This is a genomic window from Vibrio sp. Vb0667, from assembly GCF_033391095.1.
The window spans coordinates 1-115343 of record NZ_JAWPOL010000009.1 but is presented as its reverse complement, the minus strand read 5'-3'; the positions used below and the strand labels follow the sequence as shown (position 1 = coordinate 115343).

The 115343-nt window shown below is 43.8% G+C and carries 111 protein-coding genes and 1 pseudogene (1 of these 112 running past the window's edge); 39 read left to right on the top strand and 73 right to left on the bottom strand.

Going from position 1 to position 115343, the window contains the following annotated elements; genetic code table 11:
* Positions 1-864: the 5' portion of a LysR family transcriptional regulator gene (locus R8269_RS11755; protein ID WP_005377321.1), read on the bottom strand. Its footprint begins 60 nt before the window's first position; 864 of the gene's 924 nt are visible here — the first part of the coding sequence; its start codon is at positions 862-864; its stop codon lies off the left edge, out of view.
* Positions 865-1242: 378 nt separating this feature from the next.
* Here R8269_RS11755 and R8269_RS11750 point away from each other — a divergent pair, with 378 nt between their 5' ends.
* From R8269_RS11750 to R8269_RS11740, 3 genes are all read left to right on the top strand, one after another.
* The gene (locus tag R8269_RS11750) at positions 1243-2412 is read left to right on the top strand and encodes an efflux RND transporter periplasmic adaptor subunit (protein ID WP_005377315.1); all 1170 of its coding nucleotides are present in this window, start codon (positions 1243-1245) and stop codon (positions 2410-2412) included.
* 12 nt (positions 2413-2424) lie between these two features.
* Positions 2425-5565 (top strand): efflux RND transporter permease subunit, encoded by a 3141-nt coding sequence (locus tag R8269_RS11745; protein WP_005377311.1) that lies wholly within the window; start codon positions 2425-2427, stop codon positions 5563-5565.
* A gap of 145 nt (positions 5566-5710) precedes the next feature.
* Entirely contained in the window at positions 5711-6640 is a 930-nt protein-coding gene (locus tag R8269_RS11740) for a LysR family transcriptional regulator (RefSeq protein ID WP_005377305.1), read from the top strand.
* Between the two features lie 1227 nt (positions 6641-7867).
* Here the strand turns inward: R8269_RS11740 and R8269_RS11735 are convergent.
* A complete protein-coding gene (locus R8269_RS11735) occupies positions 7868-8767 on the bottom strand; it encodes a LysR family transcriptional regulator (protein WP_005388203.1) in 900 nt (299 codons plus the stop codon).
* A gap of 112 nt (positions 8768-8879) precedes the next feature.
* Between R8269_RS11735 and eamB the strand changes: the two genes are divergently transcribed.
* The 3 genes from eamB (at position 8880) to queC (ending at position 10835) form a co-directional block, all read left to right on the top strand.
* Positions 8880-9464, top strand: a complete 585-nt coding sequence (gene eamB / locus R8269_RS11730) for a cysteine/O-acetylserine transporter (protein WP_047102681.1) — start codon at positions 8880-8882, stop codon at positions 9462-9464.
* Between the two features lie 308 nt (positions 9465-9772).
* Positions 9773-10111, top strand: coding sequence for a helix-turn-helix domain-containing protein (locus R8269_RS11725; RefSeq protein ID WP_005388200.1), 339 nt, complete (start codon positions 9773-9775; stop codon positions 10109-10111).
* 67 nt (positions 10112-10178) lie between these two features.
* Positions 10179-10835, top strand: a complete 657-nt coding sequence (gene queC, locus R8269_RS11720; RefSeq protein WP_005377298.1) for a 7-cyano-7-deazaguanine synthase QueC — start codon at positions 10179-10181, stop codon at positions 10833-10835.
* Between the two features lie 309 nt (positions 10836-11144).
* On the opposite strand, the gene queE is transcribed toward queC, so the two are convergent.
* Complete coding sequence (gene queE / locus R8269_RS11715; protein WP_005377296.1) at positions 11145-11795, bottom strand: 7-carboxy-7-deazaguanine synthase QueE; 651 nt, start codon at positions 11793-11795, stop codon at positions 11145-11147.
* 216 nt (positions 11796-12011) lie between these two features.
* Between queE and R8269_RS11710 the strand changes: the two genes are divergently transcribed.
* Positions 12012-12821 (top strand): Cof-type HAD-IIB family hydrolase, encoded by an 810-nt coding sequence (locus tag R8269_RS11710; protein WP_017821691.1) that lies wholly within the window; start codon positions 12012-12014, stop codon positions 12819-12821.
* Between the two features lie 160 nt (positions 12822-12981).
* Here R8269_RS11710 and R8269_RS11705 read toward each other — a convergent pair whose 3' ends face one another.
* From R8269_RS11705 to R8269_RS11660, 10 genes are all read right to left on the bottom strand, one after another.
* Complete coding sequence (locus tag R8269_RS11705; RefSeq protein ID WP_047102682.1) at positions 12982-14427, bottom strand: bifunctional NUDIX hydrolase/phosphatase PAP2 family protein; 1446 nt, start codon at positions 14425-14427, stop codon at positions 12982-12984.
* 385 nt (positions 14428-14812) lie between these two features.
* Positions 14813-16144 carry a trypsin-like serine protease gene (locus R8269_RS11700; protein WP_047102683.1) on the bottom strand — a complete coding sequence of 444 codons (1332 nt, stop codon included), beginning with the start codon at positions 16142-16144 and terminating at the stop codon, positions 14813-14815.
* Positions 16145-16335: 191 nt separating this feature from the next.
* Entirely contained in the window at positions 16336-16815 is a 480-nt protein-coding gene (locus R8269_RS11695; protein WP_005377290.1) for a GNAT family N-acetyltransferase, read from the bottom strand.
* A 189-nt stretch (positions 16816-17004) separates the two neighbouring features.
* Entirely contained in the window at positions 17005-18882 is a 1878-nt protein-coding gene (locus tag R8269_RS11690; RefSeq protein WP_047102684.1) for a propionyl-CoA synthetase, read from the bottom strand.
* Positions 18883-18959: 77 nt separating this feature from the next.
* Complete coding sequence (prpF, locus tag R8269_RS11685) at positions 18960-20156, bottom strand: 2-methylaconitate cis-trans isomerase PrpF (protein WP_047102685.1); 1197 nt, start codon at positions 20154-20156, stop codon at positions 18960-18962.
* A 9-nt stretch (positions 20157-20165) separates the two neighbouring features.
* Positions 20166-22757 carry a Fe/S-dependent 2-methylisocitrate dehydratase AcnD gene (gene acnD / locus R8269_RS11680; RefSeq protein WP_047102686.1) on the bottom strand — a complete coding sequence of 864 codons (2592 nt, stop codon included), beginning with the start codon at positions 22755-22757 and terminating at the stop codon, positions 20166-20168.
* A gap of 156 nt (positions 22758-22913) precedes the next feature.
* Positions 22914-24056, bottom strand: coding sequence for a 2-methylcitrate synthase (gene prpC / locus R8269_RS11675; RefSeq protein WP_258476768.1), 1143 nt, complete (start codon positions 24054-24056; stop codon positions 22914-22916).
* Positions 24057-24187: 131 nt separating this feature from the next.
* Positions 24188-25084: a methylisocitrate lyase gene (gene prpB, locus R8269_RS11670; protein ID WP_005388185.1), complete on the bottom strand. Its 897-nt coding sequence runs from the start codon at positions 25082-25084 to the stop codon at positions 24188-24190.
* A 12-nt stretch (positions 25085-25096) separates the two neighbouring features.
* A complete protein-coding gene (locus R8269_RS11665; protein ID WP_005377279.1) occupies positions 25097-25810 on the bottom strand; it encodes a GntR family transcriptional regulator in 714 nt (237 codons plus the stop codon).
* 264 nt (positions 25811-26074) lie between these two features.
* Positions 26075-26473 (bottom strand): GFA family protein, encoded by a 399-nt coding sequence (locus tag R8269_RS11660; RefSeq protein ID WP_017633774.1) that lies wholly within the window; start codon positions 26471-26473, stop codon positions 26075-26077.
* Positions 26474-26739: 266 nt separating this feature from the next.
* Here R8269_RS11660 and R8269_RS11655 point away from each other — a divergent pair, with 266 nt between their 5' ends.
* The 5 genes from R8269_RS11655 to R8269_RS11635 all read left to right on the top strand — a co-directional run bounded on the left by R8269_RS11655 (position 26740) and on the right by R8269_RS11635 (position 31637).
* Positions 26740-27711, top strand: a complete 972-nt coding sequence (locus R8269_RS11655; RefSeq protein ID WP_005388181.1) for a tripartite tricarboxylate transporter substrate binding protein — start codon at positions 26740-26742, stop codon at positions 27709-27711.
* Positions 27712-27949: 238 nt separating this feature from the next.
* Positions 27950-28444 (top strand): tripartite tricarboxylate transporter TctB family protein, encoded by a 495-nt coding sequence (locus R8269_RS11650; RefSeq protein WP_005388179.1) that lies wholly within the window; start codon positions 27950-27952, stop codon positions 28442-28444.
* 19 nt (positions 28445-28463) lie between these two features.
* Positions 28464-29990: a tripartite tricarboxylate transporter permease gene (locus tag R8269_RS11645; RefSeq protein WP_005388177.1), complete on the top strand. Its 1527-nt coding sequence runs from the start codon at positions 28464-28466 to the stop codon at positions 29988-29990.
* A 279-nt stretch (positions 29991-30269) separates the two neighbouring features.
* Positions 30270-30785, top strand: a complete 516-nt coding sequence (locus R8269_RS11640; protein ID WP_047102687.1) for an adenylate kinase — start codon at positions 30270-30272, stop codon at positions 30783-30785.
* 81 nt (positions 30786-30866) lie between these two features.
* Entirely contained in the window at positions 30867-31637 is a 771-nt protein-coding gene (locus tag R8269_RS11635; protein WP_047102688.1) for a sulfite exporter TauE/SafE family protein, read from the top strand.
* A 293-nt stretch (positions 31638-31930) separates the two neighbouring features.
* On the opposite strand, the gene R8269_RS11630 is transcribed toward R8269_RS11635, so the two are convergent.
* From R8269_RS11630 to sctW, 13 genes are all read right to left on the bottom strand, one after another.
* On the bottom strand, positions 31931-32902 hold the full coding sequence (locus tag R8269_RS11630) for a TAXI family TRAP transporter solute-binding subunit (RefSeq protein ID WP_005377264.1): 972 nt from the start codon (positions 32900-32902) through the stop codon (positions 31931-31933).
* Positions 32903-33105: 203 nt separating this feature from the next.
* Positions 33106-34110, bottom strand: coding sequence for a type III secretion system translocon subunit VopD (gene vopD / locus R8269_RS11625; protein ID WP_047102689.1), 1005 nt, complete (start codon positions 34108-34110; stop codon positions 33106-33108).
* Positions 34111-34120: 10 nt separating this feature from the next.
* A complete protein-coding gene (gene vopB / locus R8269_RS11620; protein ID WP_005377260.1) occupies positions 34121-35320 on the bottom strand; it encodes a type III secretion system translocon subunit VopB in 1200 nt (399 codons plus the stop codon).
* A gap of 7 nt (positions 35321-35327) precedes the next feature.
* Entirely contained in the window at positions 35328-35813 is a 486-nt protein-coding gene (gene vcrH / locus R8269_RS11615; RefSeq protein ID WP_005377258.1) for a SycD/LcrH family type III secretion system chaperone VcrH, read from the bottom strand.
* A gap of 12 nt (positions 35814-35825) precedes the next feature.
* Positions 35826-37649, bottom strand: a complete 1824-nt coding sequence (locus R8269_RS11610) for a virulence-associated V antigen (protein ID WP_281418509.1) — start codon at positions 37647-37649, stop codon at positions 35826-35828.
* A gap of 10 nt (positions 37650-37659) precedes the next feature.
* On the bottom strand, positions 37660-37944 hold the full coding sequence (locus R8269_RS11605; RefSeq protein ID WP_054867031.1) for an LcrG family type III secretion system chaperone: 285 nt from the start codon (positions 37942-37944) through the stop codon (positions 37660-37662).
* A 60-nt stretch (positions 37945-38004) separates the two neighbouring features.
* A complete protein-coding gene (locus R8269_RS11600; protein ID WP_053304394.1) occupies positions 38005-38418 on the bottom strand; it encodes an LcrR family type III secretion system chaperone in 414 nt (137 codons plus the stop codon).
* Positions 38418-40544, bottom strand: coding sequence for a SctV family type III secretion system export apparatus subunit VcrD (vcrD, locus tag R8269_RS11595; RefSeq protein WP_318222544.1), 2127 nt, complete (start codon positions 40542-40544; stop codon positions 38418-38420). Before vcrD ends, R8269_RS11600 begins: the two co-directional genes overlap by 1 nt.
* Complete coding sequence (gene vscY, locus R8269_RS11590) at positions 40528-40869, bottom strand: type III secretion system chaperone VscY (protein ID WP_158156522.1); 342 nt, start codon at positions 40867-40869, stop codon at positions 40528-40530. The genes vcrD and vscY overlap by 17 nt, the downstream gene beginning before the upstream one ends.
* A 5-nt stretch (positions 40870-40874) precedes the next feature.
* Entirely contained in the window at positions 40875-41252 is a 378-nt protein-coding gene (gene vscX, locus R8269_RS11585; protein WP_064368455.1) for a type III secretion system protein VscX, read from the bottom strand.
* Positions 41249-41623, bottom strand: a complete 375-nt coding sequence (sycN, locus tag R8269_RS11580; RefSeq protein WP_258476770.1) for a type III secretion chaperone SycN — start codon at positions 41621-41623, stop codon at positions 41249-41251. Before sycN ends, vscX begins: the two co-directional genes overlap by 4 nt.
* On the bottom strand, positions 41610-41894 hold the full coding sequence (locus R8269_RS11575; protein WP_005377239.1) for a TyeA family type III secretion system gatekeeper subunit: 285 nt from the start codon (positions 41892-41894) through the stop codon (positions 41610-41612). Before R8269_RS11575 ends, sycN begins: the two co-directional genes overlap by 14 nt.
* Entirely contained in the window at positions 41875-42768 is an 894-nt protein-coding gene (gene sctW, locus R8269_RS11570; protein ID WP_258476771.1) for a type III secretion system gatekeeper subunit SctW, read from the bottom strand. Before sctW ends, R8269_RS11575 begins: the two co-directional genes overlap by 20 nt.
* Before the next feature lie 185 nt (positions 42769-42953).
* Here sctW and vscN point away from each other — a divergent pair, with 185 nt between their 5' ends.
* The 10 genes from vscN to R8269_RS11520 all read left to right on the top strand — a co-directional run bounded on the left by vscN (position 42954) and on the right by R8269_RS11520 (position 51510).
* Positions 42954-44276 carry a SctN family type III secretion system ATPase VscN gene (gene vscN, locus R8269_RS11565; RefSeq protein ID WP_258476772.1) on the top strand — a complete coding sequence of 441 codons (1323 nt, stop codon included), beginning with the start codon at positions 42954-42956 and terminating at the stop codon, positions 44274-44276.
* Complete coding sequence (locus R8269_RS11560; RefSeq protein WP_258476773.1) at positions 44273-44734, top strand: type III secretion protein; 462 nt, start codon at positions 44273-44275, stop codon at positions 44732-44734. Before vscN ends, R8269_RS11560 begins: the two co-directional genes overlap by 4 nt.
* A 9-nt stretch (positions 44735-44743) precedes the next feature.
* Positions 44744-45949: a type III secretion system needle length determinant gene (locus tag R8269_RS11555; protein ID WP_258476774.1), complete on the top strand. Its 1206-nt coding sequence runs from the start codon at positions 44744-44746 to the stop codon at positions 45947-45949.
* A complete protein-coding gene (vscQ, locus tag R8269_RS11550) occupies positions 45946-46914 on the top strand; it encodes a SctQ family type III secretion system cytoplasmic ring protein VscQ (protein WP_115386024.1) in 969 nt (322 codons plus the stop codon). Before R8269_RS11555 ends, vscQ begins: the two co-directional genes overlap by 4 nt.
* A complete protein-coding gene (gene vscR / locus R8269_RS11545) occupies positions 46911-47561 on the top strand; it encodes a SctR family type III secretion system export apparatus subunit VscR (RefSeq protein ID WP_005377232.1) in 651 nt (216 codons plus the stop codon). The genes vscQ and vscR overlap by 4 nt, the downstream gene beginning before the upstream one ends.
* A 13-nt stretch (positions 47562-47574) precedes the next feature.
* A complete protein-coding gene (vscS, locus tag R8269_RS11540; protein ID WP_005377227.1) occupies positions 47575-47841 on the top strand; it encodes a SctS family type III secretion system export apparatus subunit VscS in 267 nt (88 codons plus the stop codon).
* Positions 47838-48623, top strand: a complete 786-nt coding sequence (gene sctT, locus R8269_RS11535; protein ID WP_137282056.1) for a type III secretion system export apparatus subunit SctT — start codon at positions 47838-47840, stop codon at positions 48621-48623. Before vscS ends, sctT begins: the two co-directional genes overlap by 4 nt.
* A 15-nt stretch (positions 48624-48638) precedes the next feature.
* The gene (gene vscU / locus R8269_RS11530; RefSeq protein WP_005387129.1) at positions 48639-49688 is read left to right on the top strand and encodes a SctU family type III secretion system export apparatus subunit VscU; all 1050 of its coding nucleotides are present in this window, start codon (positions 48639-48641) and stop codon (positions 49686-49688) included.
* A 102-nt stretch (positions 49689-49790) separates the two neighbouring features.
* Positions 49791-50501 (top strand): helix-turn-helix domain-containing protein, encoded by a 711-nt coding sequence (locus R8269_RS11525; RefSeq protein WP_021707757.1) that lies wholly within the window; start codon positions 49791-49793, stop codon positions 50499-50501.
* A 106-nt stretch (positions 50502-50607) separates the two neighbouring features.
* Positions 50608-51510 (top strand): DMT family transporter, encoded by a 903-nt coding sequence (locus R8269_RS11520; RefSeq protein ID WP_373417447.1) that lies wholly within the window; start codon positions 50608-50610, stop codon positions 51508-51510.
* Positions 51511-51599: 89 nt separating this feature from the next.
* Here the strand turns inward: R8269_RS11520 and R8269_RS11515 are convergent, their stop codons facing one another.
* The 20 genes from R8269_RS11515 to R8269_RS11420 all read right to left on the bottom strand — a co-directional run bounded on the left by R8269_RS11515 (position 51600) and on the right by R8269_RS11420 (position 67708).
* The gene (locus tag R8269_RS11515; RefSeq protein ID WP_151514830.1) at positions 51600-53078 is read right to left on the bottom strand and encodes a CesT family type III secretion system chaperone; all 1479 of its coding nucleotides are present in this window, start codon (positions 53076-53078) and stop codon (positions 51600-51602) included.
* Positions 53079-53087: 9 nt separating this feature from the next.
* Positions 53088-53546: a CesT family type III secretion system chaperone gene (locus R8269_RS11510; RefSeq protein ID WP_005387141.1), complete on the bottom strand. Its 459-nt coding sequence runs from the start codon at positions 53544-53546 to the stop codon at positions 53088-53090.
* Between the two features lie 230 nt (positions 53547-53776).
* Entirely contained in the window at positions 53777-54754 is a 978-nt protein-coding gene (gene vopR / locus R8269_RS11505; RefSeq protein ID WP_215809996.1) for a type III secretion system effector VopR, read from the bottom strand.
* A 10-nt stretch (positions 54755-54764) separates the two neighbouring features.
* Positions 54765-55211: a type III secretion system chaperone gene (locus R8269_RS11500; protein WP_318222543.1), complete on the bottom strand. Its 447-nt coding sequence runs from the start codon at positions 55209-55211 to the stop codon at positions 54765-54767.
* Between the two features lie 255 nt (positions 55212-55466).
* On the bottom strand, positions 55467-56630 hold the full coding sequence (locus tag R8269_RS11495) for a VopS family T3SS effector adenosine monophosphate-protein transferase (protein WP_149192510.1): 1164 nt from the start codon (positions 56628-56630) through the stop codon (positions 55467-55469).
* 3 nt (positions 56631-56633) lie between these two features.
* Positions 56634-57065: a type III secretion system chaperone gene (locus R8269_RS11490; protein WP_005377206.1), complete on the bottom strand. Its 432-nt coding sequence runs from the start codon at positions 57063-57065 to the stop codon at positions 56634-56636.
* Positions 57066-57250: 185 nt separating this feature from the next.
* On the bottom strand, positions 57251-57889 hold the full coding sequence (locus R8269_RS11485) for an HrpE/YscL family type III secretion apparatus protein (protein ID WP_005387146.1): 639 nt from the start codon (positions 57887-57889) through the stop codon (positions 57251-57253).
* Positions 57868-58533: a SctK family type III secretion system sorting platform protein VscK gene (vscK, locus tag R8269_RS11480; protein ID WP_318222542.1), complete on the bottom strand. Its 666-nt coding sequence runs from the start codon at positions 58531-58533 to the stop codon at positions 57868-57870. Before vscK ends, R8269_RS11485 begins: the two co-directional genes overlap by 22 nt.
* Positions 58526-59272: a type III secretion system inner membrane ring lipoprotein SctJ gene (gene sctJ / locus R8269_RS11475; protein ID WP_086012989.1), complete on the bottom strand. Its 747-nt coding sequence runs from the start codon at positions 59270-59272 to the stop codon at positions 58526-58528. The genes vscK and sctJ overlap by 8 nt, the downstream gene beginning before the upstream one ends.
* Entirely contained in the window at positions 59272-59616 is a 345-nt protein-coding gene (gene sctI, locus R8269_RS11470) for a type III secretion system inner rod subunit SctI (RefSeq protein WP_171346034.1), read from the bottom strand. The genes sctJ and sctI overlap by 1 nt, the downstream gene beginning before the upstream one ends.
* 8 nt (positions 59617-59624) lie before the next feature.
* On the bottom strand, positions 59625-60260 hold the full coding sequence (locus tag R8269_RS11465) for a YopR family T3SS polymerization control protein (protein WP_318222541.1): 636 nt from the start codon (positions 60258-60260) through the stop codon (positions 59625-59627).
* Positions 60257-60616 carry a YscG family type III secretion system chaperone gene (locus R8269_RS11460; protein ID WP_005377200.1) on the bottom strand — a complete coding sequence of 120 codons (360 nt, stop codon included), beginning with the start codon at positions 60614-60616 and terminating at the stop codon, positions 60257-60259. Before R8269_RS11460 ends, R8269_RS11465 begins: the two co-directional genes overlap by 4 nt.
* A gap of 3 nt (positions 60617-60619) precedes the next feature.
* On the bottom strand, positions 60620-60868 hold the full coding sequence (gene sctF / locus R8269_RS11455) for a type III secretion system needle filament subunit SctF (protein ID WP_005377199.1): 249 nt from the start codon (positions 60866-60868) through the stop codon (positions 60620-60622).
* Positions 60869-60886: 18 nt separating this feature from the next.
* Positions 60887-61090 carry an EscE/YscE/SsaE family type III secretion system needle protein co-chaperone gene (locus R8269_RS11450; protein WP_017821343.1) on the bottom strand — a complete coding sequence of 68 codons (204 nt, stop codon included), beginning with the start codon at positions 61088-61090 and terminating at the stop codon, positions 60887-60889.
* Entirely contained in the window at positions 61077-62378 is a 1302-nt protein-coding gene (sctD, locus tag R8269_RS11445; protein WP_318222540.1) for a type III secretion system inner membrane ring subunit SctD, read from the bottom strand. Before sctD ends, R8269_RS11450 begins: the two co-directional genes overlap by 14 nt.
* 5 nt (positions 62379-62383) lie before the next feature.
* Positions 62384-64258: a type III secretion system outer membrane ring subunit SctC gene (gene sctC, locus R8269_RS11440; protein WP_242542084.1), complete on the bottom strand. Its 1875-nt coding sequence runs from the start codon at positions 64256-64258 to the stop codon at positions 62384-62386.
* On the bottom strand, positions 64255-64683 hold the full coding sequence (locus R8269_RS11435; RefSeq protein WP_005377195.1) for a YscB family type III secretion system chaperone: 429 nt from the start codon (positions 64681-64683) through the stop codon (positions 64255-64257). The genes sctC and R8269_RS11435 overlap by 4 nt, the downstream gene beginning before the upstream one ends.
* Before the next feature lie 12 nt (positions 64684-64695).
* Positions 64696-65676, bottom strand: a complete 981-nt coding sequence (locus R8269_RS11430; protein WP_005377193.1) for a T3SS regulon anti-activator ExsD domain-containing protein — start codon at positions 65674-65676, stop codon at positions 64696-64698.
* Between the two features lie 148 nt (positions 65677-65824).
* A complete protein-coding gene (locus R8269_RS11425) occupies positions 65825-66685 on the bottom strand; it encodes an AraC family transcriptional regulator (protein WP_005377191.1) in 861 nt (286 codons plus the stop codon).
* Between the two features lie 609 nt (positions 66686-67294).
* Complete coding sequence (locus R8269_RS11420) at positions 67295-67708, bottom strand: YscW family type III secretion system pilotin (RefSeq protein ID WP_054579559.1); 414 nt, start codon at positions 67706-67708, stop codon at positions 67295-67297.
* A 388-nt stretch (positions 67709-68096) separates the two neighbouring features.
* Between R8269_RS11420 and exsC the strand changes: the two genes are divergently transcribed.
* Positions 68097-68543, top strand: coding sequence for a type III secretion system regulatory chaperone ExsC (gene exsC / locus R8269_RS11415; protein ID WP_005377174.1), 447 nt, complete (start codon positions 68097-68099; stop codon positions 68541-68543).
* An 8-nt stretch (positions 68544-68551) separates the two neighbouring features.
* The gene (gene exsE2, locus R8269_RS11410; RefSeq protein WP_005377171.1) at positions 68552-68857 is read left to right on the top strand and encodes a T3SS regulon translocated regulator ExsE2; all 306 of its coding nucleotides are present in this window, start codon (positions 68552-68554) and stop codon (positions 68855-68857) included.
* A gap of 126 nt (positions 68858-68983) precedes the next feature.
* Here the strand turns inward: exsE2 and R8269_RS11405 are convergent, their stop codons facing one another.
* Positions 68984-70504 (bottom strand): aldehyde dehydrogenase family protein, encoded by a 1521-nt coding sequence (locus R8269_RS11405; RefSeq protein WP_005377169.1) that lies wholly within the window; start codon positions 70502-70504, stop codon positions 68984-68986.
* Between the two features lie 239 nt (positions 70505-70743).
* Here R8269_RS11405 and R8269_RS11400 point away from each other — a divergent pair, with 239 nt between their 5' ends.
* On the top strand, positions 70744-72510 hold the full coding sequence (locus R8269_RS11400; RefSeq protein WP_258476781.1) for a sigma-54-dependent Fis family transcriptional regulator: 1767 nt from the start codon (positions 70744-70746) through the stop codon (positions 72508-72510).
* A gap of 61 nt (positions 72511-72571) precedes the next feature.
* On the opposite strand, the gene R8269_RS11395 is transcribed toward R8269_RS11400, so the two are convergent.
* Positions 72572-72709, bottom strand: coding sequence for a hypothetical protein (locus R8269_RS11395; protein ID WP_005377165.1), 138 nt, complete (start codon positions 72707-72709; stop codon positions 72572-72574).
* Between the two features lie 578 nt (positions 72710-73287).
* Between R8269_RS11395 and R8269_RS11390 the strand changes: the two genes are divergently transcribed.
* Complete coding sequence (locus R8269_RS11390) at positions 73288-73491, top strand: hypothetical protein (protein ID WP_005377162.1); 204 nt, start codon at positions 73288-73290, stop codon at positions 73489-73491.
* 85 nt (positions 73492-73576) lie between these two features.
* Here the strand turns inward: R8269_RS11390 and gnd are convergent, their stop codons facing one another.
* The 3 genes from gnd to zwf are packed head-to-tail and all read right to left on the bottom strand — an operon-like array spanning position 73577 to position 77279.
* Complete coding sequence (gene gnd, locus R8269_RS11385) at positions 73577-75025, bottom strand: decarboxylating NADP(+)-dependent phosphogluconate dehydrogenase (RefSeq protein WP_005377160.1); 1449 nt, start codon at positions 75023-75025, stop codon at positions 73577-73579.
* Positions 75026-75063: 38 nt separating this feature from the next.
* On the bottom strand, positions 75064-75780 hold the full coding sequence (gene pgl, locus R8269_RS11380) for a 6-phosphogluconolactonase (RefSeq protein WP_258476783.1): 717 nt from the start codon (positions 75778-75780) through the stop codon (positions 75064-75066).
* Positions 75777-77279, bottom strand: a complete 1503-nt coding sequence (gene zwf / locus R8269_RS11375) for a glucose-6-phosphate dehydrogenase (protein WP_258476805.1) — start codon at positions 77277-77279, stop codon at positions 75777-75779. Before zwf ends, pgl begins: the two co-directional genes overlap by 4 nt.
* 537 nt (positions 77280-77816) lie before the next feature.
* Here zwf and R8269_RS11370 point away from each other — a divergent pair.
* Both R8269_RS11370 and R8269_RS11365 read left to right on the top strand, forming a co-directional pair.
* Positions 77817-78782 carry a helix-turn-helix domain-containing protein gene (locus R8269_RS11370; RefSeq protein ID WP_238969908.1) on the top strand — a complete coding sequence of 322 codons (966 nt, stop codon included), beginning with the start codon at positions 77817-77819 and terminating at the stop codon, positions 78780-78782.
* A gap of 99 nt (positions 78783-78881) precedes the next feature.
* The gene (locus tag R8269_RS11365) at positions 78882-81017 is read left to right on the top strand and encodes a TonB-dependent siderophore receptor (RefSeq protein WP_104979271.1); all 2136 of its coding nucleotides are present in this window, start codon (positions 78882-78884) and stop codon (positions 81015-81017) included.
* Positions 81018-81108: 91 nt separating this feature from the next.
* On the opposite strand, the gene R8269_RS11360 is transcribed toward R8269_RS11365, so the two are convergent.
* On the bottom strand, positions 81109-81795 hold the full coding sequence (locus tag R8269_RS11360; RefSeq protein ID WP_017634565.1) for a response regulator: 687 nt from the start codon (positions 81793-81795) through the stop codon (positions 81109-81111).
* Positions 81792-83411: a sensor histidine kinase gene (locus R8269_RS11355; protein ID WP_258476788.1), complete on the bottom strand. Its 1620-nt coding sequence runs from the start codon at positions 83409-83411 to the stop codon at positions 81792-81794. The genes R8269_RS11360 and R8269_RS11355 overlap by 4 nt, the downstream gene beginning before the upstream one ends.
* A 476-nt stretch (positions 83412-83887) precedes the next feature.
* Here R8269_RS11355 and R8269_RS11350 point away from each other — a divergent pair, with 476 nt between their 5' ends.
* The 5 genes from R8269_RS11350 (at position 83888) to R8269_RS11330 (ending at position 88982) form a co-directional block, all read left to right on the top strand.
* The gene (locus R8269_RS11350; protein ID WP_005377125.1) at positions 83888-84115 is read left to right on the top strand and encodes a hypothetical protein; all 228 of its coding nucleotides are present in this window, start codon (positions 83888-83890) and stop codon (positions 84113-84115) included.
* Between the two features lie 130 nt (positions 84116-84245).
* Positions 84246-85661, top strand: coding sequence for a TolC family protein (locus R8269_RS11345; protein WP_053306992.1), 1416 nt, complete (start codon positions 84246-84248; stop codon positions 85659-85661).
* A 3-nt stretch (positions 85662-85664) separates the two neighbouring features.
* Complete coding sequence (locus R8269_RS11340; protein ID WP_005377122.1) at positions 85665-86645, top strand: HlyD family secretion protein; 981 nt, start codon at positions 85665-85667, stop codon at positions 86643-86645.
* A gap of 22 nt (positions 86646-86667) precedes the next feature.
* On the top strand, positions 86668-87834 hold the full coding sequence (locus R8269_RS11335) for an ABC transporter permease (RefSeq protein WP_031778953.1): 1167 nt from the start codon (positions 86668-86670) through the stop codon (positions 87832-87834).
* Positions 87831-88982 (top strand): ABC transporter permease, encoded by a 1152-nt coding sequence (locus R8269_RS11330; protein ID WP_005377120.1) that lies wholly within the window; start codon positions 87831-87833, stop codon positions 88980-88982. The genes R8269_RS11335 and R8269_RS11330 overlap by 4 nt, the downstream gene beginning before the upstream one ends.
* 287 nt (positions 88983-89269) lie before the next feature.
* Here the strand turns inward: R8269_RS11330 and R8269_RS11325 are convergent, their stop codons facing one another.
* The 6 genes from R8269_RS11325 to aspT form a co-directional block, all read right to left on the bottom strand.
* Positions 89270-90178 carry a LysR family transcriptional regulator gene (locus R8269_RS11325; protein ID WP_033906183.1) on the bottom strand — a complete coding sequence of 303 codons (909 nt, stop codon included), beginning with the start codon at positions 90176-90178 and terminating at the stop codon, positions 89270-89272.
* A 143-nt stretch (positions 90179-90321) separates the two neighbouring features.
* Entirely contained in the window at positions 90322-90750 is a 429-nt protein-coding gene (locus tag R8269_RS11320) for a hypothetical protein (RefSeq protein WP_047102715.1), read from the bottom strand.
* Between the two features lie 17 nt (positions 90751-90767).
* Entirely contained in the window at positions 90768-91937 is a 1170-nt protein-coding gene (locus R8269_RS11315) for a patatin-like phospholipase family protein (RefSeq protein ID WP_054579567.1), read from the bottom strand.
* Positions 91938-92147: 210 nt separating this feature from the next.
* Positions 92148-93005, bottom strand: a complete 858-nt coding sequence (gene pdxY / locus R8269_RS11310; RefSeq protein WP_054579568.1) for a pyridoxal kinase PdxY — start codon at positions 93003-93005, stop codon at positions 92148-92150.
* A 125-nt stretch (positions 93006-93130) separates the two neighbouring features.
* A complete protein-coding gene (locus R8269_RS11305) occupies positions 93131-94726 on the bottom strand; it encodes a bifunctional aspartate transaminase/aspartate 4-decarboxylase (protein WP_054579569.1) in 1596 nt (531 codons plus the stop codon).
* Positions 94727-94821: 95 nt separating this feature from the next.
* Positions 94822-96537 carry an aspartate-alanine antiporter gene (gene aspT / locus R8269_RS11300; RefSeq protein ID WP_258476791.1) on the bottom strand — a complete coding sequence of 572 codons (1716 nt, stop codon included), beginning with the start codon at positions 96535-96537 and terminating at the stop codon, positions 94822-94824.
* 426 nt (positions 96538-96963) lie between these two features.
* On the opposite strand from aspT, the gene R8269_RS11295 reads away from it, so the two are divergent.
* From R8269_RS11295 to R8269_RS11270, 6 genes are all read left to right on the top strand, one after another.
* Complete coding sequence (locus R8269_RS11295; protein ID WP_005377106.1) at positions 96964-97176, top strand: DUF1656 domain-containing protein; 213 nt, start codon at positions 96964-96966, stop codon at positions 97174-97176.
* Between the two features lie 10 nt (positions 97177-97186).
* Positions 97187-98050 carry an HlyD family secretion protein gene (locus R8269_RS11290; protein ID WP_193837337.1) on the top strand — a complete coding sequence of 288 codons (864 nt, stop codon included), beginning with the start codon at positions 97187-97189 and terminating at the stop codon, positions 98048-98050.
* A 13-nt stretch (positions 98051-98063) separates the two neighbouring features.
* Positions 98064-99419: an FUSC family protein gene (locus tag R8269_RS11285; RefSeq protein WP_318222539.1), complete on the top strand. Its 1356-nt coding sequence runs from the start codon at positions 98064-98066 to the stop codon at positions 99417-99419.
* 302 nt (positions 99420-99721) lie between these two features.
* Positions 99722-101377: a hypothetical protein gene (locus tag R8269_RS11280; RefSeq protein WP_193837336.1), complete on the top strand. Its 1656-nt coding sequence runs from the start codon at positions 99722-99724 to the stop codon at positions 101375-101377.
* Positions 101378-101587: 210 nt separating this feature from the next.
* Positions 101588-103627 (top strand): carboxylesterase family protein, encoded by a 2040-nt coding sequence (locus R8269_RS11275; RefSeq protein ID WP_193837335.1) that lies wholly within the window; start codon positions 101588-101590, stop codon positions 103625-103627.
* A gap of 101 nt (positions 103628-103728) precedes the next feature.
* Complete coding sequence (locus tag R8269_RS11270; RefSeq protein WP_005377101.1) at positions 103729-105180, top strand: phospholipase D family protein; 1452 nt, start codon at positions 103729-103731, stop codon at positions 105178-105180.
* 57 nt (positions 105181-105237) lie between these two features.
* Here the strand turns inward: R8269_RS11270 and R8269_RS11265 are convergent, their stop codons facing one another.
* The 14 genes and pseudogenes from R8269_RS11265 to R8269_RS11200 all read right to left on the bottom strand — a co-directional run.
* Positions 105238-106944: an autotransporter assembly complex protein TamA gene (locus tag R8269_RS11265; protein WP_238972253.1), complete on the bottom strand. Its 1707-nt coding sequence runs from the start codon at positions 106942-106944 to the stop codon at positions 105238-105240.
* A 287-nt stretch (positions 106945-107231) separates the two neighbouring features.
* The gene (locus R8269_RS11260) at positions 107232-107696 is read right to left on the bottom strand and encodes a DUF2846 domain-containing protein (protein WP_258476796.1); all 465 of its coding nucleotides are present in this window, start codon (positions 107694-107696) and stop codon (positions 107232-107234) included.
* Between the two features lie 169 nt (positions 107697-107865).
* The gene (locus R8269_RS11255) at positions 107866-108492 is read right to left on the bottom strand and encodes a LysE family translocator (RefSeq protein WP_005377098.1); all 627 of its coding nucleotides are present in this window, start codon (positions 108490-108492) and stop codon (positions 107866-107868) included.
* 327 nt (positions 108493-108819) lie between these two features.
* Positions 108820-109446 carry a LysE family translocator gene (locus R8269_RS11250; protein WP_005377097.1) on the bottom strand — a complete coding sequence of 209 codons (627 nt, stop codon included), beginning with the start codon at positions 109444-109446 and terminating at the stop codon, positions 108820-108822.
* A 129-nt stretch (positions 109447-109575) separates the two neighbouring features.
* Positions 109576-109929: a DUF1428 domain-containing protein gene (locus R8269_RS11245; RefSeq protein ID WP_005377096.1), complete on the bottom strand. Its 354-nt coding sequence runs from the start codon at positions 109927-109929 to the stop codon at positions 109576-109578.
* 97 nt (positions 109930-110026) lie between these two features.
* On the bottom strand, positions 110027-110632 hold the full coding sequence (locus tag R8269_RS11240; protein WP_005377094.1) for a hypothetical protein: 606 nt from the start codon (positions 110630-110632) through the stop codon (positions 110027-110029).
* Between the two features lie 92 nt (positions 110633-110724).
* Entirely contained in the window at positions 110725-111021 is a 297-nt protein-coding gene (locus tag R8269_RS11235) for an antibiotic biosynthesis monooxygenase family protein (RefSeq protein WP_005377084.1), read from the bottom strand.
* A 143-nt stretch (positions 111022-111164) separates the two neighbouring features.
* Positions 111165-111452, bottom strand: coding sequence for a putative quinol monooxygenase (locus tag R8269_RS11230; RefSeq protein ID WP_258476803.1), 288 nt, complete (start codon positions 111450-111452; stop codon positions 111165-111167).
* A gap of 137 nt (positions 111453-111589) precedes the next feature.
* A complete protein-coding gene (locus tag R8269_RS11225; protein ID WP_005377082.1) occupies positions 111590-112231 on the bottom strand; it encodes an alanine--tRNA ligase-related protein in 642 nt (213 codons plus the stop codon).
* Between the two features lie 153 nt (positions 112232-112384).
* A complete protein-coding gene (locus R8269_RS11220; RefSeq protein ID WP_258476804.1) occupies positions 112385-112918 on the bottom strand; it encodes a GNAT family N-acetyltransferase in 534 nt (177 codons plus the stop codon).
* Positions 112919-113174: 256 nt separating this feature from the next.
* On the bottom strand, positions 113175-113735 hold the full coding sequence (locus R8269_RS11215; RefSeq protein WP_005377080.1) for a sugar O-acetyltransferase: 561 nt from the start codon (positions 113733-113735) through the stop codon (positions 113175-113177).
* Positions 113736-113868: 133 nt separating this feature from the next.
* Positions 113869-114282: an RDD family protein gene (locus R8269_RS11210; protein ID WP_031778951.1), complete on the bottom strand. Its 414-nt coding sequence runs from the start codon at positions 114280-114282 to the stop codon at positions 113869-113871.
* A gap of 141 nt (positions 114283-114423) precedes the next feature.
* Complete coding sequence (locus tag R8269_RS11205) at positions 114424-115032, bottom strand: pyridoxamine 5'-phosphate oxidase family protein (protein ID WP_005377078.1); 609 nt, start codon at positions 115030-115032, stop codon at positions 114424-114426.
* A 143-nt stretch (positions 115033-115175) separates the two neighbouring features.
* Positions 115176-115277, bottom strand: a pseudogene (locus tag R8269_RS11200) (DUF2007 domain-containing protein); the annotation flags it as partial.
* Positions 115278-115343 lie beyond the last annotated feature (66 nt).

The window sequence follows — 115343 nt, the reverse complement described above, 5'->3', positions numbered from 1 at the left end:
GAACAGTTTGGCTAATGGTTGTTGATTTCGGTGAGTATACATTGCATATATTTCCCCTATCGCGGGAAGATTATAATCAGGAAGCAACTGTACAAGATCTTGTTTACTCAAACTCTCCTGAAGAAAGAACTGCCCTATTAAAGCATACCCTAGATCAGATTTTACGGCATCGAGCATTAACTCAGTTTCATTCACGAAGTACTGCCCATTGATATTATACGTTCTAACGTCGCTTGATGACTGGCTTGGCGCTATACGTAGCTTATCTGCCTTAAAGTTAGCATTAGAGTATATTACTGCTGGCATTTTTATAAGCTCTTCTGGAGAGCTCGGGGTTCCATACTTGTCAATAAAACTCTTCGATGCAACCAGTGCCATATTATTGCTTGCCAACTTACGTACTATCATATTGGACTCTCGGATTGGTCCGATACGAAACACAACGTCAAAACCTTCGTGGATAACATCGACTCGATTATCATCGAGCAGCAGCTCTACAGTAATGTTTGGGTACTGTTTTATAAACTCTTTAACTGCCTGATTTAAGTAAGCTCTGCCAAAGAAAGTGGAGCTTGATATTTTCAGGTTACCCTTCGGTTCATCCTGAAATGTAGCAGCAATACTACGAGTTTCAGTTAGAACCTCTCTTACTTTCTTAGCTTGCGCCACCATCTCAACACCAGCATTGGTCAGGGATAGCGAACGCGTGGAACGGTTTAACAGCCGTAAGCCCAATTCATCCTCTAGCTTTTTGATCTGTTTTGACAAAGCTGAACGATCTATATGATTTCTGTCAGCAGCTTTAGCAAAAGTTCCGTATTCAGAGACATCCAGTAGTAATTCAAGTTGGCTTGCGAGATCCACTGCACAATTCCTTATTTAGTTTTTATTCTTTATGTGATGGGAAATGGATTTTACAAAATTAATTTCAATTTTTTATGGTTCAAATTGCATCAGTGAATTGCAAATAATGCACGAATTAAAAACGCTTTAATTTTCGTCGCTATCTTTAGCTTCTGTTTAGTTATTCCCATCTATTATGGCTTATTACATTTAACAATACTCCACGTCTTTAAAACCCTAAACTGACCTTTTTCAAACCAAAATGCGAGCATTTTGACCAATATTTAATCGTGCATTTTTATCACTACTCTATGTTCGCTGAGGGCCTATTTACCCATAGGTACAATGAATACAATGCCGTTCCTTTTAGTATGAACAGAATCATTTAGGGCGCGACAAATGTTAAAGAAAGTTTTCGGCATTGGCCTTTTATCCGTTTTAGCTGCTTGTGCAGACGAAGAGATAACCAAACAACCTAATACTCCCTTACCTACGATAGACGTTTCCAAAGTCATCTATGAGCCGGTTCAATCGTGGTTCACCTTTACAACAAGGCTTCAAGCCCCAGAGAAAGTTTCTTTAATGCCACGCGTTTCCGGAGTTATTGAAACGGTAGAATTCAAAGACGGACAGAGTGTCAACAAAGGTGACTTACTCGTCACTCTTGATGATCGAACCTTCAAAGCTCAGGTCTCACGACTTGAAGCGCAAGTTAAGAGTGCTCGAGCTGCGCTAGAGCAAGCAGCAAACGAACAAAAGAGAGCCGCCCAACTGGTTAAGCGAAAAGCCATCTCAGCGGAACAAGCAGAGGCCCGAGATACCGCAGTAAAACAACGCTCTGCAGAACTAATGGCTTTGCGTGCTCAGTTAGAATCCGCAAAGTTAGATCTTGAGTTTACGAAGATATATGCCCCTATTAGCGGCACTATTTCAAGAGCATTCATTACTAAAGGAAACAATGTAAACGCAAATCAAAGCGTTATATCAAACATTGTCTCTAACGATCAGGTATATGCATACTTTGATGTCGATGAGCGAACTTGGAACCGTTACTTCTCGACAATCAATGCCGACTCTAACTTACCTACTCGTCTTGAACTATCTGGACAAAATGGGCAGGTGTTTTTTGGACGCGTTGACTTTGTCGACAACTCCATCAACGAAAACACCGGTACTTTGCAGGTTCGAGCGGTATTCGATGCAACAAAATCAAACTTAAAAGTGGGATCGTTTGGCCGAGTTCAGATATCAACAACCAAACCAGTTGAACGAGTTCTCGTTCCAGAGCGTTCTATTGGCACAGATCTAGAAAACCGCTTTGTATTAACACTCAATGAAGAGAATACGTTGCAATACAGCATCGTAACCTTAGGCGAACGTTACGGAACATTTCGTGCTATCGAGAATGGCTTGAACGCCGACTCAATTATTGCGGTAAATGGCCCAGCAAAAGTTGGCCCAAATAGCAAAGTCAAACCAAAAAATGTCACGCTAGATATTAGCAATACTTCATTGATTATGGCTTCAAACTCAACATCGTTGCCAAACAAACGTTTAGCTCAAGACTAAGAAGACAACCGAATGAAATTTGCACACTTTTTTATTCAAAGACCCATATTTGCCTCTATGTTATCGCTATTGATATTAATAGTAGGCGCAATTTCACTTTTACAGTTGCCTGTGAGTGAATATCCAGAGGTTGTCCCTCCTACAGTAGTAGTTACAGCAAACTATCCTGGTGCGAACCCAAAAGTAATCGCAGAAACAGTTGCTACGCCTCTGGAGCAAGAAATTAATGGTACAGAAAACATGTTATATATGTTTTCGCAGGCAACCAGTGACGGCAGAATGACATTGACCGTAACCTTTGCTTTGGGTACGGACTTGGACAAAGCTCAGGTTCAAATTCAAAACCGCGTCACTACAGCTTTGCCCCGATTACCAGAAGCCGTCCAACGGTTAGGAGTTGTTGCCGAAAAAGCCTCTCCTGATCTCACCATGGTTGTGCATATATATTCTCCAGATTCTAGCCGTGAAGTCAGTTATTTAGCTAACTACGCTAATTTAAACTTGAAAGATGAGATAGCTCGGCTCGGAGGCGTTGGTGATGTGCGCCTTTTCGGTGGTGACGAGTACTCAATGCGCTTGTGGTTAAATCCAGATGAGCTCGCTTCTAGAAATCTAACCGTAATGGACGTTGTCTCCGCCGTCCGATCTCAAAACCAACAGGTGGCAGCAGGCTCATTAGGTGCGCAACCAGCCGCTAATGAAAACCAATTCCAAGTTTTGTTGAACGTAAAAGGCCGCTTGGAGAATATTGATGAATTCAACGACATTGTAGTAAAAGTTGACGAAACAGGGGCTTTGACACGTCTTAAAGACGTTGCACGCGTAGAGCTAGGTCAAAACTCTTATGCACTGCGCGCCTTGTTAAATGGTAAACCAGCGGTGGCGATGCCCGTATTCCAGCGCCCTGGTGCTAATGCTATTGAGCTATCTAATCAGGTTCGTTCAACCATGGACCGTTTACAAGCAGCCTTTCCAGCTGGAGTTTCATATGAAATAGCCTACGACCCGACCGTCTTTGTTCGTGGATCGATAGACGCGGTGGTTCATACTCTGCTAGAGGCAATTGTACTTGTTGTTGTCGTAGTCATTTTGTTTTTGCAAACATGGCGCGCGTCTATCATCCCTATCATTGCGGTGCCTGTTTCATTAATCGGTACGTTCGCCGTAATGCAAATGCTTGGAGTATCGATTAACACGCTTTCGTTGTTTGGGCTTGTTCTCGCCATAGGCATCGTCGTCGATGACGCCATTGTCGTCGTCGAAAACGTGGAACGGAACATCCATAATGGTCTTGCACCACTAGAAGCAACGAAACAAGCAATGACCGAAGTTACCGGGCCAATTATTGCAATTGCTTTAGTGTTATGTGCGGTGTTCATCCCGACGACCTTTATTACAGGGTTATCCGGTCAGTTTTATAAGCAGTTCGCACTAACAATTACGATCTCGACGATTATTTCAGCAATTAACTCGTTGACGTTATCGCCTGCTTTATCAGCACTGCTATTACAAGATAAGAACGCAAAACCCGATCGGCTAACCAAGCTATTGGATGCGGTTTTTGGTAAGTATGTTTTTGCGCCATTCAATAGAATTTTTGAGTACAGCTCGAACCAATATCAAGCTCTGGTCAAGAAGCTGATTCGCTTTAGCCTTGTTGTTGTGGTGGTATACATTGCGTTACTCGGGGGAACGGTTTCTCTATTCAAAGCGGTTCCTGGAGGATTCATTCCTCAACAAGATAAGCAGTATTTAGTTGCGATCGCCCAACTTCCAGATGCAGCAAGTTTAGATAGAACAGAGTCCGTTATTAAAGAAATGGAAAACCTCGCGCTGGCAACACCTGGCGTAGCACAAACCATTTCTTTCCCAGGCTTATCGGTCAATGGTTTTACTAACAGTCCGAATAGTGGCATCGTTTTTGTTACGCTTGAGGACTTCGATAAACGAAATGATCCAACTCTCGGCGCAAATGCGATTGTTGCATCTTTAAATAAGAGCTTTTCAATTATTGATGAAGCCTTCGTTGCGATTTTTCCACCACCACCAATCCAAGGACTTGGATCTACTGGCGGCTTTAAGCTTCAAATCGAAGACCGTGCGAACAAGGGGTTTGATGAGCTCTTCAAGCAATTGAACTTGGTAATAAGTGAGGCATCAACAAGACCCGAGCTGATGGGATTATATTCTACATTTCGCATACAAGTGCCGCAGATGGACATCCAAATAGATCGTGAACAAGCGATGCTGCAAGGTGTTCCTCTAGAGCAGGTTTTTGATGCGCTTCAAGTTTATTTAGGATCATTATACGTCAATGACTTCAATATGTTTGGTAGAACATACAAAGTGAATGCCCAGGCAGACATGAACTATCGTCTCGAACCTGACCAAATACTTAACTACAAAGTAAGAAATGCTGCCGGACAAATGGTTCCTCTCGGCGCTGTACTGGAGATCATACCCACGATTGGGCCTGACCGCGTGATGCACTATAACGGCTACCCTAGTGCAGAACTAAACGGCAGTCCTGCTTTTGGTTACAGCTCTGACCAAGCCCAAACGGCTATTGAGGAAGTACTGGATCAAAACCTAGCAGAGGGAATGGTTTATGAATGGACTGATGTAACCTACCAGCAGATTTTGGCTGGTAACACGATGGTGTATATATTCCCACTTGTTGTTTTGTTAGTTTTCATGGTGCTAGCTTCGCAGTACGAGAGTTTAAAACTGCCATTCGCTATCATTTTGATCGTTCCTATGACCATTTTTTCTGCACTAGCAGGTGTTTGGTTCATTGGTGGTGACAACAATATATTCACACAAATTGCTTTGATTGTCCTTGTGGCTCTAGCGTGTAAAAATGCCATCTTGATGGTGGAGTTCGCTAAAGAACTTAAAGACAATGGCCAAGATACCTTATCAGCGATTTTGGAAGCATGTCGTTTACGTCTTCGACCGATTCTAATGACATCAATTGCATTTACCGCTGGTGTTATTCCATTAATGATTGGTACAGGGGCCGGAGCGGAAATGCGACAAGCAATGGGTATTGCCGTATTCTCGGGTATGGTAGGCGTAACGGTATTTGGATTACTACTCACACCTGTTTTTTACATGTTAGTGAGTCGAAACAAAAAACGTCAAACACTATAACCATAATATAAATACTCATTTAAATTCATACTAAAGGGAGCTATTGCTCCCTTTTCTTTTGGTTATTAAGTATATTAATAATTTCTAGACAGAGCAGCAGTTATACATGAAACTAATACGCTAATATCTAACTTGGATAAACATTGTGGATTTAGCAAATAAACTACACCTGCTTTTAGAAGTCTCTAAAGCTGGATCTTTTGCAAAAGCAGCAGATGGGATGAATATCGACCGCTCTGTTTTATCTAAACACATCAAGCAGTTAGAAGAGCACTTAGGCGTTAGGCTATTAAACAGAACAACTCGCTCTCTTTCATTAACACAAGTCGGCAAGCAAATAGTTGAAAAAGCAGACCAAATATCTCAACTCCTTGATGATACTCAACAAATAGCGGAGAACTTTCAGACTGAGCCTTCAGGGAAAGTACGAATTTCAAGCTCAACATTATTTGGAAAACTCTATCTACAACCTTCGATAGAGAAGTTTTTACATAAGTACCCAAAAGCAAGTGTTGAACTAATGCTAGATGATCTTCATGTAGACGTGATTAGAAGTAATTTTGATATTGCTTTTCGAATCGGACCTATGAGGGATTCATCAATGGTAGCAAGAAAATTAGCAAAAAATACGACTGCAATCATTGCTTCTCGAAATTTAATTGAAAAACATGGTAACCCAGAAACGCCTGATGAGTTAGTTAAGCTACCTTTTATTATTTATTCAAATGGTAATTTTATTGTCGATAAACTTAAATTCTACGACAAAGCAAAATCAGATGGTTTAGATACATACCCAATATCAGGGTCATACATGGTAAATGAAGCTGAGCTAATAATTGAAAGCGTAAAGTCAGGTCTGGGCGCTGCACTTATAGGTCAATTTATGCTTCCTAACAACCTAGAGTCTTCTAATTTAGTTCAACTTTTACCAGAATATGAAACTCAAGATTTTGGTGATATTTATGCCATGTACTCACACCGTCAGCAATCACCATTGGTTAGGGCATTCATTGATATCGTTCAAGAAGAAGTTGGCATACCACCAATATGGGAAAAGCATTTCAATAAAAGCTAGTTGATTCTATTTAATCAAAATTAACAGAAAATCAAATAAAATCAATAATTTAAAACAGAAATGTTTAAGATCCATCGAAGTTTAATGTTAGGTGAATTAAGTTCCATTCTAAATGGCGCTTAATTCACTAAATATAAAAAATTCTTGATTTATAATACTAACAAATCCATCACCTATACAAGTTACGATGTATATTAAAGAAAAACACACCTCGGTCACTAGTTTGTTAGTATATAAAATATCTTATCTTATTTTTTTGGTTATTTATACGTTAGCAACGATTTATTTTAGCGTAAAAATGGACAAAAGCACATCGGAGAACTCTCTTATAGAAATGACTCAAATAGCATTTGTGCTTTTTTCATCGTTAATGTGTTTGTATAAATCTAAGGAATATCTTGAACTCAAACACATATTAGTAATAATGTCTTCATTTTTTATGGTTATATTCGTTAGAGAAATGGACTACCACATAGAGCAGTATTTCCCTCACGGTTCATGGAAGTACCCTGCTTGGATTATAATAGTCTCGGTCTGTTATTTTTGTTTTAATAACATAGTTAACATAAAAAATGAGGTCAAACTTTTCATTTCTCATTCTAGCTTCACGACATTAACGATTGGCTTTTTTATTGTTTTCTTATTCTCACGATTTGCAGGGTATGGTGATTTTTGGGTCGAGTTCATGGGGAACTCATACAATAGAGACGTGAAAAACTTGGTCGAAGAAAGCTTAGAGTTACTAGGTTACGCGATACTTTTAAACGGTGTTTTACTTATTAAAGTAGAAAACCACTAAGTATAAACAAAAGTTCAGAGCTTGTAGTTCAAGCTTTGAACTTTTTTGGGTTAAAAAAAAGCAGCAAATATAATTTTCTGCAAATGATGAAAAAAACAATATGCGTAAGTTAACTTCCTAGCAATGGATGCGTTAACGAGTTAATAATAACGAACCGTAACAATTAAGTCTCGTTGAAAATAATCCATAAAGAATGGCATTTATTACACTGTTAATTATGTAACCTTATCTAATCTAGTTATCACACGCCGTCGTTTTGATATCTTATCTCTTTCCGTCAATAAATAGCTCTTCACATCAGATCCCATTTATCATCCCACAACAGTCGGATTCACAAAAAAGCAAAAAAAATCAATAAATTAGAAGTGGTCACTTAAAAAATAAAAAGGAGTAAAAACGAAACTATGTCAGATAGAACATATTAAAGATCACCGACTCTGAGTAGAAAACCGTTCATACTCGTTACGCATACAATCAATAAAGACTTCCATCGCCGGCGTCACACACTTCCCAGCATGATAAGCGCAGAGTGGCTTGATCATCTGTGAAAATTCGGTGAACTCAAGCTCTTGTAAACTGCCCTCTTGCAACTCTTTTTCAACCGTAAAACGAGGTAAGTAAGAGATACCAATATTACTCTCAACGCAATTTTTGATCGTATTAATACTGCTAAGTTCGATCATGTTGTCGATGCTAATATCACGCTCTTGAATAATGCTCTCAAACATCTGTCGAAAAAGGCACTTAGGGCCATTGCTTATAAACCCTAAATCAATATGTTGCTCTCTCTTCTTTAAATCTAGCCCTTTTAAAAGCGGTGAAGCAACCAATACCAGTGGCTCCTGCTCAAACTCGTGGACCTTGAGCGTATCGTCATTACCTACTCGATAAAACACACCTAAATCAGCTTTATCCGCTATCAACTCATCTCGAATCTGATAGCAATTTTGTGATTGCAGAGAGAGTCGGACATTGGGCGCTCTGATCCTGAACTCTTTTAAAACATTAGCCATCTTATAAGCAAGTTGAGTCTCAGCAATCAGCACTTTCAATTCACCGGTCGGCTCCGAGTTTTCTTGCTGTGCTGTTCCCTCAATATTTTCCATCACTCGCGCCAGTTCATAGACGTAAGGCAGTATCTTTTCTCCTGCTTGAGTCAAAACCATCTTACGCCCTATTTTTTCGAACAGCTGCAAAGACAGATCTTGTTCCAACTGCTTGATTTGAAAGGTGACGGTTGATTGCGTGCAATAAAGCTTCTGTGACGCTTTTAGAAACGATCCTTCTTCAACAATAGCTTTAAAAGTAAGAAAGCGTTTTAGATTCATGACTAGACTCCACAACCAACAGTTCAATAAATTAAAAGTCTAAGTTTTAATTTATTCAATTTTTTAATCAATTGTAGCGAAGTATAGTGCAGTAAAAACAGGAGAGATAGAGATGACCGCCATCTACACCGCATTTTTTACTTACGTAATCATTACTTCAATTACACCAGGGCCAAACAACATTTTATCGCTCAGCATCGCGACGCAATATGGACTAAAACGCTCAACAAAAGTGATTTCGGGGATGTTTTGTGGCTATGTTGTTTTGATGCTACTTTGTGGCGCTTTCACGTATAACATGATCAGCCTCTTGCCCGTGATTACACCTTGGCTAACATGGATTGGAGCAGCTTATATTGTTTGGTTGGCTTGGGGGCTTGCTACGAGTGAGATCAAAACTTCACCGGATAATTCTAAAGGTATCAGTTTCTTAACAGGTTTCGGTTTGCAGTTCGTTAATGTGAAAATCATTCTTTATGGAATTACCTCTATTTCTACGTTCGTACTGCCCCACACTCAGAATATCTACTGGATCTTAGCGACTAGCCTCATTCTTGCTTTGATCGCACTTCTTAGCAACGTAGTTTGGGCCGTTGCAGGAAAGCTACTTCAATCGCAATTCCAGAGATATGGTAAAGTCATCAATATGAGCTTAGCAGCAGCTCTGATCTATTGTGCGACACAGTTATTTACTTAAGTATATAGTTGATCATCAAGAACAATATTGCTCTTCAACTTAGACGACTACGTTTATGTGAAGAGCAAATTCTGCTCCACAAATCGCTGCGGTTTCTCGTGCCCTTACTCGCTCCTCCCACTCCTTCATACGGCAGTTTTTGAAGAAGTAGATTCAACGTCACTTAATCAACCTAAAGATACGAAATCTTGTTTAGTTATACAGACACGGCCTTGGCGACCTCGGCAATAACTAAGCATTACTTAGTATACACAAATCAGAAAAACTAAGATAATCTTAGTCATCCTAGTCCTTCGTATGAACTTTAAGTGTTGTTTAATAACCCACTCCCAGCCCGCCTTAAGCATGCGCGTAAACAAGCGAATCTGTCCCAAAAAGCACTGGGCATCCGTATCGGCATGGATGATAGTTCTGCAAGTGCAAGGATGAATCAATACGAAAGGGAGCGCCATACTCCCGACGTAAAAACGCTCAAACTTATCGCAGATGAGCTAAACGTGCCTCTAAACTATTTTTTTTGTGAAGATGAAATCACCGCTGAACTTGCTGTGAATCTCCACAAGCTGTCAAATGATGACAAGCAAAGAGTGCTTGAGAGCACAGCCCAGCTGATTGCAGACGCAATCGCCACGAAGTCGAGTACGTAATTGGGATTAAACGCCTAAGAATACGTATCAATACCAAAGAATCAAAGAGCATAACTAAGGGTTCAACATGGCTACAACAAAAGCACTTGTGGTTTTTTCCGGTGGGCAGGACTCTACGACCTGCTTAATCGATGCATTAAATACATATGATGAAGTTCATGCTATAACGTTTGATTATGGCCAGCGTCATTCAGATGAAATAGATATCGCTATCGAATTAGGTAAGCAACTTAACATCAAAAGCCACAAAGTCCTGGATGTAAAATCAATTAATGAGTTAGCGATAAGCTCGCTGACAAGAGACAACATTCCGGTATCTAATGACTTAAGCGACGCTAACGTACCCAATACATTCGTTCCAGGGAGAAACATTCTCTTTCTTACTTACGCATGTATCCATGCTTACCAGCTTGGCATTCAAGACATCATTACGGGAGTTTGCGAAACAGACTTTAGTGGTTACCCTGACTGCCGAGACAACTTTATTCGCTCTCTAAATCTCTCTTGCAATTTAGGTATGGATAAAGCCTTCAATATTAAGACTCCTTTAATGTGGCTTACTAAAGCCGAGACCTGGGCTCTAGCTGATAAGCATAATATGTTGGAGTTTGTCCAAAACAATACTTTAACATGTTACAACGGAATCGTTGGTAAAGGCTGTGGTGAATGCCCAGCGTGCCTACTGCGACAAAGCGGCTTAGAAGAATACTTAGCGAGCAAATAGTCTTTGTTAGCGGTAATAGCGGTGGATAAAACCTTTTGCGTTAGCTTCTAAACGTTTTATCTCAGCGTGAAACTCCAGCCAACAGAGCTTCATTTTGATGCCGCCAGATTGGTGGCATCAATTAAATGCGAAACGATTGTCGAACCAAAGATAGCACCACACCACAACAGCCAACACTGCTTGGCTTTTACAACGCTATAAATTGTTTAGATATATCGACAATGTTTCGATAGCAAAGCTACCAACGGCATTACTCGCGAAACCGGAATTAGATAGCAAAGCTACCTCGAATGATGACGAGTCTCTCGTCTAAGCAATACTCAAATATTTATGAGTTTGAACAGACAAACGCCAATTGCGGGCAATGCACGTATCAATACACAATTGCGTAGCACGAGGCTTCTGGCTAATTGGTTGTAGTGCAATGATAGTCTCAGCCGCTACGTTCGCATTTGCTAAAAGGTCATCAAGGTGGTCGATGTCTTTCTGGGTGCCGACTGGATGCTTAATCTCATTTGCCCGCTCTAACGCACTATTAAGCACTGGCAGTTTACCTTTCATTGCTACTTTTGGTGACACTGTCACCCACGTATTTTCTGAAGTAATCACTTCTGATGTGCCACTGGTTTCAATTTGGCATTGGCACCCCATATCTTCAAACGCCTTTGTTAAAGGGCGCAGATCATAAATACAAGGCTCTCCACCAGTAATCACGATATGCTTAGCATTAAAGCCTTGCTGTTGATATTGCTCTACGATGTTCTCGGCAGATGCAACACACCACGTCGGAGAATCTTCCGTTTTCACCAGAATATCGCCTATTTGACGTTGATCATTCTCATCTGCATACCACGTTTGTTTGGTATCGCACCATGAGCAACCAACCGGACACTCTTGAAGCCGAACAAAAACAGCAGGGACTCCAGTAAAAACCCCTTCCCCTTGGATGGTTTCAAACATCTCATTTAGCTTATACAACGCAGAACTCACTCAACTCATAACATTTCGAGGCGAAGACCATAATGGACACGCGTGTCTAGGTCAATTTAAACCAAAAATTAATTGTTAAAATAGACCATTTTGTAGTTTCATAGCGTAATGAATATAGGTTTCTGGTTAACGTTAAACCAAGCCTTATTCACTGACAGCTCCCAAAAAACTTTAAGGTAAGAAATGATGTATAAACTGATCGCACTAGATATGGATGGCACGCTACTCAATAGTGATAAAGCCATTTCTGAAGAAAACAAACAAGCGATCGCAAAAGCTCGAGAAGCAGGCGTTACTGTCGTTCTCGCTTCTGGTCGCCCATTAGAAGGAATGCAAGACAAGCTCGACGAACTGAATATCCATTCCGATCGAGATTTTGTTCTTTACTACAACGGTTCGATGGTCAAGAACGTAGGCACAAACGACATCATCCACCAGCAAATCATAGATGGTAAAGCTGCAAAATTGGTGGCGCGAAAAGCCGAAGAGCTAGGTGCGTACGTCCATGCTTTTAGTCAAGTTCATGGTTTAATCACCAACGAACACAACCCTTACACCGATATTGAAGCAAAGATAAATGGCTTAAATGTCACCGAGATGAACTTCGAATCACTAGAAGACGATCATCCAATCATCAAAGCTATGATGGTTGCAGAGCCAAGCAAACTAACAGAAGTTATAGCAGCACTGCCAGCTGAAATGCGCGAAGCGTTTACGGTTGTTCAAAGCGCTCCGTTTTTCCTTGAGTTTCTTAACCCTGCGAGCAACAAAGGTATTGGTGTTGCCGCAATTGCCGAGTATCTGGGAATTAAACCGGAAGAAGTTATCTGTATGGGTGACGCAGAAAATGACCACCACATGCTGAAATACGCTGGCCTTGGTATCGCGATGGCAAATGCAATGGAAGAAACCAAGCAAATCGCTGACTACATTACGGCAAGTAATGATGAGCACGGTGTCGCTAAAGCTATAGAAAAGTTCGTGCTCAATGCATAGCCCTTTCCGCCATGTCTGTTGCGTTAAGCTTCTTACGTTTAACACCCCTAGCCGTCCAAGATAGGCAAGCGGCGTTGTTCGTGGACTAAACGTGTAAAAGCCTTGCTGTAATGCAAGGCTTTGTTTTTACTCAAATACTAATAGATAACAAATACAGCCATCAATCTAGCAACGTTTTGCTCGGTTGGTTTTCACAAGTCAGCTTCCTTGCAAGCAGCATAAATAACAACATTAATAATGGATAATGTAACGTCGACAAGACTAATGACCACAAACCGCTAAACGATACGATATTAGCCGAGTACAAATAGAGTTGATCAACAAGCAACAATGCCAGCGTCACAAAGATCATCTGCCGAGTATCTAAATGTGCTTTCGACTCTTTAAATGTCATGACCAACGCTGATGCAGTGATTAAAATTGCTAGCCAGCGACCAAACACAGGTAATGGCCAGATGACGGAGATGACCGCTGTTGCCGCAGTCATAATTAACCAGACGCCTTTTGAGCTTAGAACTTGATCAACGTTCACATCTTGATTTGTTTCCAGTCGAAGAACATGCCAAGCCACCAAGCTGCCTAACAGCGCGCCAAATAACATATCTAAAATAAAGGCACTGCCGAGGAAAAACTTACCTAACACCACAGTAAGAGTGATGAACACGAAGACTGCCGTTGTTCCATTCAAACCAAAATACTGGGTTCTATGAAACAAGAACGTCAGCACACAAAACCACACAGCGATAGGCAAGCTAGGAAAACTAAAGCCAAAGCTGTGCGTTAACTCCATCATTGGTATATAGACATGTGGGCGCGGTAGCGAAAAGCCTTGTTGAGCGACAAGCACCATAAGCGACGTTGTACTAATTGCGAAAAAGAGTCGGTACACAAACCGGCTACCAAAGCGCATCATGGCAAAAGGAAATAGAAAGAGTAGTACCGTCGGTTCTATCAGATCTATAACGAGTTTCGAGATCTGGCTAGCTACCTCGTAACTCGTTTCTGACAACGCCCCTACCCAACTCTGTAAATCTATCAGCCACGCCAATTCAACCTGACGAAATGAAGGCGCGGATTCGATCAGCTGAGTAACATAAGATACTGATTGCTTGGTAGCTTGATCAAAAAACTGAGTGACTTGTGGCCATTGCTCAGGATAACGATACAAAGATGATGGTAATTCAGATGGGCTAAGCAGCATCGCTGACGCAACTTCTACTCCATAATGAGGGGCAAACCAAATAGGCAGTTCATTTCCACCTAAAGAATTATTCATAGAAAAAGCGATAATGTCAGAGTCTGATATACAGTCGTAAAAAACTGCAGTGTCCGTTCTGCCAAGCTCCTCTCCAACCGTAACCACTATACCGGTTTCTTCCCACGTTTCTCGTTGAGCAGCAACTTGTGGAGACTCACCATCAATGATGGTTCCGCCAGGTAGAGAAATCTTATCCGTTAATACTTCATGAACTAGCACTAACTTGTCATCAGCGCGAACAATACAGAGCGCTCCTTTAACTTCGCTCGCAGTGGCTTTAGCCGTAGAGATCGGTGAAACAGGTAACAAAATAAAACAAAGGATGAGTAATAACAGCTGTCTCAACACAAAATATGACCTTAAATAAACATAATGATAACCAATGAATCATGGCAGTTAATCTTATCTTTTTCGACAAAAATTAAGTAACGAGTTATGCCAAACTGAGTTGATCGCGTAAAACACGATCTCAACGCTCACTGGAGAATAATTTAATGCAAACCTGACAAAGATCAGACAAAACATAAAATGTTGATCGCAATTCTGCCAGTTATATAAAGATAACGTCAGGACAAAGTCATACACATTTTGTGGGTTCTCATAGTTGACACAATAAAAAAGGGCTTATTATTCGCAAACAATAAACCCCAGTTATAATAACTATGTACTGATCGTTGAAACCAAGAATGAATCTTATCTCATGGTCAACGAATCAAATTCACTGGCCCGATAGTTAGTTAGACTTGCAATTCGCATCGCCTACTTTTTGCCAAACACCCCAAGGCCCTGAGTCTGCTGGATTATCACCTTGAGTCCACCACTGCGCTTGCCAAACTTTACCATTCCAAGTGACCGTATCTCCTTTGAGATACACTAAGCTGGCTTGCCATACAGTTGTACAGCTATCTGTGGGAGGCGTTGTCACCGTTTTCGCTTGAGCAGATACTAACGCTTGGTATTGTGTGCTGGTCTTATCAACGTTGAAGTTCAAAGCCACTCTTGCTTCTCCGCTCTGAGTAGCACCAAATTCAACATCAACACGACAACTTGCATTCATTGCTAACGTCGCCTGAGAGCACTGATCATTGGCAATAACAGCTGCATCAGTAACACCCGAAGCAAACGCGCGAACATTTTCCACAGTGAACGTGGTGTTCCCTGAATTCTGGATAACAAAGCTATGTTGCTGTAACTCCCCAACATTAAATGATGCCAGTGTCTGTTCGGTGGTGTATCCAACAGAAACATTTTCTTTTGGTGGTGTTGCTGTTCCGATAACACCATCGACAAAATTGCGCATAGCAGCGATATCGCTATAAACCCCATACATACCAGGACGAGCACAACCTATTCCCCAACTGACCACACCAAGTTGAGTAATTACACCACTGCGATTAATGACGATTGGACCACCACTATCTCCCTGACAAGAATCTATCCCACCTTGAGGAATACCCGCACAGAATGACACTTCTCCAACCGTTGTGTAGTTGCCACCGGCTTGACGGCAAGTCATATCCGACACAAGTGGGACGTCAACCTCTTGCAATCGAGACGGAGAGCTTCCTCCTTCAGAAGTTCGCCCTAAGCCAGCAACACTAAGCCAATCTCCGATGCTCGCGTATTGCGTTAGACTGCCATTCGCAATCTCAACTGAAGAAACACCTTGAGGCACAGAGTCGAGCTTCAATACCGCGAGGTCATGAGAAAGCGTCGTGCGGCGATATGCCGGGTGCATATGGATCTCACTGACGTTTGCACGAACACCGTCACTACCGTTATAAACAACGCCACCGATTTTAACCGCTATCTGATTCGGAGAATCACCCTCAACACAATGCGCAGCAGTCAGGACGTAACCATTCCCGATATAACTGGCCCCACAATATGATCGGTTACCATAACGACTAACAATTTGGGTGTAGAATTTCCAGTCACGTGGGTCGGCAGTTACTCCGCCTACGATCTGGGGTTGGATAGTATGATTTTGCGTCTGTGACAAATCATCAGCACTTGCGAACATTGGCAAAACGGCTAAAGCAAGTAACGATTTTGTTAGTTTCAAAATATTGTCCTCTTGTTTTTGTAAGCACGATCCTCGTGCTACTAATAAACAAGCAGACAAAAACGCCGATACCAATGTGGGTGCATATCAATTTGTTAACATTGCGAGCAACTTATAGAGAAAAGTCTATTGACGAACTGAATGATTTCAATTCGATAGAACCTAAATCACAATATTAAAGTTAAATACGATTATTCGTTCAGCGGTTTTCTTAAATAGTGGATATGATGTGCAAATCCTTGTTTTTCATACAAAGATATTGCGCCCTGGTTAAAATGCCATACTTCAACAAACATCTGTTTTGCACCGTAATCAGAGAACGTTGACTCAATTTTATTAATCAATGCCTGCGCCGTACCTTGTTTTCGATATTCAGGCAGCACATAGAGCTCATCCACACTTCCCATCATAACTGGCTGGCTGACGGTAGAAATAAGTTCACAGAAGTGACCAGAGATAAAGCCAATAATTTCATCTCCTTGTTTTGCTACGTAAACAAGGCACTCAGGGTCATCAATATATCGAGCAATGCTTTTTTCTTGTTCTATCTCCTCTGCCGTTTTGAAAAGCTCAGGAGATTGAAGATGATGCTCATCATGAAGCTCGAACATAAGATCGTTGAGCAACTCTAGGTCGCTAAAACACGCAGGTTTAATCGCAAACGTGGTCATACAAAGGGTCACTAAAAATTGAATGGCTGTAGTTTGTGAGGAAAACGTCGTATTGGCAAGTCACAAATGCTTTCACGATACGTTTGTACTGTTTGAACAACAAAAAGGCCCCTGCACTTAATAAACGTACAGAGGCAGAACCAACCAACAGAGTTCGAGGATCAGGGGTTAGTTAGAATTGAGTTTTTCTCAGCGTCGTAGCACTCGCTCAATTTCGTTCAAGCTACTTGGGTCATCAATCGTTGACGGAACGGTGTATTTTTCACCATCAGCTATTTGACGTATAGTTCGACGCAAAATTTTACCTGAACGTGTTTTCGGTAAACGGTCTACAACCAACGCATGCTTGAAGCAAGCAACTGCACCTATCTCACTACGCACTTTGCCAACAAGCTCACCTTCAAGGTCTAGCTCATCCACTTTGACGCCGTCTTTCAGTACAACAAAACCAAGTGGAAGCTGACCTTTTAGATCATCGTGGATACCAACCACCGCACATTCTGCAATCGCTGGGTGGCCTCCTACTATTTCTTCCATTTCACCTGTCGACAATCGATGTCCCGCGACATTAATCACGTCATCAATACGTCCCATAATAAACAGGTAACCGTCTTCATCCAGATAGCCACCATCACCTGACACGTAGTAGCCTGGGAATTGGCTAAGATAACCAGTTTCAAAACGGTCATGATTACGCCAAACCGTTGGCAGACAGCTTGGTGGTAGCGGACGTTTTAATGCGACAAAGCCTTGTAGGTTAGGCCCGACAGCCTCTCCAAGTTCATTCAGAATCTCGACCTGATAACCCGGAATGGGCTTCGTCGAAGAACCAGCTTTAACTGGCATCATTTCGACACCTGTCGGGTTGCCCGCGATGGCCCAGCCCGTCTCGGTTTGCCACCAGTGGTCAATAACGGGCTTGTCCGCTTTGCTCTGAACCCACTCCAGTGTCGGAGGGTCAAGGCGTTCTCCCGCCATAAAGATGGTTTTCAGATTCGACAAGTCGTACCGTTTTAAGTGCTCGCCTTCCGGGTCCTCTTTCTTAATCGCACGAAACGCCGTTGGTGCAGAGAACAACGCATCTACTTTATATTCATCACACACTCGCCAAAATGCGCCAGGATCCGGTGTTCGAACAGGCTTGCCTTCGAATAGGATAGTAGTGCAACCGTGAATCAGTGGAGCGTAAACAATGTAAGAGTGCCCTACTACCCAGCCCACATCAGATGCCGCCCAAAAGACGCCATCTTGAGGAATGTTATAGATTGCGCTCATGGAGTACTTCATCGCGACAGCATGGCCACCGTTATCACGCACAACGCCTTTCGGCTTACCTGTCGTACCCGATGTATAAAGTATGTAGAGCGGATCGGTTGCTAACACCGGAACACAACCATGTGGCAGCGCTTGTTTGTACTCTCGCTGCCAATCTAAGTCTCTTTCTTGGTTTAGCTCAGCGTCGCACTCTGGACGTTGGAAAACAAACACTTTCTCAGGCTTCCAACGGCTGTCCATAATGGCTTTGTCTACCATTGGTTTGTATGGAATGACTTTGTTGATCTCAATCCCGCACGACGCCGTCATGATCACTTTCGGCTCTGCATCTTCAATTCGTACAGCAAGCTCATTAGGTGCAAAACCACCGAATACTACGGAATGAATCGCCCCCAAACGCGCGCAGGCAAGCATCGCCATTGCGGCTTCTGGGATCATCGGCATATAAATAACGACTCGGTCGCCTTTTTCAACACCTTGAGCAGACAGCATGCCAGCAATTTTTGCTACTTGGTCACGTAGGTCGCTATAGGTGTACGTGGCTTTACGACCTGTCACTGGCGAGTCATAAATGAGTGCAGTATTATCACCGCGTCCTTGCTCGCAATGGTAATCTAATGCTAACCAGCACGTATTCATTACACCATCTGGAAACCAACGTTCTATGCCGTTTTCATCAGATTTCAAGATAGTTTTAGGAGATTCAAACCAATCGAGATTCTCCGCTTGAGCGCGCCAAAAACTCTCCGGTTCATTCTTCGCCCATAAGTATTCTTTTTCGTATGAAGACATATTGCTTCCTCCAGTATGTCCTGACATTGCTCTCGTTCTACTCAAAGATCGCTCTTTTAATCCAAAGATCGTCTCTTTTAATCGAAGACATAGAAGGGTACACGCACAAATCCCTCCATCAGTATTCTCGCACTTCGGCTCATAATGGCTTTTTGCACCACCCAGCCCTGCTCAGTTTGCTTCGCTTGTGCCCCAACTTTTAACGTTCCTGACGGGTGACCAAAAGTCACGGACTCTTTTTCACCGCCACCAGCGGCTAAATTCACTAACGTTCCGGGCACACACGCAGCAGAAGCAATAGCAACGGCTGCTGTTCCCATCATTGCATGATGTAGCTTGCCCATCGACAGCGCGCGAACGAGCACATCAATATCCGACTCATTAACGGCTTTACCACTTGAAGACAGGTAACTTTTCGGTTTAGAAACAAACGCTATTTTCGGCGTATGTTGGCGTGTTTGAGCTTCTTCTAAATCAGAAATCAGGCCCATTTTTAACGCGCCATATGCACGGATGGATTCGAACATCGCTAATGCTGTGTCATCGTTGTTGATATCGTCTTGCAGCTCGGTGCCCTGATATCCTATCGATTCAGCATCAATAAAAATGGTTGGTATGCCCGCGTTAATAAAGGTCGCGTTAAACGTACCTACGTCCGGTACCACTAAATCATCGACTAAGTTGCCTGTTGGGAACATGCTGCCTTCGCCATCAGAAGGGTCAACGAAATCGACTTGAATCTCAGCGGCTGGAAACGTCACGCCATCAAGCTCAAACTCGCCGGTTTCCTGGACAAAACCATTAACAATTGGAACGTGAATCAAGATGGTTTTGCTGATGTTCACCTGCCAAACACGCACCGTCACAATGCCATTTTCTGGAATGCGATCTTGTGGAATCAGCCCAGCATGAATGGCGAAGGGACCAACTGCCGCAGACAAGTTGCCGCAGTTACCACTCCAATCGACGAATGGTTTGTCGATCGACACTTGACCAAATAAGTAGTCAACATCGTGATCGGCTCTGCTGCTGCGCGAAACAATCACTGTTTTACTGGTGCTTGACGTCGCGCCCCCCATGCCATCAATTTGCTTCGAGTAAGGATCCGGGCTGCCGATAACTCGCAACAACAGTTTGTCACGCGCTGCACCTGCGACTTGTGCCTCTGGTGGCAAATCTTCAAGGCTGAAAAAAACACCTTTACTTGTGCCGCCACGCATGTACGTCGCAGGCACTTTGATTTGGCTCATTTTGCTAGGAGTACTGTTTTCCATAATTACTCCCTATTGCGCCAGGAAATCTTGAGCAAAGCGTTGTAAAACACCACCTGCGTTATACACATGCACTTCGTCAGCGGTATCTAAGCGACAGGTGACCGGAACATCGACTTTCTCACCGTTGCTACGTGTAATAACCAAGGCTAAATCTGCACCCGGCTTGATTTCACCAACCACGTCATACAGTTCAGTACCATCCAGTTCTAATGTATTGCGATTAACACCCGGCTTAAATTGCAGTGGTAACACGCCCATGCCAACCAAGTTAGTTCGGTGAATACGCTCAAAGCCTTCTGCAACGATTGCTTCTACACCAGCCAATCGAACGCCTTTTGCTGCCCAGTCACGAGATGAACCCTGACCGTAATCCGCGCCAGCCACCACGATCAGTGGCTGTTTACGATTCATGTAGGTTTCAATCGCTTCCCACATGCGTACAACCTGCCCTTCTGGCTCTACACGCGCCAGAGATCCCTGCACGACTTCGCCGTTTTCCTTCACCATTTCATTGAACAACTTTGGATTAGCGAAGGTCGCGCGTTGCGCCGTTAAGTGGTCACCACGGTGAGTCGCGTAAGAGTTGAAATCTTCTTCTGGCACACCCATTTTCGCTAAGTATTCACCTGCTGCGCTGCTTCCAAGAATCGCGTTGGATGGTGATAAGTGATCAGTGGTGATGTTGTCGCCCAGAATCGCCAATGGACGCATACCAGACAATGTTCTTTCTCCCGCTAGCGCACCTTCCCAGTACGGTGGTCGGCGGATATAGGTACTCATCGGACGCCAGTCGTACAGCGGGTTGGGATTTTGCTCTTGATCATTCAGCTTAAACATCTGAATGTAAACTTGCTTAAACTGCTCAGGTTTAACATGAGTACCGACAACTGCATCGATCTCTTCATCGCTTGGCCACAAATCATTTAAGTAAATTGGTTTGCCGTTTTGGTCCGTGCCAAGCGCATCGCGCTCGATATCAAAACGAATGGTACCGGCTAGCGCATAAGCGACAACCAATGGTGGTGAAGCCAAGAAAGCTTGTTTGGCGTACGGATGGATTCGACCATCAAAGTTACGGTTACCAGAAAGCACCGCTGTCGCATATAAATCACGGTCCATGATCTCTTGTTGGATTTTTGGATCCAGCGCACCACTCATACCGTTACAAGTTGTACATGCGTAACCAACAATGCCAAAGCCAAGCTTCTCTAGCTCTGGTAACAAGCCCGCTTCTTCCAGATACAAGCGTGCAACTTTAGAACCCGGAGCAAAAGACGATTTCACCCAAGGTTTACGTACAAGACCAAGTTCGTTGGCTTTCTTCGCGACAAGGCCAGCAGCAACCACGTTTCTTGGGTTACTGGTATTCGTACATGAGGTAATAGCAGCGATGATCACTGCACCATCTGGCAACTCGCCTTCTTTCTCTTCCCACGCTCCAGAAATGCCGCGCTGTGCCAACTCAGAAGTTGGTAAACGACGATGAGGGTTTGACGGACCAGCCAAGTTACGGCTAACTGATGATAAATCGAACTCAAGTACGCGCTCGTAAACTGCGCTATCAAGATCGTCTGCCCAAAGACCGGTTTGTTTTGCGTAATTTTCTACTAAAGCAACTTGTTCTTCATCTCGACCAGTTAGTTTCAAGTAATTGATGGTCTGCTCATCAATATAAAACATGCCAGCTGTTGCGCCGTATTCTGGTGTCATGTTTGAAATCGTTGCGCGGTCTCCGATCGTTAGATCACGTGCGCCTTCTCCGAAGAATTCAAGATATGAAGATACCACACGCTCATTACGCAGAAACTCAGTAATCGCGAGGACAATATCCGTTGCGGTAATGCCCGGTTGACGTTTACCCGTCAGTTTGACACCGACAATATCTGGTAGACGCATCATTGATGGTCGGCCAAGCATGACGGTTTCTGCTTCCAGACCACCGACACCTATCGCAATAACACCAAGAGCGTCTACGTGAGGCGTGTGACTGTCCGTACCCACACAGGTGTCTGGGTAGGCAATGCCCTGCTTTGCTTGTACCACAGGAGACATTTTTTCCAAGTTGATTTGGTGCATGATGCCATTCCCAGCTGGAATCACGCTGACGTTTTCAAACGCTGTTTTACACCACTCAATAAAGTGGAATCGGTCTTCATTACGGCGCTCTTCAATCGCGCGGTTTTTGTCGAAGGCATCAGGGTCAAAGCCCGCATGTTCAACCGCTAAAGAGTGGTCAACGATCAATTGTGTCTCAACCACTGGGTTCACTTTTGCAGGATCACCGCCCTGATCTGAAATGGCATCGCGCAGACCCGCTAAATCGACTAGAGCGGTCTGACCAAGAATGTCATGACAAACAACGCGTGCTGGATACCAAGGAAAATCAAGATCGCGTTTGCGTTCAATTAACTGTTTCAGGCTATCTGTCAATGTGTTCGGGTCACAGCGGCGGACCAGTTGCTCAGCTAGCACGCGAGAGGTATAAGGGAGTGTTTCATAGGCTCCAGGAGAAATGGCATTGACGGCTTCGCGTGCATCAAAATAATCCAGTTGAGTTCCCGGAAGCGGCTTACGATATTGAGTATTAATATTTGTGTTCATGGTTTGCTTCCATTCAGTCTTTACATCTTGCCTTCATCAAGGTTTTCCATTGCTCCAGAAACACAGTGATGAGAGGATCTCCTTCCTCTGTTAGAGAGAATGACAAAGGAAGGAGGTGGTCAACCAAAGCATATAATGCCCTCGTTGACCTTCGCGCTAGCGATTCTCGATAGGCACCCATTCTTGATGATCTGGGCCCGTATAATCGGCACTTGGGCGAATAATACGGTTATTGGCACGCTGTTCATAAACGTGTGCAGCCCAGCCCGTTAAACGACTCATCACAAAGATTGGGGTAAATAGTTTGGTTGGAATGTCCATGAAGTGGTAAGCCGATGCATGGAAGAAGTCCGCATTACAGAACAGACCTTTCTCTCGCTTCATCACTGATTCAACACGCTCAGAAACCGCATATAGATGAGTATCACCAACTTGTTTCGATAGCTCTTTGGACCATCGTTTTATTAAGGCGTTGCGAGGGTCACTTTCACGATAAATCGCATGACCGAAGCCCATGATCTTGTCTTTATTGGCTAGCATTTTCATGATGTTCGCTTCCGCCTCGTCGGGCGTTTGCCAATCTTCAATCATTTCCATCGCCGCTTCGTTCGCACCGCCGTGAAGTGGTCCACGAAGCGTACCGATTGCTGACGTGATACAAGAATGGATGTCTGACAACGTTGATGCACAAACGCGTGCTGCGAATGTAGAAGCATTAAACTCATGTTCAGCATAAAGAATGAGCGAGCAATGCATCACTTGTTTGTGCAGCGCAGATGGCGCTTTGTCTGTAAGTAATCGCAAAAAGTAACCACCGATGCAATCTTCAGTCTGATCCTCGGTGTTGATACGCACGCCATCATGACTAAAGCGGTACCAGTAACAGATGATGGCAGGGAACAAGGCGAGCATACGTTCGGTTGCTTTCAGTTGCTCCTCGAAGCTCATTTCCTGCTCTAGGTTACCCAATACAGAACAACCCGTGCGCATTACGTCCATTGGGTGTGCGCTTGCAGGAATTAACTCTAAAGCTTGTTTTAGCTCGGCTGGCAAACCTCTAAGGCTGAGTAGGTGTGTCTTGTATGCATCGAGTTCTTGTTGATTCGGCAAGTGACCGCGTAACAGAAGGTGAGCCACTTCTTCAAACTGTGCGTTGTTCGCAAGATCAGTAATATCGTATCCACGATAAGTTAGACCAGTTCCCGTTTTTCCGACAGTACATAAAGCTGTGCTTCCTGCGCTTTGACCACGAAGGCCTGCGCCACCTAATTCTGCTTTCTTTTCTGCAGTTTGAGACATTGTTTGAACTCCTTTTCTGTCTGACTTTTCCCTCTCTGGGGTGTTTTTAGCCAAACGAATTTCACGTTATTAGATGAGATAAATTCCGATTATCTTTTTCTTGGGCTTCCGTTTATTTTTGCTTTTCCCCGCTATTTCCCTTCAGAGAATAACTGGTCAAGTTTGTCTTCGTAGTCGTGGTAATTCAGGTGCTGATACAACTCTTTACGTGTTTGCATCGAATCAACCAGTGCTTCCTGATTACCCACTTCTAGCAAATGTTTGTAGACCGTTTCAGCAGCTTTGTTCATAGCACGGAACGCACTTAATGGATAAAGCACCATGTCCACTTTTGCTTTCGCTAGCTCATCGCAGCCATACAGCGGTGTCGCGCCAAATTCTGTAATATTCGCCAGAATAGGAACGTGCTTTCCGGTCGCTTGCTCAAGCGCATTTGAAAACTGAAGGTACTGGTCCAGCTTGTTCATCGCTTCGGGGAAGATCATGTCTGCGCCAGCTTCCACACACGCAATCGCACGCTCAATTGCGCTGTCCATGCCTTCAACAGCTAACGCGTCAGTACGAGCCATAATCACGAAACTTTCATCATTGCGTGCATCAACCGCGGCTTTTACACGATCAACCATCTCTTGCTGGCTGACTATTGCTTTGTTCGGACGATGACCACAACGTTTCTGTGCGACTTGGTCTTCCATGTGCACCGCTGCCGCGCCCGCTTTTTCCATCGCTTTGATCGTGCGAGCAATGTTAAATGCACCGCCAAAGCCCGTGTCGATATCAACCAAAAGAGGCAAATCACATGCGTTAGTAATACGGTCAACATCAACCAAAACGTCATTTAATGTTGTGATACCGAGATCCGGCAATCCGTATGACGCATTTGCGATACCGCCACCAGACAAGTAAATCGCTTGGTGACCCAAGTTTTTTGCCATCATGGCGCAATACGGGTTTATAGTGCCGACAATTTGTAGTGGATTATTTTGTTCAATGGCGAGTCTGAATTTCGCTCCCGGTGTTAAGCTCATGACGAATTCCTTCTAGTCTTTGTCTAAACTTTCTGTATGTATAATTTGAGATTGGATGAGCTTTCGACTTCCTGATATGTGTCTTCTCATCAACATTTCTGCAAGCTCTTCATCGCGATTGCGAATGGCTTCCAAAATGAATTTGTGTTCGGTGAGCGCCTCATTCGGGCGAGATTGTGCACGTGGCGACTGGTAACGATACATCCGTAATAAGTGATAGAGTTCATCACACAGCAGAGATATTAACTTACTGTTTCTGCTCGCTTGGATGATGCGATAGTGAAAATCAAAGTCACCATGTTGATGGAAGTAAGACGCGCCTTCCATTTGGTCTATATGCTTGGAGTGTGTCGACAATAGCATTTCCAAGCTTAAGAGCTCTTCTTGCGTAATGTGTCGCGCAGCTAACCTTGCCGCCATGCCTTCCAATGCTTCTCGAACGGCATAAAGTTCTATCAGCTTTTCCGGAGAAAAAGTGGTCACTCTAGCCCCAACATGAGGAATTCGCTCGATGAGCCCTAGCCCCTCTAAGCGCATCAATGCTTCACGCAAAGGCCCACGACTGACCTGATATTTCTTTGCTAGCTCAGGCTCTGATATCTTATGGCCAGGCTTCACATCGCCATTAACAATGACTTCAATCAGTGTTTCGGTCAGCGTTTCGGATTTGGTGTGTTCTTTCTCAGAACCCAGCACTTTATAACGAGCTTTCAACTCAGAGTTCATATTCAGATACTCTTGTTACCGACATCGAAATGTCTACAATTTCTTAACCTGAATATAAAGTAGTCGATCAAAGTGTCGACAATCAAGTAAATTGTCGACAATTTAGACTAAGGTCGTAATTTAAATGGGCCTAAAATGCCTATTAAGTGCCGTTTTTAGCAGGAATAAAGAATGGGGAACTCATATTGTCGACAACTTATAAACTTTTAAGCTTATGATCTAAAAACTAAAAGCTCAGCTGTCGAACAATAATCGGATAAAAAACTATTCTTTAGGTACAAATTGATCAAAGACTTGTTGCGAAGTCATCTTTTGTGAAGCGGAATTGAGGTCATAATAAGCTGGCTTTTCATCGGTAAAAATCTCTAAAGTGAGTTTGAAATCTGGGTTATCGAACAAACCAGCGGAAAGAATGTACTCACCTGTCGGCAACAAATGGTAGAAAAGGTTTGTCCCACACTCACCGCAAAACCCCCTCACACCCCAGTCTGACGACTGATAACGTTTAGGTTCGCCACCTTTAAACGTCACGTTAGGCCCACAATGCACCGCATGAAGTGCGCCACTCGACCATTTTCGACACATAGAGCAATGGCACAGGCTAACCTCATTTTTAACCTCAGCGATGACTTCAATTGCGCCGCACAAACACGTCCCTTTCATTCTCTTTTCCTCGTTCATTTTCCGTCATTTTATTATGGCCTACCAAAGCGTAAAGCCGCGTGACCTAACACCAACTTCTCGCCGTGAACTTTATGAACAAAATAACCGAAATGCTCAATATTCTCTTTATATCTCTTTTACAGACAGATATTTAACACTTAATTAACCTTTACACCAAGTTCAGCTTTAACGCTTACAAGGCATGACAACTGAGCAAAAACAATAAGGCTCAACTAAATAGAGTCGCTAACATAAGGAACGTGAACATGTTAAAGGTACTCAAACCAACGCTCGCAGCTTCAATCATCGCAGCTTCATTTTCATTCAACGCTCTTGCTGCAGATATTGAAAAAATGCACTTTCTTATCCCTGGAGGTGCCGGTGGCGGTTGGGACATGACCGCCCGAGGTACTGGTGATGTATTAATAAAATCAGACATCGTCGAAACCGTATCATTTCAAAACCTATCTGGTGGTGGCGGTGGCAAAGCAATCGCACATTTGATTGAAACGGCTGATCGTCAAGAAGATACACTCATGGTGAACTCAACACCGATCGTCGTTCGCTCGCTCAGTGGGATCTTCCCACAATCTTTCCGCGACTTGACTCCTGTTGCCGCAACGGTTGCCGATTATGGCGCCATTGTTACATCAGCCGATTCTCCTTATAGCTCTTGGGAAGATGTCGTTAAAGCTTTTAAAGAAAACCCACGTAAGGTGAAGGTTGCTGGTGGCTCTGCTCGTGGTTCTATGGATCATTTGGTTATAGCAGCAGCTTTCAAAGGTGAAGGTTTTGATGCGCGTAAAGTTCGTTACATTGCCTATGATGCAGGTGGAAAAGCCATGGCAGCCCTACTTTCAGGCGAAACACAACTGCTCTCTACAGGGCTAGGTGAAGTACTCGAAATGTCTAAGTCTGGGCAAGTGAAAGTGTTAGCGATTACAGCACCAAAACGTTTAGAAGCTGCGCCTAACATTCCAACTCTCACCGAATATGGTAATGAAACTGTCTTTGCTAACTGGCGTGGATTCTTTGCAGCACCAGGCACAAGCCAAGAAAAGCTAGATGAATGGAATGCCGCATTTACTAAAATGTATAACACCGACGAATGGCAAGTCGTTCGAGACCGCAATGGTTGGATCGACAACTATAAAGCGGATAAAGCATTCTTCGCGTTTCTTGAAGATCAAGAGCAACAGATGGGTGACTTAATGCGCGAGTTAGGCTTCCTGAAGTAACAATCGAATTGGGGTCCCTCAGATACCAACCTCAATGAATAACGTAGGTTGGTATTTCCCCATTGTATTTGCACTCTAAGTTTCACCGCATATGGACATTGTCGACAATCGACATGCACACTCCTTTGTTTATATACCCAAAGCGGCTCGACTAGCAGCGAAATGCTTAATTGTTAATGGTTTAGTTTATTCATTGACGTCCATATGCGGTCTTTTTTACTTTTGTTAGGAGTTGAATATGCCTCGTTCAACCAACTTTTTCACCAAAGAGTATTTGCTCTGTCGTGACCGCGTCGGCGCAATGATCTTTCTACTTTTCTGTCTTTGCTACGGTTATCAAACCTCACAAATTCCATTGTTTCCAGGTGATGAGTATGAACCATTCACCGCACGTACTCTGCCAACCATCCTGACTTACGTTGGTGTCGGCCTTTCTTTGCTATTGCTGGTGACAGGACAACCAGATAAACAAAGTGGCGCAGTGCTGACCTTCAATTGGAAGTTACTGATTGCCTTTTTAATTTTAATGGCACTCTACGGCGTGGGCCTGACTTATCTAGGTTTTGTGATAGCTACTGGCTTCTTTTTATTGGCTGGCTTTTATCTGCTCGGGGAAAGACGTAAACCCGTTCTGTTTGGCGCGTCGTTTCCATTCGTGATCGCGTTCTACTTATTACTCACTCAAGGTTTGGACATCTATCTCGAACCGGGTTTGATTTTCACCATCTGGTAGTCAAAGAAAGGACTGAAATATGTTAGATGGAATTCTACAAGGTTTATCCACCGCAGTAATGCCAATGAACATTATGATGGTGATCGTGGGCTGCTTCGTCGGTACATTTATCGGCATGTTACCTGGACTTGGGCCGATCTCAGCCATTGCTTTGATGATCCCAATTACTTATGGCCTAGAGCCCTCCTCTGGCCTTATTTTAATGGCGGGTGTTTATTACGGTGCGGTATTTGGTGGTTCTACATCGTCGATTTTGATCAACGCGCCGGGTTGTTCTTCAACCGTGGTGACAGCATTCGACGGCTACCCAATGGCCCAAAAAGGCCAAGCAGGTAAAGCATTAGCTTTGGCAGCTTATTCATCTTTCACTGGCGGAACGTTATCTGCCATTATGTTGCTTGTTGCCGCACCAGCATTGGCTAGCGTCTCCCTTAGCTTCCAATCGTCGGACTATTTTGCGTTGATGCTACTTGGGTTATCAGCAGTCGCGGCTTTTGCGGGGAAAGGTCAGGTAATCAAAGCGTGGATGATGACCATTCTTGGTTTGATGCTATCTACAGTTGGAATCGATAAAGGCGTAGGCGTTGAACGCTTTACCTTCGGTTTAACGGATTTAATGGATGGCTTTAGCTTCTTGTTGCTTGCAATGGCGACATTCGCACTGGGTGAAACATTGATGGGCATTCTTAAACCATCAAAAGACACCAGCGATGAAGAACAAGAAAAGCTGAGCAACATTGGCTCAATGAAAGTGACCAAGGAAGAAATCAAAGATGTTGCGCCTGTTTCAATTCGCTCTTCAATATTAGGTTTCTTCACTGGCGTTCTTCCTGGCGCAGGGGCAACTATTGCTGCTTTTTTAAGCTATGGTATGGAGCGCAACCTCGCACCTAAAGAGAAAAAGGATGAGTTCGGTAAAGGCAGTATCCGTGGCTTGGTTGCGCCAGAGTCAGCAAACAACGCAGCGTCTAGTGGTTCATTTGTTCCACTGCTAACGCTTGGTATTCCGGGTTCTGGTACAACAGCAATAATGCTCGGCGCTCTGATCGCTTATGGTATTCAACCTGGCCCTCGCCTGTTTGTTGAACACCCAGATGTGTTCTGGTCAGTGATCATTTCCATGTACTTCGGCAACATCGTACTTGTGATCCTGAACTTACCGTTGATTCCGTATATTTCAAAGCTTTTGGCGGTTCCAAGAACGGTGCTTCTACCGATGATTTTATTCTTCTCAATCACCGGGGTTTATTTGGTCTCCTTTAACACTATGGATGTGTTCGTGATGCTGATTGTTGCTATGGCTGCCATTGCACTTCGGCTCGCTAACTTCCCGCTCGCACCTTTATTGCTGGGCTTCATCCTTGGAGGATTAATGGAAGAGAACTTACGCCGCGCATTAATGATTTCAGATGGAGAACTGAGTTTCCTATGGGAGCGTCCTATTACCCTTACCTTTACTGTTTTAGCTGTATTGGTATTGGCAAGTCCACTAATCGTAAAGCTGATTCAAAAGTTTAAAGCACAGCCAGTCAGCGTTGAGCAGTAATCGCTGTCTCTTTCAACCTAGATAAAGCCATCCATCGTGATGGCTTTATCTTCCGCCCTCCAAATCGTTCGCTTATTGTGCAGATGGTATTGACAAATCACTGTCGTTATATGAAGGTGATTGTATGAACACACACTTAGCGCAACTTAACCAACGAATTATCATCATTCCATAGGAATGGTGGGATTTTTTGATGCGCTCAGTATTTATCGAACCCACCCATAGCGGTGGGTTTTCTGTCTCTACCGTATGGGAAAAGCTCTCTTGGAGGCGGTCACTATGCAAAAAATAGCAGTTTTTGGTAAACCCGGTAGTGGAAAATCGACGGTAAGTAAAGTAATCTCGTCGGCTACCGGTCTTCCTCTTCATCAATTAGATTCAATAGTATATAAACCAAACGGTGATCCCGTTGAGCGTAGCGTTTTTGATGAAGCCCATAGCAATATACTAAGCTCAGATCGTTGGATTATAGATGGCCTTGGACCGATCAGCTCTTTCAACGCTCGTTTAGATGCAGCCGATACTCTCATTTATATTGATCTACCATACTCAGTAAGCTATTGGTTTGTGACGAAACGTCTCCTTAAAGGACTATTCATTAAACCTGAAGGTTGGCCTGATGGTAGTTCGGTACTGAAAGGAACGTTACAAAGCTACAAAGTTCTTCAGCAATGCCCCGCATTCTGGAATGATGACTTTATGTCTCGCCTCGAAGGGTACTCTCAAAGTAAAGCCGTTCATGTCATCAAAAACGTTACAGAACTGAACAATTTTGTTTTAGAGCGGGTAAAGTAAACCTCATATCAGAACATTAGAGCATGTAGGTTAGATCATCTGAAGCTCTAACAATAAAAAAGAACATAACATGGATTGTTTATGCTTTTAGAACTCTCACTTTTATTCATTGCTGGCGTAATTGGTGGGATCATTAACTCCATAGCGGGAGGCGGAAGCTTTATTACTTTTCCGGCTCTATTGGCAGTTGGTGTTCCTCCTATTATGGCTAACGCAACAAACACATATGCTTCATGTGCGGGTTACATTAGTGGAGCCGTCGGGTTCAGAGAAGAGATCATGAAGAACAAGCATGAACTGCTGTTCACAGTCTCATTCAGTTTAGTCGGCGGCGCTGTCGGAGCATATCTGTTGCTCAACACGCCAGAATCGCTATTTATGGAAGCCATCCCTTGGTTACTCTTATTTGCCACCGTGCTTTTTCTCACCGGTTCTCGTTTAACAATGCTAATCAAAACTGTCGCGAAAGAGCACAAACATGCTGGCATACTCGGAGCAATCGCGTTGGGTTTACTACTTGTTGGTGTCTCTGCTTACGGTGGTTTTTTCAACGCAGGTTTAGGGGTTATTGTTCTGAGCTATCTGGTAGTAGCTGGCCACCAAGACATTAATTTAATGAACGGTTTGAAATTGCTCGTATCTACGTGTGTTTCACTCATTGCTATCGTGATTTTTGTTGCCAATGGCTCCATTGACTGGCACACAGGTAGTGTTGTTTTGGTCGGTACGTTGGTAGGTGGGTATCTTGCAGCTCGTGTATCTCGTCAACTGAATCCCAATCATGTTAAAGGGTTTGTTGCTCTTTCTTCTATTCTCATCACTATCTACTTTTTCATTGATGTTTATGTTTAAGCAAAACTTGTACAAGTGGATAACACTCCTACAAAAACACCAGCGCGAAAGATTAATGCAGATAGCTTAACGATTTTTTGTGTCACTCCAGCGAGGTTAGGAATCTAATAGCACTACACTGAGCGGCTAATGAAACCATTTTGATCACAAAGTGCTCGGATGGAAGATCCTGTATCACGCTCCTTCGTCGCTGTACAGGATGACGAGAGATAGAAATATGCCACTCGCAGTTAAACGAGTGGCATTGATCGAGAAAGATGGCGTTTTACATCAATAATAAGAGAGGGTAACGCTTACTTAATCAGCCCTACTTCTTTGTAGTATTTGAGCGCACCTGGGTGAAGAGGCGCAGATAAACCGTCTTTTACCATTTCCTCTTTCTTCAAGTTTGCAAACGCTGGGTGGAGACGGCGGAAATCATCGAAGTTTTCAAATACCGCTTTAACCACGTTATAAACCACATCTTCTGGTACCGCAGTAGAAGAAACAAACGTCGCGCCCACACCAAAGGTTTGAACATCACTATCTGTGCCACGATACATACCACCTGGGACATTTGCGACACGATAGAAGCTGTTGTCTGCAACCAGTTTTTCTACATTAGGTCCAGCTACCGTTACGATATTACTATCACACGACGTAGTGGCTTCTTTAATCGCTCCACTTGGGTGACCAACGGTATAAATCATCGCATCAATTTTGTTATCACAAAGTGCTTTTGATTGCTCTGCTGCTTTTAACTCAGAGACAAGCTTAAAGTCGTCGTTACTCCAACCATACTGGTTCATTAGCACTTCCATAGTACCTCGCTGACCAGAACCAGGATTACCAATGTTAACGCGCTTACCTTTCAAATCATCAAAAGTTTTGATGTTCGCGTCTTTACGTGCAACGACAGTAAACGGTTCTGGATGAACGGAGAAGACGGCGCGTAGCTCTTTAAAAGGCCCGCTTTCTTCAAACTTACTGGTTCCTTTGTAAGCATGATACTGCCAGTCTGATTGCGCGATACCGAGGTCCAATTCACCAGCACGAATAGTGTTGATGTTATAAATCGATCCCCCAGTACTTTCTACCGAACAACGGATACCGTGCTCTTCTCGCGATTTGTTAACCAAGCGACAAATAGCGCCACCAGTCGGATAATAAACCCCTGTTACGCCACCGGTACCAATCGTGACAAACGTTTCCTCCGCAGACGCAGAAAAGCCTGTTGTGAGTGCAGCCAAAGAAGCCGCAAGTGCGATTTGCTTAAACTTAAACATTGAACATCCCTTTTACTTGTGTTGATGACCGTTTAAGTATAGCAATCGTTAACAATTTGATAACGTTTAAGTTCTCATCCTTGGAGGTTGATTTATAGATATACTTTTTTATCAACTTAACCTACTGATAAATAGCATTTAGACTTGAATCCCATAAAAAAAGCGTTGTATAAACAACGCTTTGTAGTTAGTGAAACGGATGGTTACACCGTTGGGACTGATGCTCGCCACGCTTGGTTCTGGCTATCTGAGATAGATCGGAACAAGTCACGTAGCTCTTTCAATAAGCCTTCTTGGAAACCAATGTTTTCATCGGCTTTCTGTTTGGCTGCTTGTGCGCGAGTCGCTTGTACTTCATCATCTTTGCTGCGCGCTTGCGCTTTGGTTTGCTCTACATTCGATGCTGAGTTTGCCATCTGGCCCAAAGCTTGAAGAATAGCGTTCTTCGCTTGGTTTGAGCTCATCAACTTATCGAACTTACGGCCACCACTTGTCAGCTGCGCTGTCGTGTCTGCGATATTGTCTTTCGCTAGTGAGTGCGCACGCTTAACCTGATCTTGCTGCGTTTTAGACAAGCTATTGTTATTTAATAACTCTTCTGCTTGATCGAAGCCAGCTTTTTGCGTTTTCAGTACATTATTGCTCGCCATTTCATTCTTGATTTCTTTCCCTGCTTTGAAAGAACCAAGGGCACCAATAATTGCGGTAGCACCCGCTAATACACCCGAAACGACTGCCATCGCGATCATTGCGCTTGCCGAGTTGTTGAGTTCTGCCGCTTGGCTTTCTAAACTCGCGACGTTTGCTTCAACAGCAATTTCACGTTGTAGCACTTGCTGCTCACGGCTCAGCTTTGATACTTGATACAACAATGTTAATAGCGTCAACGATTGTGATACCGCATCTGATGGTGACTTGATCACCTCCTCACCGTTAAGCGCTTTCATCGTTGTGCTCATTAATGAGCTCACCGTCGGTGCAAGAGCGCTCATTAGGTTTGCAACAACTTGAGCTTGGTTACTCACTGTAGGAGCTTTAGGTGTCTCTAACTGGTAGCGTGCTGCACCAGAAACACCTGACTCACTTTGGCTTTTAACGGCGCCCGCTTCAAGCTTTGTTTCCGGCGCTTTTTCTGCTTTGTTGGTTTTTATGGTATCGCCTAAACCGTATAGTTCACCACGACCCATTCCGCCTACTTTATCTAGCATAATAAACTCCTTATACCGTTGCAGGACGGCTTAACACCGTTTGCATAGTTTCACTTTTCGCTTGAATCATTTGCATGATGAGGCTCATCAACTCTTGGAAGTCTTCCATCAACTTACCAATCTCTTCTTTGAGCTTATCAATGACAGCCTGGCTTAACGTCATTTTGGCTCGAAGGTCTGTGATATCAGCCTGAATCTCTGTCACGTGAGCATTGTTAGCAGCATGGACACTGTCCGTTGCGCCTTTACCCACGTTGACGGCGAGATCAACGGTTTCTGCGCCATAACGAATCGCTTTCGCTGTTGTTGTCGCAGCTTTTGTGCCCATATCCGCCACTTTCGCCATGTTTGCAGCGGCTTTCGTAGCGATTTCCGTGACCTTTTGAGCTACCTTACCAGCACCTTTCGCTGCAAGTTTCGCGATACCGCCAGCTGCTGCACCACCAAACGTCACAACAGCTCCGATAACCGCGACGGCGATTTCTAATGCCATTACGACTTTGTTTAACACATCGACATTTACGCCCGCTTCTTTTAGCGCATCTTGAACGGCTGGCTCTTGCAACGCCATGCTCACTGCTCCCATGACGCCACCAGCGATCATAAGTGCACCGGCTGCTGCACCGACACCCGTTGCCACCATTACGGCACCAACAACAATAGAAACCACCGCACTGATCCAACCAAAGATCTTCGCTGCTAAGCCTGATTTTTGGGCTTCTTTTGCAGCGGCTTCCGATTCTTTGATTTTGTCTTGGTTTTCCACCATCTCTTTTTCGTGCTTAGCTTTTGCGACCTTCACTTCCTGAATTTTCAGCTCGTTTTGAGCACTTTTCAGTTTATCCGTGATAGCAGCAAGCTCTACTTCAAAATCATCAGCAGATCCTGCGATGATTTTGACGGCAATCGAACCTGTTTGGTCTGCAACTGCATGGAGAGATTTTGCAATGGTATCGACGATCTTTTGCAGCTGTGCCATGGCTTTTAGCGTCAAATCATTCACTTTGTCACTAACAGCTGCGTTAGGTGCATCTAACTGAACTTTTACTTTTCCGGTGTTCAGTACATCTGCATCTTTACTCTTCACGTTTTCTACCGTCACAGAAGGCGTCGCTGTAGACGCCGTTTTCTGCACGTTATCTAACGTGGCTTGGCCAGATTCAGGGCTATAAACCTGTGTCTGGATGCGGTCAAGTGCAATAGAACTCATAGTCTAATTACTCCTTTTTATTTCTCACCGCTTCTAACATGATGCCTGCACGCTCATGCAAATCTGCATATTGTGATTTTCCGGCAGACATCTCCTTCGCGCTGTAAAACCCACTCTCTGCTTCTGTCAGTTGTTCCAGTTTAAGGTGACATTCAGCAGAGTGAAAAGGTGGGCGTGGATCATTTACGTCCACTAGCGCTGCGTAGCTGTAGGCGTCTATTGCCTGCAGATACTCACCCAACTCCTGACGAGCCGCGCCAAGGCCAATGAAAAATCGCGCCTGATAATGATCAAGCATGCTGAGTAATTGAAATACTTTCGCTGCTTGCTCAATCTTTCCCGATTGGAAAAAGTTGTAACCTACGGCATAAATATGTTCGATGGTGTCCTGAGACACATCGTGCAACATTTTTAGCGTGCCTCCCTCTTCCAGAAAAGACAGCAGCTCTTCTGCTTGCATTTGGGATGGATCGGTCGCGTTTGTTTTAGTCATGGTTGGTTATCCTTAAATGGCTCGTAGGATTTCTTGTAAAATACTGTGGTACTTCTGAACAAACTTGTTCATCGCTTCAACGGTCGAGTTGTATTGAGAACTGGTGTCGTTCAGCTCAGTGGTTTTGATTTGCACTTCATCGTTAAGCAACTTGGATTTAGCACTGACAGAACTAGAAAAATTAGACAGTTTTTTCGACTTCTCTTCGTCTTGGTACGACGCACCATCACCGATAGTAATACCTTGTGTTTGAAGGAAGTCTCGATGGTTTGTTATCTTATTATCCGTCAAATACTTGTACTCAGGTGAAGCTTCAAAATCCGTTTGATTGCTGTAGTTAAAGTCACTCGCTTTGAAGTTACTTTCTGGATATCCCGGTTTATAAACCCCATCAACACTTTGCGTAGAGTGAATTTTTGATTGCACAACACCAAAAACTTTAAGCTGTATTGTGAGATCCTCTAATGCCTCTTTCTGGTCATTACGTTTCTCTAAACGGTTAACACGACGCTCATTTAGTGCAAGCAGCACTTGCTCATCAAAACGGTCTCCAATGCTGGACTCAACAACGGCCAACAAATCACGAGCCGTTAGAGAGTGCTCTGCTCTCACCTCGCGATCCGCTTTCTCTTTATCGGTGATATTGAGTAGACGCTCTTTCAATGCCCCTAAGTTCTTGCGCAATGCCTCGTATCGCTCAGTAAATGAAGCCCCGGTAGATTCACCTTTTACTATTTTTTCAAACTGTAATCGGATATCTCGTTCGGTGTTTTCTTTGATCAAATTAACTTGAGCTGCCGTTATTTGTGTCTTTTGGACATCGGCTATCGCGCTGTCCTGGTAAAAGTCGTCGATTTCTATATTTGTTAAACTCACCGCGAAGTTGGCGAACAGACTAGAAAGGGTCAAAGGCTCAGTTCCACCAATGACAGTATTAAGTGCTGCTTTTAGATTGTTCGTTCCACTCGCCTCGCCATAAGCTGCGCTATATTGGCCTTTCACTTGAGCGGCCATTTCATCTAACGCTTCTTTAAGCTGCTGTTTAGAAATACCAGGAGTCCAGGTAATTCTGCTAGCTAGCGAACTTGCGTCATCGGTGCTTAAAGTAATACCGATGCCTTGAAAACTACTTTTTAATTGAGCTGAGACTTGAAGAGCGAAACTCTCTTTAGTCAACAGAAAATCCGAGCTCTTCAGCTGCGCGAGATTAACGGAACCTAGGCTACTAAAGGCATTGCGAAGAAAAGAAATAGAAGCATCTCTCACTTCACGGGAGCCCATTTGATTAGCAAGCACTGCAACAAAAAGAGAAATTTCTTTGGTGGCGTTAGCCAGACCTGTCTCGGAGAGGTTGGCGATCTGCTCCGCTTGGTTACCCTGAGTGCCCAGATTAAATTGACTAACAAACTCAGTAGATAACGAGCTATCTACGTTTTCCGTCAGTAACTTACTAAACCAAGCCTGAAACTGATTTGATAGCGTTTGGTTTGTTTGAGCATTAAACTCGGCTGCGGTTAATTCGCCATCTGAGTTAGCACTTTGTAGCGACTTTATCCAAACAGATGCGGTGTCGGTCAATGATATATCAGCAAACGCGTTATTTTTCGCTTTTAGGTTTTCAAGTGTATCAACATAAAGCGCGATGCTTTGTGATTCCGTTTGTCCCGAGATAGTTGGCAATGAAGAGATTAGAGAGGCAAGTTGCTGAGTCTCTGCTTCACCCAGTACAGGGGTAAATGCCTCTATCAAGTTTTGTTGGAAAGTGGGTAATGGTGCACTACTCGCAGCTGTGTCTGTTGCTCCTGTCGTAGAGCCAGTCGTTTTCATATTCTTCATTTCCAAACCTCTAAATCATCATGCCGCGCATCACTGTGGGACGCTTTCTGCGTTTACCTGACGTACCTTGTAGCTGATTTTGTTGTTGCCGGCGGCGCTGGACTTCGTCTATTAGCTCTTGCTCTGCACGTTTCATGGTATTTACTGGCGCTTTTATGCCGCCAAGTAAAACATCACCCGCAACAGGACCAACACCTAAGCCTTCCAATAGCTCGTTAAAAATATCGGTTCTGTCTTCAGCTTTTCTAATGGCAAGCTCAGCGTTCTCAATCGCATCGGTAAACGGTTGCTTCATCTTGATTCCTATCTTAAAGCGGGTCATCTCATCGGTGCTGTCAGTAACAGTCGTGAGTTTTTACTTTTTCAACTTTTTCAAAGGTCTATAATCTGCTAGGCGTAAACAGTACCAGTCGTCTAGCTCATCATGGCTTGCACCGCATGCTTTTAGATAGAACTGTGCCAATCGCTGGCTGCTCATGTTGCTACCACGTAACACATCGACGTTGCCGCGAATGACCCAATCGGAGGGATAAAGTTGAATGGCATGTTCAGCCAAGAGAAATAAGCCGGCAAAGGGGTTACTCAACCCCAATTTTGGACGAACGCGTTTCAGAAGAACGATGATGATTTCACCGTCCTCCACCCGAAAAACGAGCTCTAAGCCTTCAACTTCAATTCGATAACCAAGTTGAATTTCACTTTGTTGCCAAAAGTATGGCGTCACTTCGATCCCCGCTTGCGCCAGCGAGAGTATTAGTTTTGTTTTCATTACATCCCCACCCTTCCAAGTGGCTGAATATTGATTTGCTGGGTTAGTTCTTGAAATGACAAAACGGGCAGATCGTAGTATTCCGATTCAATAAGCTTTCGCACATATCGGCGTACATCCATAGACACAACTAGCACAGGTTTATTCGGCATGCGGCTTAAGTCACCAATGGTCTGTTTCACATCACTGACAAATTGTTGCGTTACTGACGGGTCTAACGCCAAGTAACTCCCTGCTGAGGTTTGACGAATACCGCTGCGTATTGTGTCTTCGAGATTTTGATCCAATAAGTAAGCGGGCAACATGTTTTGTCCGCTTGCGTATTTGTAGCAAATGTAACGTTTTAAGCTGGAACGAATGTACTCCGTCAGCTGTACAACATCTTTCTCTTTTTGGCCCCACTCAACCATCGCTTCCAAGATCACGCGAAGGTTTCGGATAGAAATGTCTTCAGAAACCAAGCGTTGCAAGATTTCCGTCATTTTTTGCAACGGAACAATACGCTGGGCCTCTTTGACTAGCTCCGAATAACTGCCTTCCATCTGCTCCAACAGATAACGCGTCTCCTGAATACCAATAAAGTCTTGTGCGTACTCCTTGAGAACATGAGACAAGTGGTACGTTAAAATCCTGTCGGGTGTGAGAAAACCGACATGACTGGCTACGAGTTTTTGCTCATAACTCTGTGCCACCCAAATGCTAGAAATACCAGGTAGAAAATCTTCATCTTGCTCATAAGGCACGCCTAATAAGTCGATCTGCTCATTCCCTTCTGTCACCAAGAGTTGGTCTTTTACAATTCGTCCTCGTGCAACCGGAACTTCTTGTAACTGAATTAAATATTCGCCATTTTGCATCCCCTCGTTAAAACACAGGTGGATACCCGGGAAAGGCACGCCGAGGTCGAGATATAGTGCGCGCCTCACCCTTGCTAGCTCTTCATTTAATGCGACCGCTTCCAAGCTTTCCTGAAGGCTCGCGTCAAGATCAATCAACAGCGGGACCGTCATGGCGAACTCTTCTTGCTCACCTAACTTACCTTTACTGTTTCTAGAAGGCGTAGGTTTGCTTGGCTTCGCTGCTGGCGAACCGGCCCCTTGCGAAACAAAGCTTGATAAGTCGGTGCTATCTGATTCCGCTTGTTTTTTCTGTTGATAGAAAAGGAAGAAACCACCACCACCAACCACGGCGGCCAAGACCAGAAAAGTGATTTTTGGAAACCCAGGGATGAGTGCGAACAGCACCAAAAGCACACCACCAATAAGAAGTGCTCGTGGCTGAGCAATCACCTGCCCACCAATATCCGATCCAAGATCAGAAGAGTCTTCATGAGAAACACGCGTCACGATAATACCGGCGGTAATCGCGATAAAGAGTGCCGGGATCTGCGACACCAAACCATCACCAACGGTCAAAATCGCAAATAACTCAAGTGCTTCAGAAGCACTCATGCCTTTTTGCGTTACCCCGATCGTGACGCCACCTAAGATGTTGACCACAATGATGACCAGACCAGCAATGGAGTCGCCTTTAACGAACTTCATCGCGCCATCCATCGAGCCATACATTTGGCTTTCTTTTTCAATCAGTGATCGTCGGTGCCTAGCTTCGTGTACGTCAATTACTCCAGCACGCATGTCACCGTCAATACTCATCTGCTTACCAGGCATCGCATCGAGTGAGAAGCGCGCACTAACTTCTGCTACCCTCTCTGAGCCTTTGGTGATCACCATAAACTGAACAATGGTAATGATCAGGAACACAACGATACCGACCACTAAGTTACCGCCCACAACGAAGTTACCGAATGTATAAACGATTTGACCAGCATCGCCTTGTAGCAAGATCAAGCGGGTTGTCGTGATAGATAAAGACAGACGAAACAATGTCGTGATCAATAGCACCGCAGGAAATGCAGAGAACTCAAGTGGCGTGGTGATGTAAATCGCTAACATAAGCAGCACCACCGCAATGCTCATGTTGGTGCCAATCAGCACATCCACCAGTGTGGTAGGAAGTGGCAATATCATCATAAAGACGATCGCGAGTAACATCACCGCAAGCATGATGTCTTTGCGTTGCCCTACTTTGTTTAGAATATCGATCAACTTATTCATGTGATTCACTATTTAAAGATTGCAGATAGCGTCGGTGCGCTTGGCGTGCCCCATCGACGTCATTTTGTTTCCAACGCGCTTGGCTTAAACAAAACCAGAGTCCTGCCGAGTCAGGATGAAGGTCGGATTTTAATAAGTGCTCACACACCTCAATCGTCCGGGTATATCGACCACTTTGTAAACACGCCACAGCAAGTGTTTGCATCGCCTCTTTGTGATGCGGTTCTATTTCTAGAACCGCATCGAGAATAGAAATGGCATGCTCTGGCTTTTGGTATTGAACTTGTAGCGCAGCGTGAACAAGTAAGAGTTCAATGTCTTTGGATCTCAACATGTTGGTTAGACCTGAATAAGGAGATTGAGCGCCATAGTGAGGTAACGCTGATCAAGTTGTGTACTTTGTAGCGTTTCGGATGCTTTGATAAAAGAAACGGAGCCTGAGTCCTGTGCAAGAACTTGCAGCTGAGCCAACGTTTCATCGAACTGTTGGCGGTACTTTTCTGGACGCAACAACTCTGAGTGCAGCAGCTTGGGCTTAGTTAACGCGATGAGATATTGGTCTGAAGGCCGGAGGTCATAGAGCTTCTCTAAATGTGTAGCGACCGCCTGCCCATCAGGAAGCAATTGAAATCGTTCTGGGAAATCGGCCTTAACTTCACTATGAGTAACATGCGTAAAGGCTTCGATGCCTACGTTTAAAGTGCTGACTCGAGTCATGAGCCTGCCACATCGTTATGCAGACGAGCCAAAAGCGTAAACGCTTGCTCTAAGGTCGGAAGTGTTACTTCTTCTCCTTTTAGCCTTGCTGAAAAAACCAGAGTTTGTTCATCTAACAAGCCGGTTTTAATTTCGAAAGGCCAGCCTTGATCGGCATGACACAAACACAGTGCACTTTGAATCATGTCACTAGTTTGATGCCAAGATAACGCTCGAGACAACATCAAGAATAACTGCTCACCCTGTCGCTCAATATACAGCGTACCACTTTGCTCAAAATCCAGCTGCACCCGTCCAGCTGATGAGAAATCGACGGCATCGAGCCCCATTCCTCGGCAAAATTCATCGACGGATGCATCAATCCAACTCATCTTCCCACGCTTCCTCTTCTTCTATATCAATGGCTTCGTCTAGCGCCTTTTGTACCGCTTGGATTAAATTCTGTCGTTGTTCTTCATCGGCGAATACGTCAATTGGGATTGCGCGAACTAACTTATGGAACTCTCGAAAAAAATCGATTTTTTGTTCTACCGCCGTCAATTCCATTGCGTTGGCCACTTTCCATATCTCATCACTGCTTACCCATCGCTGCTCTACCAACGCAATCACATCAGCCATCAAATTAGAAACTTGATAAGCCATAATTCGTCCTTTCCGGTTTAAACATTTGGAACAGTTGACTCACACGATCTTGCAACGTATTTAGAGTTTTGAGTTTTTGCATATCGGACATCAACCACTGCAACTTAACCGAATCGATACTGCTACCTTGAACACTAAGATCTGCACTCATGCCTTGCAGCATAAAGTCAACAGCGGTCGATACCTCCTGCTCACCAAAGCGCGCCACCACATCTTGATAAGCAGCGCCGAGCCCTTGATAACTATGAACGGTATCGCGGTAGAAGCCGCGCAGCTGATGCAAAGAGCTAAACTCTTGCTCTTGGCTGTATTCATCAGCAAAATTTGAGACACGGATTTCCGTATCAATTTGAGACCATGTATCTGGGTTTTGCTCGATTCTTAGAAGTGCTTGGTCAATCAGCGCTAGTAGGTGTTTACTTTCTGGACTCGCACTCAAAAACTTTTTCACGGCTTTTAACGCAAGGTATTGATGGCTTTTCTCCTCGGAAAACCCATTCAAGTAGACTTGCAATTGAGCGATGGTCGAGATATTCCCTCCCGCCATTTTTGTAGCCAAATCTTTGATCTTTTGGTTCTTTTCAAGATCAGGGACTTTTCGCAGATAGTCAGAAACGAGTTCGTGCGCTTCATTAACTCGAAGACCACTGTCTTTCACTTTGCGCTTGGTCAGATCTTTCTCTGCTTTTTCGGAACCGAGTGAAGTGAGTTCTTCCATCGCATCAAAAAGTGATTGTGTGGCATTGTGAACACGGACGGTTTCACCGCGATAATTGCCTTTTTGTGAAACGTCGGGACGAGACGATTCCAACCCGTTTTGGATAGACGCATCAAACTTTGGATTTGTTGCGATATGATTGTTGATAATACTCATTCACTTGCACTCCTTCCGCACAATACAGGCGAATTATAGGAAGTGCGCTTTGTTGAAGCTGTCAAAATCAGACGTGTTTTTTTAGTGCGCTTTCAGTTTTCTAAAAACTCCCGACTGATATTCACTATAAATTGATTCTTATACTTTCTATCCTCTCAGCATCAATCATTGCGCATATTTTTACCTTGAACGATTTCTCATACATCACTGATATCCAACAATCTGCGATTAAACAAACGCGTTTGATCCAAATTCGCGGGCGCGTGACACAAGTCACCGGCACCATTATCAAAGCTGTCGTCCCTGGCGTTCGTGTAGGTGAACTGTGTGAGTTGCGTAATCCCGATCAAACTCTGTCTTTGTTAGCGGAAGTGGTTGGCTTCCAGCAGCATCACGCTTTGCTCACTCCGTTAGGAAATATGTTTGGGATTTCCTCAAATACAGAAGTAAGCCCAATGGGTAAAATGCACGAAGTGGGTGTTGGCGACCACCTGTTAGGTACAACGCTTGACGGGCTTGGACGTCCTTTCGATGGTACGCAAAGTCAAGAACCAAGCGCTTGGTATCCTGTTTATCGCGATGCACCACCACCAATGCAACGTAAACTGATTGAAAAGCCAATCTCTCTTGGCGTTCGATCCATTGATGGGCTACTGACCTGTGGTGAAGGTCAGCGCATGGGTATTTTTGCAGCGGCTGGCGGGGGTAAAAGTACCCTACTGGCAAAACTGATTCGCTCCGCAGAAGTTGACGTGACCGTTCTCGCTTTGATTGGTGAACGTGGACGCGAAGTGCGCGAGTTTATTGAGCATGACCTAGGCGAAGAAGGAATGGCCAAATCGGTTTTAGTGGTCGCTACCTCTGATCGCCCAGCAATGGAGCGCGCCAAAGCCGCCTTTGTTGCCACTTCTATCGCAGAATATTTTCGTGACCAAGGTAAACGCGTGCTACTGCTGATGGATTCTGTAACGCGTTTCGCCCGCGCACAGAGGGAGATTGGACTAGCCGCAGGCGAGCCACCAACACGACGTGGCTATCCGCCTTCTGTTTTTGCCGCTTTGCCAAAGCTGATGGAACGAGCTGGACAATCAGACAAAGGATCAATTACAGCACTGTACACCGTGTTGGTGGAAGGTGACGACATGACGGAGCCTGTCGCGGATGAAACTCGCTCAATTTTAGACGGGCACATCATTCTCTCGCGCAAACTTGCGGCAATGAACCATTATCCCGCCATTGATGTACTTCGCTCAGCAAGCCGAGTGATGAATCAAATCGTTGAGTCCGATCATCAGGCGTCTGCTGCTCATATTCGCGAAATGTTAGCTAAGTATGAAGAAGTTGAACTGCTAATCAAAATTGGCGAATACCAACATGGCGCAGATAGCCGAGCGGATATGGCCATTGCACAAAGTGATGATATACGCGCCTTTTTACGCCAAGGCACTCATGAACCAAGCGATCTTGATGGCGCTATCGCTCAACTTAAAGGGATGGCGAAACAATGATAGAACGCTTATTAGAAATCAAAAAAATTCGCGCTGACCGTGCGGATAAAGCCGTCAAGCGTCAAGAATACCGAGTGTCAAACGCCGCAGCACAGGTTCAAAAGGCCGAACGTTCTGTCGCGGACTATCACGTTTGGCGCCAGGAAGAAGAAGAGCGACGTTTTGCTAAAGCAAAACAACAAACGCTCGTTCTCAAAGAGCTAGAAACATTAAGACAAGAAGTCGCGTTGTTAAGAGAGAGAGAAGCCGAACTTAAACAACGTGTGGCCGAGTCAAAACAAGCGCTTGAAATCGAACGCTCGGCACTTAAAGAAAAGCAAAAAGAGGCGCGACAAGCCCATAAAACCAAAGAAAAATTCGTTCAGTTGCAGCAACAAGAAGTCGCGGAAAAATCGCGAGAAAGGCAATACCAAGAAGAACTCGAACAGGAAGAGTTTCGCACTGTCGACATTATCTAAAGGTTCACTATGCGCATTACCCCAACAACTGAAACATCGAATACGCTGCACAAATCAACGCCGGAACAAGCGCCTCTCGAGAAGGAGGCCGAGCTTCAATCACAATTCGAGCATGCAATGACGAAGAAGCCTAGCAAGGGAAAGGAGTCTATCGTTGGGAATCCCCAAAAAAATCATACTGGCGAAGAAGACATACCGCTAAGGCATAAGACATCTCAAGGTCTAGATAAGAAACTTAACCTATCGAACCAAGAAGCCAACGCTGACAAAAACATCTCCACTTTAAAAGGTCAAAGTGACGTCGTCAGTAAGAGAGATATAGAGAAATCGCAAGACGACGCAGCAAATAGCGAAGAAATAATTAGCAAAAACAATAAATTGCTTAAACATGATGGAAAAAGCGATGGCGACACAGTTCTAAGCTCCCCTTCTACCGAGCGTGTTGATCCTCACTTTCAAGCTCATTTGAAAGATGATAAACCGACGCCGATGGATAAACATACCTCGCCGGAGTATCTCTCTACGCTTGAATCTGGCTTGCTCCCCCAAAATGCGACAGCGACAGAGCTCGCTCAAGATGGGATTAACATTGTTGGCTTAACGAAAAAGCAAACTGAAACAGCGCACAATAAGCGTGCAACTCCGCCGCTACAGAATACAGGCAAACGATCAGACCAAACTGATGGCCTGCCTGAAACCAAGCCCCTTGAAAAAATCGAGACGAAAAGCGCACTAGTCGCCGTGAAAACGGATGAAGAAAAAGTACCTTCTCAACCCTTTGCAAGTGCGGTAACACAAGGCGATGTCATCCTAAAAAGTGTTGCTTCGCAGGCTCAACCAAGCCCAACGCGAGACGTAAACCAATTACTCCAGCAATTGGTGGACAAAATCTATGTTGCTCTGCCAACCGCATCGGACAACAAAGAGGTTCGGCTGTTTCTAAGTGAAGGACAATTAAAAGGTGGCGAAATCCACATCAAGTTGGACGCTCAAGGGTATAGCGTGACGATTCGACAAGAGCATGCCCTTTCCATTATTAGCCAGCAAGCTAGACAAGATCTTGCTGAACGGCTAAACCGATTCTGCGGTGAGCAGCCACTTCGCTTAGCGATCAGCGAACAAACTCAACAGCTCGATCAACAACAACATGAACAACAACACTCACGCCAACAACGCAGCGTGTATGAAGAATGGCAAGCGGAGAATGACCTATGACGCCGTTAATAATACCCAAAGTGGATGCAGAAAGTATCGCGCTCAGCAATCAACTTTGTGCAAAACAGTGCCACTTCCAAGGGACTGATGGTCAGAGCGTATCGATTACTGTTGCTCAAATCCCTTCATTTGAAGGGTTCCGTTTAACCACGTTGATCGGAGGGCAAACCCTACAAGTAGACTTTTCTCGCGCGCAGCTCCAACATTGGCTGAAATCGACCTTAAATGCTACTGCGTTTGAGTCCCTACCTAACTCCCTCCAGTTAGCACTTTTGAGCTCACAGATAGAACCGCATAGTGAGGCAATCAAAGCGCTATTTGGTCAGTTACCCATTCTTAGTCAACTACAGCCGTTAGAGGCGAGCCTGGCCCAAGAGCATACTTTAATGTTAACCCTCAATAAGCCTAACGGCTCTCTTTGTTTGTGGGTTAGCGAAGGATCAGACGTGTTGTTGGATGCGCTACCAAACAGCGCTGCTCTACAAGCTCGACACCTCGCTTTACCTGTGTGGTTAAGTCTTGGAAGGACCCATTTAACGTTAAGCGAATTTAATTCGCTCGAGCTGGGAGATGTCATCTTTTTTGACGATGGTTACATCGCCAAGCAACAAGCCATTTTTCAAGTATCTAACCAGAATCTCTGGCGCTGCCAGCTAGATGACCAAACTCTTCACATTATTGAAAAAGAAACCAATATGAATGACGTAAACACTTCAGAAATGTTAACCGACCACCAGCAACTGCCTGTGGAACTCACGTTTGATATCGGCCATCAAACCATCACGCTAGAGCAGCTTAACCAGCTTCAGCCAGGGTACGTATTCGAGCTAAACCAGCCTGTATCTAAGCCGGTAACATTGCGTGCCAACGGCAAAATCATTGGTGAGTGTGAACTGGTTAATGTTAACGAACATTTAGGTGTGCGCGTAGTGGAGCTGTTCGGTGGCACGCAGGAGCCAGCATGATCCAATTACCCGACGAGCTCAATCTCATTGTCAGCTTAGCACTGCTGGCACTGATCCCATTTATCGCCATGATGGCGACGTCGTTTGTGAAACTCGCCGTTGTATTCTCACTGTTGCGTAACGCTCTCGGTGTACAGCAAATTCCGCCGAATATGGCGCTTTACGGATTGGCTATTATTTTGTCAATTTTCATCATGGCTCCCGTCGGGTTTGAAACCTACGACTACGTAAAGCAGCATGATATCTCCCTTGAAGATTCTGCAAGTGTAGAAGGCCTCATTGAAAGCGGTTTACAGCCTTATCGAGAATTTTTGAAAAAGCATATTCGGGAAACCGAAGCCATATTCTTCACTGATGCTGCACGCACATTGTGGCCACAGAAGTACGTAGACCGTTTAGAGTCGGACAGCTTATTGCTCTTACTGCCCGCATTTACCGTCAGCGAGCTTACTCGCGCTTTTGAAATTGGCTTTCTGTTGTACTTACCGTTCATCGCTATTGACCTAATTGTGTCGAATATCCTACTCGCGATGGGGATGATGATGGTATCGCCAATGACGATTTCCCTCCCCTTCAAATTGTTGCTTTTTGTCTTGCTTGATGGCTGGACAAAGCTCACCCACGGCTTAGTGTTGAGTTACGGTTAATCACGGAGAAAGTATGCATTCTGCTGAAATCATTCATTTCACGACTCAAGCATTAACCCTAGTGTTGTACTTGTCATTACCGCCGATTTTAGTCGCAGCATTGGTTGGTACATTGGTGTCGCTTATTCAGGCGTTAACTCAGGTCCAAGAACAAACGTTAGGCTTTGTGGTCAAGCTTATCGCGGTCATTATTACGCTGTTCGTCACAACGCAATGGCTAGGGGCAGAGCTCCACGCCTTCGCCTCGCTTGCCATGGATAAAATTCCTCAAATACGATGAGTTATCACGACTTACACCAGGCTTTATTTTTGTACAGCCTGACGTTACCTCGGTTAATGGCATGCTTCATCTTTTTGCCTATTTTGAGCAAGCAAATGCTAGGCGGCACCATGGTGAGAAATGGTGTGCTTTGCTCACTCGCGCTGTTTATATTTCCGATGATTAATCAGCAAAGCTTGCCCGCAGAAACCGACGGCATTTGGCTGATAGTGATTTTGGGTAAGGAGGTATTAATTGGGCTATTGATCGGGTTTGTTGCTGCTATCCCCTTTTGGGCGATAGAAGCGGCCGGTTTTCTGGTCGACAACCAACGTGGTGCTGCCATGGCAAGTATGTTTAATCCAACGCTAGGCTCACAATCCACACCAACAGCGGTATTGCTGACCCAAACGTTGATTACCCTGTTCTTCTCTGGCGGGGGCTTTGTCACTTTTATCTATGCGTTATTCAAAAGCTATACATCTTGGCCGATCGTGGACTTTTTCCCAACCGTTAGCGACGCATGGGTGAGCTTCTTCTACGCGCAATTTGAACAGCTTATGTGGCTTGGTGTGTTGATGTCCGCTCCACTAGTGTTGGCAATGTTTCTTGCTGAGTTTGGTCTGGCGCTTATCAGTCGTTTTGCACCGCAATTGAATGTTTTTTTCCTTGCCATGCCAATAAAAAGTGCCATCGCGAGTGTTTTACTGATCGTGTATCTCGGAATAATGATGGATCACTTTGAAGTACAGTTTTACGGCATTACCCGATTCGCAGAACAACTCAATACCATTTGGCAATAACGCTTAGGATTCTTTATGAGTGCAGAAAAAACAGAGCAACCCACCGCAAAAAAGTTACGCGATGCTCGGCAGAAAGGTCAGGTTGCCAAAAGCCAAGAAATCGTATCGTCTGCATTAATTTTGGCGCTCATAATTGTACTGTTTGCGTTCGCCGATTATTACATGTCGCACATCTCAGCGCTTATTCTCCTACCAAGTAAGCTTGCTTATCAGGGTTTCCAAGATGCGCTAGTCGATGTCGCTATCGCCATCGCAAAAGAAATTGCCTATCTACTCGCTCCGATTATTCTGGTTGCTGCACTCGTCGCCATCTTTTCCAATATGGGGCAGTTCGGGTTCCTATTTAGTGGTGAATCCGTTAAACCCGACATCAAAAAGATCAATCCCGTCGAAGGGGCCAAACGCATTTTTTCTCTTAAGAGTGTGATTGAGTTTATCAAGTCGATCCTTAAAGTCTCTCTTCTTTCCTGCATTATCTGGGTGACATTACGCGGTAACATCAACGCTTTAATGCAAATTCCAACTTGTGGGCTAGAATGTGTCCCGACCATTACTGGCGTCATGATTAAACAATTAATGATTATCTCTTCGGTAGGCTTCATCGTCATCGCTGCCGCAGATTTTGCGTACCAGAAATTTGATCACACGAAAAAGCTCAAAATGAGCAAGGACGAAGTGAAGCGCGAATACAAAGAGATGGAAGGCAGTCCAGAAATAAAAAGCAAACGTCGTCAGTTGCACCAAGAGCTACAAGCCTCCAATCAGCGCGAAAACGTTAAACGTTCTAATGTATTAGTTACAAACCCAACACATATCGCGGTTGGCCTTTATTACAAGAAAGGCGAAACGCCCCTGCCCGTCATCACTTTGATGGAAACCGATGCGGTAGCCAAACGTATGGTCGCAATCGCTAAAGAAGAAGGCGTTCCTGTGATGCAAAAAGTCCCTCTTGCTCGTGCACTATACGCCGACGGCAACGTCGACCAGTACATCCCAAGCGATCTTATTGAAGCAACTGCGGAAGTGCTTCGTTGGTTGGCCTCGTTAGAGTCCGAGGCGGACTGACAAACCACATCCCATTCAAGATCTGGGCTTACAACTGCCCAGCTTTCAACCTCGATACTTTCAACGCTATAATGCGGTATCCTTTAACTGTATGTTGTTTTTATGAAATCTAGCTTAAGCATTCGCTCCTACACGAAACGTATGAGCCGACATACTCATAGTGATTATCATCAACTGGTGCTTCCTCTCCAGGGCAACATACATATTGATATGGATAGCTATGTCGGAAAGGTGGCGGTTGGCGACTGCATAGTCATCCCCAAAAGTTGTGCTCACGGGTTTAATGCCGAAGAGTCATCACGCTTTATTGTTGCGGATATGACCACTTTGCCCACTCATTTGATGGATAATAGTGTGGCTGTGTTTTCGATTAGCCCGCCTCTACTGAGCTTTATCCAGTTTGTCGAAAAGCAACTTGAGTATCAGGTTAATGATGAAATTGAAAACTCAATGGTTGCAACCTTCTATCTGTTGCTGGAGCAGCAAAAGCGGTCTCGCTCCGTGGATTTGCGTATTCGAGATGTACAGGTTGTGATCGCGGAGCAGCTTGATCAGCCACTCACCATTGCCTCATTAGCGAATGCCGCTTGCTTGAGTCCGACGCAGTTTAAAAAGCTTTTTAAAGAGCAGCTAAAAGTGAGCGTCCATAAGTACATTACACTACAACGTATGGAAAAAGCCAAAGCACTACTGACTCATACAGACCTTCCAGTTCAGTTGATAGCTGAACGAGTTGGTTATAGTGACCTTTCCGCGTTTAGTCGACGGTTTTCAATGCATTTTGGTATGTCTCCTAGAGAGTTTTCCCGATAGTCACTAAAATAGTCTTCTGGAACAAGTATTCCGTCTTTTCAGCACAAAAATCTCTATCGCTTTCTTTTATTCTTTCTACCCTAAAACAGCCATTCACTAGGTAGAAATTACAGTGTTAAAAAAACATTTCACCGACTATCAATTAGGAACTTTATCCATACTTTTTGCTTCAACCCTGTGGGGAACGACGGGCACCGCTGCCAGCTTGGCACCGGATGTCAGTGCTCTCGCCATTGGCGCATTTTCTATGGGTATTGGTGGGTTTATGCAAGCATGTCTATCTGCGAAGTCACTGAAGAGAGATTTTCGAAAAGTCGTACATAAGAAGAAAACGTTACTGATTAGTATTATCGCCTTAGCCACCTACCCACTGGCTTTTTATTCATCAATGCGATTCGCTGGTGTGGCTATTGGTACGGTTATTTCTATCTCCACTGCTCCTTTCTTTTCTGCTTTGTTAGAGTGTCTCTTTAGCCGAAATCAGACCATAACCAAGCGCTGGATGATGAGTTTCGCAATCGGGGTCATTGGCATTACCTTGTTGCTGGCTTCTGAGTCATCCGCAAATAGCTTATTTGATCAGGATATGAAGCATTGGGGTGTATTACTTGGCCTATTGGCAGGTTTGACGTACGCCATTTACTCATGGGGAGTAAAGGCTATGATTGACCACGGCATTGAATCGCAAACGGCCATGGGAAGTGTTTTTGGTATTGGTGGAGTTTTGCTTCTACCAACACTTTTCATCACGGGTGATAATCTATTTGCATCGTCAACTAATACGGCGGTCATGCTCTACATGGCCTTGATTCCAATGGGGTTAGGTTACGTCGCTTTTGGGTTTGGGCTACGGTTTGTTACAGCCAGTGGAGCTAGCATACTCACGCTATTTGAACCTGTTATCGCAGCAGCACTAGCAGTTGCGATTGTTGGGGAAGAAATTTCTTTCATTGGTTGGGTTGGTATAACGTTGACACTTGTGTGTTTGTTTCTTCAGTCGAAAAGTTAAATTAAACCGATATTAGCCAGCCCCAAAAAGGAACGCTGACGGTAGATAAAGTAAGGAGCAGCACCTACTCCCTACTTTACCATTTGAAATTACACCCAGCCTTCTGCCAAGTACATCAATCGCAATTGACTTGGTGAGCCTAGTTTTTCTAGCGCATCTAATTGGACGTCACTCAGGTTTGGGCATTTATCAAGATAAACTCGTCCGTTTGCTGCATCTAGGGGGAGCTTGTAGGTTAGCTTTTCGTTTATTTTACTTGCTTCCCCTTTATCAATCGCTCGAACAGCTGGCATGAGCCAATCCCAATCTTCTCCTAACAGTTTTTTAAACGCCCCGTTAGCAATAGACTCGGTTTTACTTGGTGCATCCTCTGGGCTTAGCTTCAAGATAGAATCTACGTCAGGAACCAAGTGCTCACTTGGCTCTGAACCCAACATCTTTTTCAGTGTTAATCGAGCGGCTTCCATCTCTTGTGCCTCTTTAGGCGCTTGAGGAGAAGTCATTGCAGTATCCTCCTTAGGGCCAAGGTACGCCATTAATGCGCGGACAGAAGCCGGATCTTGCATACTGAAGGTAAAGTCTCCTTTTGCATTGGAAACTTCAAGTCTAGGTAAAACACCAGACATTTCGCCTTGCATAAGTTGCTCTTTTACTTCCGTATTTAACCCGTATGCCCCAGCTTGGTTCGCCACAAAGCCACCGCCGCTCATGATAGCAGTCGTTGCCGCAGAACCGATTGCCTCTTTTGCTATCGGTGTGACGCCCACCGTTGCTACAGAGCTAACACCGAACGTGCCCAGGCTCCCCGTCGCCATACCTAACGTAGCTCCAATGCCACCTTCAGCCGACAGTATCGCATGACCTTGAGCCAAGGTTTGCTGCATCGGCATAGAAAGACGTTGATCTCGCCCTGGCAGCTGTGAAATTTGTTCTAACTGATGATGGTAAGCCTCAGCATCACCATTTACGGCCGCTTTGTGCAGCTCTCGACCTGTAGAAATCAATAAGCCAACACCAGGTAATGCCAAGTTAATAACGGCGTTCACACCAGAACCTTTTAGCTTTTCTTTGCCCATCTGTAACAGTTCAGCAGCGAAGCCATCCATTTTTCCTGGATACTGGGCTTCTAAACTCACCTGCATACGCGGATCTTTGCTGATCGCATCAAACGTATTTTTAAGCTGCTGGTACGCATCGCTGCTCACTTTTATTTCATCCAATAGGCTGACAACTTCTAAGATTTTACGCTCAGTAAGTGGCTCACCGCGATAGCCTGAAGGACTCACTAGGGAGTATGCCAACAGCGCAACCTCAGGTTTTTCTTGCTTAAGTAGCGCCTGCTTTAAATCAAGGTGAGTTTTGATGTTTTCTTGGAAAAACTTAGTGTATTTGCTTCTCAATACGCCTTCGTGAATAGAAGCAAACTTATGACCTTTGTGGAATGTGGAAGGTTCTTTTACTTCACCTCTTTTACTGATCACTCGGTCATCTTTTTGTGCAGCAACTGCACGAAACTGTTCTAGATCAGGTACTGGGCTTTGGCTGATTTTTTGTGTTGTATTAACCATTTTTCTCTCCTACACACGAAGTGATTGAACATGAGCTTGTTCATGATTAGAGGTGGTTGGAATCGCTTGATCCAACATTGCGAAACGCGCTTGCCACAGCTCGGCCTGTTCAATAACTTCGTGAAACCAAGCGGTAAGGTTCGTCGTATTTAGATGCTCAACGGGTTTACGTCCTGCTAAGACAAGCTGTCGACCGTTTGGAGCCAAAGCAAGTGCGAGGCTGCCACTACCTATTCCTTGATAGTTAGCATGAGCAAGAAGCTCTAAACCTTTTAGTCGTTGTTCACCGGATTTTTCTAACCCTCCGAACGTTACAGACAACATCAAATCATCCGTATCTGTCGCGATGAAATACAACATGTAGCGATCATCGACCAGTAGCTGACAACGTTCATTTTCTTCAAAATTCAGTTCGGGCAACTCATTGAGTTGGCAAAACTCCAAGAGCAGTTGTTGAATCGTGTTCATAACTTTTTCCTTTTGTTTCAATAACTCTATTGAACAACGATTGCAGATTGAACGATGTCGGTAATGGCTTTATTTTTGTCACTTTTTCGCCTTCATTGTGAGGTTTTCCGCAGAAACCTCGCTCTAAAATCGAGTTGCCAGAGTAATAAAAAAGAGCAGCTCAGAGCTGCTCTTTCAATAAAGGTTAGATGCTTAGCATGATGTATTTGCTCACTTCTTTTGCAGAGTGACTAACCCAGTTTATGGCTATCAAAAATGACTTCTGTTGGCGGGAACATATTCGAAACAGGTGGTCGTTGTGCATCTCCAAACATTGGTGCACCGAATGCAGATGTCGCCCACGGGTCAACAATTTTCACATCCTTACTCCACGTTGATGGATCTTTTATGTCGCTCTCCTCTTGTCGACCAACCAGTACATAAAGGTGTGTACCTGAATGACCCTTTTTAAACGCAACCACTTCTACTTTGGGTTCACTTTCAGGTGTTCCTGACATGCCTTGAATCATCTCAGCGGCGGCAGCAAAGGCAAATGTAGTACAGCAGCCGGCTTTCGCGGTTTGTACTGCCTTAGCAATGTTCTGTAGAGTGCTTAATTGCGGTGCGGTTCCTCTTTGTGCTGCAGCTTGAACTCCGTTTGCGGACATCGTCGCTCTGTGATCTTGCATGATTCGCGCTTGATCCGCGTGAAGCTCTTTTAGTCGTGGCTTTCCTTTTGTTTCATAAAACTGTGACCCCTTAACACCGAACGTATTTAAGTCCGTACAGGCAAAATCACCAAGCTTTTGAAGGTTGGCTTTATGTTCGTTGATAAGCGCGGCACTCGATGAAGCTTTATTGGTTTTGGAAGATGAGGCTGCCGTTTGTGCAGTGGGCCAATTTGAGCTAGAACCAGACGACAATCTCTCAAGATTTTTCAGGCTCCCAAGCGTTAACTTGTTTTCACCGTTCAACACATTTTTCAGCATGAGCTTCGCAACATCTTTAGGAATACCCTGCTTAGTAAGCAGGTTCACTACAATATCTTTCGCTTTATTCTGGTGGCTAATACGCGCGCTGATACTTTTATTTTTTGGTGCGCCCTCTTTAACAAAAATATCTTTACCGTTGTGTGCTCGAACCTCTTTGTCGTCAGCTTGATTTTGTGTCGCCAAATGTGACGTTAACTGACTCAACGAGTGCATGTGCGATGTATTAATATTGACCATGTGTGATGCCTTAAACTTGAATAAATGCGTGTACGTCTGTTTGGCTAAAATCTACAACCGTGTTGTTTTGAAATAACTGTACCCAAGTATCAACTAATTCATTCAACTGAATGATTAAGTTAGCAATGTTGGTGAGTTCACTTCCAGCCGCGATAGCAACTTGAAGAACAACGTCTTTGCGTGTTGGATTCACACAAAACTGCACACCACCTGTTTCTCGATACAAGAAGTTGTATTCAAGTAAAACTTGAAGTTTATCTAGCGCAATATCATCTTGTTCTATAAGCAGTTTTTTGGAAATCAATAACTCGCCTTTTTCCTCTACGAGCAGAACATCGACACTGTTGTTTTCAGCAAAATGCAGTGACCACATTTGATCGTCATACGCTGTCACGCGCTCAAGGTTCAGCACTTCTCCTAGCTCAGAGAGAAGCATATTAATCTTTCCTGTATCCATGTTGTGTCCTGTCTAATTTATTATAACTAAGTGACATCGATATATTTATTGCAGCGAAGCCACTTGGGTATAACGGCTCATTTAAATAAGCGAATAAGGATAAAAGAGATTTTATGGCGAGATAGAAACCGACACTTTATTTCAACGTCTCATTTTTATTGCTATTAGCCGTTTTATTGAGAAGAAAAATTAAGGTTAAGCTGGAAAATAAAAGAGCGGCAATCGCCGCTCCGAAAATTAAATAGAAGTAGAAAATCACTTAATACCGTGAAGGCTATTTTCTGCATCCATAGCTAAAGGATTGAACGAGTCGTTACGAAGTTCTGCTATCGCGTATAGCATGCGACCCATGCGACCATTTCCATCGGTAAAGCCATGGTACCCGATAACTCCGGCGAACAAATGTTTACCTAAGTCTTTATCTTCTACAGGGTTCTCTTTCAAAAAGCCTTCAATGTGCTGCTTTAACATGCCCTCACCGCCAATACTTGAAGGCAAAGTGCCACCCGAAATATTTGGCCCTCGGTAATCACGCTCAACATTAGGCACCAATCGAGTGTGCAGCTCTTTTAAGTTTTCCATATTCAATAAATCTTTACCATTAGACGCGTATTCTTTCAGTAAAGACGTAATATTTTCGGCATCGTTTCCTTTAGAGTTAGAAGCATTAATGATCCACGCCGTAGCTCTTTCAACATTATTGGTTACGCCACTTTTGTTAAACGCGTCCTCTGCCAGTCCTTCAGCGTATACACCTTGGCTTAGATCGGTGCTTGCTAGACCTTCGATATGACGTTGCGCCGATTTAAGATGCATCACCTCCATATCAAACACCGCTTGCATTTGATTAATGCTACCTGCCGGGTTTTTCTGCGCTGCAGATACACCACCGCCGTAGTCTTTTACTACACGTCCAGCAAGCGACTTCGCTGCACTTTCGCCAATCAGTGATGTGAGGTTTTTACCAGAATCGGTTTCTAACATTGCCTCTGTCATCGCTCGCTCTGCTAACTGGTTTAGCTCAGCAGAGTTCGACTGAACTGATTTACTGTCTAACTTCGCAAAGGCATTTAAGACATCTGATGCGGTTTTTATGCTTCCATCTTTGAAGAACATTTGTCCATGCTCAACAGAAGAAGCAGCTTGTAAACGCTGAGCTTGTCCTTGCTCATTATCAAATACGGCTTTTGTAAGGGCTTTCGCTACCGATTGTGGGCTACCTTCGCGAAACAGTTTTCCTGTCGCTTCAAAAAATCGCGCTACTGCACCATTCGTAGGATTGGCGCGAGTAAATTCTTGGGTCGCTGCGTTAATTTGGTATTCTTTGCCACCAATACTCAGCTTACCTTCGTTAAGTATCTCGTTACGAGCTTGCGGCATGGCAGCCTGCAACGCGCTAACACTTCCAAAACTGATCATGTTTTAAACCCTTAATGTGGAAAAATGAGTGGTATTCGTTTCCGGTACTTCGGTTGTTTTATTGGTTACTTCTTGTGTATTCGCACTTTTTAACCACTCGATGAAATTCGCAAATGACTCATCGAAAAAAGATGCAGTTAGCAGTTGCTGAGGCAGGTGTATGAAACCGATATATCCGGTCTCTTCCTCCCAGCATACCGCTGGAGAGCCTTGCGTTAAGGCATCTTTCATATGTTGATGCAAAATATCAGCACTCGGTTTATTACCTGAAATCAGCCCGATAAGCGTCACACGATCTTCTTGTGCACGAATTGTGATTGCTGTGTTTTGCTCAACGAGTAGATGGCAACAATCATCCTCATCAAAAACCAACGGCTCCAATTGGCAGCGGCTGGCAAAATCTGTCAGTAAAGAAGTTATAAATCCATTAGCCATTCGACTAAATAATCCTATTTTTGTTGTTTTAGAGGCGCTGCTTGGTTGCAACACTTATCAACTAAGCAGCTTTCTTAGATGTATTCTTAAGGATTTATGGCAGTGAATATTTTAGAAATGGTCGGATTTTTTTTGTTTAAAGGCATTAAAATGAAAAAACTCAGCAAGTGCTGAGTTTTTGAGGTTTATTCATGAATCGTAATTTTACGCTCGCTGAGCTGCTTCACCATGGCTTGCTTTAATGCATGCAGCTGTCCATCAATACTGGCGTCGATGATCCCAACTTCTGTTTCCAAAATGCAGCCTCCATTTTTCAAGCGCGCATCTGCTACCACGTCAACGTAACCGACTTCAGGGAAATCACTTAATACACCAGCCACCTTTTCCCTCACCTCAACAACCTGCTCTGGGTGGACATGTAAAATGACCTGCTTTTGGTTGCTCACCAGTTGCAACGCTTCTCGAACTACACTCACCGTGGTATCGACATCATCGAAGGTATCGATGATCTTACGTACTGCTTCTAACACCACACCTGTCATTTTTTCTTCGACTTGCTGATAGTAGTCATTACAACGTGCTAAGGTTTCAACCATCGTTTGCGCATTTTCAATCTTGGCTTGTGCAAGGCCATCTTGATAACCACGTTGTTTTTCGGTTTCGTAGGCTTGTTGGGCATTAGCAATGATGCTTTCAGCTTTGGAGTTCGCGGCTTCAACTAAGTGTTGCGAATCCAGATAACTGGCATAATCTTTCGCTTTCAGCACCTTTAAGCCAGGTGCCAGCTGCAAATTGTCTGTTTTTATTTCAACAAATGAAACCATTGAGGAATAACCTGTTTTGCGATTTTTTTTGTGAGTCGATACGCCAGATCTCGTTGATCCGCTTCCAACCAGTTAGCTGTTTCCGCGTTTTCGCTAAGTTGCTTTTCCAATTTGAATTGCCAACGAAGAACAACATCTTCCGGTGAGTTAATCAAAATAAACCTCATCCAAAAATATCCCAGCGCCCTCATGCTTGCTTCAACAGACCTTTCATCCAGTAGTTCTGGTAACGAACGCTGCCAGCCTTGCGGCCAGCTGGATAACAGCATCGGCCCGTTTTGAATTAAGAACCGAGCGCCTTCCAAACCAAATACGTTGTTCAGAACCTGTTTAGGATGTTTTAAAACAACGCATCGCATCGCAACGCAATGCAAAGCTCCACCCACCATCAATACGAGTTGATTCAACGCGTCTGTCGGGAGCAATGCCAAACTATGACAAGGTCTGTTAAAAGCCGTCTCAGGAACGGGAGATAACGCCCACTCATTGATACACCATTGGTTGAACATGGGGTTATCTCTCCAGCCTTCGATATTTAGTAACCAAGGCTGCTTTTGCTCTATCCAACTTCTATGGATGTACTGGCAAGGCGCATAGTTAAACTGGTGTTGTACCTGCGCGAGTGGTGTTTCTGGTTTAACCACGCTTCGTGTTCCTACGACACCATGTAAAAGTAGCGATATTCGAGCCGATGAGTGCCGCTACCAAGAACACCAAAATGGCGATAAGATTATTCGCCGTCTCTTTGGTGACCTGAACCGACAAAATGCTTTTAAATTGATTGTTTTGAGTAGCAACTCGAACCTCTGATGAGGGTACCATCACTACGCTGATTCGATCGTAGTTCAGCCCCTCAATGCTATTGTTCACTAATAATTTGATCTGCGGAACATATGAATCAAGCGCAATATCTGCCGCGTGTTTAATAAATACGGAGGCAGAAGCTGGAGTTGGACGCTCTCCTGGACGCAGATCTTGATCTTCCAAAACAACATGAACACGTGCCACCAGCACACCATCAATCTGAGATAAGGTTGAGGAGAGCTCTTGAGACTTCGCGTATACCAAACGTGCTCGTTCTGCTAATGGTGACGAGATCAAATCGTCTTTAGGAAACACCTCTTTCAGTGTAGAAAACTGCTCTCTTGGATAGCCTTTTCGCTTTAGCGCGTCTACCGCGAAGGCGATTTGAGAACTGTCTACCATTAACTTGACGGTGTTGTCTTTGTCAGGTTCTTTTGTTGCAACGACACCTTCGGATAGTAAGATCGACAACATCTCATTACCCTCTTTCTGAGTAACGTTGGTGTATAACTCGGTCTGACAACCTACCAGAAACAACGTGAGCATGATGAAAACTGCTCTCATTTTATTCATCATCACTATTGTGCCTTCAATAAGGTTTCTACGTTTTGTGTGGTTTTACCCACGGTTTTCGCGATCAGCTCTTCTTGAAAAGTAATGCGTGTCAGCGCCCACTGCATTTGCAGTAATTGCGCCGGATCATCACCCACCATCTTCATGTTGTCTTGCAGGTTACTTTTCGCGTTATCGATAGTGTTTTTCAACTCGCTGATGTTTTCTAGCAAACCTCCCTCCAGGCCATTACTTGCCTCGGGAACCGACATGGCTTGCTCAAAACGTTCGCTTAAACCGTCTTCGACTTGCGCATCCTGCAACTTATCAATGTTGGTTTGCATCACCTCGCTGTACTGCGTGTTTATCATATGTACTCCTAAGATAAATCTAACTTGTGACTGTGAGTCATGATGTTTTTCACCATCGCATTTTTTTGGATCATGAAGCTAAGTTCATCACGAACCATGTCCAGTGTTGATGTCATATCAGGTAACGACTTCAACTCTGCCCAGCAATGCCATAAGGCTTGTTCTTTCTGGGCACCCAGTGGAAAATGCTGCGCTAGCATTGCTTTTAGTGCTGTTTTATCAGCAGGTGGTTCGGCAATAAGCTGTCCCGAAAAATTCCCTAGTAACTCCTGCTTCAACACCTTTAACAAATCAGATTGTGGCTGCTCGTTGCCTTTTGCACTCTTCGCCTCATGAAAGGCGTACCACATTGCCTCTCGTTTAACTTGAGGGTCGGAAAACGCTTCATTTAACGATGATAAGACACTTTGTTTACTGACAACCTCTGCGTCTTTTAATGATTCGTACCACGCTTTAATCTCCGCCAGTTTGGCTTCTGTTTTCTCTAGCGTCTCTTTTGGAGAAACATGTGAAACTTGCTCTTGCTTGTCACTTCGCTCCATGAGTGCTTTAATCTTGTCTTCATCGCTCCGCTCATAATGGCGCGACTCCGACTGACGCAAAGATTGGTGTTGAAGACTTAGGTTGCTTGAATCAATGATCATCCAAGATTCCTAATGTCCTGAGAAAAGCTCGCAGCAAATGCTTGGCTTTCTTCGCTTCCTTGTGACGCAAGTTCTACCCAGCTTTCCGCTTTGCTCAGTAAACCGGCTTTGGCAGAAGCAAGAGCCGCTAAGCTGATCAGATCTGGATAGGCGTTACAAAGTGGTTCGAGTAATTGATGAGCCTCTTCATACAAGCCTTTATTCATGAGGCTCATTGCACGAATCATCGCAACGGTCTCTTCAGAACCTGAGCTTGCTTCAAGGCCATCTGCAATCGTGTTGGCTTCTTGATGACGATGCATACCTGTTGCCATCAGCGCGATTTCAGCCAGCAGTTGGCGCGTTTCTCGTTCCATGCTTTACACCTTCTGGAGAATCGACTGCATCACATCTTTAATCGCACGAGTCGTGGTCGCATTGATATTGTAAACAACAGACCATTTGTTGATCGCGTGCTGAAGCTCGGCAAGCTTTGATGGATCATCGGCATTGGTTTCTAGGTTCTTGATGGCTGCCGTCACTTCTGTGTTAGCATCTTTCGCTTGTTGTTCTAACTTAGCTTTAACATCATCAAGGTTTACACTGTTACTAGCATCGTAAAATGACATAAGACTTCCTCGTATTTTTTAGTTAGCTTCGTATGATTCAACGACCGCATAGGCGGCTGTGTAAGCTTCATACTGTTTGAGTAGCAATTGGTACTGCTGTGGTGAGCACCCTAAATCCAACTGACGTTTCACCACCGCTTGTGCTTCTAAGAGCTTGCTCTTAATCTTGTGCACTTCCGCACCGTTTGTGTCGTTATTTAAAATTTGTTCAAGATTTGTCATTGTTCGTCTCGCCTTCATATCCGAGTTCTATTGTTATCACCCGCCCGCCTTTAACCAACTCAATACCAGCAGGTGTAACACTGGATATTCGGTAGCCCTGAGGCGTTCTTGCACCGACCATATAGCGAACGTTATCGGTCAGAATCACATATGGAACCTGGCCAAAGTTAACGCTACGAAACGGGAAATCGATGTTGGTGCCTTTACTCACCTTAGGTATGGATTTCAAAACTAAGTACGGTTTCTCACCATATTGTTCCCGGAAGTCTCGGGTCACACCGTAAAATCGAGTCGTTTCGATATCATCAAGCTCACCACGAACTTCGATGCGATCACCGCTGGTGACCAACTGGACTTTCTTCAGTAACTCCGCATCCGTCAATAACGCTTTTAGCGTATCCATGTAGGCACCCGCTCGCTGCAGTTCAACCTTCCACGCAATAAGACCCGGCACGTCTCGCTCCAGGATTTGTTCAACTTGGTTCCAGCGGCTTGCATCATCGATATAGCCCGTCAGCAGCAGTGTGCCGGTCTCATCGCCATTTTCGACTTTCACTTGGTGATAGCCGAGGTTGCGCAAAATAAATCGAACCCCGCGACGGATTTCTTCCATCGTTCTTAAGTCACTTTTGTAATTGATGCCCAATACATCAATTCGACCAAGCAGATCGAGTTTCTGTGTTCGGTCTTCAACATAGCCCTCTAAGACTGCTTGGCGTGCGGCGGCATTCCATTCCACACGAACGTCGCTAAGTTTGAGCTCGCCTAAGATGTTACGTACCAAAACAATGGGTTCTGCTTCTGTAACAATTTCATTGTTGCTTCCGTTAGCTTGGCTGTACCACATACCAGCAAAAATGACACTCGGGACAAAACTACAAAGCAAAGCGATGAGCGTTGTTTTTTTCCAGCTAGAGCGTTGCACAGCAACCACAGGTGTATTCTGTTGGCTAGATTCGTCGCTGACGTTACTCACAATTAACGCATCTTCCGCGTATCCCAGAGCGAACTTCACAACGCCGACCGAGACAACAGCATGGCGTGACAACTCGATACCATCACCTGCAACAGCGATGTCTTCACTGTTAATATTTGCCTCTTCGCAGCCTCGTAAAATGACCGAGTCTTGCCGGCAAACGAGGGTGAAATGGTTCGCTTCGACCCCAGCATCAGACAGTACAAGATCAGCAATAAAGTCGTCACTGCCAAGCACGAGAGCACCTTCAGGTAAGGTGACTTCTACTCCGGTATGCACGCCTGATAAAATACGAATTTTCCATTGCTGCATCGCGGTTAAGACTCCTCTGAAGGGCGCACACACTCACTTTGTGAGTCATCACATTCCAATACTTTCACCCGCCAACCCTTTTGCCCTGTTGGTAATTGGCACTGCGTTAATTGAGACGACTTTTTCTGTGACAATAAGTCTTGTTGATAGCGCTCGGCCTGAACCCTCGATGTGCAGCTATATACTTCCACTACCGATTTAAATTCAGCGCTATTGTTGGAGATGTTGTTAAGCCTGCCTATACTTGGTCGCAAGTCATATTCGTTGCCAATCAACACACTATCGCCAATACCATCCACAACAATTCGAGGTTCTAAAATAAACATTCGTACTGTGCGGCGCTTAGTATTGGTATTACTTCTAAACAGCGCGCCTAAATATGGGATGTCTCCTAGCAATGGCACTTTACGTAACTGATGGCTCACTTCATCTCGGTACACACCACCGATAAGTAAGCTTTGCCCTTGTTTAACCGTCGCTAAGGTGCTGATTTCAGTTTTACGAACGGAAGGAAGATCATCGACACCACCATCAGCGATCTTTGCACCGTCTTCGAGATGAAGGCTCAGGTTAATTTCAGGTCGTGCAGCAAATCTATCACCAACGATACGTGGGACAATTCTCAGTAACGTGCCATACGTGACCTCTTCCAGCGCTGCGGTTTCTTTACCAACCAACTTGACGTAAAACGTGCTGCTGTTGTTCAGTACCGCTTCGACATTTTCCTGAGTTAACAATGTTGGTCTTGAAACCACTTGAGCACTGCCTTTGGATTCCAATAAACGAATTTGAGCCAGCAAGTAATTTAGGTTGGTTGAATCAAGCAAGGACTTAAAGTTCTGTCCACTGCCGAGCGTCACATCCCCCGAATTCACATCACCTGTTGTTTTGATATCGACAATGCGGTTGTTTCCGACAGACACTCCCGCTCGCCAATCCACGCCTAACTGACTTAAATCGTTGGCACTGATATCGACAATCGATAGCGCGACTTCAATTCTTGATTGCGGCTGGTCTAATTGCGCGACCAGTTTACGATAGAGCGGTAATCGTGCTTGAGTATCACGAACGATAATCGCATTAAGACCCGGCTCTGCTTCAACTGTTGCGCCACCATGAACTGAGGCGGTTTTATTACTTTTTACAGGCTTATCTGAACTGGTAACTTCTTTGCTAGACGCACTCGTCACTTGAGTTTGAACACCAGACACGACCCGTTTTAACACCGATGCGATGCCAGGGACCGTAATTGTCTGATCGCGATATGCAATTTCTCTATCCGTTGCAGAAGCGTACTTCAAAGGAATTATCTCAACGAATAATTCGTCGGTTGAATTCGATTTCTGCAGCAAGCGCGTTTCCAATGCCTCCGCCGTTTGTACCACTAAGTCGACATAACGTGGAGGACCCGCAAGATAGACTAACCCTTTGCTCTCAGCAGCTCTCCAACCATAACGAGAATCCCAAACGCCGGTGGAAATTAACGTACTGCGTAGCTCTCTAGCCGTAAGTAATTCCAATTGAAGTAAACGTGAGCGAGTTTCTGTCGCCTTATAGACATGTAAGACGGCTCCATCGAAATACCACATCAAGTTGTACACTTGCGATAAGTAATCGAGGAATTCCGCCGGATCTTCAGGGGTAAAACGCCCATTCACTCGATCGTTGACTTTGTCACTAACAGAAACCGAGACACGATAATTTGCACCGAAGTTATTCAACAACTCTTTTAATGAGTCATTATCTGCATAGTAGCGGAACGGTTGTTCGGGCCAGTGTAAGTCTGTTGCTTGCGCGTATCCCAAAGGAACAACACTCACTGCGCATAACAATGCCTTTGTTGCAGCACGCCTAATGTTGGGAAAGATTTTTAGCATCATGGTAACCACACTGTATGGTTGATTGTGTGGTTCACGCGTTCTTGTTCCAATAATGCAATGTAACGCTCACATAGATTGACGTGCTTAGAAAGCAAAGCAGAGAACCGTTCCACCGAACAGTCCTCAACCCTTACTTTACTTTGCAAAATCAATTGCTGATCATCATTGGTTGTCAGTACGCCGCCATCCTCACGAATGGTTTTTAATGAGAGCTGCATGCAACGTTGTAACGCTTGTTCTTGTTGATAATCTAGATGCTCTTTAAACTGGAAGGGTAACGTCGCTTCCCATAAAATCCATGACGCATGTTGCTTGATGGTCAGTGATAACTGGTCAACCTCGATGTTGTAAGAACCATTTTCTGAGGCAATAAAATCCCCTACCTTTAGCGCTTCCGCTAAAGATTTCATCATCTTATCTAACATTTAACGCCCTATTTAGATCTGGCTGAGGTGATTGCAAGCCTGGCCGCACTGACCACTTTGAGTATCAAAATAGTAGTGATCGATATCACCAACAGTTTGCATGTTCTTGAACCATTGCCATACTTTCGCAACCGCATTTTGGTCGTTGTAAACCACATCGCATGCATCCCAAACTTCGTTCAGCTCGGGGGCTTCAAGTCGCACTTCCGAACACCAATTTTTCCACTCAGAAATAAATTGTTCGGTTGTAGAGGTGTACTCCGCGAACCCTTTCAGCTCGTCTAAAGACGGTTGCCACTTCTCAATTAACAAACGATGACATTCAATCACTTGCAACTGTTGTTCGCTTAACGTCCCAAGTTGCTTTTTAAGTTGATGCTGCTGGCTCTTAATAAGATCGAGTTGCTGTTGAACAAAGACGGCACTGGTGTCTTCCCCTGATAGCTTCGACCAATATTCCTTCTGAATATCGAGTTGATTGATAAGTTGTTCAACTTTAATCGAAGCATGAAGAGCACTTTGATCGACTTGTCGGTTAATCCACTCGTTGAGTGATAAATGGAAACAAAGCATCAACGTTTTTGGGACAGCCAAATTAAAGCGAAAGCCCAGACGAGAGTTGATGTAGTCCAGCCTTTGTTCGAACGTTGTGATTGTGCTGCTATCACTGAGCTGCGATCCAATCTCCAAAAATAAACGCATGGCAAACCGGTCTATCGAAGCACCAAGTTTTTGATACGTTTTAACTAACTGGCTAGCGCATAGGCTATCGACGACATTTCTATCCAACAAGCGTTGAAGTAAAGATAACTGCTCATAATTTATGACGCCTTCACTCAACAATTGTCGGTGATTGACGTGCACAACATTGAGATCCTGCGTAGGTTTCGAGGCGCTTTCATAACGAGCTCCTCTTTGTAAAACAGTCACTTTCCGCTGTGTCACTATGCTGTCTGGAAAAAGCGAACGGCGTCGCCAATGCTGCTTTTTCATTTATGTTCGTCTCCGCACCCCTTTCGAACAATCCAGAAAGAAAGAGATGTAATAATTTTTAATCGTTCGTTGTTACACGATACATAATAGAATTTACACTGGTGAGTGACTTTCAAAATTAGTCAGAAAATTTTAGTCCCAAGTCATTTCATTTCGCGATAGCCACTTGATCGTCTCCCGAACGTACGCGGCTTGGGGTCGTTCCAAAACGACGACGGTAACTCTGCGTAAAGTAAGACTGACTGGAAAACCCTGCCTCCATCGCCACATCTACGATGCTCATCTTGCTCGTCAACAGCAGTTTATGAGCATGCAGTAGTCGACGCTCACTGATCCAAGCTCTTGGAGAAATGCCATAGTGCTCATTAAAAAGCTCTTTAAAAGTGGTTAAGCTGGCACCAAACTCCTGCGCGTAGTCTGTCAACTTCCATTCTTTTAAGTAATGCTGTTCCATAAATCGACGTAACCGTTCCGACGTACGGTTTGTTTGTTGTGACAGCAACGCATACAGTGATTCTCCTCCTTTGCTGTGTAGCAAGAGAATGAGTAGTTCTTCGTATTTTAGGCACATAATGGCATCAGGGTACGCTTGTTGCTCAAGCGTCTGCATGCTAGAAAGCACTTGTTCAACGAGTATGTTCAAACCAAAAGTAAACAAACCAGAACAAACTTTGTCTACCTTAGGCAGCATCATCAAGAGATCACTGTGTTTTTGCAGCAACTGACTAACGAGTTCATTGTCGTAAGCAATAATCGACGCTTTGTATGCCCCATCTAGCGGAGAGTACTCTAACAAGTAATCCCCTTGAGATAGAAATACCCCATTTTCTGCAGCAACATCGATTGTGCAATCACCTGTTTGAACTCGAAGCTGACCATTGTGAACGACAACAATGTGAGACTGGTCTGAGTGAAATACTTCGTCAGATTTTTCATAGCAGGAAAAACTACGAATTTTTCGTGAACTCGAGTCGACCCTTTCTGAGTTTAGTTGGCCTGACACATCCATTTTCTACCCTTCATTATTTTGAGTTTCTCAGTGCAAATGTTGAGAAACTTTCAAAGCACTACTTTGATCGTTGTTATTTCTAAGTACTGCTGTATGAATTAAAGAAGCAAAGAAAAGAGCATAGAAGTTCTATCACTTACCATACCCCCCGAATAATTAGCAAATAACCCAAGCATTACCTTTACCTGAAGGTAAAGGTTTGACTTAGTAAATTTCTGCTGTCCGTCTTTATTATTTTTATCAGATAGCGTTTATCATTAGCCAAAACTTAAATATCATTTCGTTATTTAAGTTTGGTTGTTTTGTTATACATTAGAATACAATTAAATAGATTTCGGCACCGTTTCGAGAACAAAATTAAATTTCCAAAATCATAAAAATGTATATTTTATAGCCTAAAACGCCAAGCCAACGTGTTCAAGGAGCGAGATATAATCATAAAAAATACTGTTTTTGCAACAAGTATGAGTCTAAAAAACAACTGACCCGATGACTTCAAAGTCATGTAATTAATGTTTATAAAAGACAACAAATCTTTCACAACAGGAAAGATATAGTCTTTATTTTTATAAATTAGAAAATTCTAATAAAAATGTAGTGCTTAAAATTTTATCTGTTTATTTTTGGAACAAGAATCAAGTTTTCTTGTTTATTTCCCTCTAAAAATAAATAGTTCTTTTCTTTTTCAGCAACGAGTTCACCGTTTGAATAAAGCTTTCCAATAATCTTCATTTTTCCTTCACCAGCTTGAATTGGTGCAATTAAAAACGAATACTGCACAGGCAACTGAACGCCTTGGTAGCTCTGAGATGCCGATTTAAGACATTGATTATCAATAACTTTACATATTTCCACTTCAAGAGAAGTAATCGAAGGTGGAAAGTAGCCGTCGACAGAAACCCAACCATAGACTGATGCCTGACTCTGTGTATCAAAGCCATCCACCCCATTGACGGACACAGTCTGACTGCACCCACTCAGTATGAATAACCCAATAAAACCAGCCCATATAGAATTGTTCATTATGACCCCATAAACGTATTTTATATAATCTAGCTCATTTGAAATTCACACAATTCTTTATGTAAAAATATAAAAGATCAACTTATATTTATACTACAAGCGGACAATAAATCGCATTTTTCAACAACACGTAGTTAACATGGACTGTAATTTCAAAAACAGTTTCTGCTCTCTTTCATTCCTTCCTTAATTGAAGTTCATTAGAGAAAAGTGATATTCATATATATCATTGCCATCGAGATATGCATCTGAACACTCTTACTTTTATCTTTCTATTTCTCTCAACACATTTAAAAGCCAAAATATAATAACAACCGACTAATATTGATAAACATGAAGAGATACATCTAATATTTTCCTTGATAAAATTTCAAAAGGGACTATTCCTATGTCAGCACGCCAAACTATCGATGAGATTTTGCTAAAGTTTGCTCATCAAATAGGCTTGCCTGCACTGCATCTAACGGAAAATGAAGTAAGCTTAGCCTTTGATGATAATCTAAGGGTGCATATCATCTTTCATCCTGAATCGACAACTCTGCAGCTCGAAGCTGAGATTGTTGGCCTTCAAATTGTAAATTCCGATCTCTATCGCTCTTTCTTGGCTTTTAATTATCACTGGCCTGAGCACCAGTTATTTTTTAGTTTAGATAACCACCGACATGTCCTATGTTTAAACCGACTCATTAACATTAGGCGACTGGATTACGAATATTTTGAAACAGCTTTAGCAGAATTGCTGACGCACAGCGAGTCGTGGGAAGCGTTATTGTCTTCGCATGTAACCATTGATGAGGCACCACCGATGCCACAAACTTTAGACTTGAGAGTTTAGGTGTCTTTATGTCCAATGACATCCAATCCACATACACCAATTCATCGGTTCATGACGTTCAACAAGCGCAGCAAAGTGATGCAGTGCCGCAAGGAACGTTTCATGGCCGTAAAGTCACCCTACTCTCCTCATCAGAAAGCAGTATGACGCGAACAAGCTCTAAAAGAGAGCTTGGTGAATGTTTAAATCAATTTGCCAGTCTCGAATCTTGCAATCGCGTTTTGGACTTTGATCCGCAACTCAATATTGACAAGCAAAACGCCGCCGTAGAAAAGCTTATGGAGCGAAAAGTGGCGATAATTCAACGTTCCTGATATCACAATATAAGCAGGTTAAACATCTAAGTTAACCTTCAGCCGACAAGCTCACGCTAATAAAAAACCCCGAAGATTCGGGGTTTTGATTCATACTGCTTTTTCTTTATTAATTACTTAGTTTCACTAGAAGAAGCCTAACGGGTCGATGCTGTAGCTAATCAGCAAGTTCTTAGTATTCTGGTAGTGGTCCAGCATCATCTTGTGCGTTTCACGCCCGATACCCGATTTTTTGTAACCACCGAACGCTGCGTGTGCAGGGTAAGCGTGGTAACAGTTAATCCAGATTCGACCAGCTTCAATATTACGGCCCATACGATATGCGACGTTCGCATCACGTGTCCAAACACCTGCGCCTAAGCCATATTCGGTGTCGTTTGCGATTTCCAACGCTTCTGCCTCATCTTTGAATTTGGTGATAGCGATCACTGGGCCAAAGATTTCTTCTTGGAAGATTCGCATCTTGTTGTGGCCTTCCAACATGGTTGGCTGAATGTAGTACCCCTGGTTGATAGACTCTGGCTGTTCTGACACTCCACCACCAAAGACCACTTTTGCGCCTTCTTCACGGCCGATTTCCAGGTAACTTAAAATCTTATCAAACTGTTCTTGAGAAGCCTGAGCACCAACTTGAGTATCGGTATCGAGCGGATTACCTTGTTTAATCAGCTGTGCACGTTCCGTCAGTTTCTCTACAAACTTGTCATAAATCGCTTCATGAACCAGTACGCGAGATGGACAAGTACAAACTTCACCTTGGTTGAAGAAACCAAGTAACGTACCTTCGATACACTTATCAAGATACTCATCTTCGTAATCGAAGATATCTGAGAAGTAGATGTTTGGAGATTTACCACCTAACTCAACTGTCGATGGGATCAAGTTGTCTGCTGCACATTTCAGAATGTGGTTGCCAACTTGCGTAGACCCGGTAAACGCGAGTTTCGCAATGCGGTTGCTGGTTGCTAATGCTTGACCCGCTTCAGAACCATATCCGTTTACAACGTTGATGACACCAGGAGGAAGAAGGTCACCGATTTTTTCCATCAGAACCAGAATGGATGTTGGGGTTTGCTCTGCTGGCTTCAATACCACACAGCAACCCGCCGCTAGTGCCGGTGCTAGTTTCCAAGCCGCCATCAACATTGGGAAGTTCCACGGAATAATTTGACCAACCACACCAATCGGTTCTGGGAAGTGGTAGCTTGCGGTGTGCTCATCCAGTTCTGCCGCACTGCCTTCTTGTGCGCGAATACAGCCAGCGAAGTAACGGAAGTGATCCACTACTAAAGGTAAATCTGCCGCCAAGGTTTCGCGAACTGGTTTGCCGTTTTCCCAAGTTTCTGCAACTGCAAGCTCTTCTAGATGCTGCTCAATACGGTCAGCAATTTTCAGCAAGATGTTCGAACGTTCTGTCACGCTGGTTTTGGCCCATTTTGCTCTGATGTTGTGCGCGGCATCCAGTGCTAAATTAATATCTTCCTCGCCAGAACGAGCAACTTTACAATACGCTTGTCCGTTGATTGGTGAGATATTGTCAAAGTACTCACCACCCGTTGGTTTTACCCATTCCCCACCGATAAAGTTATCGTAATGCGATTTAAAGTTAACAATGGCATTTTCACTACCTGGCTGTGCATAGATCATAACTCTTCCTTTTGTTTCTCGTTCAATGTGTTATTGCAGTGTCGTATCGCACTGTTCACAAAGAGCATTACGCAAGTCACACGCCAACTACGCCACACTTGTTGTTAATTAAATGTAAAACTATGATTACCAAGCGATAACAAACCAAGTGAGCGATGTTTGAGCGGATGTATGGTGTGAACACCAATGTTCAAGTGTTCCAAAATGGCACACCCTCACTGTGACAAAATGGTACAGTCATGGAACTTCAACATATTAGCGATAACAATTGGCTTTCAACTTCATGGGTCAGAAGTGAACAAGCGGGTTTAAAACAGCGTCGACGCCCTGAAGATATTCGAGTAACGCCAGCGACGCTCCAAGATAGGCGTCACCAACTCAATTTTTTGCTAGAGACAGTCACTCAATTTGCGCTCCCTTTGTTTAATCAGCTATTTGCTCATAGCGACAGTCGCTTAATTTTGACGGATTCAGATGGTGTCATCATCGGCAGTTGGGGACAGCCTAGATTTCGTGAAAAGTTAACGGAAATCTCGCTAAGCTCTGGTGCATGCTGGCAAGAAAAGGTCAAAGGCACCAACGCGATTGGTACAGCCTTGGTTGAAGCAAAGCCCGTTTCTGTTATTGGTGATCAGCACTTTATCCAACACCATCGTTTTATTAGCTGTTCGGCTAATCCTATTTTCGATCATCTTGGTAACCTCATTGGCGTATTAGATATTACGAGCGAGCAAAAGAGACATGACTTCTCAACGCAAGTACTAGTACAAAACATGGTCCAGCAAGTGGAGAATCAACTACTTAACTTGATTCCACAAGGGCATATTCGTGTGGATTTAGCGTGCGAAAAAGGTTTACTGAATAGTGGTTGGCAAGGAATTATCATTGCAAATGAAGACGGACAAGTTTTGGCTCACAATCAAGTAGCCTTTCAACTTTTTGCGCAAAAAAGTATCATTGGGCAATCCTTAGACGACATTCTATCCACTCGGGGAAATGAGCACCCTTTCGTTTTCAAAACAAAACCGCTTACCGATAAAGATAGCAAGGTCAAGTCTCGTGCTGTAGCGGCGTCCAATGATCTTCATTATGGCGACTCCGCTGTTGAGCACTGTTGGCAGCAAGCTAATCGCGTCATCGATAAAGACATCAGTTTGTTGATTCTCGGAGAGACTGGTGTTGGCAAAAACGAGTTTGTGAAAGCGCTTCATAAAAACAGCCAGAGAAAAACGGGACCGTTGGTTTCCGTTAACTGCGGAGCGCTACCAAAAGATCTGGTTGAATCTGAATTGTTTGGCTACGTAGCCGGTGCCTTTACTGGCGCAAACAGCAAAGGCTATCAGGGAAAAATTCGCCAAGCACACAAAGGGATTTTGTTTCTGGATGAAATCGCAGATTTACCCTTGGAAGCTCAAAGCCGCTTGCTCCATGTATTGCAAGATAAAACCGTGCTTCCCGTGGGTTCAAACCAAAGTATTCAAGTCGATACGCAAATCATTGCAGCCACGCATAAAGATCTGGAACATTTGGTCAGCGAAGGATTGTTCCGCCTAGATTTGTATTATCGCCTTAATGGCTTGATCATTGAGCTACCTCGCTTTGAGGAACGTGATGACAAACGACAACTGATTGAGAACATTCATCGGCGTCACGCCGAATCTGAACAACAGCTTTGCCCTCACCTACTTTCTCTGATGCTGTCTTACTCATGGCCAGGAAATTTGCGTGAACTCGATAGTTTAATCAAAGTATCCGCCTTAATGGCGCAAGGTGAAGAAATATTGGAACTCACACACGTCCCAGCCCACCTAAGTAAGAAACTCAGCCAAGCTCAAGAAGGAGCAGCATCCGCTGAACCAACTTCAGAACTGCGTGCAACCGTCGAAGATAAGTTGCTCAAAACATATCAAGCCAATCAGGGGAACATTAGCAAAACGTCTCGTATGCTTGGTGTGAGCCGAAATACCATTTACAGAAAGTTGAAAAGCCTTGGCATATTAAGTTAATTCTACGACCTCAGATACAAAAAGAGCACCGTTGCGGTGCTCTTTCTCTTTGAAACCTAGCTTACAGGCCGCCTTGTTGTTGTGCCTGTTTTACTAATGCCTGACGTTGAGTTTCCTTCTCAGAGATCACTTGATTGTCCTTGTGCATTTCCTGTTCCAATTCTGCTGGAATGAAAACAAAGTACTTGTTAAGAGTCATCTTAGAACCTCAATTTGCTGTGTTAATTACCTTCTTGGTCGACGTAAACAAAACCAGAAAAACATGTTTTACTGGATCCTTGTTGCTAGTTTCAAAAAATAAAGGATGTTCATATAATAAACATCCTCCATGTGGGCGCTAATTATAGGCGTAGTTTAGAGGCTTACCTAGCACTCTTTTTCACCTTTTGTGCAATCTGAGTTTCGATCGAAAAACAGATTTAATTGCCCGTAGTTACTAAGGTATTGTTAAACAGAGAAAAAAGCTTTTACTGTAACTGACGACAGGGATGAGCTTACGAGTGTAGGTTCACTTGCAATTGTGTATCGTAGAGTTCGAATACGATAATAATAGCGCTACATGCCCTTAATCTGCGTAGTTAAAAACTTTGAAGTGATAGACAACCGAAGTCATATCTGTGCAACTCAGTTTAACGATTTGTCTACCAGTTCAATATTTCACCTTTTTTGAGAAATCTTTAGCCACTTTTTTGTGTGAAACGTCCCAAAAGAGCAGACAATTAAAAGTGTGGCATATGACCACAATTGTCTATTCCCACTTAGCATCGGGAGGCGTTTATGAAAAGTAACAAACTTGGCCATGTGATGTCTTTCAGCAGGATGTTTTCCTTCATCGCATTCTTGACGGCCACATTCGCATGGATTCTCAGCATGTACGCCCTATTTACTGTTTCTTTAGTGGCTCTTGTGGTCAGTGCAATTCTCTACCTAAAAGACAGGTTTTATCAAAACAAGAAAACGACCACTGAAAAGAGCGCCTAGGCGCTCTTGAAGTTCCGTAAAAGCAAACACAAAAAAGGATGCCACTTGGGCACCCTTTTGCTTTGATCAGCTTACTGACCGCGAATTAAACGTCGTAAGTTGTAGACGCTGTGTCGCCGCCTGTACCAGTCCAGTTAGTGTGGAAGAATTCACCACGTGGACGGTCAATACGCTCATAAGTGTGAGCACCGAAGTAGTCACGTTGAGCTTGAAGCAGGTTCGCTGGTAGACGAGCAGTTGTGTAACCGTCTAGGAAAGATAGCGCAGAAATCGTACATGGCATTGGGATACCAGACTCTAGAGATTTCGCTGCTACTTTACGCCATGCTGCTAGGCTGCCTTGTAGGATGTTTTTGAAGTACTCATCAGAACCAAGGAATGCGATGTCTGGGTTCGCTTCGTACGCATCACGGATGTTGCCTAGGAACGCAGAGCGGATGATACAACCACCACGCCACATTAGTGCTACGTTACCGTAGTTTAGGTCCCAACCGTTTTCGTTCGATGCTTCGCGCATTAGCATGAAGCCTTGAGCGTAAGAGATGATCTTAGAAGCTAGTAGCGCTTGACGTAGTGCATCAACCCACTCTTGCTTGTCGCCTTCAACTGGAGTGATTGTCTTACCGAATAGAGATTCAGCTTCAACACGTTGGTCTTTCAGTGCAGATAGACAACGAGAGAATACAGACTCAGAGATAAGCGTTAGTGGAATACCTAGGTCTAGTGCGTTGATACCAGTCCATTTACCAGTACCTTTTTGGCCTGCTGTGTCTAGGATCTTTTCAACGAGAGGCTCACCGTCTTCATCTTTGTAGCCAAGAATGTCAGCCGTGATTTCAACAAGGTAGCTGTCTAGTTCAGTCTTGTTCCAATCAGCGAATACTGCTTGCATCTCGTCTGCAGACATACCAAGACCGTCTTTCATGAACTGGTAAGCTTCTGTGATAAGCTGCATGTCACCGTATTCGATACCGTTGTGTACCATCTTAACGAAGTGACCTGCACCGTCGTTACCAACCCAGTCACAACATGGTTCACCAGCGTCAGTTTTCGCAGCGATACCTTGGAAGATAGGCTTAACCGCTTCCCATGCTTCAGCAGCACCGCCAGGCATGATAGATGGACCGAAGCGCGCACCTTCTTCACCACCAGATACACCAGTACCGATGAAGTGGATACCTTTTTCACGTAGTGCAGCAACACGACGGTTTGTATCTGGGTAGTTAGTGTTACCACCGTCAATAATGATGTCGCCTTTGTCTAGCAGAGGTACTAGCGCTTCGATGAACTTGTCTACAACGTCACCAGCGCGAACCATCAACATTACTTTACGCGGCGTTTCTAGCTTCTCTACTAGTTCTTCTAGAGAGTATGCACCGATGATGTTCGTGCCTTTTGCTGGACCTTCCAGGAACTCGTCTACTTTAGCAGCAGTACGGTTGTGAGCAACCACTTTAAAGCCGTGATCGTTCATGTTTAGGATAAGGTTTTGACCCATTACTGCTAGGCCAATTACACCGATATCACCTTTCATTGTTTCTCTCCAATTTTATTTCATCGACGAGCAGCGTCTTAAGCAATTTTTGCTGCCGCGTCTAAATCTAAATACCATTCCGTTAGGCCCGATTTCGCTTGAATCTTAGCCGCTGGGTATGGCAGTGCGTGTGCTGGTGAACTGTTAATTTCTTCAACAATGTCCGCTTTTCCTGCACCAAGCACTAAGTAACTAATGCGTTTCGCTGCTTCTAATACGCGTGCGGTTTTCGACACACGAAGTTGGCCCGATTCAGGATGCGACGCCACAAGAGATAGGTTCGCATCATCATAATTCGTTTGGTCAGGGAACAGAGAAGCTGTATGACCATCTGCACCAACGCCTAATAAGATCCAGTCAAACACAGGTGTGCCGTTTTCATTCGGGATTACCTCTGCCATCTCTTTTGCAAAGCGCTCGGCTTCTGCTTTAGGCTCCTCTTCGCCACGGATGCGGTGAATGTTTTCTGCAGGAATATTTACTTGGCTAAACAACAACGTGTTCGCTTCACCGTAGTTGCTTTCTGCATCGTCAGGGGCAACACAACGTTCGTCACCCCACCAAAAGTGGAGGTTTTCCCATTGAATGGAGGTTGCGTAAGCCTCTGAAGCCAGTAGTTTAAACAGCATTTTAGGAGTGCTGCCGCCAGAAAGAGAGATGTGAACAGGTCTGCCCATTTCGCTAAACGCTTTCATATCGTTAGCTAGGCTTTCAACTACCTGTTCTGCTGTTTGGTAGATCTTATGGTTGATCATAGTTCACAGTAATCCGTATCTGTTAAGTTTTTACATGGGAAACGCCAAGCGCGGCCATCACGCTGTAACAAGTCATCTGACTCTTTAGGTCCCCAAGTGCCGCATGCGTACCCGAAGAGGGATTGTGGATCTTGCTTAAAATCTAAGATTGGCTGTACGTATTGCCAGCACGCTTCCACCGCATCACTACGTGCAAATAGCGTAGCATCACCATTCAAAGCATCAAGTAGAAGGCGCTCGTATGCCGTTAGCATTTGCGTTTCTTGCAAGTCAGCGTAATGGAAGTTCATTTTCACTTCCTTCGCTTCAAAGCCTGCGCCTGGCTCTTTCAAGCCAAAGCTCATTTGAATGCCTTCGTCTGGTTGAATACGAATGATCAGCTTGTTTTCTGGTGCGTTTTGACCAAACACAGGATGCGGTGTTTGTTTAAAGTGGATAACCACCTCAGTAACGCGTGTTGGAAGACGCTTACCAGTACGCACGTAAAATGGCACGCCATTCCAACGCCAGTTGTTGATGTACGCTTTCAAACCGATGTAAGTCTCTGTACGAGAATCGTCTGCAACTCCCGGCTCTTCACGGTAGCCGCGTAGGCTTTGCCCACGAACTTCAGACGCCGTGTATTGGCCTAACACTAGGTCGTTGCGCAGAGCGTTTTCGTCTAATGGCTTTAAGCATTGAAGCACTTTTACCACTTCATCACGCATCGAGTCTGCATTGATTTGCGCTGGTGGTTCCATACCTACCATTGCTAATACTTGTAGCAAGTGGTTTTGGAACATGTCGCGCACAGCGCCAGAGTTGTCGTAGTAACCACCACGCTCCTCTACGCCAAGGAATTCTGCGCCTGTGATTTCAACGTAATCAATGAAGTTACGGTTCCAAAGCGGCTCAAACATCGCATTAGAGAAACGAAGCACAAGTAGGTTTTGTACCGTTTCTTTACCTAAGTAATGGTCAATTCGGTAGATTTGATGCTCTTGGAAGTGCTCGTGAATTTCTTTGTCCAGAATACGCGCCGATTCAAGATCATAGCCGAATGGTTTCTCAATGATCAGGCGTTTCCAGCCATCCTCTTCAGTGTTAAGACCATGTGCTGCAAGACTTGCAGGGATCACACTGTATAAACTTGGTGGGGTTGCTAAGTAAAAAAGCGTATTGCGTTGCTCGAATTGATATTCGTCCGCAAGTTGGTCTAAGCGAGAAGATAGCTTACCGTAATCTTGTGTGTCAGAAGTATTAATTGCTTGGTAGTGCAGATGGTTAATAAATGCATCAAGCGTTTCTGGCTCAGTATTTTCCATTTCCTGAAGCGATTTTTTCAGCTTCGCGCGGTAAGACTCATCACTGTATTCAGTGCGACTTACACCCAGAATGGCAAAATTCTCTGGAAGCTGCTTGTTCGCGTAGAGGTGGTATAAAGCAGGAATGAGCTTACGGTACGTAAGGTCACCTGAAGCACCAAAAATAACGATGCTGCTGTTTTCTGGTATTACCATCATCTTTCCCTTAAAAACGAGGTACTTATTGTGTGCCCGGATACGGCTAGAGAATGAGCCAACCCTATCAATGGCACCTCAAAATAGAAAATTGGTCTTACCTATTACGTTGATAGGTAAAGTCTATGGGCCCAAAGAACCTTAAGAAGTTGCATTTCCGATTCTTGGAAACACGACGTATTGAGGTCATTTAAGTCACTTATGTCTCAAAAGTACACACTGTACTCGCTGGAGGAGAGTCCGACACGGGGCGATATTGTCTACGACTATTTGATTTACATCAACACTTGCCAGTGCAAACGTTTAAATAAGTTGCACAAAACGTCATAAGCGATTGTATTTTATTGATAAAAAAAGTTTCATCTGAACGCTCCAAAATTTAAGCAAAAACTCTAATATGGGTAAAAATTACTCATACTTGCAATCCATTACAGTTTTATCGTGATCTGTGTTACTTACTTTTTATTTCATCATCCTATTGATAATGATACTCAATTAAAGATAATGAAATCACTATTAATGTGAAAGTAGAACGCCATGAAATCAAGCGCCATTAACCCACATCCCATTAACCGAATACAATCGGTGCTTGACTACATTCACACCAACTTAGACAGCACTCTGAGCGTAGATGAAATATCAAAAGCAAGTTGTTGGTCGCGCTGGCAACTGCAACGCGTATTTCAACAACACACTGGCGTATCCGTCGCTCACTATATCAGAGAGCTTAAACTTAGCCTTGCGGCTGAGCGCTTAATCCATACTTCTGACCGCTCGTTAGATATAGCGATAGAAATGGGATTTACATCTGAACACGCATTTAGCCGAGCGTTCAGGAATATGTTTTCAAAAAGCCCCCGTGAATATCGAAAAACGCAACAACTCTCCGGGTTGAGACAACCTTTGACGCTGCGTAAGACACCAAAAGAAGAGAAAAAACATCAGCGCTTTATTGAAGTTCGAATAGAAACAAAACCGGCTTTTGAACTTGCTGGTTATCATGAACCTATTCACGGATTGTTTTCTGCTACGCCCGATTTCCAATCCAAAGTACCGTCACTTTGGTCACGTCTTTATTCATCTGAAAACCTTAATAATTCGGAAAGTACTTACTTTGGCGTGATTGATGTGACGCAAGCGTATTCAAACAACCAACAACTTGAGTACTGGGCAGGTTATGAGTGTAGTCCAACAGTAAACGCATCAAGATCAACGAACTCTTCCAACTCGGGGTTAGACCTCTTGGCTGTTCCTGAGCAAACCTACGCCGTCATTACACACATAGGCAAAGCATCAGAGCTCGCCTCAACGCTGGAATGGTTTATTTTACATTGGCTACCCTACTCTAATTATCATGCTATCGATGGTTATGAGTTAGAGCTTTATCCAGAAGGTTATGATGTTGATAGCGAACAAGCACAAATGCAGTATTGGATTCCTGTCGAGCCAAACGACGCGCTATCTTTAAAACCTAAGAACAGAAGAATACGTTCCAAAGATTAGTGTTTTGCACCAAATTGTTAACTTTTCCTATTTCTTTGAATATAGAATACAAATAACAATCATTATCAATAAATAGAAAAAGTAGTGGAATTTATAAATATGGAAAGTCCGATTCGATTTCATCGTTCAGCGGTTGCTATCGTCGTATCCGCATTGCTCGCTGGCCACGCCAATGCGACTGAGAGCGTATTCCAACACGAAACGATTACGGTGCTAGGAGAAACATACCGAAACACCGCAACTAAAACCGTTTTAGAACCGGAGGAAACACCGCAAGCGATCACGGTAATCACTAAAGATGACATGGACCTACGCGGCGTAAACTCGGTGAGCGAAGCATTGCGTTATGCGCCTGGCGTAAATACAGAATTGCGTGGTGGTGCCGTTTCCCGACTTGACCTATTCAATATTCGTGGTTTTATTAACTACACCAACTTTTATGATGGTCTTCCTTTGCTGTACAACGGTTGGAACCTTCAACCGCAGGTCGATTCCGTTGCTCTTGAGCAAATCGAGGTTTTTAAAGGGCCAACGTCTGTTCTTTACGGCAATATTCCACCAGGAGGTATGGTCAACATTATCGCCAAAGCGCCTCAGTCAACACCCTCGCACTCTGTCTCGATTAGTACAGGGACTAACAGCCTAAAAGAACTGACGTTCGACACCACAGGACAAATTGGTGATTCTAATGTGGATTACCGTATCGTCGGCCTGGCAAAACAGCGAGATGGTCAAGCCGATACGTCTGAAGATGAACGTTATGTACTCGCCCCATCTTTCAATTGGCAAGCGACAGAAAGCACATTAGTGAACGTGAATGTTTACTATCAAAATGATCCATCAGCAGGTATCTACACGACTGTGCCTGCGTCTGGCTCAGTGATTAAAAACCCACTTGGCTCGATGTCACCAAGCACTTATTTGGGGGATGAGGACTGGAACACTTACGAACGCGAAGTTCTGATGATGGGTTACAAAGTCCAACACGACTTTAACAACAATTGGCAATTTCTACAGAATGCCCGCTACATGACCGCCGATGCCTATCAGGAAAACACATATAACGGTGCACTTGAAGCGGATAACCGTACCGTTGGTCGAAATGCCTATTTAACCGATGAAAAGTCCAAATCCTTTGTGATTGACAACCAACTATCTGGCTACGTTAAAACAGGAAATTTTGAACATAACTTATTGTTCGGGCTTGATTATCAGTATCTAGATTCAGATGTAAAATACAAAGACACGCTTGGGTATTCGCTAACTCAGGACATTTTTAATCCTGACCACAACAGCATTGATCGTAATGCACTGAATTTCCAATACAAACAAAACTTAGATATCAAAACGAAGCAGATTGGCGTTTATTTCCAAGATCAAGTTCGTTACGACCAACTTGTAATGATTGCAGGTCTTCGTTGGGATAAATACGATTCAAATACAGACGCCGTTAGCGATTATCTAGGAGCAGTATCCAACAGCAAGGAAGAGTTAGACGATACCAACGTATCTTTCCGAGTCGGTGGTTTGTATGAGCTAGACTTTGGTCTCTCGCCATATCTTACTTACTCGGAAAGTTTTGAGCCAATTGCGGGTGCCGACTCTTCTGGTAAAGCATTTGAGCCATCAACCGGTCATCAATGGGAGTTAGGCTTTAAATACGCCCCATTATCTGGTGATATCTCAGGTAACTTAGCACTCTTCCATATTACGAAGAAAAACGCGATCTTGACCGATCCGAATAATCCATATGCACCAAACTATCAAGCGGGCGAAGTGGTATCACAAGGTATTGAACTTGAGGCAAAATGGCAAGCCACAGCACAAGCTGATTTCACTCTAGGCTATACATATACCGATATGGAGATTACCGAGGACAGTTATTACAACCAAGAAGGTAAAACGCCGGTTTGGGTACCTGAGCAAACGGCCTCTCTATGGGCCAATTACTTCTTTGAAGGAAATCTTTCAGGCCTTCGTACCAGTGCTGGCGTTCGCTATGTCGGGGAAGCACAAATTGATGCACAGAATAGTCAAAAAGTACCGGACTACACCTTGTTTGATTTAGCAGCAAGTTACGATTTCTCAACGGTATCTGAATCAATGAAAGGGGCTAGCGTCACGCTTTCTGCAAGCAATCTATTCGATAAAGAATACTATTCTTGTTACGACAAAAATAACTGTTGGTTTGGCGCTGAGCGCTCTATCGAAGCGAAGTTAGAATACAACTTCTAACCTCTTAGAACGGAACAGCAGTAATTTGTAAAGCGATGGTTTCTACAACAAGCCATCGCTTTTTATTTTGCATAGAGCATCAATATAAACGCTACCGTGTCACTTTTTTATAGCACCTTTCTGGCCTACCAACAGAGCCATAGTTTAAATCAGCCTCTAGTTCACCAGTGCTGATAAGATACTCCAAATAGCGCCTCGCCGTTGTTCGGCTCGCGCCGATCTTTTCGCCTGCCTCATCAGCGGTCAGCACACTGCCATTTGGGAACAACTCTCTGATCTTGTCTAGGGTTACACCATCAATCCCTTTTGGTAATCGGTTCGGCAAGTTGTCTTGATTGGCGTGAGACTGCAGCATTTTATCAACGAGGTTCTGATCCAAACTCTCTACGATGTCTAGTTGTTGGCGTTGGGACACATACTTTTTCAGTGCGGCATCTAAGCGTGGAAACATCACTGGTTTTAACAGGTAATCGACAACGCCACCCCTCATCGCCTGTTGTAATGTATCGACATCCCTTGCGGCTGTAATCAAAATGACATCACACGTTTGGTTACTTGCACGCAGTGTATTTAGTATCTCAAGCCCTGTGCCATCGGGAAGATAGACATCCATCAATAGTAAATCTGGCTTAAGAATGTCGAGTTGCATTTCTGCTTCCATTCTCGTGGTCGCAATTCCAACCACTTCCAAACCTGTCAGTTGGCTTAAGTATTTGTGGTGCAGCTCAGCAATAGCCAGATCATCTTCAATGATCATTACGCGAGTCGCCATACTCATAATTGTTCTTCCTTGGGTAAGTACACCGTTATTCTTGTCCCATAATTTGTATTGGGTATCATCTCAACATGGCCGTGATATCGAGTAGCAAGCTGATTGACAAGGTGTAACCCAACACCTCGATTTTGACGAGATTTCGTCGAAACGCCTTTTGTAAATAATGTTTGTGGATCCATTGTTTTTGGGAGGCCACAGCCATGATCTATCACCTCAAGTATCACTTCATTTCCGTAATCGCTAACGGACACATCAATGTTTCTGCGTTCTGACGCAACATTTGATTCATCGCGAATTGAAGTTAACGTGGCATCGAAAGCGTTATCAATCAAATTACCCAAAATTGTGACTAGTTCTTCCGAATTTAGCCACTCAGGCAGGGGCTCCAGACGACTGCCTTCCTCAACCACCAGTTGTAAGCCTAACTCGCGAGCACGTTCAGTTTTTCCAAGCAACATACCTGCAATTAGCGGGTCCTTAACGGTATCTCTTAAAAACTCAATCATTGCTTGATAGTGTGCTGTTTCTTGTCCAATTAACTTTTGCACCGCATCAAGTTCACCCATTTGTACTAGCCCACTAATGGTGTTGAGCTTATTGCGATGCTCATGGGTCTGCGAACGTAACAAATCTGCATATTCCTTGGTTTGTGATAGCTGCTCGGTTAGATCATTGATTTCATCCCTTAAACGGAAACTCGATACCGCCCCCACGATTTTTCCATCAACATAAATTGGAGAGCGATTTGCAATCAGGCGCTTATGATTAAGGAATATTTCAATATCATGATCTTCCTGCCCGCTTTCTAACACTGTATATAGATCGCTATCACGCAGCGTATCAGTCAAAGGTTTATTGAGCGCTGATTCTCTATCAATACCGAGAATCTGGCAGGCACTACGATTTATCGAGCGAAGTATCCCTTGGGCATCAATGCTTAACACGCCCTCTTTGATGGTGCTCATCGTCACTTCTAATTCGCCGTACAACCGCCCTATTTCTTCAGGCTCAAAGCCTAAAATGGCGCGCTGAAACTTTCTCGACGCATAATTGGATACAATGGCATTAGCGACGACAACTACGATGACCATTAAAATCAAAAAGGCCAAAAATGGTTCGATGCGGTCTTGCAGTCGGTCGAGCAAATAGCCAACCGAAACCACACCAATGATGTTCCCTTGCTCGTCAAAAATCGCAGCTTTACCACGAACTGAATAACCTAACGAGCCCTGTGCCGTCGAAACATAAGACAACCCCTGTTCTAGCGCTCGACGATTGTCGCCACCTCTCATTGGCTTGCCCAACCGCTCATCAACAGGGTGGATTAAGCGTACTCCCTTATGGTCGCCAATAACGATGAATGCAGCACCTATGGCTTCGGTTAATTCTCTAAAGCGAAGTTGGTATGGCTGGGGGTTTTGGGTTTCGATCATTTCACGAACAACCGCTGAGTCCGCTAAAAAACGGGCAACACCCAGTGCTTTTTCTCCCATTTCTTGCTCTTGATTGATTTTGAGATAAGTGAACCCCGCGGCGACAAGCAATAACAGCTCTATCAACCCCGATAGCGTCATGATAATGAGCATCCGCTTACGAAAGCTGATGGTTTTCCAACTCATTGATACATCCTTGTGATTCACTCTTGAGCGTAACGTTAACACTCAGTTAACAGCATGACGTTGTCGTGGTGATAAATCTGTGAGGAAGGCAAACAAACCGCAGAGTTTACGGTTAATTAATCGACGAGCTGAAACATAAAATTACAACCATTCACCAAATTTAGCATTCCTCTCTGATACTCAATTCCATACATAAATTGCCCTTAAAATCATGATCGCGATCACATCGATTTTAGCGGTTTTTGAGGCGTTTTTAGACTTTACAACGTATAATTTTTAATCAACGAAACCAATGAGAGTTTCGGTTTGAAAGCAGTGAAGCTGGAAGTCTATTAAAAGCTCAACATTGATGTCAGTGGTTTGGACAAAAATAAAACAAAACACAAATACTGACTACATGACAAACACTTAGACACCATCTGAAAACTGGAAAACTATAAACAGAGGTGCATTTATAGTTAGAAGGAACACCAAACATGGAACGCGATACCTTTGGAATATGCCTGAATAAGGCGATGCTGTCAGAGAATATGTATTCAACATTTACACACGTCAGGGCTTATGAAAAAAACGGAGGCGGTACTTCTGATCTCAAAGTCCTGTTATCGTTCCCTCAAATGAGTGGAAAAGATCTATTGAATACGATGCGAGGTTCTCGTCAGCTCGAGTGGAGAGCGGAGTTTCACTGTCCATATACGAAATAAATTTGTAACATCTCCCGCGCCCAGCACAAATATAACTGGGCGCATACTACTGCCCAATTTTCCCTCCTACTTAACACGCAGTTACGAATCCTTTATATTAGAGCTAATACTCTACGACAAAGCAGCCATTATGAAAAAAACAGGAAAGTTTTGGATACTGGGCTTACTTAGCAGCTCGATTTCCCTTGCCTGTCATGCGGCACCGATCACTTTTGATACCGCATGGCAGCTATTGCTAGAAAACAACTATTCTCTTAAAGCTCAACGCTCAAACGTCGAGAACTACCAATACCAAGAGAGTGCCACCAGCAATCTCAACTTACCTCAAGTTACCATTGGCGCGAATTACACGCGTTTAGATACCGATATCACGCTTTCGGGAAAACAGATTCTAGACAGCACAGGAGCACACATTAACGTACCTCCTGCTTTTCAGCCTATTTTTGGTGCCTTAGCTAATACCACTTCGACCATAACCGAGCGCGATATTTTCTCTTCGTCTATTCGTGCCATTTGGCCAATTTTTACTGGTGGTAGAATTTCTGCGGCTCAATCAGCAGCAGAAGGCAAAACGGATGAGGCGAAAAGTCAGCTTTTAATGGAACAACAAGCGCGTTTTGAAGATTTATCGAAGTACTACTTTTCTGTCGTACTGGCAAAGGAAGTACTCGCAACGCGGCAAGCGGTTGAAGCTGGGCTAAAAAAGCATCGAGATTTTGCCATTAAGCTTGAAGAGCAAGGACAAATCGCGCACGTTGAGCGCCTGCAAGCCGAGGCTTCTTTAGATAAAGCATCTGTAGAAACACGTAAAGCAGCCAGCGATTTGAGTATCGCTCAGGCTGCATTAGGTAAATTACTCGCGCAAGATGATGCCGTAGAGCCCGCTGAATCTTTGTTTATCAACGACAGTCTTCCCCCTCTTAGCGCTTTTGTCGATCAAACGCTGCTTACCTATCCGGGGTTAGAACTTCTGAGCGCTAAACACAAACAAGCCTCTAGCTTAATCAAAGCAGAAAAAGGGAAATACTACCCTGAAGTTTATCTTTACGGCGACTACAGCTTGTATGAAGACGATTCTCTCGCAAGCCAAATGAAGCCTGACTGGTTAGTTGGTGTTGGTGTCAGCATTCCACTGATTGAATCATCAGGGCGAAGCGAAAAAGTCAAAGCCGCTCAAAGCGTCGTCTCGCAGGTCGACTCATTAAAGTCCCAAGCCAAACAAGACTTATCGCTGTTAGTCCAAAAGACATACTTGGAGGCTCAGCAAGCCATTGATGAAGTACAAGGGCTCGCATCTAGCATTGAACTCGCTAACGAAAACCTGCGCTTGCGTGAAAAAGCATTTACTCAGGGTCTGTCGTCTTCTCTGGATGTTGTGGATGCACAACTTTATGTCGCGAGTATAGAAACACAACGTTCAGCGGCGCGTTTCCGCTATTTAATATCTTTAACCAAGCTACTCGCATTGAGCAGTGAAATGAACAGCTTCGAACAATATCAAAATACCGCTTATATCCCTGCTTCAACATCCAAAGAGGTGAAATAAATCATGGCAGCTAAATCACTAAAACCCGTTTTACTCTCACTTTGTGCTTTGGGTGTTGCCTCTTGGGTTGGGTATCAATTTTACCAAGCCTATCAACCGGAACCGATCCGCTTACAGGGATTAATTGAAGCCCAGCAATACAGCATTTCCTCAAAAGTCCCAGGGCGTATTGATGAGGTCATGGTACGTAAAGGCGACGATGTAGAGAAAGGTCAGCTTATTTTTACCCTTCATAGTCCTGAAATTGAAGCGAAGTTAGAACAAGCAAAAGCAGGTGAAAAAGCGGCGGACGCCTTAGCTCAAGAAGCTGAGAAAGGCGCACGTGAGCAACAAATCCAAGCAGCAAAAGATCAGTGGATGAAAGCCAAAGCCGCTGCGAATTTAATGGAAAAAACCTACAATCGTGTGAATAACCTTTATAACGATGGCGTGGTTGCAGAACAAAAACGCGATGAAGCTTTAACTCAGTGGCAAGCAGCGAAATACACAGAAAGTGCCGCGTTTCAAATGTACGAAATGGCAAAAGAAGGCGCTAGAAGTGAAACCAAAGTGGCTGCGGCGGAAAAAGCGCGCATGGCATCAGGTGCCGTAGCCGAAGTAGAAGCGTACGCGAAAGATACTCAGATCTACAGCTGGTTTGACGGCGAAGTCTCTCAAGTTCTACTTCAAAGTGGTGAATTAGCACCTCAGGGCTTCCCGGTTGTTACTGTGATAGATACAGAAGATGCCTGGGCGACACTTAATGTGCGTGAAGATTACCTTCAACACTTTAAAAAAGGAGCAACCTTTGATGCCTATTTGCCTGCCTTAAACAAAAATGTTGAGTTCAAAGTAACGCATGTTGCCGTTATGGGTGACTTTGCAACGTGGAGAGCAACCGATGCTTCTCAAGGTTTTGATCTTCGTACCTTTGAAGTAGAAGCTCGTCCAGCTCAACCCGAACCTGAACTGCGTATGGGAATGAGTGTTGTCGTTGAACTTTAATCACAACCACTAGGTTAATGCTATGACGATTAAGATTTCACAGCGGCATATCTTACGACGAGACAAGTGGTTGCTTTCGTGCCTTACTTGGATACCGATTTTGCTCGCGCTGATGATTTGGGGAGTGTTCTCTGCGGGCATTGCCCGGGATCTGCCAATCGGTGTGGTTGATCTACAACATTCCCAACTTTCTCGAAAGCTCATTCAATCTTTGGATGCGTCGTCGAGTCTGGCTGTTAACTATCATTACGCCAGTGCAAGCGAAGCAAAAAATGCGATGATTGAAGGCGATATCTACGCTTACGCGGTCATCCCATCTAAGTTCGACCAAGATATTCTCCAGCACCGCCAACCTCAACTTTCTGTCTTTTACAACAGTCAGTACATTTTGGTAGCGAAACTGATCAACTCTGCCGTTGCGCAAGCACAAGGCTATTTCGACGCTCAGGTTGAAGTAATGGGCAACTTGGCTAAGGGTAACACCACAACGTTAGCAGCGGCTGGACAGGCTGTACCCGTGTCGACACAAATAACCGCATTATTTAACCGTAACAATAACTACGCACAATTTTTGGTAACGGCTATCGTGCCAGCCATTTGGCAAATATGTATTGTAGTAAGCACTATTTTGATTCTTGCCGCGCACTTTCGCATTTATGGTGGAAAGAATAGCTTTGCATTTTTGGGCGAAAAGCCATACGCCAGGCTCACTACCCTATTAAGTCAGTACATTCCGGTCTTTATGGCGCAAGGTGCGTTGTTCTTGTACTGGTTTTATTCCGTGCTTGATTGGCCAATGGAAGGCAGTTTTGTGGTTATGCTATTAGCACAATTGGCGACGGTTATCGCCTGTATCATTATGGGAGCGTTGTTCTTCTTCTTGTCGATGGATCCTGCACGTGCGATGAGTTTTGCTGGCGCATTTACGGCTCCAAGCTTCGCGTTCATGGGAATTACATTCCCAGTTTCTGACATGAACACGCTCGCTTATGCATGGCGTTCATTATTGCCGATTACCCATTACATTGAAGTACAAGTGAGTCAAGCAAGCTATGGAGCATCGGCCGCACAATCTTTAAGCTCGCTATGGCCTATGATTGGTTACGTTGTGCCCCTGCTCATTACCGCAGCCTTGATGGGTAAACATCGAACAGCTTCATCAACACGCCAAGCGAAGGAGGCGGTATGACATTGTGGCAACTGATTAAAGCGGAACTTAAGGCCGTTCTAACCAATCCAGTCGTTACGTTGACCGTGTTTGGTGGTGTCGTATTTTACTCGTTTTTATACCCTTTGCCTTATGCACAACAAACGCCTCGTGAACAACCAATCGCGATTGTTAATCTAGATGGTAGTCAGACGAGTTTAAAGCTAGAACGTATGGTTGATGCCACTCCGCAAGTCAACGTAGTCACTCGACTTCATACGATTGCCGATGCAAAGCAAGCATTTTTACAACGAGAGATCACCGGTTTTTTAGTCATACCAGAACACTTTTACAAAGACCTAATGCTAGGTAAAAGCCCGACTCTGGTCTACGCTGCGGACGCCTCGTATTTTCTCGTGTACGGAACCGTGGTAGAAGGATTGGCCCAAGCTGGAGGCACATTAGGGGCCCAAGTGAAAGTCAGTAAAATGGTGATAGATGGTGTGCCCATGAGTATGGCTAGCCATAATTACTCTGCTATTAAGCTTAATATGAAACCAACGTTCAACCCAACCATGGGTTACATCGAATACGTAGTGCCGGCAGTATTTGTTCTGATTTTACAACAAACGTTGATCATGGCGGTTGGATTACAAACGGGAACACAGCGTCATGGTCGTGGCTATTGGTCACAAGTATCAACGGGATCGCTGCTGCTTGTGAGAACGTTAGTATTTGTGGCAATTTATTATTTACTCGGCGCCTATTATTTTGGTTTTAGCTTCGAACGTTTAAACGTAAACCATATCGCCAATGCGGGCGAATTGCTGGCTATGTTGTTCCCGTTCTTTTTAGGTTGTTGCGGACTAGGCTTCTGGCTAGGTTACTTATTACCTCGGCGTGAACTTGTCACCTTAGTCGTCTTAGTGAGCTCTATGCCGCTCATTTTCTTGGCTGGTTTTATTTGGCCGATTGAAGCCATACCTACTCCCTTACTATGGATTGCTGATTTAAGCCCAAGCACTTGGGCGATCAAAGCTTTCTTAGCGCTAAACCAAATGGGGGCAACCTGGCAACAAGTCGCTCCACATTGGACAGCACTTTGGGCACTCACCGTGCTTTGGGGTAGCGTTGCGTACTGGATTGCTAAGCGAAGTAACAAGCCAGTTGTAACAGAGAGCTTGGGGTGATAGCTGGCATTTTTATTACTATAAAAAAAGCCGGGTAACTAAACCCGGCTGAAAATCTGCGTCCTTGCAGCGGACATATGGTAAAAACACTTTTTGCTCTGGGCTTACCCATTGAGCGAGGTTAGATTAAGCCAAAAAGTATGGACTCCATACTCTCATATAGAGGGTTATATCCTTCCAATAGACATTAGCTCTTCGCTAGAACGATAACGTTTTTCAGACACAAAAAAAACAAGACTCACATTGAGTCTTGTTGTTGAGAGGGATGAGCAGGATACATGTCGCCGCTAAGTCATATCACGGATTATTTTCTCTCGGTATTCTGTAACGACCTTCATGATTGAATTTTTTACATCACCGACTTGCTTAGATGGTTGGCACCATAGGCCAAAACCAAACTTAAAACCTTCCAATAATTCAGAAGCTTCCACTGGCTCTATATGATTATTAGAAAACTCCGAATGGGCAAACGTTCTGGGGAGAATCGCCCATCCTAAACCTGCTTCAACCATTTTCACTACAAGGGCCAATTGGTCGACCTCTTCATGGTTCGAACTTACGATGACTTTTTCGCCCATTCCCTCTTCAATAAGAGACCGCAATACAAATTGTTTACTATTCCTCAAGGCTGTCAATACTCGATCTGGTGCAACAGAAGCGAGTTCACCACCTTTCTGGACGAAAGGAACAAATTCAAAATGACCTAAAAACGTCGCATCCAGACTATGTATTGCTCGACTATCATGCACATTGACAATACCGAATTGATACTCACCATTCTGTAAACCCTCTTTAATTTCGTTGCGATTACGAACAAGAAAGTTAACTCGCATCATCGGAAAATCTGCCGCTAATTGAATACGAAGCAATACAAGAAAACGGTGTGGTATAGCGCTTGAATAGGCGATACTAACATTCTCTAATCCACCGTAAGAAAGACTCAGTGCGACTTTATCGAAAGTACGAGCCTGTTCGATGGTTTGCTTAGCATAGTGGTACAGATGGTGGCCATCTTCTGTCGGTTCTACCGAGCGCCCCACTCGCTCAAACAGGTTGACCGCCAGTTGGTCTTCAAGATTGGTAATCACCTGCCCTATTGTGGTTCGGTGCTTATTGAGTTTGACCGCCGCCTTACTAAACGAAAGCTGTTCATAAACGGTTACGAACGCGAGAAGTTGTTCAAAACTAAAATTCATAGGTTGTGCTTACTTTTTAGAGTTATCTAATTAAATTACCACAAGATCGTAGAATTGCTACTTGGTAACGGTAACAATCTGCGTTTGAATTCCTTCTCGACGACACAAAAAAAACCTACTAGCGTCAGTAGGTTTTCTCTCACTTAGTTGTACTCAACGACACGAGCTAAATAGTTGAATTCTCCTGAGTCACCATGGTAATCACGGTAGACATCGACACTGAAATATTTAGGTTGATCAGCGTAAATGTGGTCAACGACTTTTTGCTCAAGTGACTCCAACGTTTCACCGACCTGAGAGTACACGAACTGCTTGTTCACTTTTTCCAATTTACGTTGTTTCGCTTCTTTGTGTGACACATAGTTGTTGATCTCTTCCCACTTTCCCACGAACTCGACCGCCACGTAACTCGAGTTCTCGTCAATCATAATAAAGGCTGCACCTTCTTCTTTGATTGCAGACAGTTGCTGCATATCACTATCCACTTTTTGCTGGTCAAGATGGGCTCCACTTTGGGCGAATGCAGTCGCGGAAGCGGTAAGCATCATGAGTGTAAGAACGGCTTTTTTCATTGTATCGTTTTCCTGTATTAAGGGAGTTCAGTTACCCAAAGTTGCCCTTGGGTGGCTTTTTTGAATCCATATTCGTAAATCGTCAGCAAGTAGCGGTGATCGAACATATCTTTCGTTACTTTGGCGTATCTGAAATCTTGATCAATGTAGGTAAACTGCATCTCGATATCGTTGATTTCACTGATGTATTTCATTCGATAGAGATCACCACGAGTTTGCGCTAGCGTAAGGCTTGAGACACTTTTCGATACCAAGTCCAAACCTTTGTCTTTTAGTGGACGATACGGCGCTTTTAACGCACCATTGCGAATCACATCCAACTGAGGCGCTTTTTCTAACCCCAAAGCATCTGAGATTTGTTGATAGTTGAAGTTAGACGGATTAAAGAACACCTGCGCTGCGAGACCACCATCTACGTGTAACTCCTCAAGAGTTTCTCCATCATGTTCAACATCGATAAATTGTGGAGGGAAAACACCAGGGATCGATGCGCTCGCAGCAAGCACCTTGTAAATCAGTTCAGATTTGTCCGCTAAATCACTGTTCGCAATCGCACCAATATTCCAAATCACCAGTTCGCCTGAATCAAAATGGGTACTGCCAATAAAGAGGCGTTTACCATTGCGGTGTTGCTGCGCCATCGCCTCGATCATGGGCTCAGGGTAAGCGTCTGCGATGAAATCATAGAGGTTCTCACCATCGGTAAACGCGTCCTTAAACAGGGTATTTAAGAAGTTCTTCTTACCCAAAATATTCTTATCATTGATGTTGAGCATGACTTCTTTCATCTTTGGCATCGCATCACCGCCAATGAAAACAAAAGGAGCGATTAGGGCACCAGCACTGACTCCAGTAATGATGGCATAATCTTTTAGCTCCCCCTTTTCCTGTAGCCCCATCAAAACGCCGGCCCCGTATGCGCCGTTTACGCCACCACCCGATAAGGCCAAAATATTGAGCTGTTCACCCTCTACTTTGATCGGTGTGGTTTGATTGTGCGCTGAGTAGAGAAAATCCGGCGCTTCATTGGCCCACATTCGAAGTGGCTCATTTGGTGTTGAGCTCGCGATCTCGACATCTTTATAGTTGCTTTGAGAAACACGAACATCCAGCGTATGGGGTGAACTACAAGCTACTATCAGCAGCGAAAGTACAACCGTCACACCAGAGGAAATTAAACGATTCATAATCAGTCTCATTTAATGTTCTCTGGCGTATGACCAGAGACTCAGTTTGAAGTTAATTGGGTCAAAATGAAGTCCGTTTCGTTGTGTGGAGTTACTATAGCTAGGCACGGTTAAACCCCATAATCGCGATTGTAGGATGCTATCCATCAAAGCAATTATGCCAAGTTTCTATATGCTAACTTTACGCTTCTCCGTTAATTAGGTACTGCGCTAAGCAATTTTCACGACGTTGAACTCATGCGTCGGTTCGACAAATTCGTATTGGGCATTGATCGTCTGTAGCTCCCATGTGCCATAGCCTTTGGTGATCTCCAATACACCGTAAACGGCGTTATGTGTATGACGAAAGGCTGCGACAGGAGACATCTTCTTCACCAAACAAGAAGTAAAAATCGCAGAAATCAAATCACCGACACCGACGGGTTGCTGGTCAAAATCAATACTTGGACGCTGAGCTAAATAACACGCTTTCGGTGTCGCTAAGATCATACTGAAGGCGTCATCTGTTAGTGCATGCAGGTGTTTCACCAATACCATTTTCGGTCCCAGCTCTAGGGTTTTTTTACATGCAGTGACCGCATCATAAAGAGAGTTAATTTTCACACCTGTTAACTCGCTCAGTTCAAACTGGTTAGGAACAATCACATCAGCGATTGGCAACAAGCTATGGCTTATCGCTTCTTTGACACCGTCTGCCACAATGCAACCTTTGTCTGGATCACCCATAACTGGGTCACACACATAAAGTGCACTATGGTTACGCGATTTGACTAAACTTACCGCTTCGGCCACCGCTCGACATTGCTCTGCGCTTCCTTGATAACCGGACAGTATCGCGCCACATTCGCCTAACTTCTCAATGTTATCTAAGCCTCTCATTAGAGAATGAATTTCATCTGCCCCAAACTTCTGTCCAGTCCAACCTTGCTGGTACTGAGTGTGATTTGAAAACTGAACCGTGTGAATTGGCCAGACTTCGAGGCCCATTCTCTGCATCGGGAAGACGGCAGAACTGTTTCCTGCGTGGCCATAAACCACATGAGATTGAATAGAAATAATGCTTTTCATAAGTCACTCTTAATTGAGAAGTTTGTTAGCTTGGCGACTAAATAAACACAATGCCGCGCACTGTGCTTATTTGGTCGGAATAGCCTCGACAACGCCGAGGCTTATTCTTAATCAGGCTGGATTCATTAGCCTTTGAATTCAGCAAAGTACTCATCCAACACTTTGCGTGTTGCACGACCGATAAGCTCGTATTCGTGGTGAGTAAGGTTTGCTAGCGAAACTCGAACTGATGCATGCACTACATCGAAGCCTTGGCCTGGAAGTAGGATAACGCCGGTTTCATGTGCAAGGCGGAACAGGAAGTCTTTGCCCTTCTCGCTCGCTTTGAACCATTCAACGAATGCTGGTCCGTACAATTTGCCGCCCAGAGTGTCGAGCTCAAGCAGTGTGTAGTAGTCCACACGATCTTTGTTTTCTTCAATTTCTACACCCATGTTTTTGTACAGAGTTTTGTAACGCTCGCGAATGATGCGTTTACATGCTTCTTTGTAGTTTTTCTCTGAGTCCATCAGACAATTCAATGAGAACAGCGCCATTTGAACTTGTTGAGGAAGCGACAAACCTGCTGTGTGGTTAAGCGCTACGCTACGGCTGTCGGCAACGATACGGTCAATAAACTTGATCTCACGAGGTTCCGGAGTCAGCGTTTTGTAACGATCGTCCAACTCAAGTTGACGCACTTCAGGAAGGCTACGCATTGCATCGTCAAACACGTTGTTGTGTTGAATCGCAATCGAGCCTAAACGCCAGCCTGTTGCACCGAAGTACTTAGAGAACGAATACACACAAAGCGTGTTGTATGGCAGTTTTGCAAACAGTGAGACAAAGTCGTCCGCAAATGTGCCGTATACATCGTCAGTCACAATGAACAGGTCGCTACGTTCGTTGTTCACAAAATTTGATAGGTTATCCAGAGTCTCATCCGAGAACTTCACAGACGCTGGGTTTGCCGGGTTAACAACACAAAGCAGTTTGATGCCTGTATCTGCAAGCTTTTCGATTTCAGACATCGGCAGTTGCCATGTTGTCTCATCCAGACGTAGTTCAACGATTTCCAGTTCGTATTCACTCAGTTCTGGAATCTCTAGGTAAGGCGTAAAGATTGGAGTGATTAGCGCAACCTTGTCACCTTTCTTCAATAGACCGTTGTTGAACATAGTTTGGAAGGTGTACGTCATAGACGCCGTACCGCCTTCCGTTGCAAACAGATCGAAGTCTGTTGTCATTGGCATTGGGCCGTACATCTCTTCTGCAATGTATTGCTTCACAACGGTTTCGATGTTCGTCAACATACGTGGTGGCACTGGGTAGTTACATGCAAGGTATGCGTTAACCAGTTCATTCAAGAATGCTTGTTTCTCTAGACCCAAACGGTCTTTTACGTAGCTCAGCGACTTTTCCAAGAACTGTACGCCTTGGTCTTGTTTATTCTTGCTTGCAAACGTATCGAAGCGTTCAACAATGCCCACACCATCTGGAATGCCACCGAAACCACCATCTAGGTATGAATAAGTGCGCTCGGCTTCCAATATTGCGAACTCACCCAAACGAATGAACGCTTTACGTGGTAGTGTCGCAAGAAAATTAGGATTACCACGACCTGCATCTAATAACGCGCGGTCAGGAACAGTTTGTGCCACTTCAATTAGTTTATCTTTTAATTCAAATGGGCTTAAATCTGCAAATTTTGAAAAATCAATTGTTGTGTTTTGCGTAGTCATAATATTTACCTGAATCTATTATTTAGTAAAATTTGGATAATACTTCCCCTACCGCCTATTTAATTAGGCGATAAGCGTGTTCGAATTTATTTAAATTACATGCCTGCGTTTAAAGTAATAATGCCGACAATAATTGGACCCCATAGGGTAAGCAGGACATTGGCGACTGCATAAGTCACAGTGAATGAGAATACTGGCGTTGCGTTACCTGTTTTTTCCATTAAAGCCGCGAATGCTGGGTTCGCACTTCGTCCACCTGTCACACAGCCAAGTGCTTCAACCGGGTTCTTAATCTTCAATACAAAATATGAGAAGAAGAACGAAATAATCTGAGGGATAATCGTTACACCCATGCCAAGGAACAACAGAGACATACCGTGTTCTTTGATGGTGTCGACCGCTTGAGGCCCAGCCTCAAGGCCAACAATGCCTACAAATGCTGCCAAACCGAAATCTCGAATAAAGTTCGCGGCACCCACAGGAAACTGAGCAACATGCGGATTGCGGCTACGCAACCAACCGACGATCAAACCTGAGATCAAACAACCTGCACCAGAACCGATAGTGACGGGAATACCAGCAATCTTAAAACTGATTAGACCAATTAATAGGCCCACCACCATGCCCATACCAAGCACGATTAAGTCAGTCACGTTTGCTGAGCCCATTCGCTGACCAATGTTTTTCTCAACGCGATTGATATCTTTTGCGGTACCTGTAAGCTGGATGACGTCGTTTTTCTTCACCACAAGATCCGGCGTCATTTCAATTGAGTTGCCTTCACGAATATAGTCTGTCACATAAATACCGCGCATAGAGCCTTGGTTCGAAGCCTCTTTAATCTCTTGCAGCGACTTACCAATCAGTTTGCGGTTGTCTGCGATCAGTTGACGGTTTTCTTCAGTAACTTCATAGCCTTCTGGAAGTGCAATCTCGTTGTCAGCCAAACCATCTTGCAGCTTATGTACCGCATTACGACGACCAGTTACAACAATGACATCCCCTTCTTTCAGTGCTGTGAATTTGTCCACTTCTAGCACTTTGCCATCACGTTGAATCAATTCAATACAAGCAGCTAGAGCGTGTTGGTTTAACTGAGCTAAGGTTTTGCCTGCTAGCCCACCATCTTTGCTCACTTTAAATGCTCGTGTAACCAGCGCTGTGATAGCGTTGAACTCACCCGGCGCTAAATCACGCTTACCATTTGAATTTTTCTCTTCTAGCGCAATCGCTTCTGCTCGGATATCCCACTTCATCAGTGTTGGGAATACCCATGTCACCATCAGAATTGGACCAAGCGAACCAAAGATGTACGTAACCGCGTAGCCTACTGCGACGTTGGTCTGCATTAGGTGCTTCGCTTCTTCTGTCACACCACCAAGACGTGCGATCGCATCACCCGCTGTACCGATGATTGCCGATTGAGTCAAACCACCAGCTGCAAGGCCTGCTGCCGTACCTCTGTCTAGATCAAACATCCAAGCTGCTGCTAGTACACAAAGCAGGCCAGAAACCGTCATCACTACAGCAGAAAGTAGAATGTTGATGGTTCTAAAGTTCAATGCTTTAAAGAACTGCGCACCACCTTGATACCCTACTGCGTAAATAAAGAGCGCAAAGAAAATGCTTTTTACGCCGGGATCAATATGAACACCAAATTGCCCAATAATTACACCCATTAATAATGTTCCCGCAACACCGCCAAGAACAAATCGACCAATGGTAATTTTACCTACCATATAACCGAGAGAGAGCGTAATAAAGAGAGCAACAAATGGTGCCATGTCAAAAAGGTTAGAAATAATTTCCATGACAATTTTACTCTTACTAATAAATATAAACCTCAAATAATCTAACGAATAATCTGTCACTCATATTTGTTGGATTATTTAATTTAAAAAGCATCTCGTTTGCTTCGAAGCGAATATTAGAAACAAAACCTCACAACTCGTAATCCCATTTGAAGGATGAAACCATCACTTCGCATATTCAAACGCAAACATTGAACAATAATTGTCGAAAATTTAATAACTTAGTGGTCTGAAATGAACATCAAATAAATTGGAAAATAAATTTATTTTTATTTTCACTGTCCAAAAAGCTACTTTGTTGCGCTATTCCCTCTATATAGCGCATAACACCTTTCTCTTGATGGATTAGATCCTACAAAAGCGATTATCACTGATGCCATCACTTGCCTTATCTTTACATTCATCAAGTTAATAGAGAAAAACACCATGAACTCAATGCCACATGAACTTGTGTGGGGCGAAGTTTACTTCCCTCCCTTGTTGCTGGTTATTGCATTGGCTTACATGCTCACCATTTTGGTTGGAACCGTTGCAACAAAACTGGGACTCCACAAATACGTTGCATTTCCTGCGCTCGCTGAGCTAAGCCTAATTGTGATTTTTACTGGCGTTATTGGTCGATTCATTACCATATTTTGAGGCAAATTCCGTGATAAAACGTTATCTCATCACACTGCTATTACTGTGTTCCGCTGGCACCGTGATTTTCAGCTACTACCAATCATACTCTGACAACCCTTGGACTAGAGATGGCCAAGTTAGCGCGCACATCGTTTCTATAACCCCCCGCGTAACAGGACAAATCATCCAAGTCTACGTCGAAGACAATTCGCAAGTGAAACAAGGCGATTTGCTGTTTGAGATTGACCCAAGCATCTATAAAGCGGCATACCACAAAGCATTGGCGACTCAAAAACAAGCGGTCGCTCTGTTAGCAAAAGCAAAAAACGAAGAGCAGCGAGCACTTAAGTTAGAAAAGCGCACACCTGGCGCTGTACCTGTACTGACATTGAATAACCTAGACAATGCGGTGGAGACAGCCGTTGCCAACGTAGAACTCGCGAAAGCCAATGTTGAAGAAGCCAAGCTAAACCTTGATTACACAAAAGTTTATGCGCCAACGAATGGTTATATCACTAATTTGAACTTACGTGTCGGCTCTCAAGTCGTCGCTAACTCCCCAGTCGTGGCTTTGATTGATGAAGACAGCTTTTGGATCGAAGGATATTTCAAAGAAACGGATTTAGTTGGCGTTGATCCACAAGATAAAGCCTACGTGACCTTAATGATGCACAATGAAGCTGTGTTGGAAGGAAAAATCAAAAGCATCGGCTACGGCATTGCGAAGCAAGATGGTAGTACTGGTAACGATCTTTTGCCCAATGTGAACCCTAACTTTCAGTGGATACGCTTAGCTCAACGCATTCCAATTAAAGTGAAATTAGATCACTTACCGAAAGATTTTCAACTACGTGTTGGTATGACGGCCTCTATCAAAATCATCAAACAATAATGCGGTGGAATGTATGTTTAATGCCTCAACCAAAGAAGCAATCAAAGCTGCGCTGTCTATCGTTATCGCGATCTGCCTTGCCTTATGGTTTCAATGGGAGAAACCGTATTGGGCAGCGATCGCAGTCGCGGTAATGGCATTAAATGAAAGCTTCGCTTACTCGATAAACAAAGGTCATAATCGCTTATTAGGAACCCTCCTTGGCATCGGTTATGCCTTTTTCCTCATCACGACGTTTTCTCAAGATCGCTTTTTGTTTCTCACCTTCTTCACCTTGTTTTTAGGTGCGTGCATTTTTATGTCGAGCGACGAAAAGTATGGTTATGTGTTCTCTATCGGTTTTGCTGTGTGCTCCATCATCGCATGTATGGGAGGATTTGATAGTCAAGCAACGTTCCACTTCGCTGTTCTTCGCATGCAAGAGACTATTCTTGGTGTGATCACGTTTTCTGTTGTGTACCGATTAGTCTGGCCAGTCAGTACAGAACAAAACTTCATTCAACGTTTTGAGACCAGCAGAGAGGCGATGCTTAACGCTATGAAATCGCCCAATGATATAGATACTGAAGCTCTTGAGACCAACAGCGCCAACATAGAAAAGTTGTTCCAACTGGTCGGTTTACCACTTACTGGCAGCTACCACTTGAAAGAACATCGTCAGCTATGGCGTGCGCGTTTAAATGAGATGGCACAAATCCAAGACCGATTGCTAGAACAAGCAGATAAATCGCAAAGTCGTGAGATCGATTGGCCAACGCTAACGCAGCAACTTCAAAGCTTTGATATTAAAAATCCAAGTACGTCGCTCATTGGTCACGTTGCTTATGTCATGCAAAGAGAGAAAAACACGGTTTGGCATCACGAGCATCGAACGTTTATCCAGCATTTGAATGAAGACGGCAGAAAGGTATTGCAAGGTGTATCCATGTTCGTCACTTCTTTGTTGATCTGGATTTATCTGCCCGTACCCGGAGGTTTCATTTTTCCGATGCTAGCAGGCGTGTTCTCTTCAATCGTTCCTACTATGCCACCAAGCATTATTAAAGATGCATTTTTTGGTGTGATAGGCACTGGCACGGTGATTCTATTGCAATACATTTTCATAATGCCAATGATGACCGAGCTTTGGCAGCTTGGGCTATTCTACTTCATCAACATCATCGTAATTTGGAAGGTGTTTTCCACACCAAAACTGATGGTACACAGAATTCTAGGTATTAACTTATTGGTTGTCTTGACATCAGGAGCGCTCAATTTAACCCCAGCGTATCGAATTGAAACGCCCTTGCTGATGCTGGTAAACATTATGATCATTTTGATGATTGCCAAGTTGTTTACTGATCTGTTTCGTGTTCGCGTTACGGTCTAAGCGTCACCTCCGTTCTTGAAACTAAAGCCCTGCATTGCTTCTGCTATGCGGGGCTGTTTGTTTGTGAGCTAGCCATTATTCCTCCGTAACCCATAAAGCGAGGATAGTATCCATCAAAAGCGATTAACGGTATTTCTCTTCACCTCATAAAATCCTCTCATTGATTCACGAAATGCAATCGAAAACTCTGCATTCACAACGTCAATCACAGCAAACACATCTATCTAACTGAACAAGAAGTTCAGTGACACATTAACTGTCTGAGTCTCGAAGGTTTGAGACTATTCAGAGTGGAAACTGTCATGAGTTTTTTTGAATTACGCGCCGGCAAGATGTCTTCTCTTACTGTGCTCGCGAGCGCACTAATGCTTACTACCCCCACTTTTGGCTTCGCCGCTGAAGAGACGACGACCTACAACGAAGTAATCGAGCAAGGCCGAGCGCTGTTCGACAAATACGGTATCAGTCATGATTTACCAAAACTGGCCATCAGCTCTCTAGTTCAAGGCGAGCATTTGGTCGAGCATGCCCACCGAAGTGTTAAAATCGGTGATAGCGTTCGCGATTCGTCCGTCTACTTGGTCAAGAACACCGATAACAAAGGCAACATTGATCTGCGTATCAAGTACAACCCTGAACAACTCGATGAAAATGAAAAAGTACTTGATGAGATCGAAGCTTTCACACGAACAGAATACCGCCTTCGAAACTACGCGGAGAGTTTTGATCCGTCATCAGTAAGAGCCAAAGAGGATCAGAATGGTAATGTGATCATCAGTTTTAATTACTCAAAATACGGTCTTCCTCAAGATATCGCCTACTTTCGCTTTTTAAGCGTTGATATTGAGTTGGTTAATGGTGAACCGAAACGTATGGTCATTACCAACGATAAACCGTTCACACATCACAACTACCAAGTGGATTCTTACGATCAAGAGATCCTCTTCCAGAAGTTAACATCAGGCAAAATTGCGATTGCCAGTAAAAACACCAAGATAGTTGGTTCAAAGAAAAATAAACCCCTCGAAATGATGAGCAGCGTAAAACCGGTAGCGATTTATGAAGATAAGCTTGGCGTGCAAGTACTAGACGAAAAACGCTTGAATGAGGTCTCTGATCCACGCATGCAAGAAGCCAGTGTTAAGCTAGACCGAGTTTTTCCTTTAATGGGTGATATGGTTCGTCGTCAAGGTATCGATTTGCCTCTGCCGTTTGGTGTGTCGCTAGCGTATCGAAATCAAGATATGAATATTCCATTTAATGATTTCACGATTGAAGGCATCGGCCTTAATGAACTGTTTGATCCAGAAGACAGTGTGGGCATCGTGAGTGCTGAGAGCATGACGCTTCGTGGCGATGTAAACATCCTGCCATTTTGGAATGTATTTGGTTACATCGGAAAAGTTAATGTCGATGCCAATGTTGATGCCGCCTACACGGGTGAAGGTGGCCAGTACATAAAAGATAAGCTGAACGATAAACTGCCAGGATTAGGTGATAAGTTTTGCGATGGTTTATCTGCACTTTGTAGTCGCGGACGCTTAGACGTGCCGCTGCATTTGGAATATGACCTTCGTGGTATAGGTACAACCCTTTCGGTTGGCTATAAAGAGTTCTTTGCTTCTGTCACTGGTACCTATTCGCAAACTCGCTTAAAGGGCTTAGATGATTGGGGCGATGGTATTGTTACTGTACAGCCGATGTTGGGTTATCAACTTGTCGATTATCGCACGCAGTTCTTTGTCGGAGCAGAATATCAAGGACTGGACGCTCGAATGGACGGGCATGTAAAAAGTGGTGATATCGAATTCGATTACGACATTGGTGTAGATCTTAATCAATGGGCGTTTTTGACTGGTTTCAATAAGCAAATCGGCAAAAACTACAACCTGACCTTTCTCTATAACAAAGGGGAAACTCGAGAGTCAGTAACCTTAAATCTTGGTTACCGTTTCTAGCTCTCATAAAGAGCCCGCCCCTAGACGATGGTAGGACTGCATCCTACAAAGGCGATTATTGAAACTGTCACTGATGCCCTACCATTTGAGCCATCAATACAACAAGCCATCCAACCATTCACGGATTAATACCAAAGCGTCAGGACGTCGCTTGTTAGATGCCGTTTAACATTTTCGGTGCACGCACCAAATGACTTTTTGGACATAACAATGACTTTACTCAATCGCTCAACTTTAGCCATTACCATCACTCTTGCCTTAGCAGCTTGCAGTGATGACTCAAGTAAACCTAGCGTTCCTAACGGCCCGAAGCCACTACAACCCTTACCACCAGAGCAAATCGCTTTGGAAATTGGCGATGCAACCATTCAAGCGACCAAAGAGTCCCTCGTCATCACGCCTCTTGATGCGGATGAAAAACTGGCAGCGGTAGAGGCGTTCAAAGGTATCCAGTTTGCGCAAGCAGACCGCTTTCAGCACAGCATTGTGGCCCCACTTGAAGGCGATATTGATGCGACTCAGTTCGGTGATGCGTGTCCGCAGTTAAAAACCACCACACAAACGCAGTCAGAAAATTGTTTGAACCTAAACATTTGGCGACCTGCCGGGACAGAAGCGTACGCAGATTTGCCAGTTTATGTCTTTATTCACGGTGGAGACTTTGAATACGGCGCAGGCTCAGAACCGCTGATTCATGGTGATATGGTGGTTGCGCAAGGTGCTGACGATGGTAACCCGTTTATTGCTGTTACTTTTAACTATCGTTTGGGCTTGCTGGGCAGTGTTTGGGTCGATGGTTTGGACAACTCAGAGGGTGGTAACTTTGGCCTAGGCGATCAAAAACACGCGCTTGAATGGGTTCAACAAAACATAGAGGCATTCGGCGGCAATCCGCAAAACGTGACACTCATGGGGCAAGGTGCGGGTGCCATGTCGGTGGGAATTTTACAGCAATCAAAAGGCGATGCTGCAATCGCAGGTGAGCACTTTCAGCGTGCCATCATGCAAAGCAACGCGTACGGCTTTGAATATAAAAGTTACGATGTTGCCAAGAGCCAAAGGCCAGAGCAAAGTGTTGAAGATCTAACGCTACTACCACTTGAAGAGGTCATGAAGGTACAGAGCGAGATGCTTGATCCTATTCAACGTCTTAAGAACTGGGTACTGACCGCTGCGAATATTCCGGTTATAAGTCCAACACGAGACAACAGCCCATTAGCTACGTTGATGCCATTTGCGCCTTACATCGAGCATCGCCCACCAGCGTTTCTAGTGAAAGAAGTACCAGGCTATCACTTTACTGAACAAGCGATTGAGAGTGAATGGATCGTACCGACGGTAATTGGCTCAAACAGTGCAGAAAGCAATACTCTAGGCATGCTGCCGAGCCTGACATTTTTGATCCCAACTATTATTGAAATCTTGAGCCAAGAAGCGCCAGAAATCATTGAAAGTGGTGACGAAAACTTAATCGTCGAATACATGGTGGAGTGGCTAGAATCGGAAACGAACTTAAACCGTTTACGCACCGAATATCGTTCATTACTCAACGATTCAGCTTCGATTGAACTCGATCTTTCTGACTTATTGGAACTGCTGCCTAGCACCGCTTATGAGGCGATGACTAAGTTGTTCTTCGGTTTGGGGAACTCCGATTCAACAACGGAGTTACTTGCTCTGGCTGACTTCTTCCCCAACGATGAAAGCGAACTAAATGGTGCGACCAAAAACATGCAGCAATTCAAAACCACGTTGCATGATTTGCTCTTCACGGGTCCAAACCGTCATAAAGTTTCAACTGAAGAAGCAACAGGGGCAACGCCAAGCTTCTACTACTTTGACTACAAACCTGGATTCAACGTATGGACTTACAATACCAAAGGTGAAAATGGCGATCTCGACGTTGGCGATTTACTCAAAAGCATCAGTTGTATTGTCGGCGCTTGCAATGCATCGGAATTACCATTTGTGTTTAATAAAGCATTAAAGCTTGATGGTTCAAGTGTTCGTCCAGGTAGCAAAGACAAAGCAATGATGAACGAGCTCTCTCGTATGTGGTTTAGCGAACGTTTATTTGAGGACTTCCAATACAACAGCGCGACTGACCGAGTATTGCTGATCGATAACGATGGCGGTATTCAATCCACGCAAGACTGGGACAATGCTCATCACTCAGGCATCGATCCAAAACTGCGCCAAGGTCGCCTCAATGGTCTCGAGGAACTTGGGCTGATTCTGAGTCACATGTAACGTTATCTTCAGTCACTAAAAACTCGTTACCGAATACCTAAAAGCCAGTTCGCTGGCTTTTTTCATCCTTATTCCTTGAACATAATTAGGAAGGTTTACTCATGTTTCCTAACGCCATTCGTGCTCTGCTACTCTTTATCTTCGGCGCGCTGTTGGTTGGCTGTGCCCAGCCCTACCCTCAAGTTGAACCGGATTTTGAAGCCAATTGGCAAACTACTCAGCATCAAGCCGAAGTTTACTTAATTCCTACCGCTCCAGAAGCCTTTGCTCGTCGTGTTGAACTGGTAAGAAACGCTCAGCAAAGCATCGATATGACTTACTTTTCTTGGGAGAGTGACACGCTTGGTTTGATGCTACTCAATGAACTCAAACAAGCAGCAGATCGAGGCGTGCAAGTTCGACTCACTCTCGATGATTTATTGATTTTTAACGAGAAATGGCTTGCTGATCTCAGCGCTCACGACAACATTCAAATTCGTTTATTCAATCCGTTTGATTCACGTAAGTCAGGTTGGATTGGTCGCGTCGTCAACTTCTCTACTCACCAACAACGTTTGGACAATCGTCTGCACGAGAAGTACTTCAACGTCGACCATCAATGGATGATTCTAGGTGGACGTAACATTGGCGACGACTATTTTGGTTACAGCCGCAAAGCCAACTTCTTTGATATGGATGTCTTGTTCAAAGGCAGCATTATTCGAGCGTTCGCCCAGAACTACCAACAACTTTGGGACAGCGAGCATGTCACGCCAATAGAAAACATCGTTAACGTTACCCCAAACTATTCCGCGTTTACTAAAGCGCTTAATAAAGGTGAGAAAGACAAAAGCATCATTCTGGCTGAAGTTGAAAAACAGGTTAAAAAACTGACCAGTCCCGACTTCATTGCTGCGCAAGTCACCCCCGTTTTCGACTCATTAGACAAGTTAGAAAACAACAAACCCTACTTTAGAAAACGGGCAGAACACCAAGTTTGGCAACAAACAACCACTGCATCCAAAGCAGTGATATCAACGCCTTACGTGGTACCGAGTGATGGTGAATTTGCCTTTATTGATACCTTGGTGGAGCAAAAAGCGGACATCACGTTAATGACGAACTCGTCTGCTTCTAATGATTCTGGCTTTATTCCGGCTTATTACGAGAAACATCGCCAAACCCTGTTGGATAAGGGCGTTCATATACTTGAGTACAAAAACCAAGCGAAAAATGATGACCATTACTTCCATGCGGATACTTATTATCACAACAAGACGGTGATACTCGATGATCGGCTAACTTATATCGGCTCATCAAACTTCGACCCAAGATCGGATTTCCTCAATGTGGAATTTGGTGTGTTGGTCCAAAGCGAAGCCTTTGCAGAACATGTCATGCACTACTTAACCCGACAAAAAGATGAACTGTTTTGGCGAGTATCTCGAGATGGACAAGGCCAAACTCAGTGGCAATCAATGAATGAAACCCATACTAAGAATCCAAACTATGGTGTATGGCATAAGGCGCCTAACTGGATATTCAAGAAACTGAATGGTGAGTTCGAACTCTAAACAATCAAGACTTAAAAGGCTCTCTATCTGCAAGGATGAGAGCCTTTTTAATGTCCGCTAAAACTGCGTGCCTAGCGAAAAGTGAACACGGAATTGGTCTCCTTGCGGAGCATCTAAACCGTAAGCAAAATCCACTTTGACGGGCACGTATTTTGAATTCCATATCAAACTCAGCCCTGTACCGCTTTTCCAATCCACCCTATCGTTGAAGGCATCACCAACATCATAGAATGCCCCAAGCCACAGTTGGCTGTAGACCTGATATTGATATTCCAACCCAGCAGTAAACATGTAACGAGCACCCGTTAAATCGCCATTTTCGTCTCTCGGAGAGATGGATTCATAACCATAACCACGAAGATTGCCATCACCTCCCGCAAAGAAACGTAATGATGATGGAATATCGCTCAAAGTGTCAGCGACATTAATACCGACATTGGAACGAAAGTGAAACTTGTGTTTTTCACTAATATCCCAAGACAGCACACTGTTGCCTTCAATACGCAGCAAACGAGAATCGGAGAAAAAATTAGGGTCTGAGTATTCCAATGAGTAAACGTGACGGTGCTTTACTTCTAATTGATCGTTCTTGCGATCAAGTAGTGAAAATGTCACCCCCGGAAATAACAACTGTGATTCGTTATTCTCCGACGCTTGTCGATAACTTTCTTGCAAATAACGAACGTGCATGGTGCTTTGCCAATCACTGTCTAACTGCCAGTGTTTTTCAAACGATAAACCATTGGAAAAACTCGATGTGTCTCGATAGTCGACATGCTTAGATTCAAACTGAATCCCGTAGTAATCCGTCAGGACATTTTGGGTGGGAATTTTGTAGCCAAGTAATAGCGATTGTTCCGGTTTGGAAGCGTACGCTTGTGCCTCAAAACTGTGTCCACGTGCGTTATACCAAGGCTTGGTCCAGTTTAGCGAAGCGCGTAATCCCAAGTCTGTCGAATACCCACCACCGACTTGCACAATATTGCGTGAACTCGGCTCTGCGAGCACTTCTATCGGCACCTTATGACCATCGGATATCGCCTCGAAATCCGCTTTCACAATCACACTGCGAAACCAATCAGTACTGGAGAGATCGGCCTGATATTGACTCAATTTCAAAGTATCAAAATCGTCGCCCCCCTCAAACGTTCTCATCGCTTCTATTCGTGCCGTTTCGATACCCGACGTAAGGACAGAGAGCTCTCCAAATTGGTAACGAGAACCACTAGAGAAATGCAGATTCACATGGGCTTGATTCAAGCTTGGAATGACTTCCAAAGACGATTCGATAAAACGCCCATCTAAGTAACCTTTTTGCTGAGCCAATGAAATCAAGTTTCGTTTTAGTGTGTCGTACTCAGAATGAAGCAACGGCTGCCCTTGTTTAAGTTGAGCTTGATTGATTAGTTCGATGAAATCCTGATCGTTACAGGCCTCCCCCGACACGGCAAGGTTAGATTTTGCCACCAACATCACCTCCCCAGCGTCGACCTCAAGCGTGATGAGATCATTCTCGGATCTCTGAACTCTGAGCTCGGAATGATAGTAGCCATAAGGGTTTAATGCGTTATTAACCACCTGCGTTAGTCGATTTGAGGTAATGTTTGAAACAGAGAGTTTCGTTAGTGGTGTAAGGTGATTTTCAAGATTTTTCTCTAATCTTGGCGTTAGTCCTTTGATTTTAAATTGCGCTCCGAGTACATGATGTAAAGGGATAGAAGCTAAAACTGATATACCTATTATTTGTTTAATGAGAGGAGACACACCGCTACCTAGTTTAGCAATACACTCGACAAGGTTAATGATGGAATGACATATCAGTTAATCGCGTATGTAGGATTGCTCCCTACGAAATCCTCTCGAGAATTAACGTTTCACAAGTAGATTCTTTGAACAATAAGTGGGCTCAAGCTAGGAGGTGGCAAATCATGCGGTCTGAAATAGGTATACTGTTTGCCAAAAATACAAAACCCAACGCTAAATGGATCTCATCAAGCGTTGGGTTACATTGATAATGTGTTTTTTAATCTAAAAAGCGTCTGTTAGTAAAACTAGATCGAAGAACAGTTTCCTTTTTCTGCCATGTCGACTTTTAGTACTTCTGCTTTACCTTTGCTTTCGTCTACGAGTTCTACGCCCGCACCACCAACAAATACACCCATTTTAATGTATTGATTAACGAAATAATTACGGCCCTCTTCCGTTAAGATAGTTAAGTGATTTTCAGAAAACTCAGACTCTGTACTTACTTGATGTTCTTTATTGCCTTCGACCTCATGGTAGAAGAATACACCAGGAGCGGTTTCACCAATACATTCCCCATCGACGTAAACATACTTTTTAAGTGCTGCTCCGACAAAAGCATCTTCTCGGTAAATGTAAATCCCTGCGTTCCCCTTTTGAGGTGCTTCAAATGATTTCATTTGATTTGATACTGTCGAATCAACAGTAGGAACAGAAACACAACCTGACAAACCCAAAAGGAATGCGGAACACAGAATTACTTTATTTTTCATGTTATTAACCTAGCTACGATAAAATCGCGCCAACCATACTATAAATAAATACGTTCACTTATTGGTATTTTTGAAATTTGTGATTCAACCTATGCAATAGCACTCATTTAACGTATGGATTGAGCAAACATTAGCCATATAATAATCACGAGAATAAAATGCCCTGTATCTAACGATCACTAAATGCCACTTTACTCGCTAGACTGATAAGTAGAATACCTGAAACACCTTCAAGAGTTCTTGAATAACGCTGAGAGTGTGGACGACTAAATACCCAATTACCCACAGATGCGTACAAAACGTTACATGTCGTCGCAAGTACGCTGAACAGCAAGCCAAGTACTAATAATTGCATTGATGTTGAGCTTGCAGACGTATCAATAAATTGAGGCAGAAACGAGAGAAAGAATAGCGCTACTTTTGGATTCAAGACGCTGACGATAACCCCCTGAACAAACACATTTTTATTATTATCAACATTTTTGTTTTCAACGATTTTACTTTCTCCACGCCACATAGACAGTAATGACTGAACACCTAAATAAACTAGGTAAGCGGCCCCTAACCATTTAACAACGCTAAAAGCCAAAGATGAACTCAGAATTATTGCTGACAAACCTAAACATGCCGCTAGTGTATGAAAAAAGTAACCAACACCAAGCCCCAGAGCCGCTTTCAGCCCAGCAGATAATTTACCTTTCATTGTATTGGAAACAATATAAATTACATCAGGTCCAGGAATCATGTTGATAGCGAGACAAGCGACAACAAATAATAATAGTGAGTTTGAATCCATTCTTTTCTCCAAATTAACGTCTTGCGGGATAACATTTCATCGAACTACAAGTAATGCAACGTCCAGGTTTCAATTGGTTATATTTCGTATTAACAACACGTTACTAATACTACAGCACTGCGCGAAGAGCACAATCATGAACAGTGATACGAATTAAATTATGGGCCTTTGTTAGCCCTTTGAATGATAATATTTAGCATCATTTGGTTGTAAGCTTTTTCTAGCCAGCAGCTCTTATGGAAGTTAACAAATCGGCTACTTAGTATACTTAATAGACCGTCAAATCAGATAGATTATCTATTCTTATTTCTTCAAGCCTTTTGTGCTTCATTTTCCTGCCTCACTAAGCAGCAACTTAATACTTGCTACACCAAAAAATAACGCGAACACGCCTTCAAAAACTGCTTTGGATCTGAGATAGATTTGTCTGACCTTTTTATGCGCGAAAAGAAAAGCATAGCCAAAGAAAACCAAAGCACTAACCAGCCCCACAACAAAAATGACCGACAACAATTCCAACGGACTGGCCTTAGGAGGAACCCCTATCGAATAAAGCGCACCGAAAAACAGAATAGCCTTTGGGTTAGTTAAGTGAATTAACACTCCGGTTAAGTAGTTACCCTTCTTTGTCGTTACGTATGTTTTGGGTAACTTTAGCTGCTCGATGTTGCAGGCAGAATGTACAGACTTTAAAGCCAAATATAAAAGATAAAATGCCCCACAATATCTAAGAATTTCAAAAAGCCAAACATTGCTATAGAGTATGGTTGCGAGACCAAAAGCGGCTGAGGTTGACCAAAATAAAGACCCCGTTAAAACACCTGCAGCCAAATACCCACCAAAGCGCCGACCGTGGTTCATTGACGTGCCTGCTATCGCAAGAGTTGCAGGTCCGGGGCTAGCGATGGCAGCGATAGCTGATACGACAATCAGTGAATAATTTATCTCTTCCATTTTTACTCTAAGCCTCCAAATGGAGTTTTATCAACACTTATCGCGGAATACTCTATTGAACGTACATCAGAAGCGTAATACTGATTAAAACACCAAGTGTTACGAATCGAGTTGAGATTCTTTGGTATTTTACTGCTCCAAAATAACATCAAATCCGCCATAAATGAGACGCTTTCCATCAAAGGGCATTGGGTTATTGTCTGGACTCATTCGAGGATCAGCCATGATCCGCTGCCACCCTGAGTCCCGAACTTCTTTTGAAGGCCAGACTACCCACGAAAACACAACGGTTTCGTTGCTTTCAGCGTTAACTGCCATGGGAAATGATGTGATCTCACCATCTGGTACTTCACTCCCCCACGTCTCAACAACCTTTAAGGCCCCAAACTCCCTGAACATTTCTGCTGCTATTTTTGCGTGTGCGATATACTTTTCTTTATTCGCTGTCGGTACTGCAGCGACAAACCCATCAATGTATGACATAAGTAAACTCCTTTCATTGGAGTTATAACCATAGCTCAATAAAAAGAATGCACATGATGCCAAACCATAGAAACAGGTACGTAATACAGCTTGAGAGCTACATTCCTAGCTTGGACTTTATATGCATATTTGAAAGGTATGTGTTTGGATCAAGCTTGGTTAGCATATTTATAATCTCCAAAACACTCGAATACTCAATACGTTCCTCTTCAGCATGCCCGATCCCACCTATTGTAAAGTGAGTAAAGCGGTAATCACGATAAACGTTTTGCAGCTGGCTAGAAATATCTTTGAGTAATCTTTTACTGAGGGCGAATGCAGGGTATTCACTACTTTCTGAAAGCTCTGCTGTAGAGCCAATAGATACAATATTGCATTTATCGTTAAGTGAACCTAAAGCGTTAAGCTCATTGACTAAATTAAGATACCCAATCGGGCCAACATTCATAAACTCAATCAGTTCGCTTGTTGTCAATTCTGAAGACTCTCCCCACATCGACGCCAAATAAACGATGATGTCAAACTCTACACCTTTGAAGCACGTATAATCTGGTTTTTTACCGGGATCAACGTCAATACAAACAGAGGCGACTCCCCCCTCAACTAGCTTTGATCTAGAAATCGCATAAATTTCTGTACCCTGTAAGTTCGTAGCCAAGAACCTTCCTAGCCCTTTACTACCTCCAACGATTAAAATCTGCATAACCCTATTCCTTCGTTAAGGTTGTCTTTCATATTATCCGCCAAACTGTGCATTAGGCATCACTTTAACGTTTCTGTTGTTTGCTTCTAGCCCTACTTAGTTCTATCTTCAATTTCATCGAATGGTTCAACTGAAATACGCTCTGCAATTTCACTCATCTTCTTCATTTTTTCTGGGTTACTAGTTCCCCAAAACCGCTCCCAGTCTTCACGTGTTCGCCACTTGGCAATAGTTAAAACCTTTTCCGGTACATCGTAAGCACGAAGCATAAAACTACCAAGCGCCCCATCTACTGACTGATGAATTGAATCTGTCGTCGAACGCCATATATTTTGAAACTCATCCATTTTTTCACTTGGCACACGCCATTCATACACAACTCTAAACATAACACTTCCATTAAAATTTCTAGATTTAATACGGCAAAGTATCAGGAACACTAAGCCAGGTTAATAGATGAATAAAGCAACATAGTAGAGCGTAGAACAACCTAAAAAACAAAGCGTAAACGCTCTAAATCACTCCGATTCGATTAGTCATGCACACATTCAAAGATTTCGTATTGACGTTTAACATTGGCAGTTACTTTTCCCCAATGTGAGGCTTGAACTCTTTCCTGATGTTGCTTAAAAGAGGCTTTGTCGACGAACTCCTCATAGACATCAAAACGAAAAGGATTAGTCGAGCTTTGAGTCACAAGAAAAGTAAGGCAGCCCGGCTCTTCTAACGTGAGCCTTTTGTGAGTTACTAACGCATGTTTTACTAATTCTAAATCCTTTTCCGGAACTAAAATAAAGCCTTTCAATGTTACTTTCGACATATCATCCTCTCGCCCCTGTAACCTTTCGTTAAGAAGTAGCCAACACGCCCTCAATCTCAACCATCATATCGCAAATGTGAATCTCACATGAATTAAAATGCCACGTGTTAGGAATCTATTTCTAATGCCCTATCGACTTACGAGCATAAGGTTATCTCTACCCTTTCTTTGCCTTTACCGATGTTCTTGCGTTTTAATTGAATTTGGCCGACTTCTGATGTGCGCTTTAAATGAGTGCCACCGCAAGGTACTTGCGCAAACCCATCCACTCTCCAATACCTTCTTTCGCTCTCTTGATCGGAAAAGTCACTAATAATAACTGAATCAGAGTTAATCAAATCTTGCACATCAGTTTCAATTTCTTTCAATAGCGGGCCAATACTTTCAGACCACTCGAAATCTATGCGACTCTTATTTTCAGAAATATGCGCGCCTATCTTAACAATGCCTTCCCGACGCTGATAAAACATCTCGAGCACCACTTCAGCCGCAAAGTGTAGCTTCATTAAGGCGTATCTACGCTTCCAATCAATATTCGTAGTTACAATGTCACCAAGAGTAAAATTGGGAGAGGATTCCAATGTGTAAATAAGTCGAACACCTAACTTTTGAGCAATCAAAACCGGAATACCATTAATCGTTCCTTTATCACTCTCTTGGCCTCCAGACTCTGCAAAGAAGATAGTCTGGTCCAATTCAACCTTATTTCCGTCTACATTGGTCACTCTTGAGTTAAGTTCTGTTTGGTAGGGATTAACCCAAAATAATTTCTCGCTCATGCTGCTATCCTTGCAGTAAGTCCTATCCTTGATAGTACATTCAGTGACCACCAAGTCAATTCAAGAAACCTCGCCGTCAAGTGTAAGGCTGTGTATTGAGTACGAGCAGGCTAGATCTATTAGATGCTTTTAAGGCCGGGTACTAAACGCTGCCTAGGGGTTAGCTAACAACCCGTAAATTGCGGAATCTGAGACTACTCCATTCACTTCCCAACGCTGCCTTAGGAAACCTTCCTTTATAAAACCTAACCGTTCCAAGACTTTACCTGAAGAAGCATTGTCTGGATCTATCTCAGCCTCGATTCGACGTAGATTCAGTGTTTTGAAGGCGTGTTCGATTAATGCAGTTCCCGCCTCTAATACAATGCCTTTACCCCAGAAATGACGACTAACGCCAAAGCCAATTTCTGCGCGCCTAGACTCTTTCACGTGATTAAACAGCATTATCTTACCCAGAAGTTGGTCATTGCTCTTTAGGAAGATGCCTAGTGTCACTTCTGTATTGCTATTCATGGCCTGTGTACTCTTGGCTATAAATGTCCGCGCTTCTTCAATTGAAACCCAAGGGCCAGAGTTCCAATATTTCATGACCTCATGGTCTGAGAAGATGTCAAACAATTCGCTTGCATCATCTTCAACTAGCTCTCTTAGAATTAATCGTTCCGTTTCAATCTTTGTTACTAACATTTTGGGGTCAGCCTTTTGGTTTGTTATTGGTGACGAAAATCCAATAAAAGTGTGAGACACGTAATACAAATGATTTCGTATGAGACTTTTAAACAAGCTCAACGCACGACAAAAGCGCCACGTGTAACGACTCTGTATTGAAGCAAATTTTAGACATTCAAGTGCGTCAACAAGTAACCGTTGAACGCATCAAAGCTTGGGGTGAGTTGATCACAAGTCCTAAACTCAGGCTCAAAATAGTCCATATACTTTATTATCACTTAGTGACGATTTCCTTCAGTACTCTGGCTGGGTTGCCACCAACAACGACATTGTCTCTAAAACTCTTTGTAACGACTGCGCCAGAGGCTACCACCACGTTGTTCCCAAGTGTTACGCCAGGGTTGATTACGGCATGGCCACCTATCCAACAATTGTCACCAATGTTTATGGGCTTTGCTAGCTCTAAACCACTGTTCCTCTCGATAGGATCTAAGGGATGAGTCGCAGTATAAATGCCAACTTGAGGCCCAAGTAAACAGTTATCACCAAACTTAACTTCCGCAACATCCAAAATCACACAACCAAAATTAGCGTAAAAATTATCTCCAACGTGAATGTTGGATCCGTAGTCGCAATTGAAAGAAGATTCAACATGAATATCGTCCCCTGTTGTGCCGAACAAGCGCTTAGTTATTTGAACTCGCTTTTGTTTATGCTCAACGGACGTGGCATTCAATTTTTCAGTTAGTAACCTAGCGCTCAACCTTAACTTTAATAACTCTTCATCACTTGGGTCATAAAGCTCACCTGCTAACATTTTCTCTTTTTCTGACATAAAACTTGGACTCCAATACCAATTTTCTTACAACGCTACATTAAGTATGTGAGTAACGCTACCTCCTAAGCGAGGCTGTTCCACCACGAAAACAAAGCCCGACTTGAACCCTAGTCCTCAGCGCTATCACAAACTAGTGCACTACCACCACCGTTCTCACTAACTTATCACCGAGACGTTGCCTCTTTTTACCAAGAATGAAAATTGAGTCAATAAAACCGAAGAATGGAGTAATAACATTTCGAAAGAGCGACTGAAAAATATTGCACTTTTTACCCGTTCTTGCACTTATAACTGCAATGCCCAAAAGTTTTTTACCCACACTTTGACCATTTGGTAAACAATCAGAAAAAAGGTAATACGATACAGTCGCAGTTACTGCTGTAGCGCGCACAAGCTCTTTTTCAATACCGATTTCTAAGCCGACCCATAAAACGAGAGTAAAAATGCTAAAACTGACAAAAAGATCAATCATTTGTCCAACACACCTAACTCCCGGACTAGCCAAAACGTAATTTTCTAGAGTAAATTTTTCTGCATTTTTCATTCTAAAATTTGGACTAACAATTGCTTATTGGTGAACTAACATTATTGAGACAGTAACATCCCCACTAAACCTAATCCATACTTCCGCATAGTACGGTCGAATCTGATTTTTCTATCTTTTCAATATATTACCACGCTTGTTCTAAAGGCTAGATTGGTAATATTTCAACATCTCTTCTTGATTAAGCGCTTTACTTTCTAACTTTTGTTGATCTTTAAAGATTTGAGCTAATGAAGGGAGAATTGAGCGATTTACTTTATAGTCATCAGACCAAAGTTTCCCTCTCATCACCGCTTTCGCACAATGAAAGTACATACTCTCTATGACTATTTTGATAACAACCTTAGGATCTTTACTTCCATCGGGGCAAGCAGATATCAAGTTGGCGTCGGTGTGAATACTTGCGATTCCTTTAATACGGAGCACTTCATCAATACCATTTACCATCAATAACAACCCTACCTTGGGGTTACTAATGATATTTTTTAGACTATCGATACGATTGTTCCCCGAGCTATCAGGGAGCAACAATGTTGATTCATCTAAAACTTTTACGAAGCCAGGCTCCCCTCCTTTAGGAGAAAGATCGATATGCCCTTGTGAATCAGCGGTACTTAGAACTGCAAAATGGCAGTTATTAATTAATGTAATCGCATGAACATCCAGCACAGGCAGAGCTTTATTTTTAGCTCTCGCACTTGGCTCTGCGTAAATTTCTTTTAACTGCTCTATTGTTTTAATTTCACTCATTCAATGTTATTCCTTCACTATCGTATAATGCTTTGCTTGTAAGCAAGCAGTAACTCTGACTTCTTGTATAGGCACTAGACCTAACTCATCGTAAAAATACTACGAGTACAAGTTGTCTCTTTAATGCCTTGTTATCTGAAGATTTAAAGTTTTTCACTAAACTCCCCACACTGCTTACACTTATAACCATGCTTGTAAAAAAACAGTGGAAAACCCAGTAAAATAAAAACTAAGTGACCCGTCCTGATATGGGTTGACACTTTTTAACTAAAACGCTCGATGTACTTCATCGGGCGTTTTGTATTTTAAAG

Excerpts from the sequence above, each read along its gene's own strand:
- R8269_RS11750 (WP_005377315.1), top strand. The coding sequence starts at position 1,243 with ATGTTAAAGAAAGTTTTCGGCATTGGCCTTTTATCCGTTTTAGCTGCT.
- R8269_RS11745 (WP_005377311.1), top strand. The coding sequence starts at position 2,425 with ATGAAATTTGCACACTTTTTTATTCAAAGACCCATATTTGCCTCTATG.
- R8269_RS11735 (WP_005388203.1), bottom strand. The coding sequence starts at position 8,767 with ATGAATCTAAAACGCTTTCTTACTTTTAAAGCTATTGTTGAAGAAGGA.
- eamB (WP_047102681.1), top strand. The coding sequence starts at position 8,880 with ATGACCGCCATCTACACCGCATTTTTTACTTACGTAATCATTACTTCA.
- queC (WP_005377298.1), top strand. The coding sequence starts at position 10,179 with ATGGCTACAACAAAAGCACTTGTGGTTTTTTCCGGTGGGCAGGACTCT.
- queE (WP_005377296.1), bottom strand. The coding sequence starts at position 11,795 with ATGTTTGAAACCATCCAAGGGGAAGGGGTTTTTACTGGAGTCCCTGCT.
- R8269_RS11710 (WP_017821691.1), top strand. The coding sequence starts at position 12,012 with ATGTATAAACTGATCGCACTAGATATGGATGGCACGCTACTCAATAGT.
- R8269_RS11695 (WP_005377290.1), bottom strand. The coding sequence starts at position 16,815 with ATGACCACGTTTGCGATTAAACCTGCGTGTTTTAGCGACCTAGAGTTG.
- R8269_RS11690 (WP_047102684.1), bottom strand. The coding sequence starts at position 18,882 with ATGTCTTCATACGAAAAAGAATACTTATGGGCGAAGAATGAACCGGAG.
- prpF (WP_047102685.1), bottom strand. The coding sequence starts at position 20,156 with ATGGAAAACAGTACTCCTAGCAAAATGAGCCAAATCAAAGTGCCTGCG.
- acnD (WP_047102686.1), bottom strand. The coding sequence starts at position 22,757 with ATGAACACAAATATTAATACTCAATATCGTAAGCCGCTTCCGGGAACT.
- prpC (WP_258476768.1), bottom strand. The coding sequence starts at position 24,056 with ATGTCTCAAACTGCAGAAAAGAAAGCAGAATTAGGTGGCGCAGGCCTT.
- prpB (WP_005388185.1), bottom strand. The coding sequence starts at position 25,084 with ATGAGCTTAACACCGGGAGCGAAATTCAGACTCGCCATTGAACAAAAT.
- R8269_RS11665 (WP_005377279.1), bottom strand. The coding sequence starts at position 25,810 with ATGAACTCTGAGTTGAAAGCTCGTTATAAAGTGCTGGGTTCTGAGAAA.
- R8269_RS11660 (WP_017633774.1), bottom strand. The coding sequence starts at position 26,473 with ATGAAAGGGACGTGTTTGTGCGGCGCAATTGAAGTCATCGCTGAGGTT.
- R8269_RS11655 (WP_005388181.1), top strand. The coding sequence starts at position 26,740 with ATGTTAAAGGTACTCAAACCAACGCTCGCAGCTTCAATCATCGCAGCT.
- R8269_RS11650 (WP_005388179.1), top strand. The coding sequence starts at position 27,950 with ATGCCTCGTTCAACCAACTTTTTCACCAAAGAGTATTTGCTCTGTCGT.
- R8269_RS11645 (WP_005388177.1), top strand. The coding sequence starts at position 28,464 with ATGTTAGATGGAATTCTACAAGGTTTATCCACCGCAGTAATGCCAATG.
- R8269_RS11640 (WP_047102687.1), top strand. The coding sequence starts at position 30,270 with ATGCAAAAAATAGCAGTTTTTGGTAAACCCGGTAGTGGAAAATCGACG.
- R8269_RS11635 (WP_047102688.1), top strand. The coding sequence starts at position 30,867 with ATGCTTTTAGAACTCTCACTTTTATTCATTGCTGGCGTAATTGGTGGG.
- R8269_RS11630 (WP_005377264.1), bottom strand. The coding sequence starts at position 32,902 with ATGTTTAAGTTTAAGCAAATCGCACTTGCGGCTTCTTTGGCTGCACTC.
- vopD (WP_047102689.1), bottom strand. The coding sequence starts at position 34,110 with ATGCTAGATAAAGTAGGCGGAATGGGTCGTGGTGAACTATACGGTTTA.
- vopB (WP_005377260.1), bottom strand. The coding sequence starts at position 35,320 with ATGAGTTCTATTGCACTTGACCGCATCCAGACACAGGTTTATAGCCCT.
- vcrH (WP_005377258.1), bottom strand. The coding sequence starts at position 35,813 with ATGACTAAAACAAACGCGACCGATCCATCCCAAATGCAAGCAGAAGAG.
- R8269_RS11610 (WP_281418509.1), bottom strand. The coding sequence starts at position 37,649 with ATGAAGAATATGAAAACGACTGGCTCTACGACAGGAGCAACAGACACA.
- R8269_RS11605 (WP_054867031.1), bottom strand. The coding sequence starts at position 37,944 with ATGAAGCAACCGTTTACCGATGCGATTGAGAACGCTGAGCTTGCCATT.
- R8269_RS11600 (WP_053304394.1), bottom strand. The coding sequence starts at position 38,418 with ATGAAAACAAAACTAATACTCTCGCTGGCGCAAGCGGGGATCGAAGTG.
- vscY (WP_158156522.1), bottom strand. The coding sequence starts at position 40,869 with ATGTTGAGATCCAAAGACATTGAACTCTTACTTGTTCACGCTGCGCTA.
- vscX (WP_064368455.1), bottom strand. The coding sequence starts at position 41,252 with ATGACTCGAGTCAGCACTTTAAACGTAGGCATCGAAGCCTTTACGCAT.
- sycN (WP_258476770.1), bottom strand. The coding sequence starts at position 41,623 with ATGAGTTGGATTGATGCATCCGTCGATGAATTTTGCCGAGGAATGGGG.
- R8269_RS11575 (WP_005377239.1), bottom strand. The coding sequence starts at position 41,894 with ATGGCTTATCAAGTTTCTAATTTGATGGCTGATGTGATTGCGTTGGTA.
- sctW (WP_258476771.1), bottom strand. The coding sequence starts at position 42,768 with ATGAGTATTATCAACAATCATATCGCAACAAATCCAAAGTTTGATGCG.
- R8269_RS11560 (WP_258476773.1), top strand. The coding sequence starts at position 44,273 with ATGATAGAACGCTTATTAGAAATCAAAAAAATTCGCGCTGACCGTGCG.
- R8269_RS11555 (WP_258476774.1), top strand. The coding sequence starts at position 44,744 with ATGCGCATTACCCCAACAACTGAAACATCGAATACGCTGCACAAATCA.
- vscQ (WP_115386024.1), top strand. The coding sequence starts at position 45,946 with ATGACGCCGTTAATAATACCCAAAGTGGATGCAGAAAGTATCGCGCTC.
- vscR (WP_005377232.1), top strand. The coding sequence starts at position 46,911 with ATGATCCAATTACCCGACGAGCTCAATCTCATTGTCAGCTTAGCACTG.
- vscS (WP_005377227.1), top strand. The coding sequence starts at position 47,575 with ATGCATTCTGCTGAAATCATTCATTTCACGACTCAAGCATTAACCCTA.
- sctT (WP_137282056.1), top strand. The coding sequence starts at position 47,838 with ATGAGTTATCACGACTTACACCAGGCTTTATTTTTGTACAGCCTGACG.
- vscU (WP_005387129.1), top strand. The coding sequence starts at position 48,639 with ATGAGTGCAGAAAAAACAGAGCAACCCACCGCAAAAAAGTTACGCGAT.
- R8269_RS11525 (WP_021707757.1), top strand. The coding sequence starts at position 49,791 with ATGAAATCTAGCTTAAGCATTCGCTCCTACACGAAACGTATGAGCCGA.
- R8269_RS11515 (WP_151514830.1), bottom strand. The coding sequence starts at position 53,078 with ATGGTTAATACAACACAAAAAATCAGCCAAAGCCCAGTACCTGATCTA.
- R8269_RS11510 (WP_005387141.1), bottom strand. The coding sequence starts at position 53,546 with ATGAACACGATTCAACAACTGCTCTTGGAGTTTTGCCAACTCAATGAG.
- vopR (WP_215809996.1), bottom strand. The coding sequence starts at position 54,754 with ATGGTCAATATTAATACATCGCACATGCACTCGTTGAGTCAGTTAACG.
- R8269_RS11500 (WP_318222543.1), bottom strand. The coding sequence starts at position 55,211 with ATGGATACAGGAAAGATTAATATGCTTCTCTCTGAGCTAGGAGAAGTG.
- R8269_RS11495 (WP_149192510.1), bottom strand. The coding sequence starts at position 56,630 with ATGATCAGTTTTGGAAGTGTTAGCGCGTTGCAGGCTGCCATGCCGCAA.
- R8269_RS11490 (WP_005377206.1), bottom strand. The coding sequence starts at position 57,065 with ATGGCTAATGGATTTATAACTTCTTTACTGACAGATTTTGCCAGCCGC.
- R8269_RS11485 (WP_005387146.1), bottom strand. The coding sequence starts at position 57,889 with ATGGTTTCATTTGTTGAAATAAAAACAGACAATTTGCAGCTGGCACCT.
- sctI (WP_171346034.1), bottom strand. The coding sequence starts at position 59,616 with ATGATAAACACGCAGTACAGCGAGGTGATGCAAACCAACATTGATAAG.
- R8269_RS11465 (WP_318222541.1), bottom strand. The coding sequence starts at position 60,260 with ATGATCATTGATTCAAGCAACCTAAGTCTTCAACACCAATCTTTGCGT.
- R8269_RS11460 (WP_005377200.1), bottom strand. The coding sequence starts at position 60,616 with ATGGAACGAGAAACGCGCCAACTGCTGGCTGAAATCGCGCTGATGGCA.
- sctF (WP_005377199.1), bottom strand. The coding sequence starts at position 60,868 with ATGTCATTTTACGATGCTAGTAACAGTGTAAACCTTGATGATGTTAAA.
- R8269_RS11450 (WP_017821343.1), bottom strand. The coding sequence starts at position 61,090 with ATGACAAATCTTGAACAAATTTTAAATAACGACACAAACGGTGCGGAA.
- sctD (WP_318222540.1), bottom strand. The coding sequence starts at position 62,378 with ATGCAGCAATGGAAAATTCGTATTTTATCAGGCGTGCATACCGGAGTA.
- sctC (WP_242542084.1), bottom strand. The coding sequence starts at position 64,258 with ATGATGCTAAAAATCTTTCCCAACATTAGGCGTGCTGCAACAAAGGCA.
- R8269_RS11435 (WP_005377195.1), bottom strand. The coding sequence starts at position 64,683 with ATGTTAGATAAGATGATGAAATCTTTAGCGGAAGCGCTAAAGGTAGGG.
- R8269_RS11430 (WP_005377193.1), bottom strand. The coding sequence starts at position 65,676 with ATGAAAAAGCAGCATTGGCGACGCCGTTCGCTTTTTCCAGACAGCATA.
- R8269_RS11425 (WP_005377191.1), bottom strand. The coding sequence starts at position 66,685 with ATGGATGTGTCAGGCCAACTAAACTCAGAAAGGGTCGACTCGAGTTCA.
- R8269_RS11420 (WP_054579559.1), bottom strand. The coding sequence starts at position 67,708 with ATGAACAATTCTATATGGGCTGGTTTTATTGGGTTATTCATACTGAGT.
- exsC (WP_005377174.1), top strand. The coding sequence starts at position 68,097 with ATGTCAGCACGCCAAACTATCGATGAGATTTTGCTAAAGTTTGCTCAT.
- exsE2 (WP_005377171.1), top strand. The coding sequence starts at position 68,552 with ATGTCCAATGACATCCAATCCACATACACCAATTCATCGGTTCATGAC.
- R8269_RS11405 (WP_005377169.1), bottom strand. The coding sequence starts at position 70,504 with ATGATCTATGCACAGCCAGGTAGTGAAAATGCCATTGTTAACTTTAAA.
- R8269_RS11400 (WP_258476781.1), top strand. The coding sequence starts at position 70,744 with ATGGAACTTCAACATATTAGCGATAACAATTGGCTTTCAACTTCATGG.
- R8269_RS11395 (WP_005377165.1), bottom strand. The coding sequence starts at position 72,709 with ATGACTCTTAACAAGTACTTTGTTTTCATTCCAGCAGAATTGGAACAG.
- R8269_RS11390 (WP_005377162.1), top strand. The coding sequence starts at position 73,288 with ATGAAAAGTAACAAACTTGGCCATGTGATGTCTTTCAGCAGGATGTTT.
- gnd (WP_005377160.1), bottom strand. The coding sequence starts at position 75,025 with ATGAAAGGTGATATCGGTGTAATTGGCCTAGCAGTAATGGGTCAAAAC.
- pgl (WP_258476783.1), bottom strand. The coding sequence starts at position 75,780 with ATGATCAACCATAAGATCTACCAAACAGCAGAACAGGTAGTTGAAAGC.
- zwf (WP_258476805.1), bottom strand. The coding sequence starts at position 77,279 with ATGGTAATACCAGAAAACAGCAGCATCGTTATTTTTGGTGCTTCAGGT.
- R8269_RS11370 (WP_238969908.1), top strand. The coding sequence starts at position 77,817 with ATGAAATCAAGCGCCATTAACCCACATCCCATTAACCGAATACAATCG.
- R8269_RS11365 (WP_104979271.1), top strand. The coding sequence starts at position 78,882 with ATGGAAAGTCCGATTCGATTTCATCGTTCAGCGGTTGCTATCGTCGTA.
- R8269_RS11360 (WP_017634565.1), bottom strand. The coding sequence starts at position 81,795 with ATGAGTATGGCGACTCGCGTAATGATCATTGAAGATGATCTGGCTATT.
- R8269_RS11355 (WP_258476788.1), bottom strand. The coding sequence starts at position 83,411 with ATGAGTTGGAAAACCATCAGCTTTCGTAAGCGGATGCTCATTATCATG.
- R8269_RS11350 (WP_005377125.1), top strand. The coding sequence starts at position 83,888 with ATGGAACGCGATACCTTTGGAATATGCCTGAATAAGGCGATGCTGTCA.
- R8269_RS11345 (WP_053306992.1), top strand. The coding sequence starts at position 84,246 with ATGAAAAAAACAGGAAAGTTTTGGATACTGGGCTTACTTAGCAGCTCG.
- R8269_RS11340 (WP_005377122.1), top strand. The coding sequence starts at position 85,665 with ATGGCAGCTAAATCACTAAAACCCGTTTTACTCTCACTTTGTGCTTTG.
- R8269_RS11335 (WP_031778953.1), top strand. The coding sequence starts at position 86,668 with ATGACGATTAAGATTTCACAGCGGCATATCTTACGACGAGACAAGTGG.
- R8269_RS11330 (WP_005377120.1), top strand. The coding sequence starts at position 87,831 with ATGACATTGTGGCAACTGATTAAAGCGGAACTTAAGGCCGTTCTAACC.
- R8269_RS11325 (WP_033906183.1), bottom strand. The coding sequence starts at position 90,178 with ATGAATTTTAGTTTTGAACAACTTCTCGCGTTCGTAACCGTTTATGAA.
- R8269_RS11320 (WP_047102715.1), bottom strand. The coding sequence starts at position 90,750 with ATGAAAAAAGCCGTTCTTACACTCATGATGCTTACCGCTTCCGCGACT.
- R8269_RS11315 (WP_054579567.1), bottom strand. The coding sequence starts at position 91,937 with ATGAATCGTTTAATTTCCTCTGGTGTGACGGTTGTACTTTCGCTGCTG.
- pdxY (WP_054579568.1), bottom strand. The coding sequence starts at position 93,005 with ATGAAAAGCATTATTTCTATTCAATCTCATGTGGTTTATGGCCACGCA.
- R8269_RS11305 (WP_054579569.1), bottom strand. The coding sequence starts at position 94,726 with ATGACTACGCAAAACACAACAATTGATTTTTCAAAATTTGCAGATTTA.
- aspT (WP_258476791.1), bottom strand. The coding sequence starts at position 96,537 with ATGGAAATTATTTCTAACCTTTTTGACATGGCACCATTTGTTGCTCTC.
- R8269_RS11295 (WP_005377106.1), top strand. The coding sequence starts at position 96,964 with ATGAACTCAATGCCACATGAACTTGTGTGGGGCGAAGTTTACTTCCCT.
- R8269_RS11285 (WP_318222539.1), top strand. The coding sequence starts at position 98,064 with ATGTTTAATGCCTCAACCAAAGAAGCAATCAAAGCTGCGCTGTCTATC.
- R8269_RS11280 (WP_193837336.1), top strand. The coding sequence starts at position 99,722 with ATGAGTTTTTTTGAATTACGCGCCGGCAAGATGTCTTCTCTTACTGTG.
- R8269_RS11275 (WP_193837335.1), top strand. The coding sequence starts at position 101,588 with ATGACTTTACTCAATCGCTCAACTTTAGCCATTACCATCACTCTTGCC.
- R8269_RS11270 (WP_005377101.1), top strand. The coding sequence starts at position 103,729 with ATGTTTCCTAACGCCATTCGTGCTCTGCTACTCTTTATCTTCGGCGCG.
- R8269_RS11260 (WP_258476796.1), bottom strand. The coding sequence starts at position 107,696 with ATGAAAAATAAAGTAATTCTGTGTTCCGCATTCCTTTTGGGTTTGTCA.
- R8269_RS11255 (WP_005377098.1), bottom strand. The coding sequence starts at position 108,492 with ATGGATTCAAACTCACTATTATTATTTGTTGTCGCTTGTCTCGCTATC.
- R8269_RS11250 (WP_005377097.1), bottom strand. The coding sequence starts at position 109,446 with ATGGAAGAGATAAATTATTCACTGATTGTCGTATCAGCTATCGCTGCC.
- R8269_RS11245 (WP_005377096.1), bottom strand. The coding sequence starts at position 109,929 with ATGTCATACATTGATGGGTTTGTCGCTGCAGTACCGACAGCGAATAAA.
- R8269_RS11240 (WP_005377094.1), bottom strand. The coding sequence starts at position 110,632 with ATGCAGATTTTAATCGTTGGAGGTAGTAAAGGGCTAGGAAGGTTCTTG.
- R8269_RS11235 (WP_005377084.1), bottom strand. The coding sequence starts at position 111,021 with ATGTTTAGAGTTGTGTATGAATGGCGTGTGCCAAGTGAAAAAATGGAT.
- R8269_RS11230 (WP_258476803.1), bottom strand. The coding sequence starts at position 111,452 with ATGTCGAAAGTAACATTGAAAGGCTTTATTTTAGTTCCGGAAAAGGAT.
- R8269_RS11225 (WP_005377082.1), bottom strand. The coding sequence starts at position 112,231 with ATGAGCGAGAAATTATTTTGGGTTAATCCCTACCAAACAGAACTTAAC.
- R8269_RS11220 (WP_258476804.1), bottom strand. The coding sequence starts at position 112,918 with ATGTTAGTAACAAAGATTGAAACGGAACGATTAATTCTAAGAGAGCTA.
- R8269_RS11215 (WP_005377080.1), bottom strand. The coding sequence starts at position 113,735 with ATGTCAGAAAAAGAGAAAATGTTAGCAGGTGAGCTTTATGACCCAAGT.
- R8269_RS11210 (WP_031778951.1), bottom strand. The coding sequence starts at position 114,282 with ATGAAAAATGCAGAAAAATTTACTCTAGAAAATTACGTTTTGGCTAGT.
- R8269_RS11205 (WP_005377078.1), bottom strand. The coding sequence starts at position 115,032 with ATGAGTGAAATTAAAACAATAGAGCAGTTAAAAGAAATTTACGCAGAG.